This window comes from Candidatus Melainabacteria bacterium, from assembly GCA_016193285.1.
In the GTDB taxonomy this organism is placed as follows: domain Bacteria; phylum Cyanobacteriota; class Vampirovibrionia; order 2-02-FULL-35-15; family 2-02-FULL-35-15; genus JACPSL01.
Genome location: JACPSL010000038.1, coordinates 57,672 through 156,115, shown reverse-complemented (window position 1 = coordinate 156,115; position 98,444 = coordinate 57,672). Strand labels below are relative to the sequence as shown.

Genomic DNA, 98,444 nt, shown 5'->3' with positions numbered 1-98,444 from the left:
CCAGTTGGTGGAACAGAGTATGCCTTTAAGCAATTACAACTACCAATGCCAGGAATTAATATGTAGGCCATCTATTTTTGTTTAAACTTTAATATTTTCAAGAATTACGCCTTTTCTCGAGATTAATTTTCAAAGTTGCGGTAATTAGAAAGAAATTTCACTGGGGACTTACAACATATTAGAAGTAACAGGTTCCTTATCCCTGCCATTTGCTTGAAGATTATATCCAAACTTTTCATTGTTTGATCTTGACAATAAGTGTTTTTGACCATTGCGGACTATTGAAAGTGCGTTGCTTAGATCTTGATCTAGACTTGCTAAAACGCTCTCTGCATACTTATCAGCACCAAGTCTTATATTTTCTGCTTCATCATATGCTTTCTTTCTCATTTCTTCTGATTCTTTAAGTGCACGCATTCTTATTTCTTCTGCTTCTTGTAAAATGGATCTTTTTATCATTTCTGCTTCTTGCTCAATTTTTTTTAAGATCTCAGAGTCCTTCACCATTTTGTCTACTTTGTACTGCGTACTTTCAAGAAGTTCATCTGACTGTTTTTGTGCTTCTTTTAAAATTTTCTCTGCTTTTGTTTTTGCTTGGTTTACAAGTTCTTCTTTTTGATTAAGTATTGAAGTAGCTTCTTTGATTTCTTGAGGTAGTTTTGACATAACAAGCTCAAGCTGGTCATAAAATTTTTCCATATTAACTAATTTAACTGAAGTCCATGGAATTGATGATGACTCCTCTACTACTAACCCTAATCGATCTATTAATTTATATATGCTCATGTATTCCTGTCCTGTTTTTCTTTTAAAAACTTTTTTCCTTCAAATACTTAGGTAAAATTATTATACAATTGTACATTAGACAAATAAATAACAGAATTACAAGCTTTTTATCCCTATTTTTTGCTGTAGATACTTATAAACCGGCAGTGGTATTAGATCCTTTACGTTTCCACCCAGACTAACTACTTCTTTAACCCTACTTGACCTAATAAATGAATATTTTGGGTTAGTCATAATAAAAACAGTTTCCATTCCATTTGAAAGGAAATTGTTAATCTGAGACATTTCTAGTTCATATTCAAAATCAGAAGGTGCTCTTAACCCTCTAATAATTACATCAGCACCTCTTTGTTTAGCATAATTAACAGTCAGGCCAGAAAAACTTTCAACAGAAATATTTTTAATATTTTCTAAGGATTCTTTTATTAGTTTTAACCTGTCTTCAAGAGGAATAAAATTTGTTTTTTGTTCATTACTTAGTACTGCAATAATAACTTGATCAAAAAGTTTAGTAACTCTTTTAATTACATCAACATGACCATTTGTAATAGGATCAAAACTTCCAGGGTATAAAGCCAGCATAATTTATTAAATATAGCATTAATGGTTTTATTTTATGCAGCTTCTTGAGATTTATCAGGAGAGACTATTTCATGTAACTTATTAATTTCATCTGAAATCATTTTTGTAAAGAAAACAGATGAATTATTTAACTCACTTGTTAACTTTGTAATTTGCTCTTTAGCTGGAGTACCTGTACTAAGTTGTTTTAGCTTTATTAATTCATCCACTAGCCTAGCAAATGATTCAATTGCCTCAGACGCTTTTCTTTCAACAACAGGCAATTTGTTTGTTACATCATTAACAAACCTTCCTTGCACTCTTTCATTAAAACCAATCGGAGTATCTAACATCTTTCCCTCCACATATTTCTGTGCCTTTTCTAAGAGGCAATATAACGGACTTAGGTTAACCCTAAGTTATGAATAGGGGCAGGTTTTTCAAACCTGCCCCTATTCAAATCATCTTATTGATTTATTGTTTAATAATCTCCCATTCCACCGCCTGGCATTGCTGGCATTGGTTCTTTCTTTTCAGGAAGATCTACTACTAGGGCTTCAGTTAGCAAGAACATTGAGCCAATTGAAGCAGCATTCTGAATTGCAGATCTGGTTACCTTAGCTGGATCAATAACACCTGCTTTACGTAAGTCTTCAAATTTTCCAGTTTCAGCATTAAATCCAGTAAGCCCATCGTTGTAGCTTTGAACTTTTTCTACAACAACTTCACCAGAAAGGCCAGCATTATCAGCAATTTGCCTAAGAGGAGCAAGAAAAGCTCTTGCAACAAGTTCAATACCTGTTCTTATATCACCTTGATGTTTCTCAGCTTCTTTACGTAAGATTTTGCTGATAGCAAGTGGTGTTAAACCACCTCCAGGTACTGTTCCTTCTTCAACTGCAGCTTTTGTTGCATTTAGTGCATCTTCCAGTTTGAGTTTACGATCTTTTAACTCAGTTTCTGTTGCTGCACCAACTTTTAGTACTGCAACACCTCCTGCTAGCTTTGCTTTTCTTTCTTGAAGTTTTTCTTTATCGTAGTCACTGTCAGATTTTTCAATTTCTTTTTCAATCTGGGTGATACGCTTTTTAACATCAGCTTTTGTAGCATCTGATGCAACAATTGTAGTTTTGTCCTTATTAACAACTACTTTTCTTGCTTTACCAAGCATTTCAATTGTTACATTTTCAAGCTTTGAGCCAGTGTCTTCACTAATAAATTGTCCACCAGTTAAAATTGCAATGTCTTCTAACATTGCTTTTCTTCTATCGCCAAAGCCTGGAGCTTTTACTGCACAACACTTTAGAACTTGTCTTAAGTTATTTACTACAAGTGTTGCAAGTGCTTCACCTTCTACATCTTCAGAAATAACAAGTAACGGCTTTCCAGCTCTTGCTACTTTTTCAAGTAGTGGAATCATGTCAGCAAGAAGGTTTATTTTCTTGTCAACGCATAAGATGTATGGTTCTTCAAGAACAGATTCCATTCTTTCTTGATCATTTACAAAGTAAGGTGAGATATAACCTTTGTCAAATTGCATTCCTTCAACTACTTCAAGCTCAGTGTCAACTAGTTTCTTTGACTCTTCAACAGTTATAACACCGTCTTTACCAACCTTGTCCATTGCTTGAGCAATCATTTTTCCAACTTCTGGATCATTGCCTGCTGCAATAGTTGCTACTTGAGCAATTGACTGGTTGTCTTTAACTGGCTGAGAAATCTTTTTAATTTCTTCAACAGCTATTTTTGTTGCCTCGTCAATCCCTTTTTTTAACTGAATAGGATTTGCACCTGCAGCAACATTTTTAAGTCCTTCTTTAATAATTGCTTGAGCAAGAAGTCCTGCAGTAGTAGTTCCATCACCAGCAACATCATTTGTCTTACTAGCAACTTCTCTAACTAATTGAGCACCTGCATTTTCTACCGGGTCTTTTAACTCAATTTCTTTTGCTATGGTTACACCATCATTTACAATTTGTGGTGCACCAAATTTCTTTTCTAAGACTACATTTCGTCCTGCTGGACCAAGTGTAATTCTTATAGTATCAGCAACAGCATCTACACCTCTTTCTAGTGCTCTGCGTGCTTCTTCATTAAATATAATTTGTTTAGCCATTTGTAATCTTACCTCCTTTATTTATTTAACTATAGCTAGAATATCTCTTTCAGAGAGTATTAAATATTCTTCGCCATTAATTTTTACTTCTGTACCACTATACTTTGCATAAAGTACATGATCCCCTTCCTTGACATCCATTGGTTTTCTTTGTCCTTTGTCGTCAACTGCACCAGGACCAACTGCTATTACTTTACCTTCTTGTGGTTTTTCTTTTGCAGTATCAGGTAGAACAATTCCACCTGAAGTTTTTTCTTCAGGTTCAACTTTTTGAACTATGACTTTATCTTGTAATGGTTTTAATGTTTTCTTTGTTGCTGTAGCCAAGGTAATCACCCTCCTTTGTTTTTTTTATTTTTCTGGCCGAACACCAATTCTTTCTACACTTAGTTCTTTAGATCAATTTAAGATTCAAAAGCTTTTGGCAGACCAGTCATTTAATTATCAACTTAATTTCTTATAAAGCTTAATTCTTTAGGAAATTTTTAATTTTTTATTTCTATTTTTTGTAAATACTTTCTAAATTGTGTAAAGCACCACCATAAATTGTAGGAAAAATATTACCTAAACCATTTTGTATAGCTACTATCCTTAGAGGAGATTCAAGATAAATGAAAGGCAACTTATCATAAACAACTTCTTGAAAGATGTCGTAAAGTTTTTTCCTTCTTTGAAAATCAATATATTTTGTTGCTTCATTAAAAATTTTATCTATTTCAATTTCCCAATCTCTAGGTTTGTGCTCTGAAGAATCAAAAAGGTGTAGCCTGCCATTTAATTTCCATACATTTGCACCATCATTAGGTTCAAAGAATCCCCCAGTAAACCCAATAATAATTGCTTCCCAATTACCAGAGTCTGATCTCCCGATTAAAGTATTAAAGTCAAGTGGTCTTAAGTTTACTTTAATGCCAAGTTTTTTTAAATCATCTTGGATAATTACACTAATTGCTTGTCTTGTGATATTTTCAGCATTTGTAAGAATAGTAAATTCAACCGTTTGATTCTTTTCGTCAATTAATCTCCCGTTACTATTCCAATTAAATCCTCCTTTTTTTAAAAATTCTCTTGACAGATTTAGATCTTGTGAATATCCACCTGCAAATTTTTTGTTTAAATAAATTGATGCTAAAGATTCTGAGGTAAATAATGGTTTACCTACACCAGCTAAAACATTGTCAACAATGCTTAGTCTATCTATAGCATGTGAGATTGCTTTTCTAAAGTAAAGATTGTTAAACCACTTGTTTTTAGATAAGTTAAATACTAGAAACTCTGTGCCAGAGCTAGGACCTAAATTAATAATTTTAAATTTGTTTTTCTTTTCTAATCTTTTTACTAGTGAAACATCTTCTCCTCTAACCGAGATAATGTCTATTTCACTTGCTAAAAATTTAAAAAGTTCTAAACTTTGGTCTTGAATAATTGTATAAATAATCTTATTTAAATACGGGAGTTTTTCACTTTTAGAATTTATTACAAAATAATTAGGATTTCTAACAAATTCAATTCTTTGTCCTTGAACATAACGTTTTAATTTAAACGGGCCGCTTGTAACAAAATCTTCTGGTTTTGTTTCTGTTCCCCAAAAACTTAAAAAGATTTCTTTTGCATCTTTCCCAGCTTTTAAAATTACAGGTTCAAGTATATGTTTTGGTGCAACTTGATATCCAACTTGTCTTAAGAAAGGCGCAAATACAACATGAGTCATAAACTCAACTGTCGTATCATTAATTTTTTTTACAGAAGGATATTTTCCATCTATAAGACAAAGTGATTGAAATCCACCACCTTCTAAGCCAGTAAAAACAATTTTGTTCCAGGTAAAAACTACATCATCACTTGTAATTGGAATACCGTCAGACCACTTAATACCTTCTCTTAGTTTTACAATAATTGTTTTTCCTTCATCTTTTATTTCATAGCTCTTTGCAAGATGAGGTATAACTTCACCAGTTATTGGATCTGTATCAAACAAGCTATCAAACATTAATCTTCCAACTTCACTGCTTGTTGCATCAGTAGAAGCCCAGATGTTAAAAGTCTTAGGGCCTGATCCATATATGCTTTGATTTAGTGTCCCACCAAACTTACCAACTGGATATTGAACTTGTTTATAGTCAACTCCATTTATTTTTATAGTTTTGGATTTGAAATAAGAGGTTTGTACAGAAAGCTGAGAGCTGAGAGCCGAGAGCTGAGAGCTGAGAAATAAGGAAAAAAGAAAAAATTTAATCCGGTATAACAAGCTTCTGGCCAATTGAAAGTAACCCAACTTTTTTCATGTTGTTAGCTTTCATTATCTTATTTATATTTTCAGGTGATGGATTTGAGTAATATTTATTTGCAATTACCCAAAGTGAATCACCATTTCCTACTGTATGGTATCTAACAACTGGTAGTTCTTTAGGAGTTACTTTTATTTCTTGTAGCTTTGGTTTACTTTTAAATGGATTTGAGAAAGAAAATTTTTGTTTTTGCACATTTAGTTTTTTACTCATTTCTTTGTCAGCACTTTTATCTGTCATAATGTTTACTGATTTTTGAAATACAATTTGTGTATCATTTTTAGTTCTTAGTTCATTGACATTAACTTGAAAATATATAAGCCATATAACTGATGTCAGCATCACGCCACAGAGAAACCAAAGCAGGTTTGTAAGAATATTGTTTTTATTGTTTGAAGTACTTAAGTACTCTTCTTTATTTTGAGGCCAAAAGTCTGCTAGCCCCTGATTTGTTTCTACTGCTATAGGTGGCTCATCTGAGTAAATAGTATCTAGCAGTTCAAACTCTTGCCTTGTATATAAATTGTTTTTTGGATAGAAATAAGGTTTGTCATGAGTTGCTTTTATCTTTTTAGCTAATCCTTTTAGTCTTTTTTGCCTAAACTTATTTAGCTGTGTTGTTTCTACCATTCTTTGCCTCCAAAACTATTCAATCCACAAACCAAAATTAAATCACTAAATTGACTTTGGATAATTGAAAGACTATATTTTCTTTAGAATTGTTCATTATTTGTTATACAATTTGCTTAGATTCTGTTTGCTTTTAAGTTAGTTTCCAGACAGACAAAGTTCAATTTCTTAAGTTGATACGTATTAAGCATCATGAGGAAGGTTAAGTTTAAATAAAATGAAATTAAAAGGTAAATCAAAGAAAACAAAACAATCTAATTCTGGGAAAAAAGAATTAGCAAACCTTAAAGCTTTATATAAAAAAGGAGAATTAAATTTTAGTTCTAAAAAAATTGCAGAGGAAATTTTAAAAGAATTTAAAAAGGGATTGAGCCATTAGATCATCATTTTCCAATACAAAATTTCTTAAATATGTTTGTAATTACATCCTCATTGATTTTTCTCCCTGAAACCTCATCTAGTTTTAAAACAGCATTTTTTAATTCATCAGCAACTAAATCTTCTGGCATATTGTTTTGAAACATTTTAAGCCCAGAATTTATATGAGAAGAACATTGAAGTAAAAGTTCTTTCTGACGTTGGTTGACGTAGAGACGCCCTAACAGGGCGTCTCTACGTGGTTTCAATGAAATCGCCTTCTCAAGAAGCAATTTTTTTAACCTATCAATGTTTGTACCATACTTTGCAGAGATGGAAATATCACATGGAGGCAGATTATGATTTGCCTCTATCAAATCAATCTTGTTTCCAACAATTATTTTTTGTTTACCATTTGCAAAATTACAAATCTCCTCATTTTTATTTCTTGTAAGATCAAAGACCGACAAAACAATATCTGAGTTTTCTATTGCTTCTTTACTTTTTTTAATGCCAATTTTTTCTGACATATTTAAGGGGCCCTCTTTTCTCAAGCCAGCTGTGTCAACTAAAACAAAAGGCCAGCCATCAAGAATTATTTTTTCTTCTATGGTATCTCGTGTTGTTCCTGGTTCACTTGTTACTATTGCTCTTTCACTTTCTAGTAACTGATTTAAGAGGCTTGACTTCCCAACATTTGGTTCACCAATGATTGAAACTTTTATTCCGTTACGTAAGATTTGTCCTTCTCTTGAAGCTTCAATTAATTTACTTAATTCCTTACTAATTTCAAGCAACTCAAAAATTATTTTTTCTTTATCTAAAGATGGCACATCGCTTGGAAATTCAATTGAGCTTTCAATAGATGTTATTAAATCAAACAATCTTTCATAAAATCCTTTAACCTTCTTACTTAAAGCTCCTTCTGAAATTGCATAAACTACTTTAGTAGATGTTGCACTAATTACTTCGTTTATTGCTTCTGCTTGAGTTAAATCTATCCTTCCATTTATAAAAGCTCTGTAAGTAAACTCACCTGCTTCAGCTCTTCTAGCACCATTTTTTAAACACAAATCTAAAATCATAGAAGCAATTTGTGGGCTTCCATGACAATAGATTTCAATACTATCTTCAGTAGTAAAACTTTTGGGGGATTTAAATGGAAGGATAACTACTTCATCGATTATTTTCTTGCCTTCCTTTATATAGCCGTGTTTTGCATGCATGTGTTCAAAAAGAGATTGCAAGGTTGCAAGGTTACAAGGTTGCAAGGTTTCGGAAAAAAATTTTTGTACAATATCCCAGCTGTCTTTTCCTGAAATTCTAATAACTGCAATTGCACTAGTTCCTTGTGGTGTGCAAATAGCACAGATTGTATCTTTTAAGTCAAACATGCAATTAGATTATATAACGCAAGTAGGGTCAGGTTTAAAACCTGACCCTACTTGCCCCTACTGATTGGTTTCTGCTCTACTGGTCCTGTTGTATCAAGTATTGTTGATATGGTAATTCTATTCCTTCCTTCTTTTTTAGAAATGTACATTACATCATCGGCTGCTTTCATAATGGCTTCCTTATTTCTTTCTTCATGTGGTGTTCCTGATACTCCAATACTTGCACTTAATGCTCCCCACTGTGAGTGAATTGTTCTGTTTAATGCTTCTAAAATTCTTTTTGCAATTCCAGTAGCTTCTTCAAGATTAGTTTCTGGTAAAAGTACTGCAAACTCATCTCCGCCATATCTTGCAACAATATCCATTTGTCTTAAGCACTGTTGTAATTTCCCGCCTACAAGTGTAATAGCTTCGTCACCTGCTGCATGCCCAAATTTATCATTTATTGATTTTAAGTGATCAAGGTCTATCATTATTACAGATAAGTCAGAACCTGTTCTTTTAGCACGTTCTACCTCGTGATGAAGTGCTGTTTGAAAATACGCATGATTATATAAACTAGTTAAGCTATCTCTTTGTGCTTGGTATTCAACTTTTGTAAATAAGTCTGCATTTAAAACTGCAATTGATGCTTCTGACGCTACTCTTTTTACAAAATCAATTTCATTTTGAGTAAAAATTCTATTTCTGTTACATTGATGAATACATAATGAACCAATTACTTTACCTGCTGCTACTAAAGAAACTGCAAGAAAACTTTTAATTTCTATAATTTCTAAAATTGTTTTAAGTGGATCAGGGGAATCTTTAAAAATAGTTGGAACATCTGGAATGTGAAGAGTTGAATTAGCACGATCTACTTCAGGAAGATTGTTTAATGATTCAAGCCATGTCTTTTCAAAATCTAAAATTAAATCAGCTGCTTTATTTATTTTTTGTTCTTTATTTAAATATTCCTGTTCAGTAGCAAGAACTTGAAGAGGAGATATGCTCTTAAGCCTTCTTATAAAACATCTGCTTGCACCTAATATTTCTCCTAGGTCCTGAGCAGTTCTTGCCATAACAGTCGATATATTCAAAGTATCTCTAATTGCATTGCTCACTTGATGTAAAAGGTTCATTTGCCTTTCTGTCTGCTGGACATGTTCATGAAGTTCTGCTTGTAATAGCGCCATTTCTACTTGATCAGTAATTGCTTCAAGTAACTGTACTTCTGAATTTGTCCATGTTCTGTATGAGTCAAATTGAGCAAGAGCTAGTACACCTATTGTTTTGTTACCTTTATTTAAAGGACATGCTAGATATGATTTGCATCCACTTTCATTTATTAAAGTTTCATTTTCGCTAAAGTTCTGGGAATTAATATTTGAGATTGAAATGTTCTGAGTAATTGGGTCAGGGAAAAATGGTGAAGAGTTTTCTTTCCATAAAGCTGGATCAATAGGAAATAAAGACATCTTCTTTTCATACTCATCTTTTGTTGCCCAGATAGACTTATCTGTAAAACCTGTTCCTTCTTTTTTATGGATAAATGCACCACATGCACTAACCCCAAAAACTTGTCCAATTTCTCTAGCTGTTTTTTCAAGAACACCATTAACTTCTAATGTATCTCGAATCATTGTAGTAATTGAATTAAGTAAAAATTCTCTTTGTGCAGTTGAAAGACTTTCTTCATATAAGTTTGCTTGGTTTAAAATAACCGCTAGCTGTCCACAAATATCTTGTGTAATTCTTAGATCTTCGGTATTTACTTCTGAATGTAGTGAAGTGCTTTCGCAAACTACTATTCCAAGTAGTTCATTACGAATTAATACAGGCAATATACAAAATATCGATGGTTTTTTAGATTGTAAGAATATTTTGCTTATTCTTCTAATATTTTTATTTTTATAAGTCATGTATTGATTCTTATACAAAAGTTTTATTATTGGATTTTTGTTGCTTACTTTGTGGATAAATCCTTTTAATGATTTATTTTTGTCGGAAACTATTTCTTGGGTAATTTCAATTGTTTTTTTACTAGCTATCCATCTTGCAAAATAAATATCATCAAGTTTTAAAAAGCTGTGTATGCCTTTAAGAACAATCTCAATTGCTTTTTCAGACTTTAGAAGTCCTCTAAGCGAGCTTGAAAGTGAGGATAAAAGTTTTAATCTGTCTCCTTTTGCATTAACCTGGCTTGCAAGATCTACTTCTTCAATAATTTTTGTAATGTAGTTTAAGACAAATATAAAAATCTTTTGTTCTTCTGGTGTCCTGATAAGTTTTGGATTTGTTATAAGTACTATTCCATATAGTTCCTTAGCATGTGGGGAAAGTATTGGATAAATATAGGTATTTAAATCAACATCTGAAAGTCCTTTTATATTTAATTCAGTAAGTGGAATAAGAGAATTAAAATATCTAGTTTGCTTAATTTCAATTTGTTCTGAAATTGTTTCAAGCATGTGTCCAAGTAAGTTATGTTGTTTTGCACCAGTTTTAGAATTAATTAAATTAATTTCTTCATTAGCAAAGTTGGCATAAACTGCAATAGTATCAATTTCCAATAAAGACTGAATAAAGTTTACTAAAGTACTTATTTGTTCTTTTGCATCAAGAGAACTTACTTGAAGTTCTAATATTTTGTTTATTAATAAAGACTTTAAATCTTTAATGGTTTTATTTTTTTGCGATTTTTCTTCTTCCATGGCTTTACTAAATAATCATTCCACAAGAAGCTCTTGATTAATCAATGCAGTAGGGAATTTATACAATTATATTATGGATTTGTACGAAAGTTCTCAGATAGGCCTTTTATTTCCTGAAGCTCATCTTGATAGTTCCCAAGAAACATTAGAGCCATATTTATAAATCCAAAGAATGGAATTCTACGAGCAAAGAACCCTAAGCCTGTTCCAACAGCAGGAGCAAATTCAATTACTTCTTTAGGAGCATTTCTTAAAAACCATAATGCACCTTGAAAACCTTTAAAACACATCTTCTGCAAACCTTGTAAATCATTAGTGCTAACTTTAGTTCCTCTAACATAATCTATTAAAAAAGATCTAAAATCCTCATTTAATACTTTTTCTTTTATATGTTCTTTCATTTTAGTTTCATCAAGTACCCATTGCCATTTTTCTGGAAATTGTCCTGGTAAAAACCTGTGAAAAAGCTGTGCAGCTTTTCTTGCCATACCTAAAATTGAACCAGAGTTTTCTAACTCTCGTTGAAATATTTTCATTAAGTTATCAATAGAACCATCTAATAATTTTTCAGCAGATTCATGAGCACTAACTACTTGTTCATCAACTAATGTATGGTTTGCTTTTATCTCTTCAAGTAGTTGTATTAGTCTCTCTTTATTTAAAGGTTGTCCTTTCTCTATTAATCTCACTGCATCTGACAAAATCTCTCTTGCTCCATCAAGATCTTTTCCTTTTAATGCTCTGTGAATTATTTCAAGATCTGGACCAAGTAATCTTTTTGCATTGTTAATAGCCGCTGCTGGAGTACTTGTAATAGTTGCTGATGCTTCTAGTGCAACTTGTTCAACTACATTTAAAAGAGGATTAGTTCCATATTGTTCTAAAAGGGTAGTTAAATTCTTTACTGCTCCTAATTGTTTTGGAGCAAGTTGCACTGCAACTTTAAGAATTGTTTGTAATACTTGAGCTGTCATTTATAAATTACTTTCCTAAAATATAAGAAAGCCTTTTAAAGGCTATCAATACTACAAAGAAAGGTTAAGAAGTAAATTGACAATTAATAATTGATAATTAAGGATTGGTTAAAATCTGCTATCATTTTTAGGTTTGGTCTGGAGGAAATTATGGCAAATGTAATTGTAGTAGGTGCCCAGTGGGGTGATGAAGGTAAAGCTAAAATCACTGATCTGCTTTCAAAAAATGCAGATTATGTTGTTCGTTATCAGGGTGGGAGTAATGCTGGACATACAGTAGTAGTAGATGGAGAAACATATAAATTTCATTTAATACCATCAGGGATTTTATATCCAAACAAAATGTGTGTAGTTGGTCCAGGAACAGTAATTGATCCAAAAATTTTAATTGAAGAGGTTGAAGATTTAACAAAGCGTGGGATTAAAGTAGATGGCTTAAAAGTTAGTTCACAAGCTCATGTAACTATGCCATATCATTTAGCAATTGATCAAGCAGAGGATCGTGGTCGTGGCACAAGAAAGATAGGAACTACTGGCCGTGGCATAGGTCCTACTTATGCTGACAAGGCAGATCGTTTTGGAATTAGAATGTCTGATTTAATTGATTCAAAAGAGCTTGGAGAAAAAGTTAACTGGCTTGTACCAAGAAAAAATATAATCATGGAAAGATTATATGCTCTGCCCTCCCTTGATCCTAAAAAAGTATTTGATGAATATAAAACATATGGTGAAAAATTAAAGCCTTTTGTAGATGATACTTCAGCACTAATTTTTGATGCAGTAAAAAACAAAAAAAATATTTTGTTTGAAGGTGCTCAAGGTACTTTACTTGATTTAGATCATGGTACGTATCCTTATGTAACTAGTTCAAATCCTGTGAGTGGAGGAGCATGTGTTGGAACAGGAATTGGACCTACTTCTATTGACAGAGTTATTGGTGTAAGTAAAGCTTTTACTACAAGAGTTGGTGAAGGGCCTTTTCCAACTGAGGTATTTGGTCGTGAAGCAGATGAGCTAAGAGCAGCAGGTACTGCTTGGGCAGAGTTTGGTACTACAACAGGACGTCCTAGACGTGTTGGTTGGTTAGATGTTGTTCTTTTAAGATATGCAGTGCGTGTCAATGGGCTTGACTGCTTAGCACTTACAAAATTAGATGTACTAGACAATCTTGATGAGATAAATGTTTGTATAGCATATGAAGACAATGTTACAGGAGTAAAATATTATGATCTTCCACTTGCTGCAGGAATTTTTAAAAGAGTAAAACCAATTTATGAAACACTAGCTGGATGGAAAGTATCAATTAATAAATGCAGATCAAGAGCTGATCTTCCTCAAAATGCACAGAAATATTTAAACAGGATTCAAGAACTTTTAGAAACTCCAATTGCAATTGTAAGTGTTGGTCACAAACGTGATCACACAATTGTAATTGAAGACCCAATTCATGGGCCAAAGAGAGTGCTACAGAAAAATTGAGAATTGACAATTTTTTTTGATTTGTCTTATGGTAAAATAGTGAGCAACCTCACGTAATTACGCCTAAAAATGAGACTTTACTCACGAATTTTAGAAAAAAAGCTAAGAAAAGATTCTTTTAAAGGTAAAAGCCTTATTATTGTTGGCTCAAGACAAGTTGGAAAAACTACTTTAATAAAAGAAGTTTTAAAAGGTTTTAAAGATACAAAGGCAAAGACTTTGAATTGTGATAACAGAGAAGATTTGGAATTACTTGAAGGAAAGAATTTAGAGTTTTTAGAAAATATTATAAGCAACTCAAAGATTTTATTCATTGATGAAGCACATAAAGTTTCAAACATTGGTCAGACTCTTAAAATCTTAGTAGATCACTACGGTAAAAAATTACAAATCTTTGTGACTGCATCTTCAAGTTTCAATTTATTACATAAAACTCAGGAACCACTAACAGGCAGAAAATTTGTTTACAATCTTTATCCTCTAAGTACAGAAGAAATTTACCCAGATAAAAATTTCTTAAGACTTAAAAAAGAATTGGAGCAACTACTTATTTTTGGTTCATATCCTGAAATCACTAAGCAAAAATCGTTTGAAGAGAAAAAGCAATTACTTAGAGAAATAACCACAAGTTATCTCTATAAAGATATTTTAGAATTTCAACAAGTAAAAAATCCTAATTTAGTTAATAGATTATTAAAAGCACTGGCACTTCAAGTCGGACAGGAAGTATCATATACAGAACTCTCAAATCTGCTTGGAGTAGATAAAAATACTGTAGAGCGTTATATTGATTTGCTTGAAAAATGCTTTGTAGTATTTAGACTATCTCCGTATACTCAAAATAAAAGAAAAGAACTATCCAGGCTTAGAAAAGTATATTTTTACGACCTAGGGATAAGAAATACCATTATAAATAACTTTAATTTTATTGATATGAGGGATGACATTGGTAAATTATTTGAAAATTTTGTCATTGTGGAAAGACTTAAGTACAGAGAATATCATCAGGTTTACTCAGATCAATATTTTTGGAGGACTTATGATGGTTCTGAAGTAGATCTCATAGAAGAACAAGGCGGTAAGCTTTTTGGATACGAAATTAAGTGGAGAGAAAAAAAATGGAGCAAAAAACCTGAAAGGTGGCTTGAGTATAAAAACAGTTCATATGAAACTGTAACTAAAGACAATTTATATAAATTTATTTTTTAATTTAAATACTAATCATGAAAGATGGTTTTCTAAAATACAAAGCTCGTGACCATGCAGCAGTTCGTACTCAAGAATATTTATTTAATCAATTATTTCCTTATATTGGAAATAAAAGAAAATTGTTGCCTTTGATTTTTGAGGCAATATTACAAACTGGTGTTGAAAATGGATTGCTTGTTGATTTTTTTTCTGGCAGTGGTGTTGTCTCTCGTCTTGCAAAAAAATTAGGTTTCCAGGTAATCTCAAACGATTGGGAGCCTTATTCATTTTTTTATAACAATGCATACATTGAACAAAATAAATACCCTGATTTTAAAAAGCTTGATGGTATGGAGAAAGTTTATGAGTATTTAAATAACTTAGAAGGTGTACATGGCTATATTGGTGAGTATTATTGCCCATGGGATGACAAGAATCCTGACATTAAAAAAGAAAGAATGTTTTTTACTCATAAAAATGGAATGAAAATTGATGTTATGAGGGAAAAAATAAATGAGTGGGAAAAAGAAGAAAAAATTAATTTAAAAGAAAAATCTATCTTACTCGCTTCATTTTTATACAGTGTTAGTTATGTAAGTAATACAAGTGGTGTCTTTAAAGGGTTTCACAACGGCTGGGGGGGGAAGACTGGAACTGCACTTTATAGAATACTAAGCGACATTAAATTAGTTCCACCAGTTTTATGTGACAATGAACAAGAGAATAAAGTTTATCAAATTGACTCGCAGATTCTTGCAGAAAATTTGTCTAATCTGAGAAAAGAAAAAATAAATATTGTTTATTTAGATCCACCCTATAATCAGCATCCTTATGGAAGTAATTATCATATTTTAAATACAATTGCACTGTGGGACAAGCCAGAAATAAATAAATCAATTTTAGTAAATGAAAAAAAAACAAATAAAAGTGCAATAAGAACTGACTGGAAGACTGAAAGAAGGTCAGCCTACAATTACAAAGGAGAAGCAACTAAGGCATTAGATAAATTAATCCAAACAATTAATTCTGATTATGTTTTACTAAGCTACAGCACTGACGGACATATGGACTTAAAAGATGTTTTAGAAATCATGGCAGCAAGCGGAAAACTTTCAATGGTAACAAAGTCTTATAAACGCTATCGTGTAAGTACTCCACGTATGTCAAAAAAACCATATAATATTGAAGCTGTTTTAATACTTGATAAAAATAAAACAAGTCCAGAAGGTGTTGCTAAGAAGCTTTGGAACGAATTTGTAGAACAAGATAAATGGCTTAAGAGAGGTACCTAAAAAAATACCAGTCGGAAGACATGCCGTGCTAATACTTGATCAAACATCTTGGCATAATATTTCTTTGTTGCATTTGCCACCTTATTCACCAGAATTGAATCCAGTGGAACAAGTTTGGCATTTCTTAAAATAGCACTTCCTGTCAAACAGAACTTTTAAAGACTGTGATGATTATTGCAAGTGTCTGTGTGAATGCTTGGAATACCTTTATTAATGAACCTTTGAGAATAAAATTACTGTTGCTCTAGAGACTGGGCTAAATTAGTGTTGGCTTAATCGTCAACCTCCGGCATTGGCGTGTTCTGTGGTCTTTTTTTACACAGCTCTGTGCCTGGATCACAAAAGTATCCGTCCTTACAATCTTCGTCATTACCGCACCTACAGGCGCAAGATGGGCTACTTGTTAGGTTTATTTTTGTACATATCCCTCCCCCTTGACCAGAGCCTTGGTTACACATATCTCCCTCTTTGGTACACGTGCAGCTTTGACTTGGACTTACACTGTAGTCTTGAATTACACTATCACGGCATTGATTACCATAACGGAGAAATGGAACACAAAGTTGACACGACTCACAAGGGGAGATAAAACTCTCAGTGCACGGTGGTGGAGGCGGAGTCAGACAAATAGGCCTGAGCTTAATCCATGTAACTTTTTTCAATGAGGGATCTTTTAAAATTCTTTTGGCTTGATTAATTTTTACGTAGAAGTTTCCAACATTATCTTCTTTCAATTCTTGGACTAACTTACCCTTCTTTTTCTTCTTGTCTTTCTTGACTGAGTTTATTAAACGGATGTCTTTTTTAATTTGTTCTAATGTTCCTGGATGCAAGGATATCTCTTTTCCTTCTGAAGTATCATTTCTATTATTTACAACCCTAGCTGACAAGCTACAGTCATCATCATCATCAGTAGCATCATCATCATCATCAGTAGCAGCAGCATTAGTAGCATCATCATCAGCATCAGCATCAGTAGCAGCGGTGATACTGCTTGTTACAAGACAAAAAAGCATAAAGACAGTTATGGCAATTTTTTTCATTGATCTACCTCTTAAAAGTTGTACAAATCCCTTATTCCACTCATTACAGGAAATTAAACCAAAATATAGAATATCCACCAGATGATCTAGTTAATTTGCAAGAGGTATTTAAGCTACTGGCTGTGAGGCAACTACCTCGCTAGGATTGTTATCTTTTTTACTTCCAAGAAGTCTAATATTATCAGCAATGATCATTGGTTTTATGTTTAGTTCACCTGTGTCTTTGCTGTTCCAGCTATCCCATCTAATTTTTCCTTCAACTCCAATTAAAGATCCCTTCTTTATATATTCACCAGCAATCTCTGCTTGTTTTCCCCATACTTCAATATCAAACCAATCTGTTTGAGGTTCTTTCATTGGCCTGTTTACTGCAAGACTAAAAGTAGTAACAACTCTTCCTGATTCAAAATATCTTATCTCTGGATCTCTGCCTGCACGTCCTATTAAAACAACATGGTTTATGTCAACAGTAGGTTGGCTACTTATAACTGTTTGAGGATTTAATTGGTTTTCCATTTTGTGCTTCTGAAATTGTTTTTATATTTTATCACTTCTTTAAGTATCTATACTTTTCTTACTAAAGATTGAGTAACCTACAATCCCTACAGAACCAGCTACAGAAAAAATTAACATTATAAGTCCTGATATGTTCATTAAATAGTTGTTGCCCTGGATCAATGAATTGCCCATAAATACAGAACATAATAAAAGGATGATAGTGTAAGCAACTCTTAATTTTGAATTTGTTTCTATAATCTCTTCCTTAGAGTTGAAAATTTCTATTGGATTTAAGTTGACTGTCTTAATATTGTCTTTTTTTGCAACATAACCTGGAAGCTCTTTCATAGTATTAAAATATATTTTAATCTTATTCATTAGATTCACCTGATTTGGGAATGCAGATAAAATAGCATGTTTTAGTTCTACAATGAAATTTTTCCACTGGGCCTCAAGCAATTTACTTTTTATCCACCCTTCAAAATAATCTTTTGCTGCACTTATTAAACTAAACTCTGGATCAAGTGTTCTGCATACTCCTTCTAAAGTGCCTGTCATTCTAAGAGTATAAGTAAACTTGCTGGGTAATTTCATTGGTTTTTCTTTAAAAAGAATTCTTAATTCATTTTCCATATCATTTAAATCTAGTGAGTCTAATTTTGCACCGTCATAATATTTATATACAGCTTGTTCAATAACTTTTTTAATAGATCTAACATCAACATCTTTTTTCAAGAGCTCAAGCTTTTTTAAATTGTTTAGTAATGAATCTGTATCATTCTCTATAACATTAAACAAAACATCTGTTAATTCTTCTCTAATGTTTTTGTTTAATCTTGCTACCATACCAAAGTCATAAAAGACAATTGTGCCATCTTCTTTTACTACTATATTTCCAGGGTGGGGATCAGCATGATAAAACCCGTCTTCAAAAAATTGTTTGAAATATGCTTTAACCAATGACAATGCTAGTTCTTTAAGATCTAGGTTGTTTTCCTCTAACTTTTTAACGTCTATAATTTTAGTTCCAGGTACAAATTCTATGGTTAGTATTTTTCTTGTTGTATATTTCCAAAAAACTTTCGGTATGTAGATTTTTTCTTCGTATTTTAAATTTTTCCTAAACTTGTCAGCATTTCTTCCTTCTTCAATAAAATCAATTTCTTCAAAAAGAGTTTTTCCAATTTCATCAATTATTCCAACCCATTCTCTGTCTTTTCCAATCTTTGTATATTTTTCAAAAAACAATGCAAAGCATCTTAAAATTGCAAGGTCTTCATAAAAAAGAGAGCTTAAATTTGGTTTTTGGACTTTTACAGCTACTTCGTTATTATTTAAAAGCTTGGCTTTATGAACCTGCCCAATACTTGCTGAAGCCATTGATGTTTCATCAAATGAGCTAAAAATTTCTTTAATTGGCTTTTGTAATTCTTTTTCAACTATTGATTTTACTTCTTCAAATGGCAACGGTGGAAGCGAGTCTTGTAACTCAGATAATGCTTCTATATAATCCTTGGGAAGTAAATCTGTTCTACTTGAAAGAAATTGTCCAATCTTTATAAATGTAGAACCTAGTTCAAGAAGAGTATTTTTAACGTATATTGGGTTATTAACATTATTTTTAGTTATTTTTCTTGACAGGTTAAAAACTGACCAAGCAATTTGCCTAAACCTTTTATTTCTTAAGCAATAATAAATTAATAATACGGGCTCGCGTATAAAATCTTTTTCTTTCTTTAACAACTTAAACTTTTCCTGGACAATGTTTGTGTCATAGTAAAGATGCCAAGGTGTCGACTCTTTATGATCGGTTTCTTGTTTTTCTACTACAGTTATCAAAATTGTTTACCGCTTTGACAATTTTATTTGTTCTTTTAAATCAGCAATTTCAGCACGTAAGCCAGCTATTTCTGCCCTAATGTCATTTAGTTCCATTGAATCAAGAAGTGCATTATTTGTTAGTTCAATTAATTTATCCTTTATTAAACCTTTTAATTGAACTTCATTTATTTGTGCTCTGTGCGTTATTTCACTAATGAACTCACTGTAATGCAGGGGCTTGCTACAGCAAACCCCTACATCGTCTTGTTTTTTTTCTTTAAAGTTTTTTACTTGAATAACTAAATCAGAAGCTTTTGATTCTATCTTTTCTTTCATAACATCAATAGCTGCTTTTGCTGTAAGGATTACTTTTGTTAAATCTTTGAACATAAATGCAGATAAAATTATCTCACATAATTCAAAATAGATAAGGTAATGACAAAGCAAAAGAAAGATTTAATCTGGGTTTATCCACCAGACAACTGGGTTTCAAATTTCAATAAAACATTTGTTTATGGGTGGTGCAATCCAAGGGCGAAATTGTTTGTACAATCAAAACAAATAAGAATTCCCTCAAATGGAAATTTTGCACAGGTAATTCAATTGCCAAAGAAAAAAAATGTAATTCAACTGGTGCAGATTTTAAATGGAAAAACAAGATTTATTTCTAGAAATGTCATTGCGAGGAGGCTCAAAGAACCGACGAAGCAATCTCATAACGCAAGTAGATTGCTTCGGTCGCTTACGCTCCCTCGCAATGACGTAACAATTATCATCGATCCAGGCCATGGCGGCAAAGAACAAGGCACTCATTCACCAAGAGGTATTCCTGAAAAAATATTTAATTTACAAATTGCAAAATTATTATTTAAAAAATGTAAGAGCATGGCATGGCATGTTCATCTAACACGTACAAAAGACAAATCCGTTTCATTAAAAAACAGGGTTAATTTTGCAAAGAAGAAAAAATGTAATATTTTTATTTCAATTCACCATAATGCACTTTCAGACAATGAAGATCCACTAAAACATAGAGGTGTAGGAATTTATTACACACATGATTTTGTAAGACCTTTTGCTAAGGAGCTTTTAGAGAATATTTCAAAAGAATCTGGCTTTAAAAAACATGGAATATTTAAGAGAGATTTTGCTGTAACCAGGCCTGATTTTTATTATGGGGTTTTAATTGAATGTGGGTTTTTAATTCATCCAGAAGAGGCAGAATGTGTTATAAAGAAAGAGATTCAGAAAAAAATTGTAAGAGGGATTATAAAAGGCATTTTATCTTTTCACACCTGCTAATAACTTTAAAGCAGAATGCACTATTGATTCACTGTCCTTAAGCTGAGTGCTAAGTTGTGAAATTGCTTGATTAATTTCTTGATTTGAATAACCTAATGATTGTAAAACAGATCGTGCTTCATTTAGAACCCCGACCCCTGACCTCTGACCTCCGATATTTTCTCCACTTTCTGAATGTATTATCGGTAAATATTTCCAGTTTTTTATTTTTTCTTTTAGCTCTAAAATAATTCTACTTGCAGTTTTTTCACCAATACCATTTGCTTTTCTTAGAGCTGAAATGTTTTCATTTAAAACTGAATGTGAGATCTCACTTACAGTTAGATTATTTAAAAGGCTAAGAGCAGTTTTTGGTCCTATGCCTGATACACTACATAGCAAGTTAAACAATTCTCTTTCAAGAAGTGTTGGAAAACCAAATAGCGTCATTTGATCTTCTTTGTGAATTAAAGCTGTAAAGACTTTTGTGGCTTGTCCCTTTTCTCCTGCTAAATTGATGCTAGAGAGTGTAGTATATATTTCAAAACCAATTCCGCTTACATCTAAAATTATCTTTTCAGAACCTTGAGGTTCTGTAATTTTTTCTATAATTATTCCTTTTAGGAACTGATACATTTTTTTACTTGGTATAATTAAAAATGCAAGTTATAAATGCTTAATAAAAGAAGTCTAACAGAAGGAATCAATTTATAATCATCACATAAAGGAAGGAACTTCATAAGTAAATGTCAAACCTAGGTGAAGTAACAGACGCAACTTTTGAGGCAGAAGTTCTAAAGTCTCCAATACCAGTTTTAGTAGATTTCTGGGCACCTTGGTGTGGGCCATGTAAGGCAGTTGCACCAGTTGTTGAAGAAATTGCCAAAGATTATTCTGGTAAGTTAAAAGTTTTAAAGCTAAACACAGATGAAAATCCTAAAACAGCTCAGTCTTATAGAATAAGTGGTATTCCAAGCTTGATGGTTTTTAAAAATGGTCAGCCAGTTGAACAAGTAGTTGGCGCAGTACCAAAAACCACCTTATCTTCTGCAGTTGAAAAACATATTTAAATGACTGACCATAAATCTAAGAAAAGTCAATTAATTAAAAATGCTTTAAGAATTTCAGTTAGTATTCTAGCAATTGTATTTTTAATTAAGTTTGGCAAAGTAGATATTCATACTGCAGTTAAGTATCTCCTTAAGGTAAACCCTGTTTATTTTTCTTTAGCTATAAGTTCTTATCTTATTACTGTTATGATTGCTGCTGTTAGATTTTATTTCTCATCTCATGTTTTAGGGTTTCAAAAAAGTTATCTGCAATTATTACAACTTAACTTTGTTGGAGCTTTTTTTAATAATTTTTTACCTACTACCTTTGGTGGCGATGCTTTAAGGGGCTATTATTTAAAAAGAGGTTCACATATACCATTAGCAAAAGCTGCGGCATGTATTGTTTATGAGCGTTATACAGGCATAATTGTTTTGTTTTGGGCAGCATCTATTGCATTTATATTAAGAGATTTAAATATTGTTAATAAATCAACATGGCAAGTACCTAGTCAATTGATTATTTTTTCTCATATTGGTTCACTTGTTACTATCTTTTTAATACCTTTTCTTCCTCAAATCAATAATTTGATCTTTGGAAAAACCAATTGGATTTATAAAAACATCATTGAACCAGTAATTGTTTATTGGAATGATTTAAGATTAACCATTAAAGTCTTTATACTGTCCTTGCTTTTACAATTTTTTGTTGTCTTATGCCATATATTTATTGCAATGTCTCTAAGTATAAAAATACCGCTTAGCTATTACTGTGTTTTTTATCCATTAACAACAATTGCTGGTTTTATGATACCAAGCTTAAACGGTCTAGGCATAAGGGAAGGAACTTACATTTATTTTTTAACTAAGGTTAATATAAAAACTGATCAAGGACTAGCTTTTAGTATTTGTTGGTTAATCATCTTACTGGTGATGAGTGTTGTAGGTGGTTTAGTATATGTCTTTGGAGACTTTAGGAAGCATAAACCGTTGACCTACACATAATTTCACCATTCTCTAATGTAATAACTCTATCTGCATTGTTGATTGTTGATTGTCTGTGAGCAATTATAATTACTGTTCTGTTTTTTACAAGTTCATTAATTGCATCTTGGATATATTTTTCAGATTCACTATCAAGATGACTTGTTGGTTCATCTAAGATTAATATTGGTGCGTTTTTTAAAAATGCTCTTGCAAGGGCAATTCTTTGTCTTTGTCCTCCTGAAAGTTTATTTCCATTTTCACCAACAGGAGTATTAAATCCATCATGCATTTTTTCTACAAATTCAATTACATGGGCTTTTCTTGCAGCTTCAAACATTTCTTTTTCTGTAGAGTTACTTCTACCAAATAATATATTTTCTTTAATTGATGTGTTAAATAATATTTGCTCTTGGGTTACTAAAGAAATTTGAGATCTAAGGAAATGTATGTCTATTGTTTTAATGTCAGTTTTATCAATTTCAATAGTTCCACTTACTGGGTCATAAAACCTAGGGATTAAACTAATCAAGGTGGTTTTTCCAACACCTGATGGTCCTGTTAAAGCAATTCTTTCACCCGGACTAATTTCTAGATTTATATTTTTCAAAATTTCTTTTCCATCGGGATAATTAAAATAAACATTATCAAATTTAATATGTCCGTGTTGTAGGGATTTATTACAATAACCCCCTACAACATTTGATAATAACGGTTCTTGATCCAATGTTTCAAATACCCTTTCACTTGCCCCAAGTGCTTGTTGCAAGGTTGACCACACTCTGCTTATTCTTTTTATTGGTTCATAAAGTAAAATTGTTGTTAAAAAATAAGATGAAAAGTCACCAAGTGTAATCTGAGAATTTGCAACACTTTTCATTCCATACCAAAAAACAAATGCCACACCACATGCTCCTATTAATCCTGTTATTGGAGATATCATGGCTTCAATTGCTATAGTATTTCTAAGTGTTGAAAAAAGTTTTGAGTTTAAAAATTCAAAGTTTGTATCCCTTACTTTTTCAAGATTATATGCTTGAGTTAGTTTTAAATTTTGTAAGCTTTCTTGAACATACCCAGATAAGTCACCAATTTTTTCTTGCCCTTTCCTGCTAAGCTTCCTGAGCCTTTTTGCAAGATTTACAACTGGAACTACAAATAAAGGAATTACAAGAATTGCTACAAGAGTAAGCGACCAGTTTACTGACAAAAGCCAAAGAAAAAGAAAAAGTGCCTTGCTTGAGTCATTAAAAATTGTTGTAATTGTTTCTGCAACCCATGACTGGACAGCTATAAGATCATTTGTAATTCTTGAAACATATGTGCCACTCATTTCCTTCGTAACTTGAAGTAATGAAAGCTTTTGTAAGTGCTCATGTAATTTATTTCTTATATCCCTTACAGTTGCAACCCCAACATACCTAATACAAAATTGATGTAAAAATCTTAAGGCACCATCAATTAAATAAGCAATTACAATTAAAAAAGGAATTAAATGTAATAGTTCATATACATGAATGCTCATACTTGGAGAACCAACAAGAGCTTTTAGTTGTTTTGGTAAAAGGAAAATCCTGCCATATTGATTTGGCATATTTAAACCATCCACTGCAATTTTTACAAGCCAGGGAGGTACAAGCGATATAAATCCGCCAAGTAACATTGCAAAAAATGCTGTAGAAAATAACAGCCAGTATTTTTTCCCGTATGATAATAATCTTGTCAAAGTGCTCATAAGATAACGATTATAAACCTTGTAGAGGCACGGTCACCATGCCTCTAACAAAATATTTTTTTATAAATACCTATCTTACCTGCTTAAAAGGGTTAATATCTAATTATAAAAAATGCAAGAAATTAATATACCTCCTGTACCAAAGTCTGCAAAAGCACAACGAACTAGACAAAAAATATTAGAAGCAGCAAGAGTAGTTTTTGCAGAACGGGGGTTTGCAAAAGCTACTGCAGAAGAAATTTCTACAAGAGCTGGTGTTGGATATGGGACATTTTATTTATATTTTGCAGATAAGAGACAAGCACTGCACACTATTCTTGCTGAAGTGGATGATAAACTGTACCAGCTTGGCCAGGATGAAACTGAAAAGCCAAGGCTTGGTCTAGGAGCTCTTGCACCTATTAAAGCAACAATTAGTAGTTTCTTTGATAGCTTTGAAGCCTATGCTGATGTTTTAAAAATTTGTCATGAACTTTCAGCAACAGATCCGGATTTTAAAAATCGACATGATAAAGTAAGAGCAAGATTGGTAAATAGAATTAAGGAGCATTTAACAAAAGGTTTAGAACTTGGAAATACAAGAAATGTTGATCCTGAAATTGCATCTATTGCAATTGCAGGTCTTATTGAAACAATTGCAATTGAATGGTTTTTTAATAATAAACCATGGGATAGAGAAAAAGTAATTAATACCGTTGCAAAGCTTTATTATAGTGCTGTGGTGAAACAATAAGTCTACATCGCCACTGTATTATATCCACAGTCTACATAAATAATTTCACCAGTAATTGCTCTTGATAAATCACTAAATAAAAACACACAGGTATCTGCTACTTCTTCTGCTGAAACATTCTTTTTTAATGGAGCTACTCCCCTAAAATGTTCAAGCATCTTTGAAAAATCACCAATGCCGCTTGCTGAAAGAGTTTTAATAGGCCCTGGAGAGACTACATTTACACGAATGTTTTTTGAACCAAGATCATATGCTAAGTATCTTGCAGAACTTTCAAGCGCAGCTTTTGCTACACCCATAACATTGTAATTTTTTATAACTCTTTCACTGCCTAAATAACTTAATGTAACAATGCTTCCACCCTTCTCTTCCATGCAAGATTTAAAAGCTTTTGATAGTGCAATTAATGAATAACTACTAACATCTTGTGCAAGATGATATCCATCGCGGGATATGTTTACAAACTCACCACTAAGTTCTTCATGTTTTGCAAATGCAACTGCATGCAAAAAGAAATCAATTTGCCCAAATTGTTTTTTAATAGACTCACTAGCTAAGAATAATTCCTCGTCTTTAGTAACATCAAGATTTACTGAAAAAGGATTATTTATATTTTCTTCCTCAAATAATTTTTCTAAATTTCTTAAAACCCTTTTACCTTGGTAAGTAAAACCAACCTTAGCACCTTCTCTAATACAAGCTCTAGCAACAGCCCAAGCAATGCTCCATTTATTTGCAACTCCTACAATTATTCCTTTTTTCCCTTTAAGCAGATTATTTGATTGCATAGTATGCAATATAATACCAGATTTTGTATGTTAAATTAATATGGTCAATATGTGTGATAGACATGACACTAAAAGTATCCAATCTGGCAAAATCATTTAACGGTAAAGTTGTTGTAAATAATATTTCTTTTGAAATAAAATCTGGCGAGATAGTAGGTCTATTAGGACCAAATGGTGCTGGAAAAACCACTTCTTTTGATATAGTTGTTGGATTAATTAAACCTGAAAGGGGTGAGGTTAAACTTTTTGAAAAAGATATAACTAACTTACCAATTCACCAAAGAGCAGGATTTGGTATTGGGTATTTAACTCAGGAGCCATCAGTATTTCGTAGATTATCAGTGGCAGATAATTTAAAGTTGATTTGGGATGTGTTAGGAGATGAAGAGGACGTAACAGCGAGACGGCGAGACGGCGAATCGGTGAAAGAATCTCTCAGCTCTAATGAAGAAAGATTAGAAGAACTACTAAAAGAATTTAATCTTTCAAATCTTAGAGATCATATTGCCATTAGTTTGAGTGGTGGTGAAAGAAGACGTGTAGAAATTGCAAGAGTTCTTGCTTGTGATCCTAAGTTTGTTCTTTTAGATGAACCATTTACTGGAATTGATCCAATTGCAATTCAAGATATTCAACGTTTAATAGCTGATTTAAAAATTAAAAGAAATATTGGGATCTTGTTAACAGATCACAATCCAAGAGCAACACTCTCTATTTGTGACCGAGCATATATTATTCAGGACGGCAGAATCTTATTATCAGGTTTAACAAAAGACATTGCAAAAGATCCAATTGCTTTGAAATATTATTTGGGTGAGGATTTTAAATTGTGAAAAGATTTTTTAATATACTTGATAAGTATATAATTGGTGAATTTTGGATGCCATTTATCTCTGGCTGTGGAATTATTACAGGAATTTGGTTAAGTGCTGATCAACTTAGACAAGTTTTTAAACTAGTAACTACTTCTAGTGCTCCATTGTCTTTAGCTATAACTATCTTAGGACTACATATGCCAGAAATATTAGTGATTACAATTCCAATTGGGGTTTTATGGGGAACTTTTCTTGTCTTTAGTAGATTAAACAATGACTCTGAAATCATTGCACTTAGAACAAGTGGCATAAGTTTAATAAAAATTTTAAGGCCAGTCATTTTGTTTGGTTTACTGACATCATTTATTTCATTTGGAATAAATGAACTTATAGTCCCAATTTCTGGTCCACTTGCCCGTAAATTAGAAATATATTCTGTTTATAAAAATCCATTTTCAAGCAGTCAAAAGAATTTTACTTACTTAGAAAAAAGCTCAAAGAAAAAACTTAAGCGAATATTCTATGCTGCCTATTATGATGCAGACAAGAACCTTCTACGAAATATAGTTATTTTAGATTTTACAAGAGAAGGCATAGCTCAAATCCACTCTGCTAAACAAGCTAAATGGACACCACAAAAAGGTGGGTGGGAGCTTTACAAAGGAACAAGTCACATTATTTCAAAAAATGAATTTCTAAGTAGGGTTTCTAGCTTTGATGTTTTGTTTATTCCAAGCACTTCAACGCCAGCAAAATTAATTAGAGAATTAAGTAAACCTGGTGAGATGAACTTTCTAAAATTGCACAGCTTTTTGGAGTTGCAGAGAGATTCTACTGTTCATACTGATGATTTTAATGAAGCAGAAGTAATTCTTCATCGTAAGTTTGCACAGCCCTTAGCATGCTTGCTAATAGCTTTAATTGGTGCACCACTTGGAATATTGCCAAGGAGATCAAATTCAAGCTGGAATTACATTATTCTAGCCATAATTATTTTCCAATTTTATGTGACCCAGTCTGTGTGTCAATCTATGGCAGAAGCTGGTAGGCTTATACCTTTTGTAGCAGCATGGTTTCCAAATATTGTTTTGTTTTTAATTGCAATTTTTATAATTAGGCAAAAGGCAAGGTTAGCGTAATGGTACAAGAAAATCATTGGCCGCGGGAAGGCAGTCAAATTGCTGTTTGTATGAGCGGTGGTGTAGACAGTAGTATTAGTGCATACATACTGCATAAGAAAGGTTACAAGGTTATTGGTTTAACAGGATGGCTTATAAAAGGTACAAATCGTTGTTGTGATAGTGGGATGATAGATGCAACAAAAGTTTGTGAACAAATTGGTATTAAGCATGTTTCAAAAGATTTAAGAATGCTCTTTAAACAAGAAATTGTAGATCCCTTTATTAACTCGTATCAAGCTGGTTCCACTCCGATACCTTGTATTACTTGCAATACAACTATTAAGTGGGGATCCCTTATGCATTATGCATTTAGTGAATTAAGCTGTACACACATTGCAACTGGACATTATGCAAAACTTATAAGCAAAAATGATGTTTATAAAATCATCCGCCCAAAAGACTTAAAAAAAGATCAAACATTTATGCTTTGGGGATTAACACAAGAGATGCTTTCTAAAACAGTTTTTCCATTGGCAGATATTACCAAGGCAGAGGTAAGAGCTGTAGGAGCTTGCTGCAGCAAGCTCCTACATGTTGCAGATAAAGAGGAAAGTCAAGATATTTGTTTTGTTTCAAAAAAAGAAAGCACACAAAAATTTCTTGAGAAATTTTTACAACCTAAAGAAGGATTTATTATTGAAAATAAAACAGGAAAAATTTTAGGTACTCATCAAGGAACACACAATTACACAATTGGGCAGAGAAAGGGCATGGGAATAGCACATAGTGAGCCTTTATATGTTGTCGATCTTGACATAGAAAATAATATTGTTTTTGCAGGGACAAAAGATGAATTAGAAAAACAAGAATTAATTGCAAGAGATGTGAATTGGATTTTGCCCGTAGAGACGCGATTAATCGCGTCTCTACGGGCAAAAATCCGCTATAATTCCAAAACCTCACCAGCAAAGGTTTCTATATTGGATAACAATCAAGTGAAGGTTGTATTCAATGAACCACAATCAGCAATTACACCTGGACAAGCATGTGTTTTTTATGATGAGAATGATCAAACCCTTCTCGGTGGTGGATGGATTGTTTAGTTTATCGTAGTGTTTTAATTTGACCATTTATAATCTCTATAACTGTTGATGGTTTGTAAGACATTTCACCTTTTTTTGCTTTTACAAACAATTTAACCTTTTGTACAATATCATTTACATTTCTTTTCCCTGAAATATTAGCACTGGTACTTGCAAGAACCTGTAATGGACATTGTTTTAATAGACCTAACAGAAATTTATTGTTAGGCACTCTGATTCCAATTGTTTTAAATCCTTTGTTTAAAAATTTTGGTACAAGTTTTGATGCAGGTAGAACAATTGTTAGAGGGCCAGGCCAATATAATTTTCGATTTAATTTTACAAATTTTTTTAATGCTTGCCAGTTATATCCAAGCAAAATCAATGGTTTTCTTCTACTTCTTTTTTTTAATTTGTAGATTTTTTCTATCGCAGATTTTGAATCATATCTGCAAACCAAGCCATATACTGTATCCGTTGGAACTATTACCAGTTCGTTAGATAAAATTAAGTTCAATATTTTTTTAAGCACGATTTCTATTATAATGTAGAGAATGATTACACTAATTCAACGTGTAAAAAATGTCAAAGTAAAAGAAAATGGACAAACTCTTGGTGAAATAAATCAAGGACTTCTTTTATACATTGGGTTTGAAGATGGTGACAATCTTACAAAAATTCAATGGACTTTAAATAAGATTATTAATCTTAGAATATTTTCAGATAAAGAAGACAAAATGAATCTATCGCTTTTAGATACTAGTGGAGCATTAATGGTTATTCCAAACTTTACTTTGCCAGCTGATTTAAATGAATCAGGCAGGAGGCCATCATTTACAAAGTCAGCAAGGCCAGAACTTGCAGATAGTTTGTATACCCAGTTTATTGATGAATGTAAAAAACAAAATATAAAAACTGCATCTGGTAAGTTTGGTGCAATGATGGATATTGAATCTGTGGCAGATGGGCCAGTTAATTTTGTGCTAATAAAGAGATAAGGTTAAGGTAACCTACGCAAGATAATTTGTAAGAAATGACGAATAAGGAGGGACAGATCTATATATCTGCCCTAATTAAGAAGGAATTTGACTAAAAAGCTATATTGATTTTCTGTTAGGTTGCAAGTAGAATTAGAACAACAATTTTTGAAATTAATATGAACATCTCAAAAAATTATTTTGCATTGTTTGTCTTAGGAACTGACAGTACTGGAATAGTTGCTGATATTACAAAGGCCCTGTTTGAACTAGGAGCAAATATAAACGACTCATCGCATACAATCATTGGAAACCAGTTTGCAATGTTACTTTTAATATCAACAACAACAAACTGTACAATAGAAAAAATTCAAAGTGTCTTTAAGGATGTAGCAGAAGCAAGAAACCTAACAATTCATGTACACCAGTTAAGAGATGAAGACATATACAGAAAATCATATGAGATGGGCCAGTTATGTGTAATTCATCTCTATGGAGCAGATAAACCAGGAATTATTTATCAAGTCACAAACTTGCTTGCTAAAAATAATGTGAATATTACAGATTTAAGCACAAGAAGATTTGGTACTGAATCAAATCCAATTTACATAATGTACTTAGAAGCTGAAGTACCTAATGCAGTTGATACAAGAAAACTTGGTGATGAATTAAATAAAATTGCAGCTGCTTTAAATGTAGAAATTAAATACGAATTAGAAGAAGTTGCCAGCTTGTAAGTTGCAGATAAATTGTTATGGTAGCTGCAGGGACAGGATTTATCCTGCCCTTCTAACGTCGATAACAATAAAGAATATGCCAATTTTACAAGTCCACAAATATCCTGATCCAATCTTAAAACAAGTTTCAAAAGAAGTAATATCTTTTGATTCTTCTTTAGAAGCATTTATAAAAAATGGTATTGAGACTTTGCAAAACTACAAATTTTGTGTAGGTCTTTCAGCACCACAAGTAGGAAATTTACAAAGAATAACTTTTGTTGATATTTCAAGAGCAAGAAAACCACATCCAAATAATGGTTTACTAATTTTAATCAATCCTCGAATTCTTGCATCATCAGATTTCAAAATAGTTCGTGAAGGATGTTTAAGCATCCCAGATTTCACTGCAAATGTAAAAAGAGCTATGAAAATTGTTGTAGCTTATCAGGATATAAAAGGTAAAACCAGAACACTATCTACAAAGAACTTCGAAGCACATGCAATCCAACATGAAATAGATCATTTAAATGGAATACTTTTCTTAGATAAGATTGCAAATCCTGCTAGTGATTTGTTTAGAAGGGTAAGATATTGATAAGTTATAATTACGTCCATGAAACGTGTCTACTTAGAGACCTTTGGGTGCCAGATGAATAAAGCAGATAGTGAACATATGATTGGGCTGCTTGATGAAATTAATTACAAACTTACAGAGGATATTGATAGCGCAGATCTTGTTCTTTTTAATACATGTACTGTTCGTGAAGCAGCAAATAAAAAATTATATGGACACCTTGGAATTGTTGCAGGTAAAAAAAAGCACAAACCAAATTTGTTAGTTGGAATTGGTGGTTGTGTTGCTCAAGATAAAAAAGAATGGCTACAGTCTAAATTCCCTTTTGTAGATATTGTCTTTGGCACTAACAATATTCATGAGCTCCCAGAGCTTATTAAACAAGCAGAGTGTGGTGAAAGGATCTGTAAAATAAAAGAAGAACTTCCTTATGAGCTTCCTGAACTTCCAGTAATTAGACAAACAAAAGTTACTGCATGGATAAATGTAATTCTTGGATGTAATTTTAACTGTACTTACTGCACAGTTCCGCGCGTAAGAGGAAGAGAAAAGAGCAGAAGGCCAGAAGATATTTTAAAAGAGATCAAGAAACTAGCTGAGGAAGGTTTTAAAGAAGTTACATTACTTGGACAAAATGTTACAGCATATGGATATGATCTCTCGTTAAATTATTCAAAAGAAAAAGCAACATTTGGTTATATTCCAGTTAATTCAGAGTACTCACTTGAAAAGTTAATGAGGTTTGTTCACAATGTAAAAGGTATTGAAAGAATTAGATTTTTAACTGGGCATCCTTTTTATGTAACTAGTGAATTAATTGATGCTGTTGCTGAACTTTCAAAGGCTTGTGAATATTTTCACATTCCAATGCAATCTGGTGATAATAATGTCTTAAAGCATATGGCAAGAGCTTATTCAGTAGATAAATATAAAAAAATGGTAGAAAAAATTAAATCAAAAATTCCAGATGCAGCTATTACAAGTGATTTTATAGTAGGTTTCCCCGGAGAAACATATGAACAATTTTTAAATACAGTTAAAATAATTCAAGAGCTAGAATTTGATGCATGTAATACAGCAGCATATTCCCCAAGACCAAATACTCCAAGTGCAACCTGGAATGATCAGATTTCAGAAGAAGAAAAAAATGAAAGGCTTAAGTATTTAAATCAAGTAATTAATGATGTATTAGAAAAGAAAAATAAAAAGTATTTAAATACTGTTCAAGAGATATTAGTGGAAGGTAAAAGCGAAAAAAACAAAAATCGCTTGACAGGCAGAACAAGAAGAAATAAGATTGTTAATTTCGATGGTGATACAAACCTTGTTGGGAAATTAATAACTGTAAAAATTACAAAAGCAAATCCATGGGCACTATTGGGGGAATTAGAAAATTAGAAACCGAGACATCACCATTGATTGAAAATGGTGAAAAATATCTTGCAGAATATTTTAAATCTGTTGAAGATGTTGAGGAAAAAAATTCCAAAAAAGTATTAAGTGCGTTAATTGAGAACAAATTAGGTGAGGAGCATTTTAGCTGGGTAACTGGATACGGACATGATGATTTAGGAAGACAAAAGTTAGATCAAATTTTTGCCCGGATATTTAGTACAGAAAGTGCTATTGTAAGACCACATTTTGTTTCAGGAACACATGCTATTTCATGTTGTTTTTTTGGCTGCCTAAGACCTGGTGATGAACTTGTTTCTGTTAGTGGAGAACCATATGATACGTTGCATGAGGTCATTGGCATTAAAAATAAAAATGGTTCCTTGAGAGATCATGGTGTGATCTACAAAGAAATCCCATTAAAAAATAATTTTGATGTTGATACAAATGCAATACCTCAATATGTTTCAAAAAAAACAAAAATGGTTTTTATTCAAAGATCAAAAGGTTACCACTACAGAAAATCACTTACTATTTCTGATATAAAAAAAATAATCTCAGTTGTAAAAGAGATAAATAAAAATATTATTTGTTTTGTTGATAATTGTTTTGGTGAGTTTACTGAAGAACTCGAACCTACTGATGTTGGTGCTGACTTAATTTGTGGTTCACTTATAAAAAATATTGGAGGAGGAATTGTTCCAGGCGGTGGTTATATTGCAGGAAGAAAAGATCTTGTTCATTTAGCAGCATCAAGACTTACTGCACCTGGTATTGCTGAAGCTGGCGGTAGTATGTTTGATTTAACTAGAACAATCTTTCAAGGATTGTTTTTTGCTCCTCATGTTGTATGTCAGGTTTTAAAAGGCATTTCTTTAGTAAGTTATGTTTTTCAGGAAAAAGGATATGAGGTAAATCCATCTCCAGCTGACTTAAAAACTGATGTTGTAGTTGCAATAAAACTAAAAGAGAAATTGCTTCTAGAAAAGATTTGTAAATTTGTTCAGTCTCATAGTCCAGTAAATAGTTACTTGACTCCAGTACCTTGTAAATTACCAGGGTATGAAGATGAGATAATAATGGCTGGTGGTACTTTTATTGAAGGCTCAACAATTGAACTTTCTTGTGATGGACCTTTACGTGAACCTTATATTTTATATTGGCAGGGAGGACTTAATTACTTTCATACAAGATATGTAATCTCATCTCTTCTTTCCTCTTTCTTCTAATTGTTTTTCATATGCAGTCTCTAAATCTGTTAAATGTCCTTTAATTCTGTTTATCTTTGCTTCTGTAGTTGGTTCTATGTTTCCATAGCTTGGTGTTAAATCTATTACTTGGTGCCTTAGTCCAAAACTATAAATTCTTGGTTCCAGTATGTGTTCAAAGTAATATTCGGAAACTAAATATGCAAGCTGTGAAACATCTTCAATTCCACTTGTTAAAACTGTACTTGGTGCTAAATCATGCTCATCAGTTATTGCGCCAATTGCAGATATGTCTAGTTCTTCTGCAGCTTTAATAACACCAACACCGCTTATATCTGCAAGATGAGTTATAACATCTACACCAGTATTAATTTGTGCAATGCCTGCTTCTCTGCCTTTTGTAATATCGTTATAAGTGTTTATGTAAGAAACAACTAAGTCAGCTTTTGGGTTAACAGATTTTAGTCCTTTTCTCATACCAATTATTGTTCTTTCAATTGATGGAAGCTTTTTCCCCACAACAATTCCAACTTTGTTCGTTGAAGTATTTAACCCTGCTGCAACTCCGATTAAATATCCATATTGTTCATCCTTAAAATTAAATGAGCACAAATTAGGTTCTTTACCTACCTCTCCACCAATGACACAAAAAAATGTTTTAGGAAACAGGCGGGCAGCTTTTTTTAAAACAAGTTCATATTCATATCCATTAGCAATTACAAGATTAAATTTTCTTTTTGCTAAGCCATGAAATACTTCTTGTGCTTCATCTAAGTTAACTTTGTCTACAACAGCTATCATAGACATGTAATTAGCTTGAAATCTTTTTAACCCACTATAGGCTTGTTCATTCCAAGATGAGTCATTAACTGGCCCTGATAATACAAGTGCTACCTTAATAGGGCCCTTCTTAAAGAACTGGTATTTGTTTTTCTTTATAGAACAAGAAGTAAAAGAAATGATCAATAATAAAAGAAAAAAGAAATTTAAAAATTTCTTTGAGTACATATTAATTAGTTTAAAAATTGATTAACTTACTTTAGGCAACTTATACCCTATTCCTCTGACGGTTTGGATTAAAGTTGGTTCATCTGGGTTATCTTCTAATTTACTTCTTAGTCTACTGACATGTGTTCTTACAATATAAACATCAGACTGGGTTCTAACTGGAAATCCCCAAGCTTCTTCTAACAATTGTTCGTGGGTCATTGGTTCTCCAGAATATTTAACAAGTGTTTCAAGCAAAGCAAATTCTTTTTCAGTTAAATGAACTCTTTGTCCTTTTCTAAAAACCTGCCTTTTAGCTACATCAATTTTTATATCTTCAATTAAAATTATCTGTCCTGCGTTTGAATTTTGGTTTTGAATTTGTTCTTCTTGTGGGTGAACCCTGCCAATACGATCTAAAAGTCCTTTTATTCTTATTTCAAGTTCAAGAGGACTAAACGGTTTTTTAACAAAGTCATCAGCTCCTAATTCAAGCCCTTTAATAATGCTAGGTTCATCAGTTGCTGCTGAGAGAATAATTAATGGCACATATGATTTTTTTCTAATTTGTTCAGTTAATTCAAACCCTCCCATTTCAGGCAACATTAAATCTACTATTACTAAATCAGGTAACAATTGATTAAACAAATCTAAAGCTTCAACACCATTTGTTGCAGTTATGATTTGATAACCTTTTTGTTGAAGCCTGAAAGCAACTATTCTTCTAATTGCAGCTTCATCATCTACAATTAAAATTTTCCATGGTGATTCTTGAGAAGGATTTAAAGCCATGTCTGGAATTGGTGCTTCTACTGCCATAATTTCTCCTTCGTCTTATCTTTAATATGCTTTTGCAAAAATCACCTTTAATTTTGCTTTTTGATTACATACGATACAATAACCTTCTTTTTCCATACAGTCAACTGGCAATTTAAATGGAATGCATCTTATAGTTGCTTTTGTTTTTTGTTTTAAGTCTTCCTCACATTGTGTCTTTTCACACCAAAATGAAATTAAAAACCCTCCTTTATTTATTTTTTCAAGGAATTCTTTTTCATCTTTTGCTATAAAAGTGTTTTTTCTTTGGAATTCTAATGTTTGTCTAAACAGATTCTCTTGAATCTCAGTTGACAACCTCAATAAATACTGTATTAGATTTTGCTGTGGTACATTTTTAAATTTTTCATTTGTATCTCTTCTTACTATTTCAATGGCATTATTTGTAATATCCTTTGGGCCTAAATTAATGCGAATTGGAACTCCTTTGACTTCCCAGTAATTAAACTTCCAGCCAGGACTGTATTGATCTCTCTCATCAATTTTTATCCTGAAAGCTGTTTTTAATTCTTTTTCTAGTTCTTTACATTTCTTAAAAACCAAATCTTTTTCAGACTGATCCTTATAAATTGGGACAATAATTATTTGAATAGGGGCAATTTTAGGAGGAAGTTTTAGTCCTTTTTCATCATGGTGGGTCATTATTATCGCACCAATTAAGCGGGTTGAAACCCCCCAGCTTGTTTGGTGGACATATTGAAGCTCTCCATTTTGATCCTGAAATTTTGTATCAAATGCTTTTGCAAAATTTTGTCCTAAATAATGCGAAGTCCCCATTTGTAGTGCTTTTCCATCTTTCATTAAGCCTTCAATACAATATGTAGTCACAGCACCTGCAAATCTTTGACTTTCTGTTTTAATTCCTTCAATTACTGGAACAGCTAAATATTCTTCACTTAAAGTTTTGTAAACATCTAACATTTTTCTAGCTTCAGCTTCAGCATCTTCATAAGTAGCATGTGCAGTATGCCCTTCTTGCCAAAGAAATTCAGTAGTTCTTAAAAAAAGTCTTGTTCTCATTTCCCAGCGTACTATGTTTGCCCATTGATTTATTAGTAGTGGTAGATCTCTATATGACTGAATCCATTTACTAAACATATAATTAATAATTGTTTCAGAAGTTGGTCTTATGACTAGTTTTTCTTCAAGTTCTTTACCTCCTCCATAAGTAACAACAGCACATTCAGGAGCAAAGCCTTTTACATGCTCAGCTTCTTTTTTTAAAAAACTTTCTGGAATAAAAAGCGGGAAGTATGCATTTTCATGTCCAGTTTCTTTAATCATTTTGTCAAGAGCAGCTTGAACTTGCTCCCAGATTGCATAACCATATGGTCTTATAACCATGCAGCCTTTTATAGGAGAATAATCTGCTAGTTCTGCTTTAAGTGCTAACTCTGAAAGTAAACTTTCACCTTGATCAGAATTATCTATTTTAGACATCAGATCTATCTTAACAAAGATTTATAAAGTGAAGTTGGATTTTGTGGATTTAGTCTAAGTCCAAGCCCGTATAAAGTAGGAAGATTTTCTTCAAGACGTTTAATATCATCAACTCCAATTGGATAATCTTCTCTTATTGCTATTTCATTAGCAAAAGGAGTTTTTAAATTGTTTGAATCTCCTTCAAAAAATTCTTTTTCTAATTTTGCGTTATCTTCAAATTCATAACAATCTATATTACTTGCAAGTGCTTTTGCAAGTAAAGTTTTAGGATTTTTCATGCACCAAATCTTTTCTTGCTTAGTTACTTTACCCCAGCTCTTGTTTTGTCCGAGTCCATAAGCAAGATGAGAGTTTGGATTTTCAAATGCAAATTGTTTGTCTTTATATGTAACTTCATATGCTCTTCTCATTGCTAGTTGATATGCAATGTAATCTTTCGATTTTACTTTTATTAGTTCTCTAAATTTTTCACTTGCTGTGTAATTTTCATTTTCAAATAATCCAAGTGTAAAATTACTGTTTGGTTTTGACAGAGCATATTTTTCTATAGCTTCTGTAATTTGTTCTTTCTTAAGAAGTTTTGCTACATAGTATGCAAACCTGCTATCTAAGGAGGTTGCAGCTTTAATATCTTCTTCTTCCATCTCTCCATAGTCAGGATTTTGAATTAAACCAGCTGCAAATCTAGTGTGGTTATAAGCATCTCTGGCTAATCTCTTGTAAGTTTTTGGGACTTCATAGCTTACTGTATTGTCTTTTACATTGGTAGCTTCTTCTGAAAAGTTAATGTTTTGTACTACTGCTTCAGCAAAAGCAGTATCAACCAAATAACTTGTTACAGCTTCTTTTATTGTCATAGATTCAGTTTTTGTTCCTAGTTTTGTTTCAAACTTCTTTGTGTTAACTTGATCATAACTAAGTCTTAGCCCTACTTCATATGCATAGTTTGTATTTGCATTGGCTTGGTTCTTTATAATCCATTTCAGATCATCTTCATCAACCAAGGATTGCAGGTTTTGAGCAACCCCTATTGCAAAAGCACTATTTGCATGATCAAGGCTTTGTCTTATAAACTCTTTGTGTTGTGCAAGAATTTTACAATTTTCATCCCTTGTAATTCTGTATGCATACTTACTACGGAAGAGTTTCATTGCTATGTCTTTTTCAGAATCAGTAATTGTGTAAGATTTCTCTCCAAAGTAATAAGGAGTTTGTGTTAATCCGCTTGCAAGAGAACTATTAGGGTTACATAGTGAATACATTTTCTCCCAATTTGTAATTGGATATTTTTTATTTCTTAAAGCTGCATGACTAGCCCAACCTGTAGGGTTATTTCTTATGGTCTTTATCAAGCCCTCATCAAACTCACATGCTGAATTTTGTGGAAACCCTGCTGAAAGGTAGCCATCATTAGGATGACATATGATAAAATCTTGAAACTTCTTTAAGTCTTCTCTTGACAGTTGCTTGCCAAGTGTTGGATTTTGTGTAAGCCAGAATATAAACCAATGAGCTTTGCCACTAAGCGCAATTTTTATGTCGCTATCTTCCATTATCCAAGTAGGATGCATTGCTATTATTGTTGCCCTTGTATTATTGTATTTATTAGGTGTTGAACTAGTTACTGTTTCTCGCAGTTCTTTTTGTAACTCTGGTGTAACTTTATTTTTTTTGTTCTGGAATACTCCGAAAGCAAGTTTTGTGCTTGTCTTTTCATGAGCTTCTTTAAGCAGCATTTTAAAATCCTCATCGCTTACATTTGGGTTTTTACCAACTCCATACGCATACCAAGTCTCTTGACCAGAAAGTGCGATTTTTATATCTTCAACAGTTGGAATGTAAGCTTGAGATTGTAAGAACTCCATTGCAAAATAAGTATCAGGATTTTCTCTAGCAAGTTTTATAAAGCGTGGATCAATTAGCGGATTTGATTTGAGTCTTTCTTGTGGTTTACTTGGCTCTGCTGCTTGTAATTTACAAGAAAAGATTGAACCTGCAGCAAGAACAGCTCCTGGTGTAGATTTTAAAAATGCTCTTCTATCAACAGGCTCTTCTGGCCAGTATCTATCTATTGAATTATTATCTGGCCTGTTGATAAAACATTGCCTGACAAAAGGTAGAACTTTACTTACTAAACTCATGTTTAAATTAAGCTAATTCTATAACAACCTAAAGTGCTTTTTCCATAATGATGTTATGAAAGAAACTATTCTTTATTTCTCTGCTGTGTATTCATTGTAGCTACCGATGAGCTTGCTGCAACTTGACTGGCTACTTCTTTAAAAACTTTTGAGATTGGATGATTTGGATTAACTCCTGTAATTGGTCTTCCGCTATCTCCACCAATTCTAACTTCAAGTTCAATTGGTATTCTGCCTAAGAAAGGAACATTAAGATTTTTTGCAGCTTGTTCTCCTCCACCATAGCTAAATATTTCTGTTTTTTCATTACATTTTGGGCAAATAAAATAACTCATATTTTCAATTACACCAAGAATAGGTACTTTTAATTGTTTAAACATGTTTACAGATTTTCTACTATCAAGTAATGCAACATCTTGAGGTGTAGTAACTATTACTCCTCCTGCAAGTGGAACTGCCTGGCAAGTAGTAAGCTGGGCATCTCCAGTTCCTGGAGGTAAATCTATAATTAAATAATCAAGTTCTCCCCAAATTACATCCCTTAAAAATTGTTTAATTACTCCATCAAGCATTGGTCCTCTCCAAATTACAGGCTGCTCAGCAGGTACAAGTACTCCCATTGAAATGTATTTAATACCATGGTTTTCTTTTGGAATTATTTTTGCGTTTTCTACTTTTGGTGGTTCTGAATCCCCCATCATTAAAGGTACATTTGGGCCTGTAATGTCAGCATCAAGTAAACCAACTCTTGCATCCATCTTACAAAGTGCAATTGCAATGTTAACTGAAACAGTAGTTTTGCCTACTCCGCCTTTACCAGAGCTAATTGCAATAATTTGGTTTATTCCTTGTAAGGGCTCTTTGCTAACAATCCCATGCTTGCGGACTTCACTTGTTATATTAATTTTTATATTTTCTACTTTAAACCCAATTTTGGTAAGAACTTTCTTACAATCATCTTCAATAACATTTTTTAATGGGCAAGCAGGAGTAGTAAGAACAACAGTAAAAGAAATTTTATCTCCGCCTAGCTTTATATCTCTCAACATGTTAAGAGCAACAAGATCTCTATTTAGCTCAGGATCTTTTACTTTTGATAAAGCTTCTTTTACTTGCTCAATATTCATTTACAACAATCTCTGCAATTTTAACTGCGTTTAATGCTGCTCCTAGTCTTAAATTATCTGCTACAATCCAAAAGTTGTATGTGTTTGGATTTGATTTATCTTCTCTTATGCGTCCTACATAAACAGGATCTGTCCCTGCAATGTCAATTGCCATAGGGTATTTTAAATTTTGTGGATCATCTATAACTTTAAGATCAAGCATTCCATGGAACGCTCTTACAATTTCATCTCTTGAAACTAGTTTTTCTAACTCTACATTTACACTTTCACTATGGCCAATATAAACAGGGACACGTGCTGCTGTGCATGTAATTCTTAAATCTGGTAAACCTAATATTTTTCTTGACTCATTAATAACTTTTGTTTCTTCTTTTGTATAACCATCTTCTCCAAAAACATCTATGTGAGGAATGACGTTAAAGGCAAATCTCCTGTTGGCAGGTGTTGTAGGGGCGTACCGTGGTACGCCCCTACAAAGACATTCTTTTGTTTGTTCTGTTAATTCGTCCATTGCAGCTTTACCAGCACCAGAGACACTTTGATATGTGCTAACAATTACTCTTTTTAACTCTGCAAGATCATGAAGAGCTTTTAAAGGAGGCATAAGTTGTGCAGTTGTACAATTTGGATTTGCAATTATTCCTTTGTGTTTTTTCAGATCTTCATTGTTTACACCAACAACAACAAGCGGAACATCTTTTTCCATTCTGTATGCTGAACTATTGTCTATTACAACTGCTCCAGATTTTACTGCATATGGCACCAGCTCTTTACTAACCACTGCACCACTAGATGCTAAAACTAAATCAATACCTTCAAAGCTACTCTTAGTAGCAAGTTCAACAGGATATTCTTTCCCTTTAAATTTTATTTTTTTATCAACTGACTTTTCAGATGCAAGCAATCTCAAACTCTTAAAAGGAAAATCTCTTTGTTCAAGCACCTCAAGGAAGTTACGGCCAACATTGCCAGTAGCACCGAGGATTGCAAGATTGATCTTTGCATTTGTCATATCGTCATATTATCAAATCCTAAAGGGTGTTGACGTTTCTCCTTTATATCTATATATTTAAATATATGCAAACCCCTTTTGGTCAAATCCTTACTGCAATGGTTACACCCTTTTGCAGAGATGAAATTACCTCATCCCTACACATTGATTATGAATCGACCGAAAAATTAATTGGCCATTTAATTAAAAATGGTACAGATGCAATTGTTGTTGCTGGTACTACTGGTGAAAGTCCAACACTTAGTCATGAAGAGAAAAGAGAGCTTTGTAAATTTGTCCAAAAGGTTGTAGGTAGTAAAGTAAAAATTATTTTAGGTACAGGATCAAATTCAACTCACATAGCAGTTGAATCTACAAGAGAAGCAGAAAAATTAGGTGTAGATGGAGTACTTTCAGTTGTTCCTTATTATAATAAGCCACATCAGGAAGGACTCCTAGAACACTTTGGGCAAATTGCTAAATGTACAAATCTTCCAATTATTTTATATAACATTCCTGGCCGTACAGGAATAAACATAGAACCACAAACAGTTAGTGAACTTGTAAAAAGACACAAAAATATAATTGGATATAAAGATGCAACAGGAAGTTTAGAAAATACAAGCCAGGTAATACAGTTAACCCCAAAGGACTTCCTTATATATAGTGGAGATGATGGCTTGACATTGCCCATGTTATCTATAGGAGCAGTAGGAGTTATAAGTGTAGCAAGTCATATTGTTGGCAATGAGATTAAAGATATGATAAATTCTTACTTTGCGGGTAAAATAGAATCAGCAAAAGAAATTCACAATAAATTATTTCCATTATTTAAAGCATTATTTAAGGCATCAAATCCTACATGTATAAAAGCAGCACTTGAGATTTTAGGAATTTGCAAAGCAGATTTAAGACCACCGCTTGTAAAATTAAACGAAAAACAATTAAATGAACTTAGAGAAGTAGTAAATAAAATATGTATCAAAGAACAAGTGAAAATGTAACGTAAGGGTAGACCCATGTGTCTACCCAGATACAAAAAGGTTTACAGGTATAGAAATGTAGGGGGTTGTTTCAACAAACCCCAAATAGGAAATATGATAATTGAAAAATCAAACAATCCAGAAAAACGTGTCCGTAAGGTAGTTAAACGTGGTGATGATACTGTTGTTGTAACAAAAGGGGCAAACAATGATCATGTCTCTCTTATACCAAGTGCCAAGGTAAAAATTATTCCTCTTGGTGGAATGTGTGAGATTGGAAAGAATACATGGGTTATTGAATATGAAAGTGAGATTGTACTTATTGATGGAGGGCTTGCATTTCCTACTGATCAAATGCCAGGAGTTGAAATTGTTTTACCTGATATAAGTTATTTAGTTCAAAATAAAAACAAAATAAAAGGCTTAGTCATTACTCATGGGCATGAAGATCACATTGGTGGAATTATACCAATGTTAAAACAGTTTGATATTCCAGTTATATATGGCCCTTCACTTGCAATTGGACTTTTAGAAGAGAAACTTCGAGAAGCACAGCTATTGGATAAAACGACTTTAAATAAAGGTAGACCAAGACAAACTTTTAAAATTGGTTCACTTGCTTTTACTTATGTCAGAAATACTCATTCAATTGCAGATAGTTTTTGTTTAATCATTCATACACCTGTTGGGAAAATAGTTCACTCTGGAGATTTTAAGTTTGATTATACTCCTGTAGATGGTGAGTTTTTTGATGTTTACTCACTTGCTAAAGTAGCTGAAGACGGGGCTTTGCTTTTAATAAGTGATAGTACAAATGTTGAGCGTGAAGGTTATACACCATCTGAACGTTCTGTTTATACAAGGCTTGAAGAAGAATTTAATAAAGCACCTGGCAGGATTATTGTTACTACATTTGCATCTCAAGTTCATAGAATAAGACAAATCTTTGATATTTGCGTAAAGGCAGAAAAAAGAATTGCAATTATTGGTAGATCAATGATTCTTTTAGCTGCAGTTTCAAAAGAACTTGGTCATATGAAAATTCCAGATGGTCTTTTAATTAATCTAGATGATGTAAACAAATTACCTGATGAAAAAGTTGTCATTTTAACTACTGGCTCACAAGGTGAACCTTTATCTGCACTTACAAGAATGGCTTTTGATGAACATAAACAAATTGCAATTCAACCAAAGGATACAATTATCATTTCAGCTACTCCAATTCCTGGGAATGAAAGAGCAGTAGCAAACGTTGTAAATGCACTTAGCGCAAAAGGTGCAAGAGTTATTTATGGAAGAGATGCTGGAATTCATGTCTCAGGACATGCATGTAGAGAAGAACAAAAATTACTTTTAAATATTGTCAGACCAAAATATTTTTTACCAGCTCATGGTGAATATAGAATGCTTGTTATGCACAGTAATTTAGGTGTGGAGTGTGGAGTTGATCCTAAAAATGTTTTCATTATGGAAAATGGAGACATATTAGAACTTACAACAAACTCAGCAAAACTAAATGGTCAGGTTCCATCTGGAATAATTATGGTAGATAGCACAAGAATTGGAGATGTAGATAAGAATGTATTAGAACAAAGGCATAAACTAGCTTCTGAAGGACTTTTAAGTATTATGCTAACTATTGGAAATGGAAAGGTTTTAGCTGGTCCATTGGTAGAAGCAAAAGGATTAGTACTGACTCAAGAAGATACTACTTGTGGGAAATTTGTTGCAGATGCAACGAAAACAGTTCTTAGTACAATTAACGAAGCTTTAAGTAACAATGGAAAAGATATTGAAAGTTTAAAAGAAAAAGTTAGAAGTGAATTAATAAAATTAATTCATAAAGAACTTAAACGAGAACCATTACTACAAGTAGTAATATTGGAATCTAAATAAGTTTAATTTCCTATCTCTTATATTTTCCAACTAATTGTGCTTTAGCTAGGATATGTTCTTTCATAGCTTTCAGCAATTTACTTTTAGTAGGACTGCTTTCAAAATTTAAAAGAGTATCAAGTGCATATAACTTAAAAAAGTATCTATGTGTACCACCTGGAGGACATGGCCCGCCATAGCCAATGGCACGAAAATCATTTACTCCTTGTCTTGTTCCATCCGAAAGCGTTTCATCATTAGAGATATTTTCTTGCAGTTCATTTGTATTTGGTGGAATATTATAAATTACCCAATGAACCCAATCACCGCTTGGTGCATCTGGATCGCAAGAAATAATGGCTAAACTCTTTGTACCATCTGGAACACCAGTCCAGGAAAGTGGTGGAGAAATATCTTCGCCATCACAGGTGTACTGTACTGGAATCATTCCCATATTTTGAAATGCAGAACTTTTAATTTCCATTTTTTTAACTCCTGATTTTGCAAAAACAAACTGAGTAGAGTTGCTTGTTAAAATAACAAGAAAGAAGAAAACAAAAATAATAAAACTTCGCATCTTTAAGTGTCTTCACAAGCATCTGGGATTTCATTTGCATCAGTATCAACATGAAACAAATCTCTTGCTCTAGTATATAAACCATAAATTTCACTAAAAAGATTTCCAAGTTGGTCAGGTTGAATACAGTCAGGTTTAATGCTATTTATTGCAATATCATCTTCTTCTCCTAAAAATGGCGGGAGTATTGGTGGTCCACAACTTATTCCAATACCTAAATCTGAAACAAGTTTATATAATGCATTCATTCCCATTTGAAGCTGCCCTAAACATTTTTGTGGAGAAGTAAGGTTTACTGCTCTAACTATTTGCCTGGTAATTATTTTTAATCTTCTTGCAGCCATGCGATCTTTTCTTATCTTGCTTTTTCTAAACTGGTCACAGACACCATTTGAATCAGAAAGTAAATTATCAAGTTGTTCTTCAAGTGATAGATCTTCACCACCAGAAGATTCATCTGTTTGTGCATAAGAAAAATTAAAAGTTAAAAGAGAAAAACACAGTACAAGAAAAATTATCTTTTTCATAAACCCCTACCTCTCATGTCAGTTGATTTTACTACACACCCCTTAAATTTTTATCCATTTAAATACACCGAATATATTTGAAAAGTCATCAGTCCAAACAGGGATATTGTTTCTCTTATATACAAAATGCCACTTTTTTTCATAAGTCAAACGCCCTAAGTCAGATTTATTCCTGGCTAGTACTACCCAGTGGGAAGGATACTTGCCACTTGATCTTTGCAATTGATTATTATCAATTTGAGCAAGGCAAATTAATCCCAAGCTATCTGCTAAATTACCTAAAATTGGTTCCAGGCTTAAAAATCTATTAGTTATATGAAAAGCTAAAATCCCACTTTTTGAAAGCTTAGATAAATAAAGTTCTAGTGCTTCTTTTGTAATTAGGTGTACTGGAATACAATCAGAAGCAAATCCATCAATAATAATTAAATTAAAAAAACTATTCTTTGCTTTTTTAATTGATAGTCTTCCATCGCCTAGTACTATTTCATGTTTAGCTAAACAGTTTTGCAAATATGTAAAATATTTTGGGTTTGTTGCTATCCTTTTTACTGTTGGATCAATTTCATAAAACATCCACACTTGTTCTGGTTTTGCATATGAAGCAATAGAACCTGTACCCAAACCAATTAAAGCTACATGCCAAGCATCATTTATATTTTCAAAATTTTTAAAAACCTGTCCTATTGGGCTTGTATAACTATAGTATGCAAGAGGTTCTTTTTGTTTTAATGGATTAATTCTTTGGCAGCCATGTAAGGTACTTCCGTGTAATAATGAATGAAACTTTTTCCCAGATCCATACTTTACTGTATGAATGCCAAAAAAACTTCTCTCTATAAATAATACTTCTTGTTCACAATATTTATAATAAACACTTGCTATTAAAAGAATTGCTACAGAGAGAATAAGACGTACAGGTCTTTTTGAAAAGAAGAAACAAATTATTATTGGCAAAATTATTGCAAAAATAATTTTAAGTATGCTTATCTTTAAACTAAGTAGTGGCAATACCTTAATAAGTATAAAAATAATTAAACCAATTAATAAAGGAAGAACATAGTCTAGTAAATTTGCTTTTGTTAAGTGAAGGCATACTAAACAAGCTAAGACAATAGCTAAGGGGTACTCAATGATTCTGTTAAATAATAATGGAGCTACTAAAGCATTAAACATTCCTCCAAGAACACCTCCAAGAGAAATTAAAAGATAAAACTCAGTTAAGTACTTAGTAGCTGGTCTTGTTTTTGCAAGTTCACCATGACATACCATAGAAGCAACAAAAAACATTAATAAGTGTATTAAATTAAAAAGGTAAGTAGATTTTCCAATATCAAAAATTAAAAAAGCAGCCAGTAGCAATATTACATAAGGCATTACTTTTACCATGAGCTTATGAGAAATTAACTCTTTCCTGGAAAAAACTAAAATAAAAGTAAGTAAATAAATTACTAGTGGTATTATCCAAAAAAGAGGAATTGCTGGAACTTCAGAAGTAAGATAAGTTGTTACTCCTAAAAGTAAGCTTGAGGGAATAAATGCAAGAATGATCCATTTAAATTTAGTAGAAGATGGTGTTTCTCTATCTTCACTTATTTCAGTATAAGTTGTTGAAGGACTAGTTATATTTGCCCTTTTAAAATGCAAAGTAAAAGCACAGCATATAACCAATAACACAAGTAAAAAATATCCTAAAGACCACAGTATACTTTGGTTTACTAATTTTAAATAAGGTTCAATAACAATTGGATAACTAAGCAAACCTATCATGCTTCCAAAGTTACTTGATACGTATAAAAAATAAGGATCACTACTTGTTTTATGTCCTAGTAAAGAAAACCATTTTTGAAGCATTGGTACACTTGTTGAAATAATAAAAAACGGCAAACCAACTGAGAAAGAAAGCAAAAGCAAAAGCCACAAAATAGGGTTTTCACCTACAGGAGGTGTCCATCCTTTTGGAATACAGACAGGCAAAACAAAAAAAGGTAAAAATAAAAGTAGAATATGAAAAATAGATTGCTTTTGTACTCCAAGAAATTTTATTGATACGTGAGCATAAATATAACCAAGCAATAAAACTGCTTGAAAAAAAACAACACAGGTATTCCACACTGCTGGTGCACTACCAAGCACTGGTAAAATCATTTTTGCAAACATTGGTTGTATCCAAAAAAGCAAAAGGCCACTTACAAAAACTGTTGTTGAATATAAAAAAAGCACTACAACTCCTCTAAAGAAATTTAACGACGGCTATAGATAAGAAATGATCCTCAAATTGTAAGAGATTGTAAGAATTGAAATACGAGTTGGGTTTATTTTTTATTAAGGTATTTAAAGAAGTTTAAGAAAAATAAATGCTGATCATTAAAAAATGCTACTTAAAAAAACTGAATTAAACCAACAAGGCTTTTTGGAATGTAAAATACTCGTAAGTTTTTACTAGTGGATATCTTTCCACTTACAAACAATTAAGAGAGAAGGTTTACTCTCTTGGTTTTAGGCCCAAATCAATAAAACATATGGCAGCACAACTAACTATTCAAGAGAGAACAAGAGAAGAATTAATAAAAGAACTAAAAGTTTTAAGAGCACAACTTGCAGTTTTTGAAGAAGAAAAAGCTATAAGAATAAAAGCTGAAGAAGAATACAGAAAAATGCATGAGCGTTTTACTGGAATTTATAATTCTTCAAAAGATGCTATTGGCTATGCAACTTTAAGCGGGACTTTAATAGATGTCAATGAATCTTTTTCTAAATTAACAGGCTACACCAAAGAAGAATTGTTAGGTAGAAAATATCAGGATCTTACTCCTTGTGAGTATTATGAATACGAAGCTAAAATAATTGAAAGAATTCTACAGACAGGTAAACCTGAAGAATATGAAAAAGAATATATAAGAAAAGATGGAACACGTGTCCCTATTTTGCTTACAGTCTTTATTGTAAGGGGTGAAGACAAAGAGCCAATTAGTCTTGCAGCTATTATTAAAGACATTACTGAACAAAAAAAGATAGAGGGGGCTAATAAGAAATTAGAAACTGAATTAGCCCGGAGAGCTGAAGATTTAGAATCACAGTTAGCTTCTCTTGTAGAATATTCTGCTGATGGAATTATAGCGACAACTCTTGAGGGCAAAATTGTTAGTTGGAATCCAAGTGCAGAAAGAATATATGGCTACTTAGTAAGTGAAGCTATTGGAAAACATATTTCAATTGTTATGCCACCTGAACATCAAGATATAATCACTGAAATTGTTGAAAAACTAAAAAGTGGCCAGCGTACAGTTCAATATGAAGCAAAAAGAATAAGAAAAGATGGAAAAGAGATTTATGTCTCAGCAGACTTAGCTCCAATAAAGGATTCTAAGGGAGATATAACTGCAATATGTGCAATTATTAGAGATATTACTGAAAAAAAACTTTCCGAAGAACTACACTTGCTTTTAGCATCTATCATTGAATCTTCAAGTGATGCGATTTTTAGCATCGCATCTGACGGTACTATATTAAGCTGGAACCATGCTGCTGAATATATTTATGGCTATAGTACAAAAGACATAAAAGGAAAGCATTGTTCAATTTTAGTACCACAAGAAAAAGAAGAAGAATTACCTATGATTTCTAAAATCATAAAAGAAGGTGAATATCTTGAAAATTATGAAACAGTCAGAATGAAAAAAGATGGCACTAGAATAAATATTTCATTAACTGTATTTCCTATAAAAGATGCTTCAGGAAAAATTACAGGAACATCAGTTATAGTACGTGACATCACTAAAAGCAAGCAACTTCAACAAGAGTTTGAAAAAATAAAATTAGTTCAAGAGCATCAAAAAGAAATAAGCGATCTTGAAGATTTAGCAAATAAACCTAATGGTGATATTTTGACTCAGTTATATGGGTTTGTACCATTAAGTCAGTCTTTCCCACTACTTTTTATGGAGATAGTTGAAAAATACGAAGATTTATTAGAATTAGAAATTCAAAACAAGTCAGAAAAAAATAATAAAAAATACTCAGACGAAATAAATTTTATTGCTAAGCAACTAGGCATACTTAAAGCTAGCCCAAAAGATGTATTAGAGGTTCATGCAAATGTACTAAAAAAAAGAAGTAGGGAACTTTCATCTGAAAAAGCAAAAGACTACACTGAAATAAGTAGAAAGATGGTTATTGAATTAATGGGACATCTAGTATCTTATTATCGAAGTTTGTCAATTACTACTAAGCAGGCTGCATGGTTTGATTCTGGTAAGCAAAAGAGTTTTCATTAAGAGCTGACAATATACTGCATGACAAGCCATTACTATCTACGTAGCCTTTTACTAAATAACCACTTGCATCTTTTATACAATGCCTCATCTCTTCACGCTTTAAAACAGATCCAGTTAATATCAATATAGGCACTTTAGGAATTCTATCCTTTAAACTTTTAAGTGTATCAAAACCAAGACTGTCTGGTAAAGTAAGATCTAAAAGGACAACATCAAAATCCTTTTTGTCAAGATATTCAAAACCATATTTCAGTCTATCAACACGAGTAACATTAAACTTGCACTGTTCATTGCTATGCAAAAGTTCAGATATAAAGGCCGCGTCTTTGGAATTATCTTCTATTAACAACACTTCAGTAGGTTTATTACCTAATGATGCAAGTTTGTTTATAAAATTACCACTCATAATAAAAATCCCCTTTACTTCTTACCCTATTTACACGAATATAAACATTTTATACTTAAACAATGTTTATGCTTTATTACATTAAGTTAGGTTAAAAAAATCATCTTTATAGTTTAGTTATTTTATACTTATTTGTTTAAAAAATTGTAGATGAGGGAAAACTAAGTATAAAAGTTGTCCCTTTACCAACTTGACTACAAGCAGTAATTTTGCCATTATGATACTCCATAATTTTTTTACATATGGCAAGCCCTACTCCTGTTCCTTCATATTCTTCATTTGTATGTAATCTTTGAAAAAGCTGGAATATTCTTTCTGTATCTTTTTTGTCAAAACCAATTCCATTATCCTGTACTTTAATTTCTATTTTTCCATTACTTATGTTTTTACTTTCTATTATTATGTGAGGTGAAATATTTTTTTTAGAAAACTTTAATGAGTTTGATATTAAGTTTTGAAAAAGCTGTCTCATTTGATTTTCTTCAGCATTGATAGTTGGTAAATTACTAATTTCTACCTTGCCATGTTTTTCTTTAATTTTTACTTCAAGGTCATTTATTACTTGATGTACTACTGTTTCTAAATTAACTGGTTTAAAAGGAAGTGCTTTAGTAGTTACTCGCGATAATTCAAGTATATCTTTAATAAGCATCCTCATTCTAAGTGCACTATCATGCATATAGTGCAGGTACGTATCTGCTTTTTCGTCTATTACATTGTGATATTTCTTGTTTAATAAATCACTAAACGAAATTATTTGTCGTAGCGGCTCTTGTAGGTCATGGGAAGCAACAAATGCAAAATGTTCTAGTTCTTTATTTGAACGTTCTAATTCTATGGTTTTTTGTTTCAGTAACTCTTCTAAATGTTTTCGTTCAGTAATATCAATGATTGATGCTAGTACAAATTGTCCTTCCTCAGTCTTTATTGGAGTAAGTCCTATTTCTATTAAGATTTCTCTGCCATCTTTATGAATGCCAACTAAATCTCTTCCAGCTCCCATTGGTCTTGCTTGTGGTTCCTTAAAGAAAGAAACAGTATATTCAGAGTGTGTCTTGCGAAAACGTTTAGGTACTAACATCTCAATATTTTGATCTATCAATTCATCTTGAGTATAGCCAAACAATGTTTCTGTTCGTTTGTTTATAAAAGTAATCTTACCTGTTATATCAGTCATTATCATTGAAATTGGCTGAGCTTCTATAAGAAGACGAAGACGTTTTTCGTCTGTTAAATTCTCCATTTTTATCTACCTACCTAAGGATTTGATTTCTTTTTTGGCGGCCAAGTATAATTATAATTCTCAAAATCTTCTTTGGGAATGAATGGCTCTTTGTCAAATAAGCTATTGATACTTTTCTTTAAGTCTATGATTATATTAAATACTTGTGGTGTATCTACAAAAATAGATTCATCAATATGTTTTAAAATCGTTTCCACCTCATTTATATTTTTGTAACTTGCTCTTAGTGTTATACCCATATACACAGGTTTTATCTTCATTGATTGTTTTAACCATTAACAATTAGGTTTAGCTGCGATATCCTTAACTTATGAGAGTCAAAGACATAATGAATCAGGATCCAAGAGTGCTTTCTGAAGATGAAACAATTTTTAATGCTTCAAAATTTATGAGACAACAAAAAATAAGAAATCTTCCAGTCATTGATAAAAATAAAAAACTAGTTGGACTTGTAACTTACAGAGAAATAATTGATTCATTAAGTGGTAACTCAGATATGATCTTAGTAAAAGATGCAATGGTAAAACAAGTCACAGCTGTTGGACCAGAAACACCACTTAAAGGTGCAATAGAAATAATGCTGATCAACAAATTTGGCTGCTTACCAGTTGTAGATAATGACAGAAAGCTTATAGGTTTAATAACTGAGACTGACTTACTAAAAACTCTTTATGATGTCTCAACTCTACCAAGTGATTTTTATCAATTTAAATAACTAAACTTCAAAAACTAACCAGACCTTCTCTCATTGCTTTTACTGCTGCTTGTGTTCTGTCATCAACACTTAGTTTATTTAAAATACTACGTACATGTGTTTTTACAGTAGCTAAGGTTATAAAAAGCTTGTCAGCAATTTCTTGGTTACTTTTACCATCTACAATAAGCTTTAAAACTTCAAATTCTCGATCCGACAAAGGACCTGTCGGGATATTTACAACAGAAGACTTTGCTATTTGTTCGATTTGACTTATATCTTTCCCATAAATATTTCTTAAAACCTTCTCAGCAACCTGGCTTGAAAGCCATGCATTTCCTTCATACACTGACTCTATTGCTGTAATTAATTGCTCAGGTGAGGTATCCTTTAAACAATAACCATCGGCTCCGCTAGCTAAGCTTGCTAATACTTCTCTTTTAGATTCATGACTTGTTAACATGATTACTTTTATATTTGGGTTTGCTTCTTTGATTCTTTTAGTAGCTTCAATACCATCAAGTTCCACTAGACCAATGTCCATAATAATCAAGTCAGGAATTTTTTCCTTTGCCAGTTCAATTGCTTCTCTTCCATTTGCAGTTTCTGCAACAACATCAAGGTTTGGATATTTTTCAAGTGAAACCTTAAGACCAATTCTTGTTAGAACATGATCCTCGACAAGCATTAATCTAATTTTATTTTTATCCATGGCTACTTAAATCAACACTATTTCTACTTTGAATACAAAACATCTGTTCCTCTGACCACTGATTTCTGTCCACTAATTCACGCCCTCGTAATGGACGTTAGAACTGAAATAATGAACTTTGACGGCTATATTCACATTCCAAAATTGACTCCTGCCGTATGACTTACTTTGTCATATCATCTTTTTTTTTCAATACAAACGAAACATTTTGATCTAGTCTTTGCCTTACTCTTTCAGCTCTCTCTCTCATAATCCTTACCTCTTCAGCTATCTGTTTTTTAGTCATCCCATAAAGATCGTCTTCTATTTTGAAAACAGGACCTGTAACTTTTTTTGACATGTTATTTATCCTCCCAGTTTAACCCTCGCGCCCTGTAGGGCTCGAACCTACGACATCAGGTTTTGGAGACCTGCTTCTTTTTTATAATCGTGCTCCAGCCTCGAGACTCGGCTTTTGCACTTCCACAGACTTCCAGTTTGCCTCTTGTCACAACGCTCAAGATTTTCGTCTTTAGAAAATCTTGAGCGTTATTCTTTTACTCGCGCCCTGTAGGACTCGAACCTACGACATCAGGTTTTGGAGACCTGCGTTCTACCAACTGAACTAAGGGCGCATTCCAGAGAATCAGAGGAGCAGAAATCAGAAGATCAAAAAGAGCATAGTAGTACTGCACTAGAAAATTATACTTTACCAATTTAATATTTACACTGTAATGTACAATATACAAGAGGTAAAAACCAATTATGGCAATAGCAATGAGTGAGAAAGAGACTGATAATGGAAAGGTCGAGATAGAGACTAAACCTTTTAACCTTAAGCAGTTTTTGTCTGAGGTTAAAAGTGAGTTTTTAAAAATAACCTGGCCTTCAAGAGAACAAACTACTACAGAGTTTTTCTCTGTAATGCTGCTAGTAGCTATAATTACTGGTATTATTTTTGCTATGGATAAGGTTTTTAAGTTAGTTGCTGACTTTTTTACTGGTAGACTTTTTTAAAGGCAAGAAAATTTATGCTAAAGTCAAAACAAGCACGAAAACCACAAACAAGAAATTGGTATGTTGTTCAAACTGCCTCAGGCCATGAGAACAAGGTAAAAGAACATATTGAGAAACGAATAAAGACTCTAAGTGCTGATGACAAGATTTTTAATGTAATAGTACCTGAAAAAGATGTTACTAAGATTCATGATGGTAAAAGAGTCCAGAAAAAAGAACGTGAATTCCCGGGGTATGTATTAATTGAAATGATTATGGATGATAGTACCTGGAGAATAATTAAAGATACTCCAGGTGTAACAAGATTTATTGGTGCAAATAAACAACCACTTGCTGTCCCACCATCAGAGGTAAGAAGAATTCTAAGAAAGAGCCAAGTGTTTACAAAGACAAAAGAAGGCAAAAAGATTATTGATGTTATTGTTGGTGAATCAGTAAAAATCCAGTCAGGGCCGTTTGAGGATTTTATTGGTGAGATAACTGAAATTAATGAAGAAAGAGAAACAGTTAAAGCATTGGTAAGTATTTTTGGAAGATCAACACCAGTTGAATTATCTTTTGATCAAATAGCAAAATTATAAACAAGCTATGTTACTTTGCAAAGTTATTTTACTTATATATCTCTGGATTCTAATTACTATATCTTTTTATTTTTTACTTAATGCTTATGGTTTTTACCAAAATTTAAAAAGACTAGAAATAATTTTTAAACAAAAAAGGAGAGAGAGTTACACATTTCTTCAAAATACAAGATTTGCACTAAAGGTTATCATTGGATTGCTTTGGTAGAGGTTTGCCGTGGTACAATGTATCCGTAAAACAGGAAGCCAAGTCAGGCTGGGGTTTTAAAAACTTCCAGCTTTTTTTGTAGATAAAGAACAATGAAACACTAGGAGGTTACACCGTGTATAAGATTGGAGTTCAGTTAATAGAGGCAGCAGAACAATTGGAAAGTGAAAGGAATATTCCAAAGCAGGTTTTCATTAATGCTATTTGTGATTCAATTCTTGCTGCATATAAAAAGAAAGTCCCGGATCACAATATTGATGGTGTTCACATCCAGTTTGATGAAGTAACTGGCGAGATTGGTATATTTGCACCAAAGACAATTGTTGAAACAGTTACAAATGAGTGTCGTGAAATTGCAATAGCTGAAGCTAAAGAACTTTTGCCTGATGTAGTACTTGATGAAATACTTGAGATTGATGTTACTCCGGATGATTTTGCTGAATATGGAAGAATAGCTGCTCAAGCTGCAAAGCAAATAATGACTCAACGTTTAAGAGAAGCTGAAAAAGATTTAGTAAAACAAGAATTTGTTGGTCGTCAAGGAACAATGATGACAGGCCAAATCAAGAGAATTGAAATTTTAAACAACGGAAAACCAAACGTTGTTGTTGACCTTGGACGGTTTGAAGGTCATATACCCCCGAGAGAACAGTTGCCTGGTGAGACTTATAAAGTAGGTTCAAGAATAAGGGTTTATGTAAAGGAATTAAGAGAATCAGGTAGAGTCCCTACTGTTATTGTTTCTCATACTCATGAAGAGTTAGTTAAAGAGTTGTTTGAACTTGAAGTACCTGAAATAGATGATGGAACAGTTGAGATCAAAGCAATTGCTAGAGAAGCAGGATACAGAACTAAAATTGCAGTTCATTCAAACGATGCTGACATTGATCCTGTTGGTGCTTGTATTGGCAGCAGGGGTGCAAGAATTCAAAATGTTGTAACAGAACTAAGAAATGAAAAAATTGATGTCATCAGATGGTCTCAGGATCCTATTGACTTTATTTCTAATTCTTTAAGTCCAGCAAGAATTGTAACTGTTGCTTTGTACGATGACCCTACTGGAAGACGTGCAGAAGTAATTGTACCTGATGATCAATTAAGTCTAGCTATTGGGAAAAACGGACAAAATGTCAGGTTAGCAGCTAAGCTAACTGAATGGAAAATTGACATAAGAAGTGAAACTCAAATCCAAGGCCAGCCATTTGGTGTTGGAGCAAAGACCACTGTTGTTTTAGACCAAAAAGATAAAGATAAAAAAGAAGTAACTGAAGAAGTAATAACACAAGAACCCAAGGAGACCAAAGATCAAGAACCAGAATCACAAAAATCTAATTAGGCAATGCATTACTTGTCGCAAGCAAAGTACACAGAGTGACCTTATTCGTCTGACTAAGATTCATGATTTGGGATCTGGCCTTGAACAAATTATTTTAAACCCAAACAAATATCAACTTGGCAGATCAATATATTTATGTAAAAATTCAGACTGTGTTAATAAAGCAATTAAAGAAAAAAAACTTCAAAAAATGCTTAAAGTCCCAGCTTCCAAGTTATCAACAATCATTAATCAGCTTTTAAACTTCCCTCAACCTCAAAACCTAAGAAATGAGGTGGCAGTATGAAAACTACTAAACCTCGTATTTATGATTTAACTAGGATTATTACTAAGTCTGAATCTGACGAAAAAGTTCGCAAGCAAAAGCAATCTGATGTAGCAAAACAAATTATCTCTATATGTGAGCAGCTTGGCTATCCTGTAAAAAGTGCATCAAGCTCAGTTGATGAGGAACTAGTAGAAAGAATAGTTTTAGCTTTACAGGAAAGCGGATTAAAGTTAGACCCTTCAGCAATGATTCAAGAACTAAAGGAACAAAAAAAATCAAAACTAGAAAAGCCTGCAAGTCAGGCTCCACCACCAGAACCTGTGCCAGTAAAAAAACAATTAAAAATTGTAAGAAGAATTAAGCCGCCTCCACCACCTGAAGAAAAACCAACAGAAGCACCAGTCAGTGAATTAAAAGCAACTGAGACACAAACTACAAGTGTAAACATAATTCAAAAACAAGAAGTATCTCAAGTACAAGAACAAACAATACGTATCCAACCTAAAAAACAAGAACAACCATTGTTACCAAATTTACCTGTTCAACCTTTCCGTGTAGCAAAACCAACCATGGTGCCTTCTATGATGGGAAGAACTAAAAGACCATCCGGAACAAGGGGTGGACATCAACAAAAAGAGAAAGAAAAGAAAGAAACTGAAACTGTTGCAACTATATCTAAACCTTTGATTGTAACTTTAACTTCAGCATTGTCAGTTAAAGAGCTAGCAGAAAAATTATGCTTACAAGAAACAGAAGTTGTAAAAAATTTATTTTCAAGTGGAATAATAAAAACTGTTAATCAAACGATTGAGCTTGAGCTAGCAATAGAATGTGCAAAATCTTTAGGCTATGAAGTTATAACTGAAGAAGAAGCTAAAGAAGAAATAAGTTTACAGCCAGATATTTCGCTTGAAGCTGAAGAAGATCTTTTACCAAGACCACCAGTAGTAACCATCATGGGGCATGTTGATCATGGTAAAACTACTTTGCTTGATGCTATAAGAAAAACAAAATTTAAGATTACTGAGCAAGAAGCAGGAGGGATTACACAACATATTGGAGCTTATCAAGTTGAAGTATTAGATTATGACAACAAAAAACGTAAGATAAGTTTTCTAGACACACCTGGCCATGAGGCTTTTACTGCGATGAGGGCAAGAGGAGCCCAAGTTACAGATATTGCAATTCTTGTAGTTGCTGCAGATGACGGAGTTATGCCACAGACCATAGAGGCAATTGATCATGCTAAAGCAGCTGGCGTACCTATTGTGATTGCATTAAATAAGATTGATAAAGAAGGTGCTCAGCCAGATCGAGTACTTGGACAGTTAGCAGAACATGATCTTTTAATTGAAGACTATGGTGGTAAAACAGTATGCTCAAGAATTAGTGCGAAAAAAAGAATTGATTTAGATGACTTACTTACAAAAATTACTCTTGTAGCTGATGCAGAACTTTCGTACAAACTTAGAGCAAATCCAGGCCGGCTTGCAGTTGGTGCAGTAATTGAAGCTGAGCTTTCAAAAGAAAGAGGCTCAATAGCTCATCTTTTGATTCAGAATGGAACTCTAAAAAAAGGAGATTGTTTAGTTGCAGGAAAAGTTGCAGGGCGTGTTCGAGCAATGTTTGATGATCATGGAAAAGAAGTAGAAGAAGCACCACCTTCTATGCCAGTTGAAGTAATTGGTTTATCAGATGTACCTCGTGCTGGCGATACTTTCCAGGTCTGTAAAACTTACCAAGAAGCAAAAGAAATTGCACAACAAAATCAATTGAAAGAACTAGAAAAACATGGGTCATATGGACTAGTTGATTTCTCATCTAAGGTAAAAGAAGGTCAAGTACATGAGTTGAAAATTATTATAAAGGCAGATGTGCAGGGTTCAGCTGAAGCTGTTGCAAAAGAAATTATAAAACTTTCAACAAATGAAGTATTAGTTAGACCTGTTCATGTAGGAAGTGGAAACATTTCTGAGAATGATATTAATTTGGCAGCTAGCACAAACTCTATTGTAATTGGGTTTCATGTTGTTGCTGATGTAAATGCTCAAAAGATTGCAAGTGAGCAAGGTATAGATGTTAGGATTTACGATATTATTTATAAAATTACAGAAGATTTAGAGAAAGCAGTTCTAGGATTGCTTGAGCCTGAAAAAGAAGAAGTTAAACTTGGAGTAGCAGAAGTTCGAAAAATATTTACTTTTGGCAAAGGTAATAAAATTGCTGGTGCATATGTAACTGAGGGAAAGATTCAGAGAAATCAAATTGCAAAGGTCACAAGAGGCGGAAAATTAATATATCAAGGTAAAATAGACGGCTTAAAACGCTTTAAGGATGATGCTCGTGAAGTTCAAGCAGGATTTGAATGTGGTATTTCTTTTCAAGAGTTTAATGAAATTGAAGAAGGTGATTTAATTGAATGCTGGACCATTATAGAAAAAGAAAGAATAAGCCTCAAGGAGCTTGCGTCATGAAATCATATAATCGTCCTCGTCGTATTAGTCAGCAAATTAAAAGAGAACTTTCAGAAATTATTCAAAGGAATGAAATTAAAGATGACAGATTAAGTGGAATTATTTCAATTACTGATGTAGAAGTTTCTGGTGACCTGCGTAATGTAAAGGTTTATTTTAGTGTCTATGGGGAAGAGTCTCAAAAAGTAGGTACGCTTGCAGCACTTGAAAATGCCAGGGGGTTTTTAAGAGGTGAAATATGCAGAAGACTTGGTATAAGATTTGCACCAGAGCTAATATTTAAGTTAGATGATTCATTAGAGCGTGGGCAAAAAATTACAGAGCTTTTAGAAAAGATTAAACGGAAAGAGGTTTAAAGTTTTTGGTTTCTTAAATATTAATAAACCTGTTGGTTGCACATCACATGATGTTGTTGCAATGTTACGTAAGTCTCTTAGTATAAAAAAAATTGGTCATAGCGGGACCCTAGATCCATTTGCTAGCGGTGTTGTAGTAATTGGAATAAATGAAGCAACAAAACTTTTTAAGTTCCTTCCAAACGATAAAGTTTATCTTGCTGAAGTAACTTTTGGATTAAGTACAGATACTGATGACATAACTGGAAATGTTTTAAAAACAAGTGACTTTATACCAACTTTAGAGATGGTTACTAAAGAAATAAAAAACTTTATAGGAAAAATAAAACAAAAGCCGCCTATATATTCTGCTATTAAAATTGATGGGTGTAGGGCATATGACCTTGCAAGAGAAAAAAAAATCACATTAGACGACATTGAAGAAAAAGAGGTGGAGATTTATTCAATAGAAATTGTTTCATTTGTAAAAAATAAAATCAAATTAAAAATACATTGTTCTAATGGAACATACATCCGATCTTTTGCAAGAGATCTAGGAAAACAATTAAATACATACGCTACATTGTCTAGTCTTGTAAGAACAAAGGTTGGCAAATGTTTTTTATTTAATAAAAGCATAAACCCAAAATCCGTGAATGTTTCAAATGTGGTTAATTATCTCATATCTCCATTGTTGGTTTTAAATTTTCCCCACATATATTTAAATTCCAAACAAATTGATGATGTTTGTCATGGCAAATCAATAAAGGTTGATTTATTAAACAATGTAGAAACACTGCATGCAATGTCTCTACTGGATAACAATAATAAATTGATTGCTATTGGTTCATTGACAAAAGGTTGTATTATTAAACCTCAAAAGGTATTTATTAAAAAATGAATTACAAAAGAGAAAAGGTACTTTGGTCAGCCATAACTCCTCAAATGGTTATTTTACTTATCTCAATAGTTTGGATTTGGGTTTTACCAAAAAGTAATCCTATTCGTTATTTCAACTTTAGTACCAAAGTAATCTTAGAAGGTGCTTTGACTGGTGTGTGTTTGTCATTAGCTGGGTATTTGGTTTATAAACTAGCTGGAAAAATAAAAAGGTTTTCTGTACTTACAGAATTATTTGATGAAGTATTGTCTCCTGTTTTTAAGGATCTAATGTTAATTGATTTTTTACTTTTATCCTTAACATCAAGCTTCTGTGAAGAAATTCTTTTTAGAGGATTATTACTTCCAAGTATTGGAATTATTTTATCCAGCGTAGCTTTCGGGTTATTACATCTTCCAGGAATGAAATACTGGTTTTATGCTGTTTGGGCAACTTGCTCTGGTCTTTTACTTGGATGGTTATTTATTTTTTCTGGTTCACTTTGGCTTCCAATTACTGCCCATGCAGTAAACAATTTTATTGGGCTTGTTTTATTAAAGAATTTACAAAAGAAAAAGAAAAAATTATAATTAAAAGGATTCCAATGTCACTTACAGTTAGACTAGAAAAAGTTAATCAATTTTTACAAGCTATACAGAGCCACTATCCTAACGTAGCTGAAGTTGTTGATCCAAATGAACTTAGAAAAGTTACTGAGTCTTCATTAGCTGGTGATGACATTGAGGTAAGAAATTGTGTTACTCCTCAACCTCCAGCTTGGGAAAGAGTAGATCCAGATCAACTATTTAAAGACTGTGCAAGATATAATCTGGCCTTCAGCTTTTACCATGCCCTTGAATCAATTCTTGGAACAGGAATTAATAAAACAATAAGAGGAGTAAATGATCTTAAAGGGGTTGTTCGCATTGTGTTAGAAACTAGTCCAGATCATGTTAGTGGAGCTATGTTAAATAAAGATTATTTTTTAGCAATTAAAAAAATACTTACTGACATTTTAAGTAAGGCACTTGAACTAGATCAGGGTGAATTGGATAAATTTTATAGTGTTGTACTTGAGTATAAAAACAGAGCGTGAATAGAAATAGATTTTAGGATTTCTACTTCTTTTATTCTTGCTGGAACGTGAGTTATGAACTTAACATCAGCCTTATTTATCTCTTTTACATTTATTTCTGAATAAAGAGCTGAATCTGCTACATAGTAAATCTCCTCTTGATTAAGTTTTATCTCTTTCTTTAGATTTTTAAGTACTTCTCTAAAATGAGTTTGGTCTGATTTATTACCAGGTCAACTCCTTGCCAAGAGTGGTATGCCGCCATCGTTTAAAACAAGCAATGAAATTAAATATTGTTTTGAGTTTTGTACTCCATCTTTAGGTCTTCCATATGTTATTAATACTTCTTGTCCTCCATCTTCATTTTCATACTCTCCACTTACACTCATGACGGTAGTATCTAAATGTTGAAACTTCTTGTTCACTTTAAATATTTCTGACCAGTGAAATGCAATCTTAGAAAACAAACTGTCACAACCTGTTTCATAAAGTTTATCTAAAGTTCTACCAAGTTTATCATCGCAAGAACACATTCACCAGTAGTAAGTTTTTCTCTTACATCTCGTTTAATTTCTTTATCAATAATTTCAACTATTCCTAATTCTCTACATGTAGCTGCTACTAAACCATGATGGTCTAAGGATTTCGTAGTAAGTTGTGCTTCATCTAATAATGCCTCAGCCAAAAGATTGAATCTTAAATATAACAATTAGCAAAACATGTAGAAACATTATAACTAATATTTGTTTCATTAACAACTGTGTTAAATTAATGATTGTGTTAAACAATAATTTTTGCTTGAGAAATTACTTTGTTGGAATCTTGTTTTTCCTTACTATCTTTTTTGCACCTTCAATAAACATAGCTTATGCCGAAGAACCAAAAGTTCTTAATTATGATAAACAAAATAAAACTATAAAGGTCAAAATTGAAGGCAAGGAATATACATTAGATGTGCCAATTGAAGAAGCAAATGTAGAACAAGAAATTTCACAGGATACTAGTTTACAAGGAAAAGTAAAAAAGAAAAAATATGCACGTGGTCCTGCTACAACAACTGTTGGTCCAAGACTTTATAACATTCCTACCGATAATCTTTTACAAAGAAATGGTTTTGCATTTGATTTTACTCACAGGTTTACAGGGCCAATTGATGAAAGCACTGCAAATGATTTATATGGATTAGATACTTTTGCCCGCGCCAGTATTGGACTTTATTATGGAATTACAAACAATATTGAAGCACATGCATTTAGATCCAGCTTAACTGATGCTTCTGAGTTTGGTTTAAAGTATCAAATTTTTAAAGAAGCCAGAAACTTTGGTGAAGGAGCACCATTTGGATTAACTTTATCCAGTGGATTCCAAAACGACAACATTCAAAACTCAATTGACTTTTATGTACAGCCAATTATATCTAAAGTAATTATTCCAAGCTGGATGAAAGTTTATGTAGCACCTACTTGGGCAGATAAATCTGCAACAATTGGAATGGCAAATTCTTTATCAGCATCATTTTTTACTTTTACTGATCCAAAAAGCAGAGGATATAAAAGAAGCAGTGGAACATTTGCACTACCTATTGGTGCTGCATTACAAATATGGCCTAACAAGCTTTCCATATTTGGAGAATATACACCAGTGTTAAGTGGTTATAGAGAAGTAAAAAATGGATGGGCATTTGGTTTGCAGATTTTATCAAAACTTGAAACGCATGTCTGGACTATTGGGATTTCTAATGTACCGTATTCTACTTTTGGCCAATTTATAGTAGGCGGGCCATCTAATAACTTACATTTTGGATTTAATATTGCAGCAAAAATTAAATAAGTAGTCTATCGATTATTCTTATATTCTTTTTTAATTTTTGATCCCAAATTGTAGAATTTATCTTTTCTAATCCATCTTTATAACCTAAATCAATAAGTGCTTTTGCATAATAAGGATTAAAAAAGAAATAACTTAACAAGTCACCTCGTAAATGTCCTTTTAAATTTCCAAGTTTAAAAAGCCAGTCAAGTGTACGAAAATTTTTTCTTGTGTCTGGATACTTGTCCCAGATTTCTTCTGCTATTTCACTCATTGGTTTACTTGGTGTTACAAACAAATCAGGAATAATTTTCCATGGTTTAGAACCTCTTTTCATCCTTTGTTCATTTATTCTTTGAAGAAGTAATGGATCATCAATTGCTTCTAAAATTTCATTTACCATGTTTAGTCTTTGAGTGTCAAATCTTATATGATCAAGAAAAAGTGCATTTAATAATTTACCAACATTTTGAAGTAGTCCAGGCTTTTCAGTATCAGTGCTAAATTTTTCTTCTGTAAAATGCATTCCTATAATAACCAAAGCATCTGCTCCTAAGATAAGTGCTGGTGATAAAGGAGTGTTTTGTCTAACGCCACCATCACAAAACCAGTCCTCATGCTCAATACTGTGATCTTTAAACTTTATAAACTCTGATTTAAAAAATATTGGAATTGAGGTAGAAGCTAGCGCATGTGTGGATGTAATTTGGTCAGGGACAAATCTTGTGTGGGAAGCTGTAGATATCACATTTATACAGTTTAGATCGTGTGATTCATAAAACACTACTGATCGCCCGCTCGTTACAGATGTTGCTGTAACTGTCAGAGCATATATTAATTCATCTGTAATGTTCTTCCTGATTTGATCCCAATTGATCTCGTTATCTAAAATCCTTTTTAATGGTGAATTGTCAAGTAGTCCTTGAAAGTCTTGAGTACCTAATCTAAGAGATCCTAGAAAAGATCTCAAACCAACATGAGCCCAGTTTTCCAGAAAAACATGATCTCTTTTTAAAGTTAACCAATAGTGTTCTAATCCTTCCACAATTTGTTCAACAGGTAAGTGAACCAATGAACTTAAAAAACAAGCATTAACAGAACCTACGCTAGTTCCACAAATAATTTTAAAGCCACCAATTTTTTGGATCTCAGGCAAAAGAGCTTTCAATACACCTACCTCATATGCACCACGTGCAGCACCACCTGATAAAACCAATGCAATTTTTTTATTAGGAGTCATAGTAGATCCTTACCCAAAATGAATCCACTTATATCTTACATTAGGTTATAATTTAATTGAAGATAATAAAAAATGAAATCAGTATTTGAGAAAGTTTGGGATTCACATATTGTAGAAAAGCTACTAGGAGATAATTATCTGGTTTTTATGGACCAAATTGTTGCTCATGAAATTACAACTCCACAAGGAGCTATAGAAATTGATGAAAATTTTAGTGGGAAATTATATAACCCAAAAAGAATCATCGCAATTAATGATCATGTCTCACCAGCTAAAGATACAGATACAGCAATTCAAGCTAAAGTCCTGAGAGACTGGGCTAAAAAACATAATGTAAAAATATTTGATATTGGCAACAACGGCATTTGTCATGTTGTTGCGCCAGAACGTGGCTATGTTCAGCCAGGGATGACACTTTGCTGTGGAGATAGTCATACAGGAACTAATGGAGCATTTGGTGCATTTGCACTTGGAATTGGAACTACTGCTCAAGCAGGTGCAATGTTAGCTCAATGTTTAATTTTAAATAAGCCAAAAACTTTTAGAGTCTTGATTAATGGAAAAATTTCTTCTTATGTTTATGCAAAAGATGTAATTCTTGAAATTATTGGAAAAATTACCTTTCGTGGCGCAACTGGGTATGTGCTTGAATATGCAGGGTCATTGGTTGAAGCAATGTCAATGGAAGAAAGAATGACTATGTGCAATATGTCTATTGAAGCAGGAGCTACAAGTGGCATGATAAGTCCAGATCAAATTACAGTAGATTATTTATGGGGTAAAGAAATTATTATAAAAGATAAAAATGAGTTTGAGAAATTAAAAATTAAATGGTTAAGTTTTGCTTCTGATAAAAATGCAAAATATGATAAAGAAATCTCTCTTGATGTGACAAGTCTAAAACCAAAAGTTACATGGGGTACAAATCCAGGAGAAGTAATTGATATTGATGGTGAAATCCCACAAGATGCAGATGAAAAATCACTTGAATACATGGGATTAAAAAAAGGACAAAAACTTTACAAACTTCCAATAGATCAAGCTTTCATTGGTTCATGTACAAACTCCAGGATTTCAGATCTCCGTGAAGCAGCAAAGATTCTAAAAGGTAAAAAAGTTTCAATTCCAACAATCATTACTCCAGGATCTCAAGCAGTAAAAAGGCAAGCTGAAAAAGAAGGATTACATGATATTTTCCAAGATGCTGGTGCACTTTGGACACATTCTTCTTGTGGACCATGTCTTGGAATGTCAATGGGAGTAGTTCCACCACAGTCTCGATGTATCTCATCTACAAATCGTAATTTCCCTGGCCGCATGGGAGCAGGCTCACGTGCACACTTAGCAAGTCCAGCAGTGGTAGCTGCATCTGCAATAGCTGGAGTTATAACGCATCCAAAGGAAATTTAAAGAATGCTCATCAAAGGAAAAATTTTATTAATCTAGATCAGATCTTTTAAGTTTTTTAATGCCCTTTCTATAGGTAAAACCTTAATTCCATCATGATATTCTTCTCTCTCTCCACAGTAAAGCAAAATGAGTTTTGCCTCCTTGTAATCCTTACTAAAAGCCTTCAAACCACTTAAATCATTTGGATGAATTTTTCCTTTTTTCTTTACTTCTATTGCAATAAATCCTTTTGGACCATACAAAACAAAATCAACTTCTACACCATGGCTTGTTCGCCAGTAGTAAATTTTATAGCTCTGTTCAAGATATTCATTAAAAGCAATTAACTCTTGCAGTACTAATGTTTCTAATGAAATACCAAAGAGTCCTGATTCATTGTCATATAAACCTACAGGTCTTACAGCCCTAAAAATTCCAACATCAAAAAAATAAAACTTTGGATGTGCAATAAGCCTTCTTTTTGCCCTTTTTGTAAAAACAGGAATTCTATAAGCAATAAGCATATCCTCAAGTAAATCAAAGTAATCTTCAACTGTTTTTTGTTTTACACTTGCTTCCCTTGAAATACTGCTCATATTTAATACTGAGCCTTGAGAGAAACTTGCAGTTTCTAGGAACCTTGAAAATGTTCCAAGATTACGACTGAAACCTTCTTGCTTAATTTCTTCCTTTAAATAAGTTTTTACATATGACTCTAAATATTTTTCAGGATCTAAATCCGGATCATCATAAATCTTTGGAAGATTTCCGTATTTAATGGATTTTTTTAAATTAAAATCCCTTCCTAGCTCATAAGCAGTTAGAGGATACATCTTATAGACAAGTGCTCTTCCTGCAAGTAAGTTTGTACTTTTTCTTTTGAGCTTTCTTGCACTTGATCCGGTAAGAATAAATTTTATTTTCTTACTTTCAATTAGCCTATGTACTTCATCCAACAATGTGGGAATTTTTTGTATTTCATCAATTACAACAAAATCCTTGTGGTTTTCAGGTATTATTTTTTCAAGCCTGTATGGATGTGCCTCAAGTTCATAGCTTACTTTTACATCAAGAAGGTCAATTACAAAAGCACTCTTTAAATAATGCTTTATCCAGTAACTTTTACCAGTACCTCTTGCGCCAAATAAAAAAAAGCTGTGTTTTCCATCAAATGGCTTTTTGAGCAACCTAGGATACATAACTCTATTTTACACATATTTTTAGAGATTCAAACTCTAAATTACACATTGTAAATATGGGTGCTATTATTATATTATGCAAGTTTCTGGCAGAATCTTACCACTTGATAGATCTAATATTGATACTGATCAAATTATTCCAGCTCGTCATTTAACTGGAATTACAAAGTCTGGCTATGGAGTACATTTATTAGAAGATGTTCCTCATACAACAATTAATGATCCAAAATACAAAGATGCTGTAATTTTACTTGCAAGAGAAAATTTTGGTTGTGGTTCTTCAAGGGAACATGCTGTCTGGGCAATTATGGACAGAGGTTTTAAAGCAGTTATTGCAATTAGCTTTGCAAGAATATTTGAGGAGAATTGTTATAACAATGGTCTTGTACCTGTTAAATTAAAGCAAGAAGAAGTAGAAAAATTATTTAAAGAAAATGAATGTGAAATAGATGTCGTAAATCAAACTGTAGAGACGCCCCGATGGGGCGTCTCTTTCAATTTAGATCCATTAAAAAAAGAATTTATCTTAAAAGGTGGTTTTTTGAAATTCATGGAAAGTAAGATTGAGAAGGTAAAAGAGTGGGAGAAACAGGTTCGCCCGTTGAAATATCCACCACAATTGGATCATGATCAGATAACTTTCCAAATGCTTGATTTATAGTTTGAAGAGTTCTTCCAAAATGAGGAGCATATGCATAAGAACCTTGCTTATCATTTGGGTTTGTTAAGTTTAATGGTTTTACAAATATCCAGTCAAGCTTGTACTTTGCTATGCCAAAATGCCTCTGAAGCTCAAAGGTTGGTTTAAATCCTTTTAGTTCTCTTTCATTTGAATTACTTAAAAAACCACTAAAACCTGTGTAAGTTTTATTAGCTATTCCTCTAATATCAAAAGCTCCACTATCGTTAAACCTAAATTCTTTTAATAAGTCAAAAAGTTTTCTTTCCTTATTTGGTAAAAGTAATGGAATGTTTTTTGTGGTTGGATCTTTAAAATGTCTAAAAGCATTTGCTGTATCTAAGACAAGATTCTGTATAAAAGTAATTGGAGTTAAAGACAATATTGCTTGTGTTGCAACGTATTCTGGATCTTTTACTCTTTTTAAAACCTCTTTCTTAATTGAAACAGGACTTGTATCTGTTCCTGTTGTATTTAAGTCACCAGCTAAGATTAGAGGATTTTTAACATTTCTAAGTCTCTTTAATAAGAAATCAAACTGAATATATCTGCAGCTTGGAATACACCTGTTTTCAAGATGAGTACCAACTATAGTTATTTTCTGACCATTTGGTAAAAGCAAATCAACAGCTAAAGCCATCCTTCCACCATGACGAAGTTCTGTTAGGACTTTTTCTGAAAATATTTTTTCAGCAGTTCCTCGTCTAAGATGTTCTAAGGCTGATAACTTGTTTGACTCTTCAACATACCAGTTATAACAATCTGGAAGTCTTATAATTTTTGCATTTAAAATTGGATACTTTGAAAGAATTGCAGTACCATGCAACCCTAAAAATTTATCTTTTTCAATGTTGTCAAGCTGTTTTAGCGTTTCTTCTTCTAGATAAACTCTTTCTTCTTTTGTAAACTTTTTTAAGCCAAGTTGATAAGGATCCACTTCAATAAATTCTGTCCCAAAAGCATAACCCATCTTAAAAGCATCTGCAATTTTTTTTACTATGTTTTCATATTTCGTTCTTGGTAAACCAATATCTACTTCGTTTAAAACAATTACACTTGCTTCTAAAAAATCCTTTAACTGCTCGAGTAGTTCCGGATTTGTTTTATAATCAAGTGAATATTCTGGAATTTGAATAATTCTATCTACATTAAAACCACGTTCAATGTTCCAGGAAGCTACTCTAAAAAACTCACCGAATCTTAGATCTGTTAGAAAGCTAGTTTGAAGATTTAGTGGCTGTTGAATAACTGGAGTAGTAAGCTGTTTTTCTAATTTTTCCTTTAATAAACCAGCTGGCTTTAATGTTTTGCTTAATTCAGTTAAGTCATCGTAACTTAAGAATGCTGCTTGTGCTAGTTGAGATTTTGTAAAAAAGAAAAATAAGAGTAAAATAATAAAAATGAATCTGGCTCTAACCATAGTTTTAATTTTAAAATATGACAAAAGATACTATTAACGTTATATATACAGTAAAAAATGATGGCCGTGATGTTAAAAATCTAGCTCAAAGCATTGCCACAGGACAAACAATTGGAATATCTAAAAGTACAAACCTACAAGTTTCTAAACATTTAGCTGAAGTTATAGCAATTGAAGAACAAACATATACATCAAGAATTAAAATCGCATTCCCAATTGAAAATTTTGGTTCTGACTTAGGAGCCTTATTAACTGCAATATATGGAAAAATTAGTCTTGCTGGGAAAATAAAACTTGAAGATATAGAATTTACCTCTAAATATTTACAAGGGTTTAAAGGCCCAAAAGTTGGAATTTCAGGGATAAGAGAAATCTTAAATAAAAAAGATAAACCACTCCTTATGAGTATTTTTAAGCCATGTCTTGGTTTAGGAGCTGAAGAATTAGGAAATATGTTTTTCCTACAAGCTGAAGCTAGATTTGATCTTGTTAAGGATGACGAGATTTTATACGGCAAAGATTTCAATCAAACTTTAAAAAGACTTGAAGCTTGCTTAAAAGCAAAAGAAAAAGCAAATGCTAAAACAATTTATGCAATTAATTTAACTGGTCAAGCAAATGAAATTTTAGATCGCGGAGTCCAGCTAGAAAAAAATGGTGCAAATTGTATCTTACTTAACTATGTCTCACATGGTTTACCACTGCTTTTTTCACTTAGACAAGTTGTATCAATTCCAATTATGGCTCATCCAGCATTTGCAGGTTCTATGTGCTTAAGTACTAATTCTGGACTTAGCGAACAACTTTTACTTGGTAAACTACCAAGAATTGCAGGTGCAGATTTTGTTTTATTTCCTAGCCCATATGGCTCACTTGCCTGGGAAAAAAGCATTGTAAAAGATATTCAGAATTCATTGACTTGTTCAATGGAAAGTATCAGACCAGCATGGCCAGTGCCATCAGCAGGAATTAAAGCAAACATGATAAAAGATATTGTTAAAGATTTTGGAGAAGATATAGTTATTAACGCTGGCACTGCTGTTTGGGAGCATAAAGATGGTGGCAGTGCTGGTGCAAAAGAGTTTGTAAGTGAAGTTAAAAATTTATATATAACATCAAGATGAAAAAACTAGTTATCTTCTTAGATTTTGATGGCACTATTACTGAAAAAGATGTAATAGTGATGATTATGGAAAAGTTTGCACCACCTGAATGGGTTCAAATAAAAGATAAAATTCTATACGAAAGGACAATTACACTAAAAGATGGAGTTGAAAAATTATTTGGTCTAATCGAGAGTAAAAAGAAAAATGAAATTATAGAATACATTAAAAAAAATGCAAGGTTACGTAAAGGATTTAAAGATTTTTTAGATTTTTGTAGATTTGAAAATATTCAGTGTTATGTCATTAGTGGAGGACTTGATTTTCATATAGAACCAATACTTAATGGTGTTATTGATAGTCCTAAATTAATTTGTAATAAAGCAAACTTTAACTTTGAGAGAATTAAAATCGACTACAAATATTTACCTAAAAATTGTAACGCCTGTGGGAAATGCGGATGTTGTAAGATAGAGTTTATTGAAAACTTTCCAAAAGAAAAATACTTCAGAATATTAATCGGGGATAGCTTGACAGATCTTGAAGCATCTAAAGTAGTAGACTTGGTTTTTGCAAGAGGTGATTTGATAAAATATCTGGAGCAAGAAGATACTTCATACATTCCTTTTTCAAACTTTCATGAGGTAAAAGAACAATTACAACAGAAACTTTTACAAAAGATTTAAAAGTAGAAGAAGCAAAAGCAGAGCTAATTAAGGTTAGTAAAAGCTTTTACAATCGTGGTTGGATGCTTGGTACCTCTGGGAATCTTTCAATTTTAATTGAAGAAGACCCACTCCGATTTTTAATAACTGCAAGTGGAAAAGACAAAGGTGAACTAACTGAAGATGATTTTTTGCTTGTGAACGAGGATGGGCAACCACAAGGGATTGCCTCTACAAAACCTTCTGCTGAAACTCTTCTGCATAGTACTATTTACAAACACACACATGCAAAAGCAGTGTTTCATGTGCATACAACAAACTCAACGTTATTGTCAAATTGTACATTAGAAGGGCAGGATAAATCCTGCTCCTACATTTCCTTGTCGGGATTAGAAATGTTAAAAGGCCTTGGTTTTAAAACACACGATGTAAAAATAAATATTCCAGTTATTGAAAATTCACAAGACATGAAGTATTTAGCAAGCATTATTCCAAGTTATATAAATGAAGAGGTTTCAGGACTCCTTTTAAAAGGGCATGGCATTTATGCTTGGGGGAAGTCACCACAAGAAGCTAAAAGACACGTAGAGATTTTTGAGTTTTTATTTGAGTATAGAATAAAGGAGTTAAGCTTAAACTTTTATATTCCTTTTTAATCTCGATAAATTATTAAACAAATTTCCTCCGAAAGAAGTAGTAATCAATTGAATTGCCCAATCTACTGTTTGTCCTTTTAAATGTTTCCTTTCTAATCTCGGTGCTACTTCCATAATTTCAAATCCTGCTAACCTATTTGCTAACCTTATTCTTTTATTTATAGCTCTTGCAATTACAAGTCCTTCCCTTAAAGTAAGCTGGGAATCTCCACTAGTTCCTGTTCCAGTAATATTCATTGAATCTATATCCCATGCAATATAAATATATTTCACCCTCTTTAGTAAATAATTTAATGCCCCATCAACTATTTTATTTATTCCTCTATCGTCAATGTCTTCCATTGAATACCATTTTGTATTTGGTTTAATACAACTCTTTTCACCAATTCCGATTTGAACAAAGTTTTCTGGTCTTATTTTTGGTACATGTGGAGTTATTGCTAATAATTTTTGAAAATCTGGATGTAGATCATATTTTCTATCTGCAGTTGCTACAGAAACTGGCATTCCATGAGCTCTCCACGATGGAGTATTTTTAGGCGAATGAGCATCAAAATGCCTATCAATCCACAACACACCAACATTTTTTGTAGTGGCAGGTTTGAAACCTGCCACTACGCCAGAAATTGTCCCAATTGCAAGACTGTGATCGCCACCAATTGTTAACGGAATAAATCCATTTTTAATTTCACTTCTTACCGTGCTTGCAAGCCATTTGTTTATTTTTACTACTGCATCTATGTTTTTAATTTTGTTCTTGGGGTTTAATTGTTTGTGCGTAGAGACGTGATTAATCACGTCTCTACCAGGTTTAATAATTTTTACATTGAAACCTAACTCTTTAAGATCTTCTACCAAATGATTTTCCATTAAAGCTTTTGGTCCATTACAAGCAGCATTATTTGGACCACCAACCCCAAACGGTGCAAGAATTATTGAGATATTTTTTTTCATCTTTTCACAAAAGACCACTCTAATTTACGTAGGAGATATTTCCATTTAGGTTCTATATGTGCAGTTAATGCTCTAACTAAAACAGTTTTAAATCCATATTTTTGTCCTAACCAAATATCTGTCAATGGACGATCTCCAATAATTGCAATTTTATCATTTGGCAAATTTAAAATGTCAAGTGCTTCTTTTACACCATTAGACCATGGTTTCTTTGCAAAACCAATTACTGGTAGTTCTAACATTTGTCTGACAGCTTCTAAATAAAATGCTTTTTTATTGTTTGTTAAAACTACAATTTTAAAATTTTTTTTCATTACATCCAGCCAATATTTAACTGGCAAATCTAACTTTGCAGACTTTGGAGCCATGATTGTATTATCCAAATCTAATATTAATCCTTCAATATTTAATTTCTTTAGTTCATTTATGCTGACTTTAGTTACATCATCATTGTAAATTAACGTAGGTTTTAAAAATGGAACCATTTATTTCTATTTATACTCTAACTCCTTGATTATAATTCATTTATCTTATGTCAAATCAAAAACTTTTTAAAATTGTTGGCTTAGTTGGATTAATTACTATCATCAGTAAGATTTTTGGATTACTTAGAGATTTAGTAATTGCAAAATTTTATGGTACATCAATAACTGCGGATGCATATAACTTTGCTTACTTGTTAACTGGAAATTTTTTAATTTTACTTGGTGGACTTGGTGGACCTTTTCATTCAGCTACAATTACTACTCTTACAAAAATAAAAGATAATGCTAAAGAATCAGGTAGCTTTCTTATAAAAATTCTGACAAGCACTTTTATAGTTTTATTTTTCTTGACCTTGCTTATCTTAAAATTTAAGACTAACATTGTTCATTTAATTGTGCCAGCAACTGGCTTAGATCCTTCTTACAAAGAAAAATTATGGTATTTAACTGGTTTACAGCTTGAAATCATGTCACCACTTATAATAATTTCAGGTTTACTTGGAATTTTTTGTGGTGTTTCAAATACTTATGGAAAGTACTTTTGGCCATCCTTTAGTCCTGTTCTTCCAAGCATAGCTATAATACTTTTTGTTTTATATTACAACAATCCAGCTATTGGAATAGCTCTTGGAATTGGAACATTAATTGGTGCTGTACTACAACTTCTTGTTCAGCTCCCTGATTTATTTAAAGCTGGTGTGTATGAAAACTTAAAGTTTGAACTTGTAAAAAATCAAAAAGTAGTTAGTGATTTTTATCATTTCTTAGGACCTGCAATTCTCAGTACAACAATTGGGCAAGTTACAGTTTATATAGATAGTTTCTTTTGTTCAGGATTACAAGAAGGGAGCTGGACTGCAACTGTTTTTGCAAATAGATTAATTCAACTTCCACTTGGTGTTTTACTTACATCTTTCTTAGTACCTTTCTTTCCGAGATTCTCAGAACTAGCACACAGTCACAATATTGCCAAGCTTAAAGAAACATCAATTGTAGTAATTAAATCTCTCTGGTTTTTAACACTACCAATTGCAGTTTACTTATTTTTATTTTCAAAACCAATTGTTGAAATAATTTTTGAAAGAGGTGCGTTTGATGAAAGATCTACTATGCTTACAAGCAGCATATTAATTGCACTCTTACTTTCAATGATTGCTTATGTTGCTCGTGACACATTAACAAGGGTATTTTACTCATTAGGAGATTCAAGGATTCCTTTACTTGTAGCAATATGTTCAATAATACTAAAAATATTTTTAAATGCATTACTGGTAAAAAAATACCAGGCTCCTGGAATTGCCTTTGCAACTTCTTTAATTACTTTATTTAATTTCTTATTACTTGGAGTACTACTTAGAAAAAAAATTGGTTGTCTTGGATGGACAAGACATTTAAGATCGCTTATAAAAATATCAACTGTTACACTTGTAATGTACTTATTTGGTTTTTTATTTTTAAGTGTATTCCCGCTACATCTTGAAAAGTATGACTTTTTCTCAAAATTAATTTTAATTTCTACAAGTCTTGGTACATGCTTCTTACTTTATTTCGGACTTGCCCTTACCCTTAGAATAGAAGAAGCTATAAAAATTTTTAAAGAAATAAGAAAGAAATTTATGCAATCGCAGTAAAACCACCATCTTTAACATCTTCAGGTTTAGATTCCTTTTGAGAAGAAGTATCAGTCGACAATCTACTTACATCTTCTTTATAAGCTAAAGCTACACTTTGTATAGAAGCTAGAAGTCCCTTAAGCTCTTCTCCATTTTTATTATCCACAATAAGTGATTTAACTGAATGTATAATGCTTTCAACTTTATGAGGCAAATTAACATCTACTAAGGGCTTATTAATTTTTGAAGCAACATTAACAGAAGGCACTTGAAGAATTTTTGCAACTACTGGTCCTAACATAGCTCTTGCCTGGCTTATTTGCCTAGAAAACATACCTAACATTCTTGTAGCAACATTTGTTCGTTTTTCTAGTCCTATTTCTTTTGCCATTAACATTTCCTTTTCTTCTTGTTCTATAAGTCTTCGTTCTTCTACTCTTTTTGTTTCTGCTTTACTTGCATGTAACGCTGTTTCTTCTTTCAACACTTCTAACCTTTGTTCTTTTTCTGTCTTTGCTTGTCCTTTTTTTGTTGCTATTTGTGCTTCTTTCCCTGTTTTTACTTTTGCTGCTATTCCTTGTTGTCGTTTTTCTTCTTCTCTTGCTTCTTCTAATCTTTCTTCTTCTTCTCTTCTTGCTTCTAATCTTTCTTCTTCTTCTCTTGCTTCTTCTCTTGCTTCTTCTAATCTTGCTTCTTCTCTTGCTTCTTCTAATCTTTTTTCTTCTTCTTCCCTTTCTATGCTTGCTGCTGCTTCTTCTTCCCTTTCTATTCTTGCTCTTTCCTCTTCTTCAGTAGGCGTAAAATAATCTATTAGCCAATCCAACAAGTTTTGGTCATCTGTTTCATCTGTTTCTTCTGTACTTTCTTTTGCTTCATTCTCATTATAACCAGTAGTTACAAACATATCTTGCTTATCAGTTGTACTTGCGGGTCCATTACTTCTAAAAGGAAGAGAAATTTCACTAGAAGACTCTGGTACCATTTGTTCTGATTGTTGAATCTCTTTAGATTGGCCAAATTGGCCATTTGGGTTTTCTGTACCATTAATCATAGATTTAAGATCTATCATATATTTTTTTTGAGGTGCCTCCAAAAATAAAAGAATCTAAAAAAAGTCTAATTAAAGATTTACATACTATTGTTAAGAGGGTGTTAAATTTGTGCTGTCTAATAAATATTTTTAGGTTATCATCAAGTTAAACTTGATTATTTACTTCTTTTACCTCATCTAAATAACACTGCAAAACCTTCGGTATCAGTATTGTTTCTTTTTCAGTTTGATAATTTTCTAATATTGCAGCTAGTGTCCTTCCAATTGCAAGCCCTGAGCCATTTATAGTGTGGGCAAACTGGGGTTTTTCTTTTGGATTTGATTTGTACTTTATATTAATTCTCCTTGCTTGAAATGATCCAAAATTAGAACAACTGCTAATTTCACGATATATTTTTTGAGTAGGAAACCAGACTTCAAGGTCATAGCACTTCATAGCAGAAAAACCAGTATCAGCACTACAAAGCAATATTTTTCTATAAGGCAGCTCTAACTTTTGTAAAATTTCTTCTGCATCCTTTGTAAGTTCTTCATGTTCCTTGTTACTTGTTTCAGCGCTTGTAATTTTTACAAGCTCTACTTTATTAAATTGATGTTGTCGAATGATCCCACGTGTATCTTTACTAGCTGCTCCAGCTTCTTTTCTAAAGCAGGGTGTATAAGCACAATATTTTAGTGGCAACTCGTCAAATGGAATAACTTCATCTTTATGTAAGCTAGTGATTGGTACTTCTGCTGTTGGAACAAGATATAAAAGCTCGTTTTCACATTTATAAAAATCCCCTTCAAATTTTGGCAATTGTCCTGTTCCAATCATTGCATCCTTATTTACTAAAATTGGAGGAAACATTTCCTTGTACCCTTTACTAGTTGCATGATCAAGCATAAAGTTCATTAACGCTCTTTCAAGCTTTGCACCCATACTAGATAAAACAGTAAATCTTGAGTGAGCAATTTTTACTCCTCTTTCAAAATCTAAAATACCTGACTTAGTCCCAATTTCCCAATGTGGCCTTATCCAATTTTCATTTCTCGGGTTTCCCCACCTTAATATTTCCTTATTTTTTGTCTCATCTTCTCCTTCAGGCACCTCATCAGCAACTATATTTGGAAGCCACAATACTTTTTCAGAAAGCTTAAAATTTAAATCCATTTCTTCTTTTTCAATTCCAGATAAATTATTTCCAATACTTATACTTTCTTTTTTTAATACTTCAATCTTTTCAGGTTTATCTTTAGAACGGCCTATTTGGACAGCAATTTCATTTTTTTTCTTACGTAATCCATCTGCTTTTGTTTGTATTTCTCTTTTTTTTTGATCTAAAGCAATGATTTCGTCTATAAGGATTACAAGTTTCTTATCCCTCTTGCTTAATTTTTCTTTATAGAAATCTGGTCTAGCTCGTAAATCTCTTAAATCATGCATGAGTTTATTCTAGCGTATCTCGTATAAAAATAAGGTTTATAATAAATAATTACTATGAAGAATATTTTTATCATGCTGATTGTTTTGATATTATCAAGCTACAGCTGTAGTTTCATTGACCCTGTTACAAAAGCTCAAAACCTGGCTACTAAAGGTCAGTTTGAAGGTGCAATTAAAATCTTAGAAAAGGAATATAAAAAAAATCACAACTCAGTATCAGTTAAATCACTTCTATCTCAAATATATTCTGACTATGGCTTAGCACTTTGCCAGGATGTAAATAAATCACCAAAAGTTAAATATACAAAAGCAAAAGAACAATTTGCTATGGCACTTACATTAAATCCTTATAACCAAGATGCAAAAGAAATGTACCAAACAATTGAAAAGATTCAAACTTCTTTTGAAACAAATAAAGTAGAATAGCTTGTGCACTTGATTTCCATATTAAGAAAAAAGAAAACTATTTTAGTTCCCTTGGTGTTTATGCTGATGCTTCTAATATTAGTGCTTTTCTCATATTTTGGTTTTAGCTTTGGGAAGTACTCATTTGAAACACAAGACCAGGATATGATATTAAAACCACCTTCTCTAGAACATCTCTTAGGAACAGATCAACTAGGAAGAGATTTACTTGCAAGATTAATTTACGGAGCGAGATTATCACTTCTTGTTGCTGTAATAACAGCCTTAATTGCTTTTCTTATTGGAGTTTCACTTGGTATTTACTCAGCAATGTCAGGAAATAAAATTGATTTTTTAATCACAAGAGGAATAGACATTTTTTATTCAATTCCTGATCTTTTAGTCTTAAGTATAATTGGATTAATCTTTAGTAGATCTACTACTGGTATTTTATTTGCAATTGGACTTATTAGCTGGATGGATATGGCTAGATTAACAAGAGGTGAAATTCTAAGACTTAAACAACAAGACTTTATACTCTCAGCTAAAGCTATAGGACTTGGTAATTTTAGAATTATTTTTAAACACATTCTTCCAAATATAATAAACTTAATTTTAGTTGTAATCACATTTACTATGCCAAGAGCAATAATTGCTGAATCAACTTTAAGTTTTCTTGGGCTTGGACTTTCTCCACCAAGATGTAGCTGGGGCACATTAGCTAGTGATGGCTGGCAGTTTTTAAATACAAACACAAATCTTATTTTATTTCCAAGTTTAATGATTATACTAACTGTTGTAAGCTTAAATGTCATTGGAGATTTTTTAGCTGAAATAAACCAATCAAGAAAAAGCTATATATGACGTAATATAGTAATCATGAAAATTGCTTTAGCACAAATTAATCCAACAATAGGTGATTTTGAGTATAACCTAAACAAGATTTTAAAAAATATTGATCAAGCATCTAAAAGAGACTCAGATTTAATTATTTTTTCAGAACTTGCTTTATGTGGTTATCCACCAAAAGACCTTTTACTAAAAAAACAATTTATTGAAGACAATAAAAAATATTTAAATACATTAGCCCAACAAATTAAATCAACAATTACTATAATTACAGGCTTTGTGGAAGAAAACCAAGATCGAGGGAAAAACCTGTTTGATTCTCTTGCAGTAATTAAAGATAAAAAAATAATCTGCACAAGACAAAAAGTTTTACTGCCAACATATGATGTTTTTGATGAAGACAGATATTTTGAATCTGGCAAGACTATTAAATGTGTTGAATTACTTAATAAAAAAATTGGGCTGTCAATCTGTGAAGATGTATGGCATGATGATTTAAGCTGGACAAAACCTAGATATCATATTGATCCAATAAGCATACTTGCAAAACAAAAGATTGATTTTTTAATAAACTCTTCTGCTTCACCTTATTTTATTGGCAAACCAAAATTAAGAGAAGATATCTTAAAAAAATGTGCAAAGAAACATAAGATCCCTCTTATTTATGTAAACCAGGTTGGCGGAAATGATGAACTTATATTCGATGGCAACTCATGTGTAATTAATCAAGATGGAAATGTATGCTTAAGATTAAAATCTTTTAAAGAAGATTTACAAATGTTTGAGTTTCACAGCAATCAAATTATTGTAAGTAGAGACACTCCGATGGAGTGTCTCTACAATGATATGGACGAATTATTACAAGCAATTACATGTGGTTTACGTGACTACACAATAAAATGTGGTTTTAAAAAAGTTATTATTGGTTTATCAGGCGGAATTGATTCAGCCTTAGTTACAACTATAGCTACCATGACACTGGGGAAGGAAAATGTTCAAGCAATTTTTATGCCATCAAGATACACTTCCCGTGCAAGTTATAAAGATTCTAAAGATTTAGCTAATAACTTAGGAATTGAATTAAAAATAGTTTCAATAGAAGAACCTTTTAAAGCATTTTTAGGTTTACTTAATTCATCTTCTAATCATAACCATACAGAAGAAAACATACAAGCAAGGATTAGAGGTTTAATCTTAATGGCACTTTCAAATCAAAATGGATCTCTTGTACTGTCTACAGGGAATAAAAGTGAACTTGCTGTAGGTTACTGTACATTATATGGCGACATGTGTGGAGGACTTGGGGTAATTTCAGATTTGCCAAAGACATTAGTTTATAAACTGGCACAATATATAAATAGAAAAGAAAATAAAGAAGTTATTCCTATAAGTACAATCACAAAAGCTCCAACAGCTGAATTAAAACCAAATCAAAAAGATCAAGATGCCTTACCACCATATGATATCTTAGATAAAATTTTAAATTCATATGTTGAAGAACATCTTCCATTAAAAGAAATGATAAAGAATGGTATACCAGAAGAAACTATTCAAAAAGTTTGTAATATGATAGATATAAGTGAGTACAAAAGATATCAAGCTGCTCCTGGATTAAAGTTAACAAGCAGGTCATTTGGTCATGGATGGAGGATGCCAATTGCACAACGATACAGAGAACAAATTTAATTTGCGATTAGGACAGGTTGATTTTATTAATTGTTTGCCTGTTAATCTTCCTGTTGAATCAGGTGAGGTAAAAATAAACGCTGAAATCATTAAAGGTGTTCCAAGTGAGTTAAATCAGAAAATATTAACCAATGAAATTGACATTGCACCTGTTTCTTCTCTAACTTATATTGAAAACAAAGATAAATTAATTCCAATTGCCAATATGTGCATTGCTTCAGATGGTTCTAGCGACAGTGTTTTATTATTCTCAAGCTTTCCAATTGAAGAATTAGATGGAGCAAAGATTGCCACAACATATGCTTCAGCTACATCTAATAAACTTCTTGAAGTCTTATTAAAAGAATTTCTTAAGGTAAATGTTATATTCAAAATTGAAAAAGAACCATTAAATGAATTATCAAAGGAATATCCAGCTTGTCTTTTTATTGGTGACCATGCTCTTCTGGAATATTCAAAGATGCCAAGAAATATTTTTATTTATGATCTGGGTTCATTGTGGAAAAAGTATACAGGACTACCAATGGTGTTTGGTGTTTGGGTTGCAAGGAAAGAGGTTGTTGTAGGAGCAGGTCATGACCTGCCCTTAATTGTAGACAAATTACAACAAGCAAAAAACATTGGTTTAGGGATTATGTTTGATCTAGTCATAAAAAAAGCACAAGAAAAAGTTTTAATCTCAAAAGATTTTTATAATAGTTATTTTCAACACTTAAGTTATGAGCTTACAGATGAGTGTAAGAAAGGGCTAGAAGTTTTTGAAGGATACTGCTTACCCACAATGACTCCAGCCGCAACTTAAGCAAACTGGACCACTTTTACATGCAGGGTTCCCAAATGACTCATGAGTGAACTCTGAATGACAGCATGGACATTGGGTTTCATGACCGTGGGCTATCCAGTCCATTCTAGCTCGTACTGCATCATCAAGCAAAAGCATTTTTTCATCAAACTTTATTTCATGCTTTTTTTGAAAAGTTTGTTGTATTGCAACTTTTTTTTCTTCTTTTATTAGAATTTCTTCATTGCTACTGCAATTGCTTGTACCGTTCTTTTGAGTCTCATTAAAAAGTGACAGTTGATATTGACCTTTACAGGCCTCTTTTAAAACTTTGCCAATAGCATCTGGGATTGAACTTGCTTCAATACCAATAATCTTTGGTCCACCTTGAATATTTAGAAGTCCATTTGCAACATCTTCTGGTGGACAACCCCACTTAAGTGCTTTTGTTGCCATTCGACAAATTGCTTCAATCATACCAGAAGCAATCCCACCACCTCTCATAAGGTGGGCAAAAACCTGTCTTGGACCATTTTCATCAAAGTACACATGAACATGTACTGGTCCCTCTGGAGTTAAAACTTCTTCATTAAATCCATACAATCTTTTTGGTCTGATTCTAACCTTATTTTGATCTGATCTTAATTTCTGAGTCTCTAGTTCTTCATCTGGTGTAGTGCTTGCTGAAACTACTTTTAATTCACCTACAGGCAAGAACTTACTAAGCTTACTAATTTCTTGTGCTTTCTTTTCTTGCTGTTCAACAGGCTGACTAAGTCTTGTTCCATCAGGATAAAAAGTAATTGATTTTACACCAAGCTTATAACCCGTCATTGTAGCTTCCCATGCATATTGCCATGGTAAGTCACCTTTTATCATACAGGTATTTGAAAGTGCATTAAAACATTCTGGATATCCGCCTACCCCTTTCTGAATACTAGCTAAGTGAACAATATAGCTCATAGGATCAATTTCAGTATTAATTTTAAAGATCCTTTGAACATCTTCAGGAACTTCTTTTAAACCAGTAGCTTTTTTCCCATTTTTACTAATCTTGTTACAAAGTTCTTGCACTTCTTCTTCAGTTTTTGGCCATGCATTATGCTTTTTCATTGCTTCTTCAAAACCAGGCGCAGTAAACTTTACCCACGTATCTCTAACTTTCCTTGAAAAAACAATCCCATTAAATGGTTCTGGTCCCCAAGATGTCCCACAAAGCTGAGCCATTGTACCTGTAGGTTGCTGATTAATTATGCAACAATTTCTAACTTTCAGTCCTTTTTGTGCATAGGTACTGCCAGGCCAAATCTCATAGACCCCTCTTTCCTCTGCAAGTTTTTGACTGGCTCCAATAGAAGCTTTTGCTAAGTGATCATATAGTTTGGTTACAAGACTATTGGCTTCTTTAGTTCCAAACTCAAGCTCATGCCTGGCAATAAATTCTGCAACACCAGCAAAACCACTGCCACTCCTTCTTTCACGTCTTGCAGTTGAGTTTTGTGCTGAAATTGGGAAGTGGCTTACTGTTGTAACATCATCCATAAATTCAGTTACAATCTCTGCAAGCTCTTCAAGCTTTTCCCATAAATAAGTCTTACTTGCGCTCCAAAAATCTGCATGGGCAGCATGTAAGGTAGTTAGATTACAAATGCCTCTGTATTCAAGACCATCTTTACCAATCTGTGCAGGAAGATTTTGTTCACCACATGGATTACAAGTGCGAAGTTCATAAATGTGCTTGTTTGCATTTGCTGCCTCTACATGATCAGAAAATTGTATACCAGGTTCTCCACCATTTACCATTCCAATACAGATTCTTTTAAAAATATCAGGCGCGTAAAAACAATATGTTCTATCTTTTTTTACTTGGATTTGTCTTCCATCATCAGACTTCAGAACCTGTAACCCTTGTTTAATTGCATTACTTTCTGCTTCTGGGAGCTCGTTTAAGTTTATAGAATAAAGTTCAAAAAGAGGTTCTTTATTTAAGGGATTTACCCTTTGATTCCCAGTAGAGTCTAAAATTGGTTTTGTAAAATCATAAAGGTTACCTTTCCAAGGTTCATCTGCAAAAAAAGGCAGATACCATTCTTTATTTTCAACATGCTGCATAAAGTCACGCACAGCTCTTACAGAGACATTATAGTTTTTCAAGTACTGCTGCTTTGAATAATATTCAAATGATTCTCTACTAAACTGCTCAAGTGTCTTTTGCATGATATTAAGTTCTCTTTGTTTACAAGCAGTTTCATATTTTTTTGGATCAGAATATTCATTAGCATCAATTTTTGGTGTAGCTGCTTCAATCTTTTCATAAACATTAGGTAGGCTTGGTTCTTTGGGTAATTGCTTTTTATCAATAAACAAGGTTATGTCAGGATGGTCACTATCACGAAGTTCAATAAATGCACCTCCACGTCGACCACCTTGAGCAATTGATTGGCCAGCAGGACAGAAAAGTTTCTCTACAAAACGATCTGGACCAGATGCTGTGCTACCATCACTATTTGGTGTTTGCCATGGACGTAATGAGCTTGTATTTATTCCCATGCCCATTGAGCCTTTTGTAGCATCCATAATTTCTGCTGCTGCTTTTTCGATTTCTTCTAAGCTGTCACCTGCATTTGTAACACCACAAGCTGCAAGCCCACCTCTTCTTCTAATACGGCTTGCATAATAACCCATGGCTAGCTCATGCTTATTTGTTTCAACTACGTTAGGGTAAAAAAGTTTTTGTTGCTGACCATATGGATTACTTGCAACTGGACTTTTTATGTCAGAGAGCCATTTTTTAATTTTTTCTTTTTCAGATTTAGGAAGTCTTTCATACTTATGTCTAAGTTCATTTTCAGACATCCAAATTTTATGAGTTGACCAGTTTAAAATTTCTCCATGTGCTTCATACTGTAAAACATTGAGCGAAACTTCAGGGTTTGCATTTATGTTGCAAGGAGTATTTGCAAACATTTTTCTTTCACCCATTGCTTGATAATACTTAGCAGAATTAGTTAAAACAGCTTCATTTTCAAGAGCACGTTCAAGTGTAAGTGAAATAAGTTCATGAGATTTTAAAGCATACTTTAATCTTGCCATACCAACAGAGAGGGCAACCCGTCTCCATGTCTGGCTTATGGTTTCAATGGCATCACCTTTTTCATTTCTTCTGCTATATAGTTTTCTAACTACATCATGGACATTTTCTGGGAAATTAGGCCCGTAGTCAGTCGCCAAAATCTCTTTGGCTTTTTCCTTTGTCAGTTGAATAGATATTTGATTAGTTGATTGGTGTCCTTTATTTTGTGTTGAGCCTGCTGCTATTATTACCATTGCTTTATACCTCTTTAATTATTTAAATTATTTATGAACTTACAACCTCATATATAGTGTTGCCACAAAAACTAAAAATCTTTAGATAATCGCCATACAAAAAAGCTGAACCTATGCTAGTAAAGATATATGTTACTCTAAAAATTGTCTTTGTCATCTGTTTGTGATCTTTCCTTTACGTTTGTTTTTTTTGTTCACAAATGTCATAGGATTATTTAACCATGCAGCTTTCATGATACTAACTCTTACGACATCAAGGTTTCTTATGATTTTTTTTCTGTGGAAATTACAATAACCTTGATTTTATAATACCAGCCTAAAGTCTTTTAACTCTTACCAGTAAAATATCCCAACTAACCTTTTCTGAAATTTTATCTATCTACTATATATAGTGTTGACGGGTATTGATTTGGTTAGTTCCAGGGGACTAATATTGTAGCGTAAAATGTTGATTTAAAGAATATGAAAGTAAGCAAGAAAGAATTTTGGGATGAAAGATATAAAAAAGGCACTATACCATGGGATATAGGGCAAGTTGCACCAGCATTTGTTAAATATTTCCACAGTGGCAAGTCGCAACTTGCCCCTACAACAACAAAAAAAATCGCAGTCCTTGGTTGTGGGAGAGGATACGATGCTTTTTCCCTTGCAAAAAATCACAAATTTAAAGTGTATGGATTTGATTTTTCAGAAAGTGCTATTAAATTTTGCAATAAAATAAGAAAAAGAAAAAAATTAAGCAATACTTACTTTTATAAAGCTGATTTCTTTAAAAACTTAAAAAGTAAAAAATGGAAAAATTGTTTTGATTATGTAATTGAACATACAACTTTATGTGCTATAGATCCCAAAAGAAGAAAAAAATATATTGAACTAATCAATCATCTCTTAAAACCAAATGGAAAATTAGTGGGACTATTTTTTATTAGACCAATTAAACTAGGAGGTCCACCATTTGGAATAAACACTAAAGCAGTTAGAGAATTATTTAAAAAAGATTTCATTGAGGTAAAAAAACTACACTACGAAAAGTGCTTACATAAAGGTAAATTAGAAGGAGATGAATATTTAGGAGTGTTTGAGAAGAAACCTTAAGCTGCACAAGCTGCTGGCGTTTTAGCTCCCACTAATTGTGCAAGCTCAATTAGTCTATTGCTATATCCCCATTCATTGTCGTACCATGAAATAACTTTTACCATTTTGTCACCACAAGCCATAGTCATTTGACCATCTACATAGCTTGAATGTGAATCACCTAGAAAATCCATGCTAACAAGCGGCTCATCTGTAAAAGCAAGAATTCCTTTTAGTGAAGAATTAGCTGCTTGTTTAAGTGCATTATTTACTCCTTCTACTGTGACTGATTTTTTTGTAGCTGCAACAAAGTCTACAACACTTACATTTATAGTAGGTACTCTCATTGCAAAACCATTTAGTTTTCCTTTTAGTTCAGGCAGAACCAAACCAATTGCTTTTGCAGCACCTGTAGTTGTAGGAATCATTGAAACTGCAGCTGCTCTTGCACGACGTAAGTCTTTGTGAGGAGCGTCTTGAAGTCTTTGATCATTTGTATAAGCATGAATAGTAGTCATTAAACCTACTTCTATTCCAAAGTTGTCATTAAGAACTTTTACAACTGGTGCTAAACAATTTGTTGTACAACTAGCATTTGAAATTATGTGATGTTTAGTAGGATCATATGTTTTTTCATTCACACCTATTACAAATGTTGCATCTTCATTTTTTGCTGGTGCACTAATAATTACTTTTCTTGCACCTGCTGTTATGTGTGCTTTTGCTTTAAAAGCATCAGTAAATGCACCTGAACATTCAAGTACAATATCTACTTTTAAATCTTTCCAAGGTAATTTTTCTGGATCTTTTTCTTGAAGAAATTTTATTTTCTTTCCATTAACAATTAATGAGTCTTCACTTTGCGTACACTCACCTTTAAACCTTCCAAAGATGCTGTCATACTTAAACAAGTGCAAAGCACCTACTAAATTACAAAACGGATCATTAATTGCAACTAAATCTAGATTATTTAAACCTTTCTCAACTAAAGCTCTAAGTGCATTTCTTCCTATTCTGCCAAAACCATTAATACTAATTTTTGTCATTTTTATTTACCCCCAAATCCCCTTGAATACAATATCATAGAATGTGACAAAGGAAAATATCATGGATAATTTTGTCAGCATTCGTGGTGCAGCAACAGTTAAAGAAAACAATGTTAAGGAAATCAAAAATACAACTATGGAGCTTTTTAGCAAGATAGTTAAACAAAATAAAATTGACAAATCAAAAATTATAAACATAGTATTTACTGTAACTGATGATCTAGACTCAGTTAATCCTGCAACAGTTATAAGAAAAGAATTTAAATTAGATTCAATCCCAATGCTTTGTGTACAAGAAATGAAGGTAAGAAATGGTTTACCTAAATGCATTCGTGTCATGATTCAAACCTACCATGGCAACCCTAATGGAATTAAGCATATTTATTTAGGAGAAGCAATTAATCTGCGCCCGGATTTAACAGTATAAACAAACATGAAACAAATACCTAATTTAATTTCTATCATCCGTACAACACTTGCAATTGTTCTTGCAATATGGGTTTTAAACAATTCTCAAAATAAAATTATTTTAAATTATGCCTTTTGGTTTAGTTGGTTAATAATTCTTCTTGATGGCATTGATGGAATCATTGCAAGAGCTTTAAAAGCTGAAACAGATTTTGGTGCATTTTTTGACATTGCTTGTGACAGAATTGTAGAACTTGTTTACATTGGACTTTTTGTAGCATTAAGATGGATTCCTTTTTGGATTTTAGTTGTTTTTTTAGTTAGAGGTATTCTTGTAGATGGAATAAGAGGGCTTGCTACAAAAGAAGGGAAAACTGCTTTTGGTAAAAAATCAATGATGAAAAGTAAGGTAGGATATTTTTTAACAAGTTCAAGATTTATGAGATTTTCTTATGGTGGAATAAAAGCAATTGCTTTTGCATTTATGTTTTTAGTTCAATCTTCACTACCTCAATATTTAAATCTTGAATTGTTCTTAATTTACTTAATGACTTTTTATTGTGTGATTCGTGGAGTACCGGTGTTGATTGAAGGAAGAAGATATTTTTAAAATAGGTAAACAAGATGTTAAAAGGTCCATAAAAAAATCTTTTACCTTATTTATTTTTTCAGTCACATCTAACTTTCTAACTGCTTCTTTAAATTCTTCTTCAAGTAATTCTTTTAATTTGTTTAATTGAAAAGATAAAATCATGACAAAAGAAGATAATTTGTTTACAACATCGTTGTAGAGTCGCCCCAATGGGGCGACTCTACAAACAATTAACGAAATCATGTTTGTTATTCCATTTAAAATTACGTTGCCAACTTTTTGAATTACATTTACAAAGATATTTTGATTTGTTATTTGTAATTGTTTTAAAACATTTTTATCTGTGTTTAAAAATTCACTTGTAAAATTCCTAAGCATTGCTTGAATTTTTTTATTGCTTAAGAAATTAGATAGCATCATGCTTACTGCTATACGATCAAAATGTGGATCATCCCCGCCACCTCCACCGCCACTCTTACGAAGCTTTTCTAAAAGTTCATCCCAATACTTTTGGTTTAACTTTGCTTTTTCTAAACTTGCTTCAAACATTGCTTTAGATGCAATTAGTCTTGAATTATCAATTAATTTAAAATTTACACGCATTGATATATTTCCTCCATATTTTGTTTTTTGGGTTTCGTGGTCTGCACCCTGTCACTTGTGTCCTGTACAGGACTCTTTGTAAACAAGGATTTATCAAAGATAAAACTATTATTGTCTTTTTTAAGTAAGTTCTTTCCTAACAAGAAACCAAGTGGTAATGCAAGTCCGCAGACTAAAGAAAATATTGTGCTAAACACATTAGAGTTTGCTTCTGTATGTAGTTGTTTTGCTATTGCCATATCTGAAACAATCCTTCCATCATCTGTAAGCCATCTTGTCCCACTACTATCAGATAAAATATTTCCTGAGGTCGAGATATCTTCACTACTATTTAAAATTCTCCCTATTGTTTTATTTGCAGCTCTTGCTAGTAGAGAATCCCACAAATGAATGCTAGATCTAAGCATTAGTCCGTTTACCTCATCAAATCTTGCTGAAACATTTTTAAATTTCTCACCAATTTGAAAAGAAAGCATTGGTCCAAATAAGACAAGAAGTGGTGCAGGGATATTGTCACTTAATTTCATTGCACTTGCAGAAACTGCAGAGTAAATAAGATGCATAAAGGGGATTCTTTTAAATTCTCCATCAAGTAAGGTTGTAGCGATTTTCTTATTACCTAAAACTTTCTTTCCAATATTTGTAAATGATGCAAAGCCTGTAAGCCCAAGAAGTCCTGTTACAAAAGGTATGCCTAACTTGCTTGTGCCTAAAAGATTTCCTAAGTTAAATGCCACTGTTTGAGGGAAACTTAAAATGCTTTTTACAAGTCTGCCTTCAAGAGTACCAAAAGGTATTTTATAATCTGCAAGATCAAACAATTTTCCAATAAAAGGCATTGAAGTCATGAATGCAACAGAGCCTAGGAGTACTTTTCCAGTCGAATTAAAAACAGATGTAAAAGTGTTTCCAATATTTGCAAAAAGAGAATCCAGAATATTTGTGCTTCCTTGTGCAACAAAACCATCAAGATTATTCCATGACATTTTATGTTTCCGTAACTTTTCAGGTATTAAAAATCCAAGTGAAGTTGTAAGCCCTGCAAAAAATGAACTTGCTTCAGAATTTTTTAGTGCAAAATCTGTTGTTTTGCTCGCAAGCATAGAATCCAGATGATGAATAGAAGCTCTGCCAAGAATACCTGAAATGTTGTCATTGGGTAATGATAAAGATTTGGTTTCATTATTTGTTATTGCTCTTCCTAAACAAAAAATACTTAGCCCGCCTCCAAGAAAACTTGGGAGAGAGTATTTAGCACCTTCTTCACCAATACGTGAGAAGATAGAATCAATAAAATGTAAAGAGCCACGTATTGAATTTGCACCTAAAGAAAATATTGAAAACTTAGTTGATAAAAGAGGATGATCTTTTATAAAAGAAGCTAAGAGTGATAAAGCAGCAAGACTAAAACCAGCTCCAAGGTTTATTTTCTTTGCAAAGTATGCTCCAACACCTGAGAACAATGAATTAATTACACCCATACCAGCAAATCTAAATTGACCACAAACAGTATTTAAGTTTGCTTTTAAATTTAATGTTGAGTTTTGAAACTTAAATCCTTTTGTTTCAGATTCTTCAAACTCTTTCTTTGACATCTCACAGTCATCTAACTCTTGATTAGAAAGCAGTAGAGTATCTGCCTGTTCAGATTGAGAATATTGTTTTAGTGAACCTGTTAAATAAAATGAAAATAAATTCGATATTCGCAAATTAAAAATCCCTTCCGAGCCTCGCAAAAGAGTTTTTTATGTAAATCTTTATTTGGTATTCCGACTATTTAAACGGTTGCGGGTCAGTGTAGGACTTCCACCATGCTTTCCCAACAAAAAGATTTATATACAAGAAAAATAATACTATAAGTTGTGCTCTTTATCAAGAAACTAATATTTTTTCTTTCTTTATTTCAGCATTTAAAAACTTATATATTTTATTAACAACTGCTTTTGATGTTTTAATTGTGTCATTAATAGATATTCCTTTTAAATAACTACCAGTAAAAAAGATTCCGTAATTAGTATCCATTAATTTCTCAATTTGTTTTATCTTTTCTAAGTGACCTATTTCATATTGAGGTATTGCATTAGGGTGTACTTTTAAATGTATTGTTTCAAGTGAGCCAGGATTTACAATATGCATTGATTCGCAAACTTCTTTTGTAGCTAAGTTAGAGATTTCTTCATTTGTTTGTTCTGCTACTTTTCTATGATATGCACCTCCAATATAAGAAGTTAATAAAGCTTTGCCCTTTGGAGCTCTAGTTGGAAATATTGATGATGAGTATAGTGTACCTAAAAGTTTTCTGTGTGGCTCCCTGGTACATAAAAAACCAAAACCATTTAACTCAAAATTAATTTTTGATTTGTCTATTAACTGGTTTACTACTGCAATTGGATAATATTCAATATTAAAAAAGTCCTTAACGAAATTATCCGGGAAAAGATAACTAAAATCGTTCATCTTATAACTAGGAATTGCAAATAAAATTGAATTGGTTGTGTAGTTTATAGTTTTATTATTAGCTTTAAAGTTAACAATAAAAAAGTCTTTTGCTCTTGTAATCTCTATATTTTGTACATTTAAACTGATCTTGCTTTGTAATTCTTTGTAAAGTGTATTCGGCAATACTTCCATTCCTTCATCAAAAGAATGAAGTGTTAACCTCTTAAAAGATTTTTTAAAATCTCGTGACAAAATAAAACCTAAAATAATACTGTTATATTTATTTTCTAATTCTTTGAACTTTGGAAAAATTGCATTAGCTGAAAGTTTCTTAACATCTCCCGCATATACACCACTTAAAAAAGGCTGAATTAAATTTTTTAAGATTTCTCTTCCAAATCTTCTTGAGATAAAGTCTTCAACTGACTCTTCTTGTATTTCTTTCTTAATAAATAATTCTTCAAATAAAGTAAATTTTGCATCTCTAGACAATATGTTAGTTTTAAAAAATTCTAAAAAGCCAGTTGGCACCCGCAGTAACTCTCCATTTTTATAAATGTATCTATTTTTTGAAGAAGGATCAGCTTGAATTAATCTTTCTTCAAGCCCTAAATCTAAAATTAGATCTAAAACTTCTTTACTTGAAGATGAAAAAGTATGTGGCCCACTTTCAATAAGGCAACCATTTATATTAAGTGTTTCAATACTACCAGCAATTCTATTTGACATTTCTAATATTTGAAAATCAATATTTTTTTTATAAAGTTCATGTCCTGCTCCTAGACCAGCAATACCAGCTCCAATAATAATTACATCTTTCATTTTGTAATGAGTACTTCTTTAATATCTACCTTATTCTTTTCAAGACAATTAACTACTTGATTATATAATGCTTGGATTAAATATTTGTCAGTGTTTAATGAAGGTACTCGTAAAAACTTTTTAATCCCAGACTTAATTGCAATGTCTTTATAAAGCTTCCCAATTTCAAAAATAGTTTCCACATGTTCACACACAAAACTAATAGGTACAACTAATATATTTGCATTTTTGTTTCTGCTGCCAATTTCTTTTATAACCACATTAGTTGCTGGTTCAAGCCACTTTATAGGTCCAACCTTGCTTTGGTATGTAACATGGTATCTTCTTTTCCAATTTAGTTTCCTTATAATTTCTTCTGCTGTTTCAATAATTTGCCTTTGGTAAGGGTCTCCTTTTTTTATGTTAATCATCGGTATACTATGTGCACTAAAAATCATCTCTGTGCTCCTAAGATCTAAATTATTTAGAGATTTTTCAATTAAGTAAACATACGAATCTATGTAATCTTCGTCTTTGTACCATTCTTTAATAAATAACAATTCTAATTCCCCCCTTTCTTTTACAAGCCAATTCTTTACTATAAGTTCTACTGATCCAGTTGTTGTAAATGAGTATTGAGGATAAAGTGGCAGAACTACAACTTTTTTATATCCTTTTTCTTTAATTTCATCTAATACATTTTCAATCAATGGTTTACAATAACGAAAACTAATAAAAACATCAACTAACAAATTATTTATGTTAAATAGCGCTTGTAGCTTTTCAGCTTGCAAGTATGTAATTGGAATTAAAGGGCTCATTGGACCAATTTTTTTATACATCTTACTTGAGGCTTGATTTCTTAAGTTTGAAATTAGCCAGGCAAGGGATTTTCTGTATAAAGCTGGAAAATTTAAAACCACTGGATCTGAAAATAAACTATATAAAAAAGGCTTGATTGAAGATAAGCTGTCTGGTCCACCAAAATTGACAAGCAATACAGCAATTTTTTTAAATTGATTTTGAATATATTTTTTGTCTTCCATTTTTATTTTGTAAATAATAATCAAAAGCAGATGCAATATTACGTAAAAAGAACTGGCCTTGCTCAGTTACTTCTATATTGGAGAGCAGTTCATCATCTTCTAGTTCTTTTAATTTTTCTAGTTCATTAGAAAAATACTTATCAAAATCAATATTATATTTCTTTTCTATTTCAGACTTATCAACTACACCATGACATAAGATTTTCATAATAATCTCTTTTCTTAAAAGATCATCTTTGTTTAATATAACTCCTCTAAAAAGAGGAATCTTACCCTTATCTAAGGCAGTATAGTAAGGATTTAACTTTTTTACATTCTGTGAATAAGTATTTTGAATATTACTTATTGCTGTAATACCAAAACCATAAAGATCACATCCTATTTTTGTTGTATAGCCTTGGAAATTCCTATGCAATGTTTTATTTTTTCTTGCTATTGCTAATTCATCATTTGGCTTAGCAAAATGATCTAAGCCAATAAAAATAAATTCATTTGCTGTTAATGCTTCTACTGCATATTTAAAAATATCAATTTTTACTTGTGAGCTTGGCAAGGTTTCATTTAATATATATTTTTCTTGATGGGGAATTAACTCAGGCAAATGTGCATAGTGAAAGAGTGCTATCCTGTCAGGATTAAGTTTTAAAATTAAATCCATTGTTTTTGCAAAACCTTCTTTGCTTTGATATGGCAACCCATAAACAAGATCTACATTTATAGAATTAAAACCTAAATTTCTTGACCAGTTAAAAATATTGCTTGTTAATTCAAATGGCTGTATTCTATTAATTGATTCTTGAACCTTAAAATCAAAATCCTGGATGCCCATGCTAAGCCTATTAAAGCCTAGCTTTGAAAGACATTCTAAGTGTTCATAAGTAGTTACTCTTGGATCTGCTTCTACACTAATTTCACAATTTTTTGAGATGTTAAAACTTTCTCTTACTGTAGTAAAAAGAGCATTTAATTCAAAAGGATTAAAGTAAGTAGGTGTTCCTCCGCCAAGATGTATTTGTTCAACTAATCTACTATTATGAACTAACTGACTAAGATTTCTTATTTCTTTTTTTATGTGTTCCAGGTAAGATTCCGTAATTGATTTTTTCTTACTTATAACAACATTACATGCGCAAAAATGACACCTGCTTTCACAAAAAGGCAAATGAAAATAAAGTGAGACTCCTGACTGTTTTTCATTTGCAATTTCATTTGCATTTAACAAATCTTCTTTTGAAAAATTATTTGTCCATTCTGGTGCAGTTGGATAGCTAGTGTAACGAGGGATGTTAACAGAATATTTTTTTAACAAGCCAGTATCTAATTTTATTTGTGGTTTCAATAACATACTTATTCATAATGCCATCACCGGTTCATTTGCAAATTCAAAAACAGTATCAATCATTGCATGGACATTTTCAACTGGTGTTACTGGTAAAACTCCATGTCCAAGATTACAAATGTAACCTGTTTGCCAGTTTTTAATTGATTGGATCATGTTTTTAGTTTTCTCACGAACTATTGTTTGATCTGTAAGTAAAGCTGCTGGATCTAAATTACCTTGAATCCCAATGCTTGAACCATAGCTATCTCTTATCTCCTGTAAATTACTTCTCCAGTCTAAACTTAATGCAGCAACCTTTAACATAGATATTTTTGGTAAAAGGTGATTTGAATTATTTGAATATAAAATAATTGGTGTTTTAAGAGGCATTAAATCACTAAGTAAGTGTTTTAAATATGGCAAGGCAAAAGTTTTATAGTCATCAAGAGATAGTACTCCAGCCCAAGTATCAAATATTTGTAAGACACTTGCACCTGAGTTTACTTGCATAGTTAAATATAAAAACAAAGTATTTGTAATTTTGCTTAGTAGCTCATGTGCTAACTTTGGACTTGAATATAAAAATTGTTTTGTACAGTTAAAATTATTAGAGCTATAACCTTCAGTCATATAACAAAACAATGTCCATGGTGCTCCGCTAAAACCAATTATTGGGACTTTTTTACCAATTTCTTTTTTTAAGATATTTATTGCTGTTAAAGTAGGATAATTTTCTTCATTTGCAAGTGGGATCTGTAATTTTTTAATATCTTTTTCAGAAGAAATTAAATTATTTATTTTCGGCCCTTCTTCAGTAAACTCAAGCTCCAGTCCCATTCTTTGTGCTGGAAGTAAAATGTCCGAGAATACAATTACTGCATCTGTATTAAACCTTTTATAAGGCTGCAAACTAACTTCTGCTGCAAGTTCAGGATTATTACATAGCTCTAAAAAACTAATTTCAGATCTAATTTTCTGGTATTCAGGAAGATATCTTCCTGCTTGTCTCATTAACCAAATTGGTGGTCTTGGAACAATTTCATGGTTTAAGGCTTTTAATAAAAGATTGTTAAACATAAGAATATTATATCTTAGCTATTCTACTGTTACCGATTTAGCTAAATTCCTCGGTTGATCAATATCTCTTCCTAAATATTCTGCTATGTAATAAGCTAAAAATTGCATGGGTATTACTGTTAAAAATGGACTTAGTATTTCTGATACAAGTGGTATGTGTAAAACAGTATTAAAAACACTGTCAACTTTTTTATCACCATCACAAGCAACTGCAATCATTGGTGCAGATCTACTTTTTGCTTCTACACTGTTTTGAAGAACACGATCATAAGTCTCGCCTGGAACAATAATTGAAACAACAGGAACATTTGGATCTAAAACTGCAATTGGGCCATGTTTCATCTCACCTGAAGCATAACCACTTGCATGAATATAACTTAACTCTTTTAATTTTAATGCAGCCTCAAGTGCAATTGGATAATTTATTCCTCTTCCAATAAAAACAAAATCTCTTTTATCTCCATATTTTGTAACTTGTTCCTGATAGTATTCTGCTCGAGTAAGTGTTTGATCAATTAACCTTGGAATTGCTCGGAGGTCTTGTTTTATATTTTGGAGGTGGGAATCCAGAACTCGGAACTCAGAGATATAAATAGCTAATAAATAAAGTACAGTAATTTGAGCAATAAAAGTTTTTGTTGCAGCAACACTTACTTCAACACCAGCATTGCTTATAATTAAATTTTCTTTTGAAAGATCGGTTAAAGCTGATCCTTCTCTATTTGTTATACCTATTAAGTTAGCACCACTGCTTATAGCTTTCTTAATAGCTGAAAGAGTGTCTGCTGTCTCACCTGATTGACTTATAGCAATTACAAGAGATTTAGGTGTAAGCAGTACTGCTGAATTTAAGTACTCACTTGCAAATTGAACTTCTGTTGGAAGCCCTGTTAAAGTTTCTATAACATGCTTACCAACTAATCCTGCATGATAAGCTGTACCACATGCAAGAATTAGGATGCGATCTACAGTCTTTAAATACTCCTTATCCAAACTTAAATGATTAAACTGAATCTTATTTGCCTGCAAAAAATTACTTAGTAAATTAGAAACTACATCTGCTTGTTCATTAATTTCTTTTGCAAGATAATGTTTAAAACCTCTTTTATCTAAAAAATCCTGCGTCTTAGTAACAATCTGAATAGTCTTTTTTACTTTTCCACCACAAAAATTAAAAAACTCAACTTTATGGCTTGTAATCTCAGCAATTTCATTATCACCAAGTCGTATAACTTTATCAACAAAACGACTTACTGTAGGTAAATCGCTTGCTAGATAATTTTCTTTTTTACCAATTCCAATTACAAGTGGAGATTCTTTTCTTACAGCATAAATTTTATTTGGTTCATCTTTAAATATAATTGCAAGTGCATAGCTCCCTTCAAGTTCATTTACTGCCTTACAAATAGCATCTAGAATAGATTTTGAACTTTTTAAATAACTAGCAATTAATTGAACAGTTACTTCTGTATCAGTCTCACTTAAAAATTTTATTCCTAGATTAACTAGCCCTTTTCTTACCTCTTGATAATTTCTAATTATTCCATTATGAACAACTGCAATTTTTTCATCATGATCAAAATGTGGGTGAGCATTAATATCTGAAGGTTCACCATGTGTAGCCCATCTGGTATGCCCTATACCACAACTTACATGACCATTTGTACTATTACAATTTTTCCCATTTTTTAAAATCTCTTCAAGCTTAGAAAGTTTACCAATAGACTTTATAACATTTAAGTCATTGTTTTCATAAATAGCAATTCCAGTAGAATCATATCCTCTGTACTCAAGAGAGCGCAAACCCTCAAGCAATATAGGAATTACTCCTTTGTCACCCACATAACCAATAATGCCACACATGGTTATGATTATATCGCAGCATTGCTAGGATAATCCTAATGCTTTTTTTGCCGAATTAATTACTTCTTGCAATATACCTCCACCCTTTGAAATAATTTCAGGTAGGCCACCGTTATTACTAATATATGCTGTAAGTGAAGAAACAGTAGGAATACAATTTATATCATCACATCCACAAACAGTTTTATCACAACTTAGCCCAGAACTTACAGTAGATGGTTTTGGAATTAATTTTGTTGACAAAGAACTATTAGCACTGCTTATAGTCTGGACGAAATTTAAAGTTACATCTCCTTTTGAAAAATCTGCTTGAAGTTTTGCAGTAAATGCTCCATCTTTACCACTGGTTATAGTTACTGAATCAAATGCAGTCGTTGAATCCTTTGCAAAAGATTCAATTTTTATTTTTGATCCACTTATTGAAGCACCCTTTTCTGCATTAATTGCCAATATTGAATTTGCAATTGTTACCATGATCTTATTTGTGTCTGGTGCTGTTAGAGATGAAATTATTTTTGTAAAATCTACAATTTGCGGAGTACCTAATGCTGTGTCTCTGGAAGTTAAACTAGCTAAATCAGCATTTGTAGTAATTTGTAATGCTGCTGTTGCTTCATTAACTGCACTACCAACAACTACATTTTGTGCAAGTGCACGAGTAGAATCAACTGCAAATGAAGAAAAGTTCTGTGGGTTAGATGGATTTGTGGAATTGTTTACTGAGAGCCCGCCAGGCACATTTATAATGGCTCCTGAAACTGGCTCAAAAAAAGCTAAAGAAATAGTGGAGTCTTTATCGGTAGTACTTGCTGAACTTAAAAGCAGATTTTTAATTTTAATTATTGTTTTAGTTGTTCTTGGATTGGTGCCAGTAGGATTTTTTCTAAGAGAAATTACTAATGTCCCAAATGGTGCATTTAAATCATCTGAATTTGTTTTAACTATGTAAGGCTCTGAATTAACAATAAATGAATTATCAGAAAAAGTAATATCTGAAGCACTTGGTACTTTTGAAAACAAAGTAGTAGAAGTTGGAATAAGCCATAAATTAACTGTATTATTTTCTGCATTAGAAGATACAGATGGATTTATCAAAACAGGAGAAGAAAAACCACCTACTGGAATACTTTCATTATGTAGTTCTTCTATCTGAATAATGTTACTTGTCGTACTAGATCCACCTATTAAAACTGGAGTAGTACTAACTTCATTTGTTGAAACTTCACCCTTTTGTGAAGTAGCAGTATCTGTAGCATAACTAATCTTTGCTGCAGCACTTGGTGTGCCAAGATCAGCAGTGCCTAATGTTTCAGTCATCGTTGGATTGTTAATTGCATTTTGTGCAGTTATAGTTGCAGTAAGAGGCCCAGTTACATCACTTGGACAAAAAATATCTTGTGAATCAAGTTTAATTAAAATAGAATCAATCATATTTACATCAGCTATTGTATTAAACGAAGTAATTACAAACCTAATTTTTGCTGGTGTAGAACTAGTTGCTGGAACTAAACCATTAGCAGCAGTTAAAAGTCCACTTGCTGCATTACAATCAATAGCTAAACCATTAGTAGAAGTACAAGTAGGAAAAGAAAAATCATTAAGGAGAGATAGATTTGAACTTGCACCCACAATGTCATCGTCATCATCAATAACATCACACCCTATTGGTAAACTAATTTCAAAAATTGTAATGGCTAATCCTCCTAAACGAGATACAAGTGAATTAAAACCTGTAGGTTCACCAGAACTTGTAACTCCACTTGTATTCCCTGCTGTTTCTGAAATTAAAATTCCTCTCCCAAGTCCTTGAACAACTGGATCAGCTTGAACAGTTATTCCGTTTGTAGTAGTTAGTTTTGCACCTCCAACAAAAAAAGGCACCATATCACATAATGAACCACCAGAGCTACTAATATTTGACTGAACACTTTCTGAACTTGACTGTAAGCTCGATAAATTTAAACCAGTAGTTGTTGTAGTATCTCCTTGTAGTTTATTTACACAAATATTTCCATCATTAAATAAAGGAATTCCTTTAACATCAAATGCAGCAAGTGCAGATTGATGAGTTAAGAAAATAAATAAAAGAGAGAGATTTACAAATTTTTTATAAATTTTCAATTTTCAATTCTCCAATTCTCTATAATCCATATACCCATGTAGAGGCTTGCCACGACAAGCCTCTACTGATTATCTTGAATTAACCACCCATGTATCACCAGCATTTAATACTTCTTCTAGAGATGCTCTTGGTTTCTTTTCTTTTGCGATTTTTTCTTGTTCAAATAAACGTTCTTGATAAGTAGGTTGTATAACTTGTCTTAAGATTCCAAATGCTACTGGGAATTCTTCATTTTCAACACCCATCTGGCCAATTACATAAGCAAGACCTCTGTCTTCAACTTTTGAATTATAAATTAGTGCATCTTTCATGCTTCCATTTGCTACATCAATTATTTCAGGATGAAAACCATTTAGTTTAATTGCTTTATCATGGTTCTTCTTAAAAACAAGTGGTTTACCGTCTTCTAAATAAACAGAATGATCATCTTTAAGATCTTTTTCTGTGAAATCACGAAATGCATTATCATTAAACACCAAACAGTTTTGATAAATCTCAACAAATGCAGTTCCTTTATGTGCTGCTGCTTTCTTAAAAACTTCTACCATGTGTTTAACATTTTTATCTACTGTTCTTGCTACAAAAGTTGCACCTGCACTAATTGCAATTGAAATTGGATTTACTGGATTATCAATTGAACCAAAGGGGGTTGATTTTGTTTTTTTGCCAAGTTCAGAAGTTGGCGAGTATTGTCCTTTTGTTAAACCATAAATCCTGTTATTAAACAAAAGAATTTTAAGATCCTGATTTCTGCGAATTGCATG

General features: G+C 32.4%; 96 protein-coding genes and 1 tRNA gene (1 of these 97 only partly in view). 44 read left to right on the top strand and 53 right to left on the bottom strand.

Translation table 11 applies throughout. The features are described 5' to 3' along the window. Nucleotides 1-168: 168 nt before the first annotated feature. The 7 genes from HYY52_08905 to HYY52_08875 all read right to left on the bottom strand — a co-directional run bounded on the left by HYY52_08905 (nucleotide 169) and on the right by HYY52_08875 (nucleotide 6,381). Nucleotides 169-786 carry a hypothetical protein gene (locus HYY52_08905; GenBank protein ID MBI2996805.1) on the bottom strand — a complete coding sequence of 206 codons (618 nt, stop codon included), beginning with the start codon at nucleotides 784-786 and terminating at the stop codon, nucleotides 169-171. 96 nt (nucleotides 787-882) lie between these two features. Then, the gene (gene coaD / locus HYY52_08900; GenBank protein ID MBI2996804.1) at nucleotides 883-1,368 is read right to left on the bottom strand and encodes a pantetheine-phosphate adenylyltransferase; all 486 of its coding nucleotides are present in this window, start codon (nucleotides 1,366-1,368) and stop codon (nucleotides 883-885) included. 32 nt (nucleotides 1,369-1,400) lie between these two features. After that, nucleotides 1,401-1,700: a hypothetical protein gene (locus tag HYY52_08895; GenBank protein MBI2996803.1), complete on the bottom strand. Its 300-nt coding sequence runs from the start codon at nucleotides 1,698-1,700 to the stop codon at nucleotides 1,401-1,403. Nucleotides 1,701-1,828: 128 nt separating this feature from the next. Beyond that, a complete protein-coding gene (gene groL / locus HYY52_08890) occupies nucleotides 1,829-3,463 on the bottom strand; it encodes a chaperonin GroEL (protein MBI2996802.1) in 1,635 nt (544 codons plus the stop codon). Nucleotides 3,464-3,484: 21 nt separating this feature from the next. Then, complete coding sequence (gene groES, locus HYY52_08885) at nucleotides 3,485-3,796, bottom strand: co-chaperone GroES (GenBank protein MBI2996801.1); 312 nt, start codon at nucleotides 3,794-3,796, stop codon at nucleotides 3,485-3,487. 166 nt (nucleotides 3,797-3,962) lie between these two features. Then, nucleotides 3,963-5,711 carry an ABC transporter substrate-binding protein gene (locus HYY52_08880; protein ID MBI2996800.1) on the bottom strand — a complete coding sequence of 583 codons (1,749 nt, stop codon included), beginning with the start codon at nucleotides 5,709-5,711 and terminating at the stop codon, nucleotides 3,963-3,965. Continuing rightward, nucleotides 5,695-6,381: a LysM peptidoglycan-binding domain-containing protein gene (locus HYY52_08875; protein MBI2996799.1), complete on the bottom strand. Its 687-nt coding sequence runs from the start codon at nucleotides 6,379-6,381 to the stop codon at nucleotides 5,695-5,697. The genes HYY52_08880 and HYY52_08875 overlap by 17 nt, the downstream gene beginning before the upstream one ends. A 217-nt stretch (nucleotides 6,382-6,598) precedes the next feature. Here HYY52_08875 and HYY52_08870 point away from each other — a divergent pair, with 217 nt between their 5' ends. After that, nucleotides 6,599-6,760 (top strand): hypothetical protein, encoded by a 162-nt coding sequence (locus tag HYY52_08870; protein MBI2996798.1) that lies wholly within the window; start codon nucleotides 6,599-6,601, stop codon nucleotides 6,758-6,760. A gap of 4 nt (nucleotides 6,761-6,764) precedes the next feature. Here the strand turns inward: HYY52_08870 and mnmE are convergent, their stop codons facing one another. The 3 genes from mnmE to HYY52_08855 form a co-directional block, all read right to left on the bottom strand. Continuing rightward, nucleotides 6,765-8,132: a tRNA uridine-5-carboxymethylaminomethyl(34) synthesis GTPase MnmE gene (mnmE, locus tag HYY52_08865; GenBank protein MBI2996797.1), complete on the bottom strand. Its 1,368-nt coding sequence runs from the start codon at nucleotides 8,130-8,132 to the stop codon at nucleotides 6,765-6,767. A 47-nt stretch (nucleotides 8,133-8,179) separates the two neighbouring features. After that, nucleotides 8,180-10,825, bottom strand: a complete 2,646-nt coding sequence (locus HYY52_08860) for a diguanylate cyclase (GenBank protein MBI2996796.1) — start codon at nucleotides 10,823-10,825, stop codon at nucleotides 8,180-8,182. 71 nt (nucleotides 10,826-10,896) lie between these two features. After that, a complete protein-coding gene (locus HYY52_08855) occupies nucleotides 10,897-11,799 on the bottom strand; it encodes a hypothetical protein (GenBank protein MBI2996795.1) in 903 nt (300 codons plus the stop codon). A 150-nt stretch (nucleotides 11,800-11,949) separates the two neighbouring features. On the opposite strand from HYY52_08855, the gene HYY52_08850 reads away from it, so the two are divergent. From HYY52_08850 to HYY52_08835, 4 genes are all read left to right on the top strand, one after another. Beyond that, a complete protein-coding gene (locus HYY52_08850) occupies nucleotides 11,950-13,278 on the top strand; it encodes an adenylosuccinate synthase (protein ID MBI2996794.1) in 1,329 nt (442 codons plus the stop codon). 69 nt (nucleotides 13,279-13,347) lie between these two features. Further along, on the top strand, nucleotides 13,348-14,487 hold the full coding sequence (locus HYY52_08845; protein MBI2996793.1) for an ATP-binding protein: 1,140 nt from the start codon (nucleotides 13,348-13,350) through the stop codon (nucleotides 14,485-14,487). 14 nt (nucleotides 14,488-14,501) lie between these two features. Continuing rightward, a complete protein-coding gene (locus HYY52_08840) occupies nucleotides 14,502-15,758 on the top strand; it encodes a DNA adenine methylase (protein ID MBI2996792.1) in 1,257 nt (418 codons plus the stop codon). A gap of 25 nt (nucleotides 15,759-15,783) precedes the next feature. Beyond that, nucleotides 15,784-15,891, top strand: a complete 108-nt coding sequence (locus HYY52_08835) for a transposase (GenBank protein MBI2996791.1) — start codon at nucleotides 15,784-15,786, stop codon at nucleotides 15,889-15,891. 139 nt (nucleotides 15,892-16,030) lie between these two features. Here the strand turns inward: HYY52_08835 and HYY52_08830 are convergent, their stop codons facing one another. From HYY52_08830 to HYY52_08815, 4 genes are all read right to left on the bottom strand, one after another. Further along, nucleotides 16,031-16,801, bottom strand: a complete 771-nt coding sequence (locus tag HYY52_08830) for a hypothetical protein (GenBank protein MBI2996790.1) — start codon at nucleotides 16,799-16,801, stop codon at nucleotides 16,031-16,033. Nucleotides 16,802-16,909: 108 nt separating this feature from the next. After that, nucleotides 16,910-17,317, bottom strand: a complete 408-nt coding sequence (gene ssb / locus HYY52_08825) for a single-stranded DNA-binding protein (protein ID MBI2996789.1) — start codon at nucleotides 17,315-17,317, stop codon at nucleotides 16,910-16,912. A gap of 39 nt (nucleotides 17,318-17,356) precedes the next feature. Continuing rightward, nucleotides 17,357-19,138, bottom strand: coding sequence for an AarF/ABC1/UbiB kinase family protein (locus HYY52_08820; protein MBI2996788.1), 1,782 nt, complete (start codon nucleotides 19,136-19,138; stop codon nucleotides 17,357-17,359). 6 nt (nucleotides 19,139-19,144) lie between these two features. Next, nucleotides 19,145-19,510 (bottom strand): hypothetical protein, encoded by a 366-nt coding sequence (locus HYY52_08815; protein ID MBI2996787.1) that lies wholly within the window; start codon nucleotides 19,508-19,510, stop codon nucleotides 19,145-19,147. A gap of 45 nt (nucleotides 19,511-19,555) precedes the next feature. Here HYY52_08815 and HYY52_08810 point away from each other — a divergent pair, with 45 nt between their 5' ends. Beyond that, entirely contained in the window at nucleotides 19,556-20,422 is an 867-nt protein-coding gene (locus HYY52_08810) for an N-acetylmuramoyl-L-alanine amidase (protein MBI2996786.1), read from the top strand. Here the strand turns inward: HYY52_08810 and ruvA are convergent. Continuing rightward, a complete protein-coding gene (gene ruvA / locus HYY52_08805) occupies nucleotides 20,402-21,037 on the bottom strand; it encodes a Holliday junction branch migration protein RuvA (protein MBI2996785.1) in 636 nt (211 codons plus the stop codon). The two genes, HYY52_08810 and ruvA, sit on opposite strands and share 21 nt — an antisense overlap. Before the next feature lie 110 nt (nucleotides 21,038-21,147). On the opposite strand from ruvA, the gene trxA reads away from it, so the two are divergent. Continuing rightward, nucleotides 21,148-21,471, top strand: coding sequence for a thioredoxin (gene trxA / locus HYY52_08800; protein ID MBI2996784.1), 324 nt, complete (start codon nucleotides 21,148-21,150; stop codon nucleotides 21,469-21,471). After that, nucleotides 21,472-22,455 carry a flippase-like domain-containing protein gene (locus tag HYY52_08795; protein ID MBI2996783.1) on the top strand — a complete coding sequence of 328 codons (984 nt, stop codon included), beginning with the start codon at nucleotides 21,472-21,474 and terminating at the stop codon, nucleotides 22,453-22,455. On the opposite strand, the gene HYY52_08790 is transcribed toward HYY52_08795, so the two are convergent. Beyond that, the gene (locus tag HYY52_08790) at nucleotides 22,424-24,169 is read right to left on the bottom strand and encodes an ABC transporter ATP-binding protein (GenBank protein ID MBI2996782.1); all 1,746 of its coding nucleotides are present in this window, start codon (nucleotides 24,167-24,169) and stop codon (nucleotides 22,424-22,426) included. The two genes, HYY52_08795 and HYY52_08790, sit on opposite strands and share 32 nt — an antisense overlap. A 112-nt stretch (nucleotides 24,170-24,281) precedes the next feature. Here HYY52_08790 and HYY52_08785 point away from each other — a divergent pair, with 112 nt between their 5' ends. Further along, the gene (locus tag HYY52_08785) at nucleotides 24,282-24,902 is read left to right on the top strand and encodes a TetR/AcrR family transcriptional regulator (GenBank protein MBI2996781.1); all 621 of its coding nucleotides are present in this window, start codon (nucleotides 24,282-24,284) and stop codon (nucleotides 24,900-24,902) included. 2 nt (nucleotides 24,903-24,904) lie between these two features. On the opposite strand, the gene HYY52_08780 is transcribed toward HYY52_08785, so the two are convergent. After that, the gene (locus tag HYY52_08780; GenBank protein ID MBI2996780.1) at nucleotides 24,905-25,690 is read right to left on the bottom strand and encodes an enoyl-ACP reductase; all 786 of its coding nucleotides are present in this window, start codon (nucleotides 25,688-25,690) and stop codon (nucleotides 24,905-24,907) included. A gap of 62 nt (nucleotides 25,691-25,752) precedes the next feature. Here HYY52_08780 and lptB point away from each other — a divergent pair, with 62 nt between their 5' ends. The 3 genes from lptB to mnmA are packed head-to-tail and all read left to right on the top strand — an operon-like array spanning nucleotide 25,753 to nucleotide 28,729. Continuing rightward, on the top strand, nucleotides 25,753-26,523 hold the full coding sequence (gene lptB, locus HYY52_08775; protein MBI2996779.1) for an LPS export ABC transporter ATP-binding protein: 771 nt from the start codon (nucleotides 25,753-25,755) through the stop codon (nucleotides 26,521-26,523). Next, nucleotides 26,520-27,644 carry an LptF/LptG family permease gene (locus tag HYY52_08770; GenBank protein MBI2996778.1) on the top strand — a complete coding sequence of 375 codons (1,125 nt, stop codon included), beginning with the start codon at nucleotides 26,520-26,522 and terminating at the stop codon, nucleotides 27,642-27,644. Before lptB ends, HYY52_08770 begins: the two co-directional genes overlap by 4 nt. Next, nucleotides 27,644-28,729, top strand: a complete 1,086-nt coding sequence (gene mnmA, locus HYY52_08765) for a tRNA 2-thiouridine(34) synthase MnmA (GenBank protein ID MBI2996777.1) — start codon at nucleotides 27,644-27,646, stop codon at nucleotides 28,727-28,729. Before HYY52_08770 ends, mnmA begins: the two co-directional genes overlap by 1 nt. Before the next feature lies 1 nt (nucleotide 28,730). Here mnmA and HYY52_08760 read toward each other — a convergent pair whose 3' ends face one another. Further along, nucleotides 28,731-29,240, bottom strand: a complete 510-nt coding sequence (locus tag HYY52_08760) for an L-threonylcarbamoyladenylate synthase (GenBank protein ID MBI2996776.1) — start codon at nucleotides 29,238-29,240, stop codon at nucleotides 28,731-28,733. A 22-nt stretch (nucleotides 29,241-29,262) separates the two neighbouring features. Here HYY52_08760 and HYY52_08755 point away from each other — a divergent pair, with 22 nt between their 5' ends. The 5 genes from HYY52_08755 (at nucleotide 29,263) to HYY52_08735 (ending at nucleotide 33,599) form a co-directional block, all read left to right on the top strand. Then, complete coding sequence (locus HYY52_08755) at nucleotides 29,263-29,706, top strand: D-tyrosyl-tRNA(Tyr) deacylase (GenBank protein ID MBI2996775.1); 444 nt, start codon at nucleotides 29,263-29,265, stop codon at nucleotides 29,704-29,706. 158 nt (nucleotides 29,707-29,864) lie between these two features. Further along, entirely contained in the window at nucleotides 29,865-30,422 is a 558-nt protein-coding gene (locus HYY52_08750) for an ACT domain-containing protein (protein MBI2996774.1), read from the top strand. Between the two features lie 76 nt (nucleotides 30,423-30,498). Next, complete coding sequence (def, locus tag HYY52_08745; protein ID MBI2996773.1) at nucleotides 30,499-30,999, top strand: peptide deformylase; 501 nt, start codon at nucleotides 30,499-30,501, stop codon at nucleotides 30,997-30,999. Between the two features lie 18 nt (nucleotides 31,000-31,017). After that, nucleotides 31,018-32,376 (top strand): tRNA (N6-isopentenyl adenosine(37)-C2)-methylthiotransferase MiaB, encoded by a 1,359-nt coding sequence (gene miaB, locus HYY52_08740; protein ID MBI2996772.1) that lies wholly within the window; start codon nucleotides 31,018-31,020, stop codon nucleotides 32,374-32,376. Beyond that, on the top strand, nucleotides 32,346-33,599 hold the full coding sequence (locus HYY52_08735; protein ID MBI2996771.1) for a methionine gamma-lyase family protein: 1,254 nt from the start codon (nucleotides 32,346-32,348) through the stop codon (nucleotides 33,597-33,599). The genes miaB and HYY52_08735 overlap by 31 nt, the downstream gene beginning before the upstream one ends. Here the strand turns inward: HYY52_08735 and HYY52_08730 are convergent. The 6 genes from HYY52_08730 to HYY52_08705 all read right to left on the bottom strand — a co-directional run bounded on the left by HYY52_08730 (nucleotide 33,573) and on the right by HYY52_08705 (nucleotide 41,125). Next, nucleotides 33,573-34,586: a BMP family protein gene (locus HYY52_08730; GenBank protein MBI2996770.1), complete on the bottom strand. Its 1,014-nt coding sequence runs from the start codon at nucleotides 34,584-34,586 to the stop codon at nucleotides 33,573-33,575. The two genes, HYY52_08735 and HYY52_08730, sit on opposite strands and share 27 nt — an antisense overlap. A gap of 21 nt (nucleotides 34,587-34,607) precedes the next feature. Then, a complete protein-coding gene (locus HYY52_08725; protein MBI2996769.1) occupies nucleotides 34,608-35,357 on the bottom strand; it encodes a response regulator in 750 nt (249 codons plus the stop codon). A 48-nt stretch (nucleotides 35,358-35,405) separates the two neighbouring features. Beyond that, the gene (locus tag HYY52_08720; protein MBI2996768.1) at nucleotides 35,406-36,842 is read right to left on the bottom strand and encodes a proline--tRNA ligase; all 1,437 of its coding nucleotides are present in this window, start codon (nucleotides 36,840-36,842) and stop codon (nucleotides 35,406-35,408) included. 5 nt (nucleotides 36,843-36,847) lie between these two features. Beyond that, a complete protein-coding gene (locus tag HYY52_08715) occupies nucleotides 36,848-38,986 on the bottom strand; it encodes a hypothetical protein (GenBank protein ID MBI2996767.1) in 2,139 nt (712 codons plus the stop codon). Between the two features lie 65 nt (nucleotides 38,987-39,051). Then, nucleotides 39,052-40,113, bottom strand: coding sequence for an Mrp/NBP35 family ATP-binding protein (locus HYY52_08710; protein MBI2996766.1), 1,062 nt, complete (start codon nucleotides 40,111-40,113; stop codon nucleotides 39,052-39,054). Next, nucleotides 40,103-41,125, bottom strand: a complete 1,023-nt coding sequence (locus HYY52_08705; GenBank protein ID MBI2996765.1) for an aspartate-semialdehyde dehydrogenase — start codon at nucleotides 41,123-41,125, stop codon at nucleotides 40,103-40,105. Before HYY52_08705 ends, HYY52_08710 begins: the two co-directional genes overlap by 11 nt. Before the next feature lie 65 nt (nucleotides 41,126-41,190). Between HYY52_08705 and dapA the strand changes: the two genes are divergently transcribed. Further along, nucleotides 41,191-42,108 (top strand): 4-hydroxy-tetrahydrodipicolinate synthase, encoded by a 918-nt coding sequence (dapA, locus tag HYY52_08700; GenBank protein MBI2996764.1) that lies wholly within the window; start codon nucleotides 41,191-41,193, stop codon nucleotides 42,106-42,108. Nucleotides 42,109-42,201: 93 nt separating this feature from the next. Then, nucleotides 42,202-43,983, top strand: coding sequence for a ribonuclease J (locus HYY52_08695; GenBank protein ID MBI2996763.1), 1,782 nt, complete (start codon nucleotides 42,202-42,204; stop codon nucleotides 43,981-43,983). Nucleotides 43,984-43,993: 10 nt separating this feature from the next. On the opposite strand, the gene HYY52_08690 is transcribed toward HYY52_08695, so the two are convergent. The 3 genes from HYY52_08690 to HYY52_08680 all read right to left on the bottom strand — a co-directional run bounded on the left by HYY52_08690 (nucleotide 43,994) and on the right by HYY52_08680 (nucleotide 47,289). Beyond that, nucleotides 43,994-44,446, bottom strand: a complete 453-nt coding sequence (locus HYY52_08690) for a YbhB/YbcL family Raf kinase inhibitor-like protein (protein MBI2996762.1) — start codon at nucleotides 44,444-44,446, stop codon at nucleotides 43,994-43,996. A 95-nt stretch (nucleotides 44,447-44,541) separates the two neighbouring features. Further along, entirely contained in the window at nucleotides 44,542-45,066 is a 525-nt protein-coding gene (locus HYY52_08685) for a hypothetical protein (protein MBI2996761.1), read from the bottom strand. Between the two features lie 42 nt (nucleotides 45,067-45,108). After that, nucleotides 45,109-47,289, bottom strand: a complete 2,181-nt coding sequence (locus tag HYY52_08680) for a fused MFS/spermidine synthase (GenBank protein MBI2996760.1) — start codon at nucleotides 47,287-47,289, stop codon at nucleotides 45,109-45,111. Nucleotides 47,290-47,588: 299 nt separating this feature from the next. On the opposite strand from HYY52_08680, the gene HYY52_08675 reads away from it, so the two are divergent. After that, nucleotides 47,589-49,343, top strand: a complete 1,755-nt coding sequence (locus HYY52_08675; protein ID MBI2996759.1) for a PAS domain S-box protein — start codon at nucleotides 47,589-47,591, stop codon at nucleotides 49,341-49,343. Here HYY52_08675 and HYY52_08670 read toward each other — a convergent pair. From HYY52_08670 to HYY52_08660, 3 genes are all read right to left on the bottom strand, one after another. After that, nucleotides 49,294-49,749 (bottom strand): response regulator, encoded by a 456-nt coding sequence (locus HYY52_08670; protein ID MBI2996758.1) that lies wholly within the window; start codon nucleotides 49,747-49,749, stop codon nucleotides 49,294-49,296. The genes HYY52_08675 and HYY52_08670 overlap by 50 nt on opposite strands. 136 nt (nucleotides 49,750-49,885) lie before the next feature. Next, nucleotides 49,886-50,992, bottom strand: coding sequence for a PAS domain S-box protein (locus tag HYY52_08665; protein ID MBI2996757.1), 1,107 nt, complete (start codon nucleotides 50,990-50,992; stop codon nucleotides 49,886-49,888). Between the two features lie 14 nt (nucleotides 50,993-51,006). Further along, on the bottom strand, nucleotides 51,007-51,231 hold the full coding sequence (locus tag HYY52_08660; protein ID MBI2996756.1) for a hypothetical protein: 225 nt from the start codon (nucleotides 51,229-51,231) through the stop codon (nucleotides 51,007-51,009). A gap of 71 nt (nucleotides 51,232-51,302) precedes the next feature. Between HYY52_08660 and HYY52_08655 the strand changes: the two genes are divergently transcribed. After that, nucleotides 51,303-51,707: a CBS domain-containing protein gene (locus HYY52_08655; protein MBI2996755.1), complete on the top strand. Its 405-nt coding sequence runs from the start codon at nucleotides 51,303-51,305 to the stop codon at nucleotides 51,705-51,707. A 7-nt stretch (nucleotides 51,708-51,714) separates the two neighbouring features. Here the strand turns inward: HYY52_08655 and HYY52_08650 are convergent, their stop codons facing one another. From HYY52_08650 to HYY52_08640, 3 genes are all read right to left on the bottom strand, one after another. Further along, a complete protein-coding gene (locus tag HYY52_08650) occupies nucleotides 51,715-52,398 on the bottom strand; it encodes a response regulator transcription factor (GenBank protein MBI2996754.1) in 684 nt (227 codons plus the stop codon). A gap of 163 nt (nucleotides 52,399-52,561) precedes the next feature. After that, entirely contained in the window at nucleotides 52,562-52,738 is a 177-nt protein-coding gene (locus HYY52_08645) for a hypothetical protein (protein ID MBI2996753.1), read from the bottom strand. A 201-nt stretch (nucleotides 52,739-52,939) separates the two neighbouring features. Further along, nucleotides 52,940-53,012, bottom strand: a tRNA-Trp gene (locus tag HYY52_08640). A 130-nt stretch (nucleotides 53,013-53,142) separates the two neighbouring features. Here HYY52_08640 and secE point away from each other — a divergent pair. From secE to HYY52_08595, 9 genes are all read left to right on the top strand, one after another. Further along, nucleotides 53,143-53,394, top strand: a complete 252-nt coding sequence (gene secE / locus HYY52_08635; protein ID MBI2996752.1) for a preprotein translocase subunit SecE — start codon at nucleotides 53,143-53,145, stop codon at nucleotides 53,392-53,394. A 14-nt stretch (nucleotides 53,395-53,408) separates the two neighbouring features. Further along, nucleotides 53,409-53,975 (top strand): transcription termination/antitermination factor NusG, encoded by a 567-nt coding sequence (gene nusG, locus HYY52_08630; protein MBI2996751.1) that lies wholly within the window; start codon nucleotides 53,409-53,411, stop codon nucleotides 53,973-53,975. A 332-nt stretch (nucleotides 53,976-54,307) separates the two neighbouring features. Further along, nucleotides 54,308-55,519, top strand: a complete 1,212-nt coding sequence (nusA, locus tag HYY52_08625; GenBank protein MBI2996750.1) for a transcription termination/antitermination protein NusA — start codon at nucleotides 54,308-54,310, stop codon at nucleotides 55,517-55,519. Further along, nucleotides 55,488-55,805 carry a YlxR family protein gene (locus HYY52_08620; GenBank protein MBI2996749.1) on the top strand — a complete coding sequence of 106 codons (318 nt, stop codon included), beginning with the start codon at nucleotides 55,488-55,490 and terminating at the stop codon, nucleotides 55,803-55,805. The genes nusA and HYY52_08620 overlap by 32 nt, the downstream gene beginning before the upstream one ends. After that, complete coding sequence (gene infB / locus HYY52_08615; GenBank protein ID MBI2996748.1) at nucleotides 55,802-58,261, top strand: translation initiation factor IF-2; 2,460 nt, start codon at nucleotides 55,802-55,804, stop codon at nucleotides 58,259-58,261. The genes HYY52_08620 and infB overlap by 4 nt, the downstream gene beginning before the upstream one ends. Further along, complete coding sequence (gene rbfA / locus HYY52_08610) at nucleotides 58,258-58,617, top strand: 30S ribosome-binding factor RbfA (protein MBI2996747.1); 360 nt, start codon at nucleotides 58,258-58,260, stop codon at nucleotides 58,615-58,617. Before infB ends, rbfA begins: the two co-directional genes overlap by 4 nt. A gap of 19 nt (nucleotides 58,618-58,636) precedes the next feature. After that, nucleotides 58,637-59,497: a tRNA pseudouridine(55) synthase TruB gene (gene truB, locus HYY52_08605; protein ID MBI2996746.1), complete on the top strand. Its 861-nt coding sequence runs from the start codon at nucleotides 58,637-58,639 to the stop codon at nucleotides 59,495-59,497. Next, complete coding sequence (locus HYY52_08600) at nucleotides 59,494-60,066, top strand: CPBP family intramembrane metalloprotease (protein ID MBI2996745.1); 573 nt, start codon at nucleotides 59,494-59,496, stop codon at nucleotides 60,064-60,066. The genes truB and HYY52_08600 overlap by 4 nt, the downstream gene beginning before the upstream one ends. Before the next feature lie 14 nt (nucleotides 60,067-60,080). Next, on the top strand, nucleotides 60,081-60,572 hold the full coding sequence (locus HYY52_08595) for a hypothetical protein (protein ID MBI2996744.1): 492 nt from the start codon (nucleotides 60,081-60,083) through the stop codon (nucleotides 60,570-60,572). 212 nt (nucleotides 60,573-60,784) lie between these two features. Here HYY52_08595 and HYY52_08590 read toward each other — a convergent pair whose 3' ends face one another. After that, nucleotides 60,785-60,976: a hypothetical protein gene (locus HYY52_08590; GenBank protein MBI2996743.1), complete on the bottom strand. Its 192-nt coding sequence runs from the start codon at nucleotides 60,974-60,976 to the stop codon at nucleotides 60,785-60,787. Between the two features lie 71 nt (nucleotides 60,977-61,047). Further along, a complete protein-coding gene (locus HYY52_08585; GenBank protein ID MBI2996742.1) occupies nucleotides 61,048-61,236 on the bottom strand; it encodes a DUF4277 domain-containing protein in 189 nt (62 codons plus the stop codon). An 86-nt stretch (nucleotides 61,237-61,322) separates the two neighbouring features. Between HYY52_08585 and HYY52_08580 the strand changes: the two genes are divergently transcribed. After that, nucleotides 61,323-62,381: a hypothetical protein gene (locus tag HYY52_08580; GenBank protein ID MBI2996741.1), complete on the top strand. Its 1,059-nt coding sequence runs from the start codon at nucleotides 61,323-61,325 to the stop codon at nucleotides 62,379-62,381. Here the strand turns inward: HYY52_08580 and HYY52_08575 are convergent. Next, nucleotides 62,374-63,600, bottom strand: coding sequence for a patatin-like phospholipase family protein (locus tag HYY52_08575; GenBank protein MBI2996740.1), 1,227 nt, complete (start codon nucleotides 63,598-63,600; stop codon nucleotides 62,374-62,376). The two genes, HYY52_08580 and HYY52_08575, sit on opposite strands and share 8 nt — an antisense overlap. Before the next feature lie 72 nt (nucleotides 63,601-63,672). Between HYY52_08575 and HYY52_08570 the strand changes: the two genes are divergently transcribed. Then, nucleotides 63,673-65,010, top strand: a complete 1,338-nt coding sequence (locus tag HYY52_08570; protein MBI2996739.1) for a 3-isopropylmalate dehydratase large subunit — start codon at nucleotides 63,673-63,675, stop codon at nucleotides 65,008-65,010. 32 nt (nucleotides 65,011-65,042) lie between these two features. Here the strand turns inward: HYY52_08570 and HYY52_08565 are convergent, their stop codons facing one another. Further along, on the bottom strand, nucleotides 65,043-66,188 hold the full coding sequence (locus HYY52_08565; GenBank protein MBI2996738.1) for an ATP-binding protein: 1,146 nt from the start codon (nucleotides 66,186-66,188) through the stop codon (nucleotides 65,043-65,045). Between the two features lie 76 nt (nucleotides 66,189-66,264). Here HYY52_08565 and leuD point away from each other — a divergent pair, with 76 nt between their 5' ends. Next, entirely contained in the window at nucleotides 66,265-66,849 is a 585-nt protein-coding gene (leuD, locus tag HYY52_08560; protein MBI2996737.1) for a 3-isopropylmalate dehydratase small subunit, read from the top strand. Here the strand turns inward: leuD and HYY52_08555 are convergent. Beyond that, the gene (locus HYY52_08555; protein ID MBI2996736.1) at nucleotides 66,737-68,287 is read right to left on the bottom strand and encodes a hypothetical protein; all 1,551 of its coding nucleotides are present in this window, start codon (nucleotides 68,285-68,287) and stop codon (nucleotides 66,737-66,739) included. The two genes, leuD and HYY52_08555, sit on opposite strands and share 113 nt — an antisense overlap. Nucleotides 68,288-68,304: 17 nt before the next feature. On the opposite strand from HYY52_08555, the gene mtnW reads away from it, so the two are divergent. The 3 genes from mtnW to mtnB all read left to right on the top strand — a co-directional run bounded on the left by mtnW (nucleotide 68,305) and on the right by mtnB (nucleotide 70,711). After that, the gene (gene mtnW / locus HYY52_08550) at nucleotides 68,305-69,411 is read left to right on the top strand and encodes a 2,3-diketo-5-methylthiopentyl-1-phosphate enolase (protein ID MBI2996735.1); all 1,107 of its coding nucleotides are present in this window, start codon (nucleotides 68,305-68,307) and stop codon (nucleotides 69,409-69,411) included. Beyond that, nucleotides 69,408-70,076, top strand: coding sequence for an MtnX-like HAD-IB family phosphatase (locus HYY52_08545; protein ID MBI2996734.1), 669 nt, complete (start codon nucleotides 69,408-69,410; stop codon nucleotides 70,074-70,076). Before mtnW ends, HYY52_08545 begins: the two co-directional genes overlap by 4 nt. A 62-nt stretch (nucleotides 70,077-70,138) precedes the next feature. Beyond that, on the top strand, nucleotides 70,139-70,711 hold the full coding sequence (mtnB, locus tag HYY52_08540; GenBank protein MBI2996733.1) for a methylthioribulose 1-phosphate dehydratase: 573 nt from the start codon (nucleotides 70,139-70,141) through the stop codon (nucleotides 70,709-70,711). Here the strand turns inward: mtnB and HYY52_08535 are convergent. Then, nucleotides 70,688-71,665, bottom strand: coding sequence for an arginase family protein (locus HYY52_08535; protein MBI2996732.1), 978 nt, complete (start codon nucleotides 71,663-71,665; stop codon nucleotides 70,688-70,690). The genes mtnB and HYY52_08535 overlap by 24 nt on opposite strands. After that, a complete protein-coding gene (locus tag HYY52_08530; protein MBI2996731.1) occupies nucleotides 71,662-72,150 on the bottom strand; it encodes a YqeG family HAD IIIA-type phosphatase in 489 nt (162 codons plus the stop codon). Before HYY52_08530 ends, HYY52_08535 begins: the two co-directional genes overlap by 4 nt. Nucleotides 72,151-72,197: 47 nt before the next feature. Here HYY52_08530 and murJ point away from each other — a divergent pair, with 47 nt between their 5' ends. After that, nucleotides 72,198-73,781 carry a murein biosynthesis integral membrane protein MurJ gene (gene murJ / locus HYY52_08525; GenBank protein ID MBI2996730.1) on the top strand — a complete coding sequence of 528 codons (1,584 nt, stop codon included), beginning with the start codon at nucleotides 72,198-72,200 and terminating at the stop codon, nucleotides 73,779-73,781. On the opposite strand, the gene HYY52_08520 is transcribed toward murJ, so the two are convergent. Then, nucleotides 73,765-74,832: a hypothetical protein gene (locus HYY52_08520; protein ID MBI2996729.1), complete on the bottom strand. Its 1,068-nt coding sequence runs from the start codon at nucleotides 74,830-74,832 to the stop codon at nucleotides 73,765-73,767. The two genes, murJ and HYY52_08520, sit on opposite strands and share 17 nt — an antisense overlap. 127 nt (nucleotides 74,833-74,959) lie before the next feature. Continuing rightward, nucleotides 74,960-76,240, bottom strand: a complete 1,281-nt coding sequence (gene serS / locus HYY52_08515; protein MBI2996728.1) for a serine--tRNA ligase — start codon at nucleotides 76,238-76,240, stop codon at nucleotides 74,960-74,962. Between the two features lie 54 nt (nucleotides 76,241-76,294). On the opposite strand from serS, the gene HYY52_08510 reads away from it, so the two are divergent. From HYY52_08510 to HYY52_08495, 4 genes are all read left to right on the top strand, one after another. After that, a complete protein-coding gene (locus HYY52_08510; GenBank protein ID MBI2996727.1) occupies nucleotides 76,295-76,666 on the top strand; it encodes a hypothetical protein in 372 nt (123 codons plus the stop codon). Between the two features lie 66 nt (nucleotides 76,667-76,732). Continuing rightward, nucleotides 76,733-77,509: an ABC transporter permease gene (locus HYY52_08505; protein MBI2996726.1), complete on the top strand. Its 777-nt coding sequence runs from the start codon at nucleotides 76,733-76,735 to the stop codon at nucleotides 77,507-77,509. 15 nt (nucleotides 77,510-77,524) lie between these two features. Continuing rightward, nucleotides 77,525-79,180 (top strand): NAD+ synthase, encoded by a 1,656-nt coding sequence (locus HYY52_08500; protein MBI2996725.1) that lies wholly within the window; start codon nucleotides 77,525-77,527, stop codon nucleotides 79,178-79,180. A 1-nt stretch (nucleotide 79,181) separates the two neighbouring features. Beyond that, on the top strand, nucleotides 79,182-79,982 hold the full coding sequence (locus tag HYY52_08495) for a menaquinone biosynthesis protein (protein ID MBI2996724.1): 801 nt from the start codon (nucleotides 79,182-79,184) through the stop codon (nucleotides 79,980-79,982). Here the strand turns inward: HYY52_08495 and HYY52_08490 are convergent. Continuing rightward, nucleotides 79,953-83,288, bottom strand: a complete 3,336-nt coding sequence (locus HYY52_08490; GenBank protein ID MBI2996723.1) for a hypothetical protein — start codon at nucleotides 83,286-83,288, stop codon at nucleotides 79,953-79,955. The two genes, HYY52_08495 and HYY52_08490, sit on opposite strands and share 30 nt — an antisense overlap. Nucleotides 83,289-83,750: 462 nt before the next feature. Here HYY52_08490 and HYY52_08485 point away from each other — a divergent pair, with 462 nt between their 5' ends. Beyond that, the gene (locus HYY52_08485; protein MBI2996722.1) at nucleotides 83,751-84,383 is read left to right on the top strand and encodes a methyltransferase domain-containing protein; all 633 of its coding nucleotides are present in this window, start codon (nucleotides 83,751-83,753) and stop codon (nucleotides 84,381-84,383) included. On the opposite strand, the gene gap is transcribed toward HYY52_08485, so the two are convergent. Next, nucleotides 84,380-85,408, bottom strand: coding sequence for a type I glyceraldehyde-3-phosphate dehydrogenase (gap, locus tag HYY52_08480; protein ID MBI2996721.1), 1,029 nt, complete (start codon nucleotides 85,406-85,408; stop codon nucleotides 84,380-84,382). The genes HYY52_08485 and gap overlap by 4 nt on opposite strands. Before the next feature lie 61 nt (nucleotides 85,409-85,469). On the opposite strand from gap, the gene aroH reads away from it, so the two are divergent. Both aroH and HYY52_08470 read left to right on the top strand, forming a co-directional pair. Continuing rightward, nucleotides 85,470-85,835 (top strand): chorismate mutase, encoded by a 366-nt coding sequence (gene aroH, locus HYY52_08475; protein MBI2996720.1) that lies wholly within the window; start codon nucleotides 85,470-85,472, stop codon nucleotides 85,833-85,835. Nucleotides 85,836-85,841: 6 nt separating this feature from the next. Continuing rightward, entirely contained in the window at nucleotides 85,842-86,426 is a 585-nt protein-coding gene (locus tag HYY52_08470) for a CDP-alcohol phosphatidyltransferase family protein (GenBank protein MBI2996719.1), read from the top strand. Here HYY52_08470 and HYY52_08465 read toward each other — a convergent pair. The 9 genes from HYY52_08465 to HYY52_08425 form a co-directional block, all read right to left on the bottom strand. After that, on the bottom strand, nucleotides 86,361-87,011 hold the full coding sequence (locus HYY52_08465; GenBank protein ID MBI2996718.1) for a hypothetical protein: 651 nt from the start codon (nucleotides 87,009-87,011) through the stop codon (nucleotides 86,361-86,363). The two genes, HYY52_08470 and HYY52_08465, sit on opposite strands and share 66 nt — an antisense overlap. Further along, nucleotides 87,002-88,720 carry a hypothetical protein gene (locus HYY52_08460; GenBank protein MBI2996717.1) on the bottom strand — a complete coding sequence of 573 codons (1,719 nt, stop codon included), beginning with the start codon at nucleotides 88,718-88,720 and terminating at the stop codon, nucleotides 87,002-87,004. Before HYY52_08460 ends, HYY52_08465 begins: the two co-directional genes overlap by 10 nt. Before the next feature lie 163 nt (nucleotides 88,721-88,883). After that, a complete protein-coding gene (gene hemG / locus HYY52_08455; protein MBI2996716.1) occupies nucleotides 88,884-90,272 on the bottom strand; it encodes a protoporphyrinogen oxidase in 1,389 nt (462 codons plus the stop codon). Continuing rightward, a complete protein-coding gene (gene hemH, locus HYY52_08450; protein ID MBI2996715.1) occupies nucleotides 90,269-91,297 on the bottom strand; it encodes a ferrochelatase in 1,029 nt (342 codons plus the stop codon). Before hemH ends, hemG begins: the two co-directional genes overlap by 4 nt. Continuing rightward, nucleotides 91,263-92,636 (bottom strand): oxygen-independent coproporphyrinogen III oxidase, encoded by a 1,374-nt coding sequence (gene hemN / locus HYY52_08445; protein MBI2996714.1) that lies wholly within the window; start codon nucleotides 92,634-92,636, stop codon nucleotides 91,263-91,265. Before hemN ends, hemH begins: the two co-directional genes overlap by 35 nt. 12 nt (nucleotides 92,637-92,648) lie before the next feature. Beyond that, nucleotides 92,649-93,695 carry a uroporphyrinogen decarboxylase gene (gene hemE, locus HYY52_08440; GenBank protein MBI2996713.1) on the bottom strand — a complete coding sequence of 349 codons (1,047 nt, stop codon included), beginning with the start codon at nucleotides 93,693-93,695 and terminating at the stop codon, nucleotides 92,649-92,651. A gap of 18 nt (nucleotides 93,696-93,713) precedes the next feature. Further along, a complete protein-coding gene (glmS, locus tag HYY52_08435; protein MBI2996712.1) occupies nucleotides 93,714-95,558 on the bottom strand; it encodes a glutamine--fructose-6-phosphate transaminase (isomerizing) in 1,845 nt (614 codons plus the stop codon). Between the two features lie 24 nt (nucleotides 95,559-95,582). Further along, nucleotides 95,583-97,679, bottom strand: coding sequence for a hypothetical protein (locus tag HYY52_08430; GenBank protein ID MBI2996711.1), 2,097 nt, complete (start codon nucleotides 97,677-97,679; stop codon nucleotides 95,583-95,585). A 69-nt stretch (nucleotides 97,680-97,748) separates the two neighbouring features. Then, a protein-coding gene (locus HYY52_08425) for a 2-oxoacid:ferredoxin oxidoreductase subunit beta (protein ID MBI2996710.1) crosses the window boundary here: on the bottom strand, nucleotides 97,749-98,444 show its 3' portion. The gene runs 333 nt beyond the window's last position; 696 of the gene's 1,029 nt are visible here — the last part of the coding sequence; its start codon lies off the right edge, out of view; it ends in the stop codon at nucleotides 97,749-97,751.

Bases quoted from the DNA above. Each gene is read 5' to 3' on its own strand.
- HYY52_08905 (MBI2996805.1), bottom strand. From the start codon at position 786: ATGAGCATATATAAATTAATAGATCGATTAGGGTTAGTAGTAGAGGAG.
- coaD (MBI2996804.1), bottom strand. From the start codon at position 1,368: ATGCTGGCTTTATACCCTGGAAGTTTTGATCCTATTACAAATGGTCAT.
- HYY52_08895 (MBI2996803.1), bottom strand. From the start codon at position 1,700: ATGTTAGATACTCCGATTGGTTTTAATGAAAGAGTGCAAGGAAGGTTT.
- groL (MBI2996802.1), bottom strand. From the start codon at position 3,463: ATGGCTAAACAAATTATATTTAATGAAGAAGCACGCAGAGCACTAGAA.
- HYY52_08875 (MBI2996799.1), bottom strand. From the start codon at position 6,381: ATGGTAGAAACAACACAGCTAAATAAGTTTAGGCAAAAAAGACTAAAA.
- HYY52_08870 (MBI2996798.1), top strand. From the start codon at position 6,599: ATGAAATTAAAAGGTAAATCAAAGAAAACAAAACAATCTAATTCTGGG.
- mnmE (MBI2996797.1), bottom strand. From the start codon at position 8,132: ATGTTTGACTTAAAAGATACAATCTGTGCTATTTGCACACCACAAGGA.
- HYY52_08860 (MBI2996796.1), bottom strand. From the start codon at position 10,825: ATGGAAGAAGAAAAATCGCAAAAAAATAAAACCATTAAAGATTTAAAG.
- HYY52_08855 (MBI2996795.1), bottom strand. From the start codon at position 11,799: ATGACAGCTCAAGTATTACAAACAATTCTTAAAGTTGCAGTGCAACTT.
- HYY52_08850 (MBI2996794.1), top strand. From the start codon at position 11,950: ATGGCAAATGTAATTGTAGTAGGTGCCCAGTGGGGTGATGAAGGTAAA.
- HYY52_08845 (MBI2996793.1), top strand. From the start codon at position 13,348: ATGAGACTTTACTCACGAATTTTAGAAAAAAAGCTAAGAAAAGATTCT.
- HYY52_08840 (MBI2996792.1), top strand. From the start codon at position 14,502: ATGAAAGATGGTTTTCTAAAATACAAAGCTCGTGACCATGCAGCAGTT.
- HYY52_08830 (MBI2996790.1), bottom strand. From the start codon at position 16,801: ATGAAAAAAATTGCCATAACTGTCTTTATGCTTTTTTGTCTTGTAACA.
- ssb (MBI2996789.1), bottom strand. From the start codon at position 17,317: ATGGAAAACCAATTAAATCCTCAAACAGTTATAAGTAGCCAACCTACT.
- HYY52_08815 (MBI2996787.1), bottom strand. From the start codon at position 19,510: ATGTTCAAAGATTTAACAAAAGTAATCCTTACAGCAAAAGCAGCTATT.
- HYY52_08810 (MBI2996786.1), top strand. From the start codon at position 19,556: ATGACAAAGCAAAAGAAAGATTTAATCTGGGTTTATCCACCAGACAAC.
- ruvA (MBI2996785.1), bottom strand. From the start codon at position 21,037: ATGTATCAGTTCCTAAAAGGAATAATTATAGAAAAAATTACAGAACCT.
- trxA (MBI2996784.1), top strand. From the start codon at position 21,148: ATGTCAAACCTAGGTGAAGTAACAGACGCAACTTTTGAGGCAGAAGTT.
- HYY52_08795 (MBI2996783.1), top strand. From the start codon at position 21,472: ATGACTGACCATAAATCTAAGAAAAGTCAATTAATTAAAAATGCTTTA.
- HYY52_08790 (MBI2996782.1), bottom strand. From the start codon at position 24,169: ATGAGCACTTTGACAAGATTATTATCATACGGGAAAAAATACTGGCTG.
- HYY52_08785 (MBI2996781.1), top strand. From the start codon at position 24,282: ATGCAAGAAATTAATATACCTCCTGTACCAAAGTCTGCAAAAGCACAA.
- HYY52_08780 (MBI2996780.1), bottom strand. From the start codon at position 25,690: ATGCAATCAAATAATCTGCTTAAAGGGAAAAAAGGAATAATTGTAGGA.
- lptB (MBI2996779.1), top strand. From the start codon at position 25,753: ATGACACTAAAAGTATCCAATCTGGCAAAATCATTTAACGGTAAAGTT.
- mnmA (MBI2996777.1), top strand. From the start codon at position 27,644: ATGGTACAAGAAAATCATTGGCCGCGGGAAGGCAGTCAAATTGCTGTT.
- HYY52_08755 (MBI2996775.1), top strand. From the start codon at position 29,263: ATGATTACACTAATTCAACGTGTAAAAAATGTCAAAGTAAAAGAAAAT.
- HYY52_08750 (MBI2996774.1), top strand. From the start codon at position 29,865: ATGAACATCTCAAAAAATTATTTTGCATTGTTTGTCTTAGGAACTGAC.
- def (MBI2996773.1), top strand. From the start codon at position 30,499: ATGCCAATTTTACAAGTCCACAAATATCCTGATCCAATCTTAAAACAA.
- miaB (MBI2996772.1), top strand. From the start codon at position 31,018: ATGAAACGTGTCTACTTAGAGACCTTTGGGTGCCAGATGAATAAAGCA.
- HYY52_08735 (MBI2996771.1), top strand. From the start codon at position 32,346: ATGGGCACTATTGGGGGAATTAGAAAATTAGAAACCGAGACATCACCA.
- HYY52_08730 (MBI2996770.1), bottom strand. From the start codon at position 34,586: ATGTACTCAAAGAAATTTTTAAATTTCTTTTTTCTTTTATTATTGATC.
- HYY52_08725 (MBI2996769.1), bottom strand. From the start codon at position 35,357: ATGGCTTTAAATCCTTCTCAAGAATCACCATGGAAAATTTTAATTGTA.
- HYY52_08720 (MBI2996768.1), bottom strand. From the start codon at position 36,842: ATGTCTAAAATAGATAATTCTGATCAAGGTGAAAGTTTACTTTCAGAG.
- HYY52_08715 (MBI2996767.1), bottom strand. From the start codon at position 38,986: ATGAGTTTAGTAAGTAAAGTTCTACCTTTTGTCAGGCAATGTTTTATC.
- HYY52_08710 (MBI2996766.1), bottom strand. From the start codon at position 40,113: ATGAATATTGAGCAAGTAAAAGAAGCTTTATCAAAAGTAAAAGATCCT.
- HYY52_08705 (MBI2996765.1), bottom strand. From the start codon at position 41,125: ATGACAAATGCAAAGATCAATCTTGCAATCCTCGGTGCTACTGGCAAT.
- dapA (MBI2996764.1), top strand. From the start codon at position 41,191: ATGCAAACCCCTTTTGGTCAAATCCTTACTGCAATGGTTACACCCTTT.
- HYY52_08695 (MBI2996763.1), top strand. From the start codon at position 42,202: ATGATAATTGAAAAATCAAACAATCCAGAAAAACGTGTCCGTAAGGTA.
- HYY52_08690 (MBI2996762.1), bottom strand. From the start codon at position 44,446: ATGGAAATTAAAAGTTCTGCATTTCAAAATATGGGAATGATTCCAGTA.
- HYY52_08685 (MBI2996761.1), bottom strand. From the start codon at position 45,066: ATGAAAAAGATAATTTTTCTTGTACTGTGTTTTTCTCTTTTAACTTTT.
- HYY52_08675 (MBI2996759.1), top strand. From the start codon at position 47,589: ATGGCAGCACAACTAACTATTCAAGAGAGAACAAGAGAAGAATTAATA.
- HYY52_08670 (MBI2996758.1), bottom strand. From the start codon at position 49,749: ATGAGTGGTAATTTTATAAACAAACTTGCATCATTAGGTAATAAACCT.
- HYY52_08665 (MBI2996757.1), bottom strand. From the start codon at position 50,992: ATGGAGAATTTAACAGACGAAAAACGTCTTCGTCTTCTTATAGAAGCT.
- HYY52_08660 (MBI2996756.1), bottom strand. From the start codon at position 51,231: ATGGGTATAACACTAAGAGCAAGTTACAAAAATATAAATGAGGTGGAA.
- HYY52_08655 (MBI2996755.1), top strand. From the start codon at position 51,303: ATGAGAGTCAAAGACATAATGAATCAGGATCCAAGAGTGCTTTCTGAA.
- HYY52_08650 (MBI2996754.1), bottom strand. From the start codon at position 52,398: ATGGATAAAAATAAAATTAGATTAATGCTTGTCGAGGATCATGTTCTA.
- HYY52_08645 (MBI2996753.1), bottom strand. From the start codon at position 52,738: ATGTCAAAAAAAGTTACAGGTCCTGTTTTCAAAATAGAAGACGATCTT.
- secE (MBI2996752.1), top strand. From the start codon at position 53,143: ATGGCAATAGCAATGAGTGAGAAAGAGACTGATAATGGAAAGGTCGAG.
- nusG (MBI2996751.1), top strand. From the start codon at position 53,409: ATGCTAAAGTCAAAACAAGCACGAAAACCACAAACAAGAAATTGGTAT.
- infB (MBI2996748.1), top strand. From the start codon at position 55,802: ATGAAAACTACTAAACCTCGTATTTATGATTTAACTAGGATTATTACT.
- rbfA (MBI2996747.1), top strand. From the start codon at position 58,258: ATGAAATCATATAATCGTCCTCGTCGTATTAGTCAGCAAATTAAAAGA.
- HYY52_08600 (MBI2996745.1), top strand. From the start codon at position 59,494: ATGAATTACAAAAGAGAAAAGGTACTTTGGTCAGCCATAACTCCTCAA.
- HYY52_08595 (MBI2996744.1), top strand. From the start codon at position 60,081: ATGTCACTTACAGTTAGACTAGAAAAAGTTAATCAATTTTTACAAGCT.
- HYY52_08580 (MBI2996741.1), top strand. From the start codon at position 61,323: ATGATTGTGTTAAACAATAATTTTTGCTTGAGAAATTACTTTGTTGGA.
- HYY52_08575 (MBI2996740.1), bottom strand. From the start codon at position 63,600: ATGACTCCTAATAAAAAAATTGCATTGGTTTTATCAGGTGGTGCTGCA.
- HYY52_08570 (MBI2996739.1), top strand. From the start codon at position 63,673: ATGAAATCAGTATTTGAGAAAGTTTGGGATTCACATATTGTAGAAAAG.
- HYY52_08565 (MBI2996738.1), bottom strand. From the start codon at position 66,188: ATGTATCCTAGGTTGCTCAAAAAGCCATTTGATGGAAAACACAGCTTT.
- leuD (MBI2996737.1), top strand. From the start codon at position 66,265: ATGCAAGTTTCTGGCAGAATCTTACCACTTGATAGATCTAATATTGAT.
- HYY52_08555 (MBI2996736.1), bottom strand. From the start codon at position 68,287: ATGGTTAGAGCCAGATTCATTTTTATTATTTTACTCTTATTTTTCTTT.
- mtnW (MBI2996735.1), top strand. From the start codon at position 68,305: ATGACAAAAGATACTATTAACGTTATATATACAGTAAAAAATGATGGC.
- HYY52_08545 (MBI2996734.1), top strand. From the start codon at position 69,408: ATGAAAAAACTAGTTATCTTCTTAGATTTTGATGGCACTATTACTGAA.
- mtnB (MBI2996733.1), top strand. From the start codon at position 70,139: ATGCTTGGTACCTCTGGGAATCTTTCAATTTTAATTGAAGAAGACCCA.
- HYY52_08535 (MBI2996732.1), bottom strand. From the start codon at position 71,665: ATGAAAAAAAATATCTCAATAATTCTTGCACCGTTTGGGGTTGGTGGT.
- HYY52_08530 (MBI2996731.1), bottom strand. From the start codon at position 72,150: ATGGTTCCATTTTTAAAACCTACGTTAATTTACAATGATGATGTAACT.
- murJ (MBI2996730.1), top strand. From the start codon at position 72,198: ATGTCAAATCAAAAACTTTTTAAAATTGTTGGCTTAGTTGGATTAATT.
- HYY52_08520 (MBI2996729.1), bottom strand. From the start codon at position 74,832: ATGATAGATCTTAAATCTATGATTAATGGTACAGAAAACCCAAATGGC.
- serS (MBI2996728.1), bottom strand. From the start codon at position 76,240: ATGCATGATTTAAGAGATTTACGAGCTAGACCAGATTTCTATAAAGAA.
- HYY52_08510 (MBI2996727.1), top strand. From the start codon at position 76,295: ATGAAGAATATTTTTATCATGCTGATTGTTTTGATATTATCAAGCTAC.
- HYY52_08505 (MBI2996726.1), top strand. From the start codon at position 76,733: ATGCTTCTAATATTAGTGCTTTTCTCATATTTTGGTTTTAGCTTTGGG.
- HYY52_08500 (MBI2996725.1), top strand. From the start codon at position 77,525: ATGAAAATTGCTTTAGCACAAATTAATCCAACAATAGGTGATTTTGAG.
- HYY52_08490 (MBI2996723.1), bottom strand. From the start codon at position 83,288: ATGGTAATAATAGCAGCAGGCTCAACACAAAATAAAGGACACCAATCA.
- HYY52_08485 (MBI2996722.1), top strand. From the start codon at position 83,751: ATGAAAGTAAGCAAGAAAGAATTTTGGGATGAAAGATATAAAAAAGGC.
- gap (MBI2996721.1), bottom strand. From the start codon at position 85,408: ATGACAAAAATTAGTATTAATGGTTTTGGCAGAATAGGAAGAAATGCA.
- aroH (MBI2996720.1), top strand. From the start codon at position 85,470: ATGGATAATTTTGTCAGCATTCGTGGTGCAGCAACAGTTAAAGAAAAC.
- HYY52_08470 (MBI2996719.1), top strand. From the start codon at position 85,842: ATGAAACAAATACCTAATTTAATTTCTATCATCCGTACAACACTTGCA.
- HYY52_08465 (MBI2996718.1), bottom strand. From the start codon at position 87,011: ATGCGTGTAAATTTTAAATTAATTGATAATTCAAGACTAATTGCATCT.
- hemG (MBI2996716.1), bottom strand. From the start codon at position 90,272: ATGAAAGATGTAATTATTATTGGAGCTGGTATTGCTGGTCTAGGAGCA.
- hemH (MBI2996715.1), bottom strand. From the start codon at position 91,297: ATGGAAGACAAAAAATATATTCAAAATCAATTTAAAAAAATTGCTGTA.
- hemE (MBI2996713.1), bottom strand. From the start codon at position 93,695: ATGTTTAACAATCTTTTATTAAAAGCCTTAAACCATGAAATTGTTCCA.
- glmS (MBI2996712.1), bottom strand. From the start codon at position 95,558: ATGTGTGGCATTATTGGTTATGTGGGTGACAAAGGAGTAATTCCTATA.